100 protein-coding genes, 1 tRNA gene and 1 pseudogene (1 of these 102 running past the window's edge) are annotated in these 112,789 nt (G+C 71.1%); 53 read left to right on the forward strand and 49 right to left on the reverse strand.

Translation table 11 applies throughout. The annotated features are described in order from the left end of the window. On the forward strand, positions 1 to 1,061 hold the 3' portion of the coding sequence (locus BFN33_RS18535; protein WP_069761198.1) for an acyl-CoA dehydrogenase family protein. Its footprint begins 112 nt before the window's first position; only the last 1,061 of its 1,173 coding nucleotides appear in the window; its start codon lies beyond the left edge, outside the window; it ends in the stop codon at positions 1,059 to 1,061. A gap of 36 nt (positions 1,062 to 1,097) precedes the next feature. Here the strand turns inward: BFN33_RS18535 and BFN33_RS18540 are convergent, their stop codons facing one another. Then, positions 1,098 to 1,538, reverse strand: a complete 441-nt coding sequence (locus BFN33_RS18540; protein ID WP_057614474.1) for a cell division protein SepF — start codon at positions 1,536 to 1,538, stop codon at positions 1,098 to 1,100. Between the two features lie 278 nt (positions 1,539 to 1,816). Further along, positions 1,817 to 2,743 carry an ABC transporter substrate-binding protein gene (locus BFN33_RS18545; RefSeq protein WP_069761199.1) on the reverse strand — a complete coding sequence of 309 codons (927 nt, stop codon included), beginning with the start codon at positions 2,741 to 2,743 and terminating at the stop codon, positions 1,817 to 1,819. Between the two features lie 397 nt (positions 2,744 to 3,140). On the opposite strand from BFN33_RS18545, the gene BFN33_RS18550 reads away from it, so the two are divergent. From BFN33_RS18550 to BFN33_RS18580, 7 genes are all read left to right on the forward strand, one after another. Then, the gene (locus tag BFN33_RS18550; RefSeq protein ID WP_069761200.1) at positions 3,141 to 3,998 is read left to right on the forward strand and encodes an amino acid ABC transporter permease; all 858 of its coding nucleotides are present in this window, start codon (positions 3,141 to 3,143) and stop codon (positions 3,996 to 3,998) included. After that, positions 3,995 to 5,749 (forward strand): FAD/NAD(P)-binding domain-containing protein, encoded by a 1,755-nt coding sequence (locus BFN33_RS18555; protein WP_069761201.1) that lies wholly within the window; start codon positions 3,995 to 3,997, stop codon positions 5,747 to 5,749. The genes BFN33_RS18550 and BFN33_RS18555 overlap by 4 nt, the downstream gene beginning before the upstream one ends. 28 nt (positions 5,750 to 5,777) lie before the next feature. Then, a complete protein-coding gene (locus BFN33_RS18560) occupies positions 5,778 to 6,539 on the forward strand; it encodes an amino acid ABC transporter ATP-binding protein (protein ID WP_069761202.1) in 762 nt (253 codons plus the stop codon). Beyond that, positions 6,539 to 7,594: an LLM class flavin-dependent oxidoreductase gene (locus BFN33_RS18565; protein ID WP_069761203.1), complete on the forward strand. Its 1,056-nt coding sequence runs from the start codon at positions 6,539 to 6,541 to the stop codon at positions 7,592 to 7,594. Before BFN33_RS18560 ends, BFN33_RS18565 begins: the two co-directional genes overlap by 1 nt. Beyond that, positions 7,591 to 8,886 carry an NtaA/DmoA family FMN-dependent monooxygenase gene (locus tag BFN33_RS18570; protein WP_069761204.1) on the forward strand — a complete coding sequence of 432 codons (1,296 nt, stop codon included), beginning with the start codon at positions 7,591 to 7,593 and terminating at the stop codon, positions 8,884 to 8,886. The genes BFN33_RS18565 and BFN33_RS18570 overlap by 4 nt, the downstream gene beginning before the upstream one ends. A 4-nt stretch (positions 8,887 to 8,890) precedes the next feature. Continuing rightward, positions 8,891 to 9,676 carry a DUF1684 domain-containing protein gene (locus BFN33_RS18575; protein WP_069761205.1) on the forward strand — a complete coding sequence of 262 codons (786 nt, stop codon included), beginning with the start codon at positions 8,891 to 8,893 and terminating at the stop codon, positions 9,674 to 9,676. A 207-nt stretch (positions 9,677 to 9,883) separates the two neighbouring features. Next, positions 9,884 to 10,792: a S1 family peptidase gene (locus BFN33_RS18580; RefSeq protein WP_069761206.1), complete on the forward strand. Its 909-nt coding sequence runs from the start codon at positions 9,884 to 9,886 to the stop codon at positions 10,790 to 10,792. Between the two features lie 200 nt (positions 10,793 to 10,992). On the opposite strand, the gene BFN33_RS53180 is transcribed toward BFN33_RS18580, so the two are convergent. Continuing rightward, on the reverse strand, positions 10,993 to 11,538 hold the full coding sequence (locus BFN33_RS53180) for a hypothetical protein (protein ID WP_176742414.1): 546 nt from the start codon (positions 11,536 to 11,538) through the stop codon (positions 10,993 to 10,995). An 89-nt stretch (positions 11,539 to 11,627) separates the two neighbouring features. Here BFN33_RS53180 and BFN33_RS18590 point away from each other — a divergent pair, with 89 nt between their 5' ends. The 4 genes from BFN33_RS18590 (at position 11,628) to BFN33_RS18605 (ending at position 18,411) form a co-directional block, all read left to right on the forward strand. Further along, entirely contained in the window at positions 11,628 to 12,476 is an 849-nt protein-coding gene (locus BFN33_RS18590; protein ID WP_069761207.1) for a slipin family protein, read from the forward strand. A gap of 233 nt (positions 12,477 to 12,709) precedes the next feature. Continuing rightward, positions 12,710 to 13,792: a S1 family peptidase gene (locus BFN33_RS18595; RefSeq protein ID WP_069761208.1), complete on the forward strand. Its 1,083-nt coding sequence runs from the start codon at positions 12,710 to 12,712 to the stop codon at positions 13,790 to 13,792. Positions 13,793 to 14,011: 219 nt separating this feature from the next. Beyond that, positions 14,012 to 17,446 carry a DNA polymerase III subunit alpha gene (locus BFN33_RS18600; RefSeq protein WP_069761209.1) on the forward strand — a complete coding sequence of 1,145 codons (3,435 nt, stop codon included), beginning with the start codon at positions 14,012 to 14,014 and terminating at the stop codon, positions 17,444 to 17,446. Further along, a complete protein-coding gene (locus BFN33_RS18605; protein ID WP_069761210.1) occupies positions 17,443 to 18,411 on the forward strand; it encodes a hypothetical protein in 969 nt (322 codons plus the stop codon). The genes BFN33_RS18600 and BFN33_RS18605 overlap by 4 nt, the downstream gene beginning before the upstream one ends. Positions 18,412 to 18,414: 3 nt before the next feature. Here BFN33_RS18605 and BFN33_RS18610 read toward each other — a convergent pair whose 3' ends face one another. Next, the gene (locus BFN33_RS18610; RefSeq protein WP_069761211.1) at positions 18,415 to 18,789 is read right to left on the reverse strand and encodes a cupin domain-containing protein; all 375 of its coding nucleotides are present in this window, start codon (positions 18,787 to 18,789) and stop codon (positions 18,415 to 18,417) included. A 239-nt stretch (positions 18,790 to 19,028) separates the two neighbouring features. Between BFN33_RS18610 and BFN33_RS18615 the strand changes: the two are divergent. The 3 genes and pseudogenes from BFN33_RS18615 (at position 19,029) to BFN33_RS18625 (ending at position 22,160) form a co-directional block, all read left to right on the forward strand. Further along, positions 19,029 to 20,660 (forward strand): annotated as a pseudogene (locus tag BFN33_RS18615) (IS200/IS605 family accessory protein TnpB-related protein). Positions 20,661 to 20,681: 21 nt separating this feature from the next. Continuing rightward, the gene (locus BFN33_RS18620) at positions 20,682 to 21,125 is read left to right on the forward strand and encodes a MarR family winged helix-turn-helix transcriptional regulator (RefSeq protein WP_069761213.1); all 444 of its coding nucleotides are present in this window, start codon (positions 20,682 to 20,684) and stop codon (positions 21,123 to 21,125) included. Between the two features lie 171 nt (positions 21,126 to 21,296). Beyond that, the gene (locus tag BFN33_RS18625; RefSeq protein ID WP_069761214.1) at positions 21,297 to 22,160 is read left to right on the forward strand and encodes a triacylglycerol lipase; all 864 of its coding nucleotides are present in this window, start codon (positions 21,297 to 21,299) and stop codon (positions 22,158 to 22,160) included. A 56-nt stretch (positions 22,161 to 22,216) separates the two neighbouring features. Here BFN33_RS18625 and BFN33_RS18630 read toward each other — a convergent pair whose 3' ends face one another. Further along, positions 22,217 to 23,194, reverse strand: coding sequence for a lytic polysaccharide monooxygenase (locus tag BFN33_RS18630; protein WP_069761215.1), 978 nt, complete (start codon positions 23,192 to 23,194; stop codon positions 22,217 to 22,219). A 140-nt stretch (positions 23,195 to 23,334) separates the two neighbouring features. Between BFN33_RS18630 and BFN33_RS18635 the strand changes: the two genes are divergently transcribed. Further along, on the forward strand, positions 23,335 to 23,784 hold the full coding sequence (locus tag BFN33_RS18635) for a GNAT family N-acetyltransferase (protein ID WP_069761216.1): 450 nt from the start codon (positions 23,335 to 23,337) through the stop codon (positions 23,782 to 23,784). 21 nt (positions 23,785 to 23,805) lie between these two features. Here the strand turns inward: BFN33_RS18635 and BFN33_RS54355 are convergent, their stop codons facing one another. Beyond that, positions 23,806 to 23,940 (reverse strand): hypothetical protein, encoded by a 135-nt coding sequence (locus BFN33_RS54355; protein ID WP_020117828.1) that lies wholly within the window; start codon positions 23,938 to 23,940, stop codon positions 23,806 to 23,808. Positions 23,941 to 24,080: 140 nt separating this feature from the next. Between BFN33_RS54355 and BFN33_RS18640 the strand changes: the two genes are divergently transcribed. Beyond that, on the forward strand, positions 24,081 to 24,692 hold the full coding sequence (locus BFN33_RS18640; protein WP_069761217.1) for a bifunctional 2-polyprenyl-6-hydroxyphenol methylase/3-demethylubiquinol 3-O-methyltransferase UbiG: 612 nt from the start codon (positions 24,081 to 24,083) through the stop codon (positions 24,690 to 24,692). Here BFN33_RS18640 and BFN33_RS18645 read toward each other — a convergent pair. Both BFN33_RS18645 and BFN33_RS18650 read right to left on the reverse strand, forming a co-directional pair. Continuing rightward, on the reverse strand, positions 24,689 to 25,204 hold the full coding sequence (locus BFN33_RS18645) for a DUF402 domain-containing protein (protein WP_069761218.1): 516 nt from the start codon (positions 25,202 to 25,204) through the stop codon (positions 24,689 to 24,691). The two genes, BFN33_RS18640 and BFN33_RS18645, sit on opposite strands and share 4 nt — an antisense overlap. Then, the gene (locus BFN33_RS18650) at positions 25,185 to 26,114 is read right to left on the reverse strand and encodes a GNAT family N-acetyltransferase (protein ID WP_069761219.1); all 930 of its coding nucleotides are present in this window, start codon (positions 26,112 to 26,114) and stop codon (positions 25,185 to 25,187) included. The genes BFN33_RS18645 and BFN33_RS18650 overlap by 20 nt, the downstream gene beginning before the upstream one ends. Before the next feature lie 71 nt (positions 26,115 to 26,185). Here BFN33_RS18650 and BFN33_RS18655 point away from each other — a divergent pair, with 71 nt between their 5' ends. Further along, positions 26,186 to 26,557 carry a GntR family transcriptional regulator gene (locus tag BFN33_RS18655; RefSeq protein WP_069761220.1) on the forward strand — a complete coding sequence of 124 codons (372 nt, stop codon included), beginning with the start codon at positions 26,186 to 26,188 and terminating at the stop codon, positions 26,555 to 26,557. On the opposite strand, the gene BFN33_RS18660 is transcribed toward BFN33_RS18655, so the two are convergent. Next, positions 26,542 to 27,303 carry a DUF72 domain-containing protein gene (locus tag BFN33_RS18660; RefSeq protein WP_069761221.1) on the reverse strand — a complete coding sequence of 254 codons (762 nt, stop codon included), beginning with the start codon at positions 27,301 to 27,303 and terminating at the stop codon, positions 26,542 to 26,544. The genes BFN33_RS18655 and BFN33_RS18660 overlap by 16 nt on opposite strands. A 15-nt stretch (positions 27,304 to 27,318) precedes the next feature. Then, positions 27,319 to 28,413 carry a DUF5925 domain-containing protein gene (locus tag BFN33_RS18665; RefSeq protein WP_069761860.1) on the reverse strand — a complete coding sequence of 365 codons (1,095 nt, stop codon included), beginning with the start codon at positions 28,411 to 28,413 and terminating at the stop codon, positions 27,319 to 27,321. 167 nt (positions 28,414 to 28,580) lie between these two features. Between BFN33_RS18665 and BFN33_RS18670 the strand changes: the two genes are divergently transcribed. After that, positions 28,581 to 30,002, forward strand: a complete 1,422-nt coding sequence (locus BFN33_RS18670; protein WP_069761222.1) for a xylan 1,4-beta-xylosidase — start codon at positions 28,581 to 28,583, stop codon at positions 30,000 to 30,002. A gap of 33 nt (positions 30,003 to 30,035) precedes the next feature. Here the strand turns inward: BFN33_RS18670 and BFN33_RS18675 are convergent, their stop codons facing one another. The 6 genes from BFN33_RS18675 to BFN33_RS18700 form a co-directional block, all read right to left on the reverse strand. Next, positions 30,036 to 33,851 carry a lipopolysaccharide biosynthesis protein gene (locus BFN33_RS18675; protein ID WP_069761223.1) on the reverse strand — a complete coding sequence of 1,272 codons (3,816 nt, stop codon included), beginning with the start codon at positions 33,849 to 33,851 and terminating at the stop codon, positions 30,036 to 30,038. Then, positions 33,844 to 34,644 (reverse strand): polysaccharide deacetylase family protein, encoded by an 801-nt coding sequence (locus BFN33_RS18680; protein WP_069761224.1) that lies wholly within the window; start codon positions 34,642 to 34,644, stop codon positions 33,844 to 33,846. Before BFN33_RS18680 ends, BFN33_RS18675 begins: the two co-directional genes overlap by 8 nt. Further along, the gene (locus tag BFN33_RS18685) at positions 34,637 to 35,638 is read right to left on the reverse strand and encodes a glycosyltransferase family 2 protein (protein WP_069761225.1); all 1,002 of its coding nucleotides are present in this window, start codon (positions 35,636 to 35,638) and stop codon (positions 34,637 to 34,639) included. The genes BFN33_RS18680 and BFN33_RS18685 overlap by 8 nt, the downstream gene beginning before the upstream one ends. Further along, a complete protein-coding gene (locus BFN33_RS18690; protein ID WP_069761226.1) occupies positions 35,635 to 36,456 on the reverse strand; it encodes a glycosyltransferase family 2 protein in 822 nt (273 codons plus the stop codon). The genes BFN33_RS18685 and BFN33_RS18690 overlap by 4 nt, the downstream gene beginning before the upstream one ends. Positions 36,457 to 36,817: 361 nt before the next feature. Beyond that, entirely contained in the window at positions 36,818 to 37,939 is a 1,122-nt protein-coding gene (locus BFN33_RS18695) for a GNAT family N-acetyltransferase (protein ID WP_069761227.1), read from the reverse strand. Position 37,940: 1 nt separating this feature from the next. Then, positions 37,941 to 38,336: a DUF1616 domain-containing protein gene (locus BFN33_RS18700; protein WP_256122793.1), complete on the reverse strand. Its 396-nt coding sequence runs from the start codon at positions 38,334 to 38,336 to the stop codon at positions 37,941 to 37,943. A 186-nt stretch (positions 38,337 to 38,522) separates the two neighbouring features. Between BFN33_RS18700 and BFN33_RS18705 the strand changes: the two genes are divergently transcribed. Further along, complete coding sequence (locus tag BFN33_RS18705; RefSeq protein WP_069761229.1) at positions 38,523 to 39,317, forward strand: SGNH/GDSL hydrolase family protein; 795 nt, start codon at positions 38,523 to 38,525, stop codon at positions 39,315 to 39,317. 7 nt (positions 39,318 to 39,324) lie between these two features. Here the strand turns inward: BFN33_RS18705 and BFN33_RS18710 are convergent, their stop codons facing one another. From BFN33_RS18710 to BFN33_RS18725, 4 genes are all read right to left on the reverse strand, one after another. Then, the gene (locus tag BFN33_RS18710) at positions 39,325 to 40,914 is read right to left on the reverse strand and encodes a serine/threonine-protein kinase (RefSeq protein ID WP_256122794.1); all 1,590 of its coding nucleotides are present in this window, start codon (positions 40,912 to 40,914) and stop codon (positions 39,325 to 39,327) included. 69 nt (positions 40,915 to 40,983) lie between these two features. Next, a complete protein-coding gene (locus BFN33_RS18715; RefSeq protein WP_069761230.1) occupies positions 40,984 to 42,780 on the reverse strand; it encodes a sulfite exporter TauE/SafE family protein in 1,797 nt (598 codons plus the stop codon). Continuing rightward, the gene (locus BFN33_RS18720; protein ID WP_069761231.1) at positions 42,777 to 44,231 is read right to left on the reverse strand and encodes a lipopolysaccharide assembly protein LapB; all 1,455 of its coding nucleotides are present in this window, start codon (positions 44,229 to 44,231) and stop codon (positions 42,777 to 42,779) included. Before BFN33_RS18720 ends, BFN33_RS18715 begins: the two co-directional genes overlap by 4 nt. Positions 44,232 to 44,329: 98 nt before the next feature. Then, entirely contained in the window at positions 44,330 to 45,865 is a 1,536-nt protein-coding gene (locus BFN33_RS18725; RefSeq protein ID WP_176742415.1) for a DUF4331 domain-containing protein, read from the reverse strand. A gap of 206 nt (positions 45,866 to 46,071) precedes the next feature. On the opposite strand from BFN33_RS18725, the gene BFN33_RS18730 reads away from it, so the two are divergent. The 3 genes from BFN33_RS18730 (at position 46,072) to BFN33_RS49865 (ending at position 47,831) form a co-directional block, all read left to right on the forward strand. Next, positions 46,072 to 46,614 (forward strand): sigma-70 family RNA polymerase sigma factor, encoded by a 543-nt coding sequence (locus BFN33_RS18730; protein WP_069761233.1) that lies wholly within the window; start codon positions 46,072 to 46,074, stop codon positions 46,612 to 46,614. Further along, positions 46,611 to 47,435: an anti-sigma factor domain-containing protein gene (locus tag BFN33_RS18735; RefSeq protein ID WP_069761234.1), complete on the forward strand. Its 825-nt coding sequence runs from the start codon at positions 46,611 to 46,613 to the stop codon at positions 47,433 to 47,435. The genes BFN33_RS18730 and BFN33_RS18735 overlap by 4 nt, the downstream gene beginning before the upstream one ends. A 126-nt stretch (positions 47,436 to 47,561) precedes the next feature. After that, complete coding sequence (locus BFN33_RS49865; protein WP_079140885.1) at positions 47,562 to 47,831, forward strand: hypothetical protein; 270 nt, start codon at positions 47,562 to 47,564, stop codon at positions 47,829 to 47,831. A gap of 193 nt (positions 47,832 to 48,024) precedes the next feature. Here the strand turns inward: BFN33_RS49865 and BFN33_RS18740 are convergent, their stop codons facing one another. Both BFN33_RS18740 and BFN33_RS18745 read right to left on the reverse strand, forming a co-directional pair. Continuing rightward, positions 48,025 to 48,807, reverse strand: coding sequence for an ABC transporter permease (locus BFN33_RS18740; RefSeq protein WP_069761235.1), 783 nt, complete (start codon positions 48,805 to 48,807; stop codon positions 48,025 to 48,027). Beyond that, positions 48,804 to 49,742, reverse strand: a complete 939-nt coding sequence (locus tag BFN33_RS18745; protein WP_069761236.1) for an ATP-binding cassette domain-containing protein — start codon at positions 49,740 to 49,742, stop codon at positions 48,804 to 48,806. The genes BFN33_RS18740 and BFN33_RS18745 overlap by 4 nt, the downstream gene beginning before the upstream one ends. Positions 49,743 to 49,805: 63 nt before the next feature. Between BFN33_RS18745 and BFN33_RS18750 the strand changes: the two genes are divergently transcribed. Further along, on the forward strand, positions 49,806 to 50,519 hold the full coding sequence (locus BFN33_RS18750; RefSeq protein WP_069761237.1) for a TetR/AcrR family transcriptional regulator: 714 nt from the start codon (positions 49,806 to 49,808) through the stop codon (positions 50,517 to 50,519). Here BFN33_RS18750 and BFN33_RS18755 read toward each other — a convergent pair. Genes BFN33_RS18755 through hmgA form a run of 3 tightly spaced genes read right to left on the reverse strand, consistent with a single transcriptional unit; the run spans position 50,516 to position 53,820 of the window. Continuing rightward, positions 50,516 to 51,670 (reverse strand): type ISP restriction/modification enzyme, encoded by a 1,155-nt coding sequence (locus tag BFN33_RS18755; protein WP_069761238.1) that lies wholly within the window; start codon positions 51,668 to 51,670, stop codon positions 50,516 to 50,518. The genes BFN33_RS18750 and BFN33_RS18755 overlap by 4 nt on opposite strands. A gap of 26 nt (positions 51,671 to 51,696) precedes the next feature. Further along, positions 51,697 to 52,446 (reverse strand): GntR family transcriptional regulator, encoded by a 750-nt coding sequence (locus tag BFN33_RS18760; RefSeq protein ID WP_069761239.1) that lies wholly within the window; start codon positions 52,444 to 52,446, stop codon positions 51,697 to 51,699. Positions 52,447 to 52,473: 27 nt separating this feature from the next. Next, on the reverse strand, positions 52,474 to 53,820 hold the full coding sequence (gene hmgA, locus BFN33_RS18765) for a homogentisate 1,2-dioxygenase (RefSeq protein WP_069761240.1): 1,347 nt from the start codon (positions 53,818 to 53,820) through the stop codon (positions 52,474 to 52,476). A 173-nt stretch (positions 53,821 to 53,993) separates the two neighbouring features. Between hmgA and BFN33_RS55510 the strand changes: the two genes are divergently transcribed. The 11 genes from BFN33_RS55510 (at position 53,994) to BFN33_RS18820 (ending at position 68,588) form a co-directional block, all read left to right on the forward strand. Then, the gene (locus BFN33_RS55510) at positions 53,994 to 55,088 is read left to right on the forward strand and encodes a hypothetical protein (protein ID WP_370743299.1); all 1,095 of its coding nucleotides are present in this window, start codon (positions 53,994 to 53,996) and stop codon (positions 55,086 to 55,088) included. A gap of 64 nt (positions 55,089 to 55,152) precedes the next feature. Next, complete coding sequence (locus tag BFN33_RS18775) at positions 55,153 to 55,773, forward strand: TetR/AcrR family transcriptional regulator (RefSeq protein WP_069761241.1); 621 nt, start codon at positions 55,153 to 55,155, stop codon at positions 55,771 to 55,773. 77 nt (positions 55,774 to 55,850) lie between these two features. After that, entirely contained in the window at positions 55,851 to 58,088 is a 2,238-nt protein-coding gene (locus BFN33_RS18780) for a molybdopterin oxidoreductase family protein (RefSeq protein ID WP_069761242.1), read from the forward strand. Positions 58,089 to 58,226: 138 nt separating this feature from the next. Beyond that, positions 58,227 to 59,663 (forward strand): CitMHS family transporter, encoded by a 1,437-nt coding sequence (locus BFN33_RS18785; protein WP_069761243.1) that lies wholly within the window; start codon positions 58,227 to 58,229, stop codon positions 59,661 to 59,663. A gap of 25 nt (positions 59,664 to 59,688) precedes the next feature. Then, a complete protein-coding gene (locus tag BFN33_RS18790) occupies positions 59,689 to 60,927 on the forward strand; it encodes an MFS transporter (protein ID WP_069761244.1) in 1,239 nt (412 codons plus the stop codon). A gap of 101 nt (positions 60,928 to 61,028) precedes the next feature. Continuing rightward, positions 61,029 to 61,700, forward strand: a complete 672-nt coding sequence (locus BFN33_RS18795; RefSeq protein ID WP_069761245.1) for a hypothetical protein — start codon at positions 61,029 to 61,031, stop codon at positions 61,698 to 61,700. Positions 61,701 to 62,053: 353 nt separating this feature from the next. Further along, positions 62,054 to 62,608 (forward strand): class F sortase, encoded by a 555-nt coding sequence (locus BFN33_RS18800; protein WP_370743302.1) that lies wholly within the window; start codon positions 62,054 to 62,056, stop codon positions 62,606 to 62,608. A gap of 172 nt (positions 62,609 to 62,780) precedes the next feature. Further along, complete coding sequence (locus BFN33_RS18805; RefSeq protein ID WP_069761247.1) at positions 62,781 to 64,118, forward strand: ABC transporter ATP-binding protein; 1,338 nt, start codon at positions 62,781 to 62,783, stop codon at positions 64,116 to 64,118. Between the two features lie 533 nt (positions 64,119 to 64,651). Further along, positions 64,652 to 66,040, forward strand: coding sequence for an aldehyde dehydrogenase family protein (locus BFN33_RS18810; protein ID WP_069761248.1), 1,389 nt, complete (start codon positions 64,652 to 64,654; stop codon positions 66,038 to 66,040). Between the two features lie 12 nt (positions 66,041 to 66,052). Next, positions 66,053 to 67,132, forward strand: a complete 1,080-nt coding sequence (locus BFN33_RS18815; protein ID WP_069761249.1) for a Zn-dependent alcohol dehydrogenase — start codon at positions 66,053 to 66,055, stop codon at positions 67,130 to 67,132. A 127-nt stretch (positions 67,133 to 67,259) separates the two neighbouring features. After that, positions 67,260 to 68,588 carry an MFS transporter gene (locus tag BFN33_RS18820; protein ID WP_069761250.1) on the forward strand — a complete coding sequence of 443 codons (1,329 nt, stop codon included), beginning with the start codon at positions 67,260 to 67,262 and terminating at the stop codon, positions 68,586 to 68,588. Here the strand turns inward: BFN33_RS18820 and BFN33_RS18825 are convergent. From BFN33_RS18825 to BFN33_RS18835, 3 genes are all read right to left on the reverse strand, one after another. Then, a complete protein-coding gene (locus tag BFN33_RS18825) occupies positions 68,574 to 69,512 on the reverse strand; it encodes a DMT family transporter (RefSeq protein WP_069761251.1) in 939 nt (312 codons plus the stop codon). The genes BFN33_RS18820 and BFN33_RS18825 overlap by 15 nt on opposite strands. A gap of 70 nt (positions 69,513 to 69,582) precedes the next feature. Further along, entirely contained in the window at positions 69,583 to 70,302 is a 720-nt protein-coding gene (locus BFN33_RS18830; protein ID WP_069761252.1) for a helix-turn-helix transcriptional regulator, read from the reverse strand. Positions 70,303 to 70,337: 35 nt separating this feature from the next. Continuing rightward, complete coding sequence (locus BFN33_RS18835; RefSeq protein ID WP_069761862.1) at positions 70,338 to 70,979, reverse strand: TetR/AcrR family transcriptional regulator; 642 nt, start codon at positions 70,977 to 70,979, stop codon at positions 70,338 to 70,340. 76 nt (positions 70,980 to 71,055) lie between these two features. Here BFN33_RS18835 and BFN33_RS18840 point away from each other — a divergent pair, with 76 nt between their 5' ends. From BFN33_RS18840 to BFN33_RS18850, 3 genes are all read left to right on the forward strand, one after another. Beyond that, positions 71,056 to 72,210, forward strand: a complete 1,155-nt coding sequence (locus BFN33_RS18840) for an acyl-CoA dehydrogenase family protein (RefSeq protein ID WP_069761253.1) — start codon at positions 71,056 to 71,058, stop codon at positions 72,208 to 72,210. Between the two features lie 59 nt (positions 72,211 to 72,269). Continuing rightward, the gene (locus tag BFN33_RS18845) at positions 72,270 to 72,557 is read left to right on the forward strand and encodes a YiaA/YiaB family inner membrane protein (RefSeq protein ID WP_020117785.1); all 288 of its coding nucleotides are present in this window, start codon (positions 72,270 to 72,272) and stop codon (positions 72,555 to 72,557) included. A gap of 491 nt (positions 72,558 to 73,048) precedes the next feature. Further along, positions 73,049 to 73,675, forward strand: coding sequence for a TetR/AcrR family transcriptional regulator (locus tag BFN33_RS18850; protein WP_069761254.1), 627 nt, complete (start codon positions 73,049 to 73,051; stop codon positions 73,673 to 73,675). 18 nt (positions 73,676 to 73,693) lie between these two features. On the opposite strand, the gene BFN33_RS18855 is transcribed toward BFN33_RS18850, so the two are convergent. Beyond that, entirely contained in the window at positions 73,694 to 74,155 is a 462-nt protein-coding gene (locus BFN33_RS18855; protein WP_057614411.1) for a MaoC family dehydratase, read from the reverse strand. 107 nt (positions 74,156 to 74,262) lie between these two features. On the opposite strand from BFN33_RS18855, the gene soxR reads away from it, so the two are divergent. Continuing rightward, on the forward strand, positions 74,263 to 74,784 hold the full coding sequence (soxR, locus tag BFN33_RS18860) for a redox-sensitive transcriptional activator SoxR (protein WP_069761255.1): 522 nt from the start codon (positions 74,263 to 74,265) through the stop codon (positions 74,782 to 74,784). A gap of 34 nt (positions 74,785 to 74,818) precedes the next feature. On the opposite strand, the gene BFN33_RS18865 is transcribed toward soxR, so the two are convergent. After that, complete coding sequence (locus tag BFN33_RS18865) at positions 74,819 to 75,541, reverse strand: 3-keto-5-aminohexanoate cleavage protein (protein WP_069761256.1); 723 nt, start codon at positions 75,539 to 75,541, stop codon at positions 74,819 to 74,821. Between the two features lie 91 nt (positions 75,542 to 75,632). Beyond that, positions 75,633 to 76,235, reverse strand: a complete 603-nt coding sequence (locus BFN33_RS18870; protein ID WP_057614408.1) for a hypothetical protein — start codon at positions 76,233 to 76,235, stop codon at positions 75,633 to 75,635. A gap of 236 nt (positions 76,236 to 76,471) precedes the next feature. Between BFN33_RS18870 and BFN33_RS18875 the strand changes: the two genes are divergently transcribed. Further along, positions 76,472 to 79,258, forward strand: a complete 2,787-nt coding sequence (locus BFN33_RS18875) for a penicillin acylase family protein (RefSeq protein WP_069761257.1) — start codon at positions 76,472 to 76,474, stop codon at positions 79,256 to 79,258. 19 nt (positions 79,259 to 79,277) lie between these two features. Here BFN33_RS18875 and BFN33_RS18880 read toward each other — a convergent pair whose 3' ends face one another. Further along, positions 79,278 to 80,591 carry a serine-threonine protein kinase gene (locus BFN33_RS18880; protein WP_069761258.1) on the reverse strand — a complete coding sequence of 438 codons (1,314 nt, stop codon included), beginning with the start codon at positions 80,589 to 80,591 and terminating at the stop codon, positions 79,278 to 79,280. A gap of 71 nt (positions 80,592 to 80,662) precedes the next feature. Further along, positions 80,663 to 81,895, reverse strand: a complete 1,233-nt coding sequence (locus BFN33_RS18885) for an exo-beta-N-acetylmuramidase NamZ domain-containing protein (RefSeq protein ID WP_069761863.1) — start codon at positions 81,893 to 81,895, stop codon at positions 80,663 to 80,665. A gap of 113 nt (positions 81,896 to 82,008) precedes the next feature. On the opposite strand from BFN33_RS18885, the gene BFN33_RS18890 reads away from it, so the two are divergent. Genes BFN33_RS18890 through BFN33_RS18900 form a run of 3 tightly spaced genes read left to right on the forward strand, consistent with a single transcriptional unit; the run spans position 82,009 to position 85,066 of the window. Next, positions 82,009 to 82,782, forward strand: a complete 774-nt coding sequence (locus BFN33_RS18890; RefSeq protein WP_069761259.1) for an SDR family oxidoreductase — start codon at positions 82,009 to 82,011, stop codon at positions 82,780 to 82,782. Then, complete coding sequence (locus BFN33_RS18895; protein WP_069761260.1) at positions 82,779 to 84,446, forward strand: class I adenylate-forming enzyme family protein; 1,668 nt, start codon at positions 82,779 to 82,781, stop codon at positions 84,444 to 84,446. The genes BFN33_RS18890 and BFN33_RS18895 overlap by 4 nt, the downstream gene beginning before the upstream one ends. Positions 84,447 to 84,472: 26 nt before the next feature. Further along, a complete protein-coding gene (locus tag BFN33_RS18900; RefSeq protein ID WP_069761261.1) occupies positions 84,473 to 85,066 on the forward strand; it encodes a TetR/AcrR family transcriptional regulator in 594 nt (197 codons plus the stop codon). Positions 85,067 to 85,074: 8 nt separating this feature from the next. On the opposite strand, the gene BFN33_RS18905 is transcribed toward BFN33_RS18900, so the two are convergent. From BFN33_RS18905 to BFN33_RS18935, 7 genes are all read right to left on the reverse strand, one after another. Next, complete coding sequence (locus BFN33_RS18905) at positions 85,075 to 86,325, reverse strand: acyl-CoA dehydrogenase family protein (RefSeq protein ID WP_069761262.1); 1,251 nt, start codon at positions 86,323 to 86,325, stop codon at positions 85,075 to 85,077. A 5-nt stretch (positions 86,326 to 86,330) separates the two neighbouring features. Beyond that, the gene (locus BFN33_RS18910; RefSeq protein ID WP_069761263.1) at positions 86,331 to 87,365 is read right to left on the reverse strand and encodes a phosphotransferase family protein; all 1,035 of its coding nucleotides are present in this window, start codon (positions 87,363 to 87,365) and stop codon (positions 86,331 to 86,333) included. Positions 87,366 to 87,520: 155 nt separating this feature from the next. Beyond that, the gene (locus BFN33_RS18915) at positions 87,521 to 87,817 is read right to left on the reverse strand and encodes a hypothetical protein (RefSeq protein ID WP_069761264.1); all 297 of its coding nucleotides are present in this window, start codon (positions 87,815 to 87,817) and stop codon (positions 87,521 to 87,523) included. 139 nt (positions 87,818 to 87,956) lie between these two features. Next, complete coding sequence (locus tag BFN33_RS18920) at positions 87,957 to 88,292, reverse strand: DUF202 domain-containing protein (protein ID WP_069761265.1); 336 nt, start codon at positions 88,290 to 88,292, stop codon at positions 87,957 to 87,959. Beyond that, positions 88,289 to 88,681 carry a YidH family protein gene (locus tag BFN33_RS18925; protein WP_069761864.1) on the reverse strand — a complete coding sequence of 131 codons (393 nt, stop codon included), beginning with the start codon at positions 88,679 to 88,681 and terminating at the stop codon, positions 88,289 to 88,291. Before BFN33_RS18925 ends, BFN33_RS18920 begins: the two co-directional genes overlap by 4 nt. A 50-nt stretch (positions 88,682 to 88,731) precedes the next feature. After that, complete coding sequence (locus BFN33_RS18930) at positions 88,732 to 89,247, reverse strand: NUDIX hydrolase (protein ID WP_069761266.1); 516 nt, start codon at positions 89,245 to 89,247, stop codon at positions 88,732 to 88,734. A 50-nt stretch (positions 89,248 to 89,297) separates the two neighbouring features. After that, entirely contained in the window at positions 89,298 to 90,191 is an 894-nt protein-coding gene (locus BFN33_RS18935) for a DMT family transporter (protein ID WP_069761267.1), read from the reverse strand. Positions 90,192 to 90,661: 470 nt separating this feature from the next. Here BFN33_RS18935 and BFN33_RS18940 point away from each other — a divergent pair, with 470 nt between their 5' ends. From BFN33_RS18940 to BFN33_RS18955, 4 genes are all read left to right on the forward strand, one after another. Next, entirely contained in the window at positions 90,662 to 91,612 is a 951-nt protein-coding gene (locus BFN33_RS18940; RefSeq protein ID WP_069761268.1) for a hypothetical protein, read from the forward strand. A gap of 29 nt (positions 91,613 to 91,641) precedes the next feature. Then, positions 91,642 to 93,174: an APC family permease gene (locus tag BFN33_RS18945; protein WP_069761269.1), complete on the forward strand. Its 1,533-nt coding sequence runs from the start codon at positions 91,642 to 91,644 to the stop codon at positions 93,172 to 93,174. 123 nt (positions 93,175 to 93,297) lie between these two features. Continuing rightward, a complete protein-coding gene (locus tag BFN33_RS18950) occupies positions 93,298 to 94,026 on the forward strand; it encodes a molybdopterin-dependent oxidoreductase (RefSeq protein ID WP_069761270.1) in 729 nt (242 codons plus the stop codon). After that, complete coding sequence (locus BFN33_RS18955; RefSeq protein WP_079140888.1) at positions 94,010 to 94,630, forward strand: cytochrome b/b6 domain-containing protein; 621 nt, start codon at positions 94,010 to 94,012, stop codon at positions 94,628 to 94,630. Before BFN33_RS18950 ends, BFN33_RS18955 begins: the two co-directional genes overlap by 17 nt. 336 nt (positions 94,631 to 94,966) lie before the next feature. Here BFN33_RS18955 and BFN33_RS18960 read toward each other — a convergent pair whose 3' ends face one another. Continuing rightward, a complete protein-coding gene (locus BFN33_RS18960; RefSeq protein WP_069761272.1) occupies positions 94,967 to 96,364 on the reverse strand; it encodes a GntP family permease in 1,398 nt (465 codons plus the stop codon). A 55-nt stretch (positions 96,365 to 96,419) separates the two neighbouring features. Beyond that, complete coding sequence (locus BFN33_RS18965; protein WP_069761273.1) at positions 96,420 to 96,926, reverse strand: gluconokinase; 507 nt, start codon at positions 96,924 to 96,926, stop codon at positions 96,420 to 96,422. Positions 96,927 to 97,075: 149 nt separating this feature from the next. Here BFN33_RS18965 and BFN33_RS18970 point away from each other — a divergent pair, with 149 nt between their 5' ends. Then, positions 97,076 to 97,777 carry a FadR/GntR family transcriptional regulator gene (locus BFN33_RS18970; RefSeq protein ID WP_069761274.1) on the forward strand — a complete coding sequence of 234 codons (702 nt, stop codon included), beginning with the start codon at positions 97,076 to 97,078 and terminating at the stop codon, positions 97,775 to 97,777. 1 nt (position 97,778) lies between these two features. Here the strand turns inward: BFN33_RS18970 and BFN33_RS18975 are convergent, their stop codons facing one another. The 4 genes from BFN33_RS18975 to BFN33_RS18990 form a co-directional block, all read right to left on the reverse strand. Next, a complete protein-coding gene (locus tag BFN33_RS18975) occupies positions 97,779 to 98,171 on the reverse strand; it encodes a YchJ family protein (protein ID WP_069761275.1) in 393 nt (130 codons plus the stop codon). Beyond that, complete coding sequence (locus tag BFN33_RS18980; RefSeq protein WP_069761276.1) at positions 98,168 to 99,544, reverse strand: M1 family metallopeptidase; 1,377 nt, start codon at positions 99,542 to 99,544, stop codon at positions 98,168 to 98,170. Before BFN33_RS18980 ends, BFN33_RS18975 begins: the two co-directional genes overlap by 4 nt. A gap of 77 nt (positions 99,545 to 99,621) precedes the next feature. Next, positions 99,622 to 103,485, reverse strand: a complete 3,864-nt coding sequence (locus BFN33_RS18985) for a Pls/PosA family non-ribosomal peptide synthetase (protein WP_069761277.1) — start codon at positions 103,483 to 103,485, stop codon at positions 99,622 to 99,624. A gap of 280 nt (positions 103,486 to 103,765) precedes the next feature. Further along, positions 103,766 to 103,853, reverse strand: a tRNA-Leu gene (locus BFN33_RS18990). Between the two features lie 198 nt (positions 103,854 to 104,051). On the opposite strand from BFN33_RS18990, the gene BFN33_RS18995 reads away from it, so the two are divergent. The 3 genes from BFN33_RS18995 (at position 104,052) to BFN33_RS19005 (ending at position 106,736) form a co-directional block, all read left to right on the forward strand. Then, positions 104,052 to 105,377, forward strand: a complete 1,326-nt coding sequence (locus BFN33_RS18995; RefSeq protein ID WP_069761278.1) for a M20/M25/M40 family metallo-hydrolase — start codon at positions 104,052 to 104,054, stop codon at positions 105,375 to 105,377. A 136-nt stretch (positions 105,378 to 105,513) separates the two neighbouring features. Further along, on the forward strand, positions 105,514 to 105,747 hold the full coding sequence (gene chpH, locus BFN33_RS19000) for a chaplin ChpH (protein WP_007380902.1): 234 nt from the start codon (positions 105,514 to 105,516) through the stop codon (positions 105,745 to 105,747). 149 nt (positions 105,748 to 105,896) lie between these two features. Then, positions 105,897 to 106,736, forward strand: a complete 840-nt coding sequence (locus tag BFN33_RS19005) for a chaplin (RefSeq protein ID WP_069761279.1) — start codon at positions 105,897 to 105,899, stop codon at positions 106,734 to 106,736. Positions 106,737 to 106,797: 61 nt separating this feature from the next. On the opposite strand, the gene BFN33_RS49880 is transcribed toward BFN33_RS19005, so the two are convergent. Then, positions 106,798 to 106,986: a DUF5703 family protein gene (locus BFN33_RS49880; RefSeq protein ID WP_007380901.1), complete on the reverse strand. Its 189-nt coding sequence runs from the start codon at positions 106,984 to 106,986 to the stop codon at positions 106,798 to 106,800. 47 nt (positions 106,987 to 107,033) lie between these two features. Between BFN33_RS49880 and BFN33_RS19010 the strand changes: the two genes are divergently transcribed. Further along, a complete protein-coding gene (locus tag BFN33_RS19010; RefSeq protein ID WP_069761280.1) occupies positions 107,034 to 107,726 on the forward strand; it encodes a hypothetical protein in 693 nt (230 codons plus the stop codon). 70 nt (positions 107,727 to 107,796) lie between these two features. On the opposite strand, the gene BFN33_RS19015 is transcribed toward BFN33_RS19010, so the two are convergent. Continuing rightward, entirely contained in the window at positions 107,797 to 110,415 is a 2,619-nt protein-coding gene (locus BFN33_RS19015; RefSeq protein ID WP_079140889.1) for a helix-hairpin-helix domain-containing protein, read from the reverse strand. Continuing rightward, on the reverse strand, positions 110,412 to 111,395 hold the full coding sequence (locus BFN33_RS19020) for an aldo/keto reductase (protein WP_069761281.1): 984 nt from the start codon (positions 111,393 to 111,395) through the stop codon (positions 110,412 to 110,414). The genes BFN33_RS19015 and BFN33_RS19020 overlap by 4 nt, the downstream gene beginning before the upstream one ends. 176 nt (positions 111,396 to 111,571) lie before the next feature. On the opposite strand from BFN33_RS19020, the gene BFN33_RS19025 reads away from it, so the two are divergent. Next, entirely contained in the window at positions 111,572 to 112,627 is a 1,056-nt protein-coding gene (locus tag BFN33_RS19025) for an LLM class F420-dependent oxidoreductase (protein ID WP_069761282.1), read from the forward strand. The last annotated feature ends 162 nt before the right edge of the window (positions 112,628 to 112,789 follow it).

Consider the following 112,789-nt stretch of genomic DNA (forward strand, 5'->3'; position numbering starts at 1 on the left):
ATGTCGCGGACTGGTACGAGCGGGGCGAGTTGCCGGAGATCAGGGACCTCGCCCGTGAGCTCGGGGAGATCGGCGCCCTCGGCATGTCGCTGAGCGGCTACGGGTGCGCGGGCGCCTCCGCCGTGCAGTACGGGCTCGCCTGTCTGGAGCTGGAGGCCGCCGACTCCGGGATCCGGTCCCTCGTCTCGGTGCAGGGCTCCCTCGCCATGTACGCCATCCACCGGTTCGGCAGCGAGGAGCAGAAGCAGACCTGGCTGCCGCGCATGGCCGCCGGTGAGGTGATCGGCTGCTTCGGGCTCACCGAACCCGATCACGGGTCCGACCCCGCCGCCATGCGGACGTCCGCCAAGCGCGACGGCACGGACTGGGTGCTCAGCGGGCGGAAGATGTGGATCACCAACGGGTCCGTCGCCGGGGTCGCCGTGGTGTGGGCGCAGACCGAGGAGGGGATCCGCGGGTTCGTGGTGCCCACCGACAGCGCCGGATTCTCCGCGCCCGAGATCAAGCACAAGTGGTCACTGCGGGCGAGCGTGACGAGCGAGCTCGTGCTCGACGACGTGCGGCTGCCCGGCGATGCCGTCCTGCCGGAGGTCGTGGGGCTCAAGGGGCCGCTCAGCTGTCTGTCGCACGCCCGGTACGGGATCGTATGGGGGGCCATGGGGGCGGCGCGGTCGTGTTTCGAGACCGCCGTCGACTACGCGAAGACGCGGGAGCAGTTCGGACGGCCGATCGGGGGCTTCCAGCTCACGCAGGCCAAACTCGCCGACATGGCGGTCGAACTGCACAAGGGGATTCTGCTCGCCCACCATCTGGGGCGGCGCATGGACGCCGGCCGCCTGCGTCCCGAGCAGGTCAGCTTCGGCAAACTCAACAACGTCCGCGAGGCCATCGAGATCTGCCGTACGGCGCGGACGATCCTCGGGGCCAACGGGATCTCCCTCGAATACCCCGTCATGCGGCACGCGACGAACCTCGAGTCGGTGCTGACGTACGAGGGCACCGTGGAGATGCACCAACTGGTGCTGGGCAAGGCGCTCACCGGACTGGACGCCTTCCGGTAGACCCTGCGCGGGGCAGGGCCGGCGAGCGGCCCTGCCTCAGCTCTGGTTGAAGAAGCCGTCCGTGCGGTGCGCGGCCGGGTCGCCGTTCACGATCTCCGTGTTGGCGGGGGACAGCAGGAACACCCGGGTGGACACGCGCTCGATGGAGCCGCGCAGTCCGAAGATCAGCCCGGCCGCGAAGTCGACGACGCGCTTGGCGTCGGAGGCCTCCATCGCGGTGAGGTTCATGATGACGGGCACGCCTTCGCGGAACAGTTCGCCGATGGCGCGGGCGTCCCGGAAGCTGTCCGGGGTCACCGTGCCGATCCGGCGGCCCTTCTCCTCGGCGACGTCCGAAGCCACCTTGACCCGCGGGTCGGTGACCCAGGCATCCCCGGGCTCGGTCCCTTCGGAGTATCCGTCGTCGTCGTAGTAACGCTCGTCATCGTTGTCGTCAACGAGGCCCAGCCAGGCACTCGCTTTGCGCACCGATCCCATGGACGCCTCCTCTCACAGCGGTCTCTCTTGCTTCTGTATCCCTATGGTCATCCATGATGCGGATCGCGCGCCAAGTGGATAGCCGCCGCGCGGGGGGTTTGTGACGGTACTGGTGCACAGCGAATACGTCGAGAGGCCAGGTACCCCAAGGGTCGTATCCCATACGGCTGCTGACTGTGAGTGAAATATGATTCTTCACGGCGTATGGGTGAGGGGTGGGGCGTACGGGTGAACGGGTCCGACAACGCGTAGCTCTGACGAAACCTCAGGTCAGGGCGTTACTTCAGTTCGGGTGGGGAGATGCGGGAGGTGGTCGTCGCCGAGCCCGTGGTGCCCCATTTCTCGAGGATCCTGGCGTAGGTGCCGTTTTTGATGAGGTCATTCACCGCCGCCTGGAACGCCTTGGCCAGCGGCGTGCCCTTCTTGAAGGCGAAACCCACGTCCAGGCGGTGGTACTCGTTGAGGAACTTGACGCCCTGCTGGTGGGCCACCGCGTAACGCAGGCCGTTGATCGTGGACATCACGACGTCGCTGCGGCCCTGCTGGAGTGAGGACCAGATCGCGCCCTGCTCGTTGTAGGTCTGTACCTTGTACGGCTTTTTGCAGAGGTGCTTGTTGTCCTCCAGCGTGGCTTCGAACGTCGTGCCCGCGCCGGTCGCCACATTCAGACCGCACAGCTGGGTCAGGTCGGTGACCTTGGTGAGCTTGCTGTCGCTGCGGGTGGCGAAGCCCTGGCCGTCGTTGATGTAGGTGACGAAGTCGATCGTCCTGCGGCGCTCGTCGGTCACGCCGAAGTTACCGACGCCGAGGTCGTACTTGCCGCTGTCGAGAGCCGGCAGGATCGCCTCGAAGCTCGCCTGCTCCGTCTTCAGCCTGATGCCGAGGACCTTGGCGACCGCGTTGGCGAAGTCGACGTCCTGGCCTGCCAGGGTCTTGCCGTCGTCCAGGATCGAGGTGCCCGGCGGCTGGCCGGAGACACTGACGGCGAGGGTCAGGCTCGTGGTGCCGGACGGCAGCAGCCTGGCCGCCGCGTCATCCTTCTTGATCGCGGAGACGACGTCGGTGGTGGGGATCGCGTCGGCGCGGGCCGAGGCCGTGGCGGTGTCGTCCGCGCCCGAGCCGCACGCGGTAAGCAGCAGGGTGCCCGTGGTGATGAGGGCGAAGGGGATGAGAAGTCTGTTTCGGGCATGCGTGAATGAGCGCACAGTGGGGCGGTCTCCTGGAAGCGAGGAACGCTGAGTGAGGGGAGGGCGCGTGTGAAGGCGGGGAGGATGCGCGAAGGCGAGGAAGGAGAACGCGAAAGGCGCCCTGAGGAATCAGGGCGCGCAGTGGGTCAGCTCAACAGGAAGAGGACCACACGCGACCGAAGTCGATGTGGGAGCGCTTGACCAGCCACTGCTGTGGATGCATGGGGCAAGTGGAACAGGCATCCGGTTTGCCGTCAACTGACATGAGACGTACGGCTCACAGTGTGGACAGCCTTGACAACGAGGGGAAACGCACCCGTAGTCTCGAAGGGCGGCCCTGCTGAGGGGCTCGGCCGCACCCGTGTGAAGGCACCCGTCCGAGTTCTACCGAAACTCGATGCCACGGAGCCCTCGCATGTCCTCCGACACCCTCGCCAAAACCTCCTCCGCACCCGGCATACCGGAGTACGCGGATTCCCTGCGGATCGTCCCGCGCCGCCGTCTCGGTCAATGGACGGCCGCCGTCGCCGTTCTCGTACTGCTCGGGCTCGCCGTCAACTCCGTGCTGCGCAACGACGCCTTCCAGTGGGACGTCGTCGCCAACTACTTCACCACCGACGCGGTGCTGCGCGGGCTGTGGCTCACGCTCTGGCTGACCGCGGTCGTGATGACGCTCGGCTTCGTCCTGGGCGCGCTGCTCGCGGCGGCCCGGCTGTCCGCCAACCCGGTGCTCAGAAGCGTGAGTTGGGGATACGTCTGGCTGTTCCGGTCGATCCCGATCCTGGTGCAGCTGCTGCTCTGGTTCAACATCGGGGCGCTGTACCCGCACATCCTCGGGGTGCGGACGGTCGACCTGCTCGGCCCGGTCACCGTCGCGGTCATCGGCCTGACCCTGCACGAGGCCGCCTACGCCGCCGAGGTCGTGCGCGGCGGGATCCTCTCCGTCGACCGCGGGCAGATCGAGGCCGCGCAGGCGCTCGGGCTCAGCCGATGGCGGCGCTGGTGGCGGATCGTGCTGCCGCAGGCGATGCGCTCCATCGTGCCCCCGGCCGGGAACATGCTGATCGGCACCCTCAAGGGCACCTCCATCGTCAGCGTGATCGCCGTGCAGGACCTGCTCTACTCCGTGCAGCTCGTCTACCACCGCACCTACCAGGTCATCCCCCTGCTGATGGTCGCGACCGTCTGGTACACCGTCGTCACCTCGGTGCTCGGCGTCGGCCAGCACTACCTGGAGAAGCGCTACGCCCGAGGCTCGGAGCGCACCCGATGAGGCGCTCGCTGGTGATCGTCGGTGCCGGGCCGCGGGGGACCGGTCTGATCGAGCGGATCGCCGCCAACGCCCCCGAGTTGTACGACGGTCAGGGCCTCGACCTGCACCTGGTGGACCCGCACCCGCCCGGCGCCGGACGCATCTGGCGCGCAGCGCAGTCGCCGCTGCTGTGGATGAACTCGCACGCCGAGGACGTCACCATGTTCACCGACGAGACCGTGGACATGGCCGGACCCGTGCGCCCCGGCCCCACGCTGCACGAATGGGCCGGCATCGACGGCCGCACCTTCGCGGACCGGCAACTCCAGGGCGCATATCTGCGCTGGGTGCATGAGCAGGCGGTGGCCGCGCTGCCGGAGGGGGTCGTCGTCCACCACCACCCGAGGCGTGCCGTACGGGTCAGCGGTCCGCGCGAGGGCCGGCAGCAGGTCTGGCTGGAGGGCCGGACGCGTCCGCTCCTCGCCGACCTCGTCGTCCTGGCCCTCGGTCATCTGGACGCCGAACTGGACGACGAGCAGAGCGCGTTGGCCGCGTACGCCGAGGAGCACGGCCTCGTCCACCTCCCGCCCGACTTCACCGCCGACAGCGACCTGTCCGCCCTCGCGCCCGGCGAACCGGTCCTGGTCCGCGGATTCGGGCTCGCCTTCGTCGACCTGATGGCGCTGCTGACCGAGGGCCGGGGCGGGCGGTACGACGGAGACACCTACGTCCCGTCCGGGCGCGAGCCGGTCCTCTACGTCGGATCGCGGCGCGGAGTGCCGTACCACTCGAAGATCGGCTACGACTGGTCAGGTGAGCGGCCGCCCTTGCCCCGCTTCCTGGGGCCGGCCGAGATCGACGGGCTGCTCGCCCGGCCGGAGGGCTTCGACTTCAGGCGGGACGTGTGGCCGCTGGTGGTGAAGGAGCTCGGATTCGCGCACTACCACCGGCTGTTCACCGTGCATCCGGAGCGGACCGCGATGTCCTGGACCGACTTCGAGGAGAAGTACGCGGCCGGCAGCGAGACGGACATCCTGGCTCTCGCAGCCTCCGCCGTGCCCGACCCCCGTGACCGGCTCGACCTCGCCGCGCTCGACCGGCCGCTGCAGGGGGTGCGGTACGCGACGCACGAGGAGTTCCAGGACGGGCTGCGGGAGTATGTGGAGGCCGACCTCAACCGCCGTCATGACCCCGCACAGAGCCCGGACCTGGCCGTGTTCCTCGGGCTGCTCTCCGTCTACGGGCAGCTGGTCCGGCTCGGGGACATCGGCGGATGGTGGCACGGGTTCTTCAGCTATCTGGCCTCCGGACCGCCCGGACCCCGGCTGCGGCAGCTGCTCGCGCTGTCCCGCGCCGGAGTGCTCAGGTTCGTCGGGGCGGACATGGAAGTACGCGCCGAGGACGGGGTGTTCCGGGCGTCGAGCCCCACCGTGCCGGACTTCTCGGTCGTGGCGCGGGCGCTGGTCGAGGCGCGGCTGCCCGAGCCGACGGTCCGGCGGGCCCTCGATCCGCTGCTGCGCGAGCTGCACGCCGAAGGGGTCGCCGAGACCCCGGACGGACTGTTGCGCGTGGACCGTGCCGACGGACGGGTCCTGGACCGGTCCGGACGGCCCCACCCACGGCTCTTCGCGCTCGGCCCGCACACCGACGGCCGTACCCCTGGCGCCTTCACCCGGCCGCGCACCGGCGGGCCCGCGTTCCGGCAGAACGACGCGACCGCGCGGGCCGCGCTGCTGCTCCTCGGTGAGCTCGCCGGTCGTGCGGCCGCCTAAGTCACTTGGAAGACAGGGAAGTCCAGCGATGAGTGTCATGGTCGACATCAGGTCCGTCCACAAGAGCTTCGGGTCACTGGAGGTGCTCAAGGGCATCGACCTCGCCGTGCACACCGGCGAGGTCACCGTGATCCTCGGTCCGTCCGGCTCCGGCAAGTCGACGCTGCTGCGCACGGTCAACCACCTGGAGAAGGTGGACCGGGGCGCGATCAGCGTGGACGGGGAGCTGATCGGGTACCGGCGCTCCGGCGACAAGCTGTACGAGCTGCCCGAGCGCGAGGTGCTCAGACAGCGCACGCGGATCGGCTTCGTCTTCCAGAACTTCAACCTGTTCCCGCATCTGACCGTGCTGGACAACGTCGTCGAGGCCCCGGTCTCCGCGCTGAAGCGGCCGCGCAAGGAGGCCGTCGAGGCGGCACGGCGGCTGCTCGACCGGGTGGGGCTCGCCGACAAGGCCGACGCCCATCCCCGGCAGCTCTCCGGCGGGCAGCAGCAACGGGTCGCGATCGCGAGGGCGTTGGCGCTGGAACCCCGGCTGCTGCTGTTCGACGAACCGACCTCCGCGCTCGACCCCGAACTGGTCGGCGAAGTCCTCGACGTCATCAAGGACCTGGCCCGCCAGGGCACCACGATGATCGTCGTCACCCACGAGGTCGGCTTCGCCCGCGAGGTCGCCGACACCGTCGTGTTCATGGACGACGGACGCATCGTCGAACAGGGCCCGCCGGCCGACGTGCTGGACGCCCCGCGGCACGACCGCACGCGGTCCTTTCTCTCGAAGGTGCTGTGATGCTGCATCTGTCCGCCGCTGTCGACCAGCCGTCCGCCTTCGACGCCGCCTCCTACCTCACCCTCGCCCGGCTCGCCGAGCGCGGCGGGCTCGACTTCGTGACGCTCGGGGACAGCTTCGCCCGGCCCGGTCCCGACGCGCTCGCCGTACTGGCCCGCCTCGCGCCCGCCACCAGCCGGATCGGGCTTGTGCCCACCGTCACGACCACGCACACCGAGCCCTTCCACGTCCAGGCCGCCGTCGCCACCCTCGACTGGGTCAGTCGGGGCCGGGCCGGCTGGTGGATCGACGTGTCGGCCACCGAGGGCGAGGCCCGCCTCTTCGGCCGCCGACCGGCGGCTCCGGCCGACGCGTTGTGGCAGGAGGCGGGTGAAGTCGCCGACGTGGCCGCGAAGTTGTGGGACAGCTGGGAGGACGATGCCGAGATCCGGGATGTGCCGACCGGCCGCTTCATCGACCGGGACAAGCTGCACCACGTCGACTTCCGCGGCACGTCCTTCTCCGTCAAGGGCCCCTCGATCGTGCCTCGGCCCCCACAGGGCCACCCGGTCCGCGTGGTCGACGCCACCGACGCTCCCGCCCGCAGGACCGCCGCCCGGTACGCCGACGTGGCCCTTGTCCGCGCAGCGAGTGCCCAACAGGCCGCCGCCATACGGCAACAACTTCGGTCCCTGGCAGCGGATTCCGGGCGCCACCCCGACCAGCTGCGGGTCCTCGCCGGCCTCCTCGTCGACCTCGGTGACGGCGAGCACGCGGCCGAGCCGGGGCACGGCGGGGGCGGCCCCCGGCAGACCCCGCAGGGCCCGCTCTACCGTGGCGGCCCGGTGGACCTCGCGGAACTGATCGCCACCTGGCACGGCGAGGGCGTCGTCGACGGCTTCCACCTCACGCCCGTCGAACCACTGCGCGACCTGGAACGGCTCGTCAACGGCACGGTGGCACTGCTCCAGCACCGCGGACTGTTCCGGACCTTCTACCCGGGCAGTTCGCTCAGGGAGCACCTGGGCCTCGCCAGACCCGCCAACCAGTACGCCACCAACGGGAGCGCGTCATGAGCCGTAGGCGGATGCATCTGGCCGCGCACTTCCCGGGCGTCAACAACACCACCGTCTGGGCCGATCCGGAGTCGAGGTCCCAGATCGAGTTCTCCTCCTTCGAGCACCTGGCCCGCACCGCCGAACGCGGACAGTTCGACTTCCTCTTCCTCGCAGAGGGGCTGCGGCTGCGCGAACACAAGGGTTTTATCCATGACCTGGACGTCGTCGGGCGTCCCGAGTCGATCACCGTGCTCAGTGCGCTGGCCGGTGTCACCGACCACCTGGGGCTCGCCGCCACGGTCAACGCGACCTTCAACGAGCCGTTCGAACTCGCCCGCAGGTTCGCGACCCTGGACCACCTGAGCGGAGGCCGGGCCGCCTGGAACGTGGTGACCTCCTCCGACGCCTTCACCGGGGAGAACTTCCGGCGCGGCGGCTTCCTCGACCGGGCCGACCGCTATCGGCGCGCCGCCGAATTCCTCGAGACGGCAAGGGAGTTGTGGGACTCCTGGACACTGGAGGGGTCCCCGCGACCGTTCGCGCACCGCGGGCGGCACTTCGACATCGCGGGCGAGTTCACCGTGCCGCGCCCGCCGCAGGGAAGCCCGGTCGTCATCCAGGCCGGGGACTCCGACGAGGGACGCGAGTTCGCCGCCTCCGCCGCCGACGTGGTCTTCGCACGGCACAGTTCGCTGGAGGAGGGCCGGATCTTCTACGCCGACGTGAAGCGCCGGCTCGCCAAGTACGGCCGTACGCCTGACGACCTGAAGATCATGCCCGGGATCGGCGTCGTGCTCGGCGACACCGCCGCCGAGGCCCAGGAGAAGGCCGCCGAGATCCGACGGCAGCAGACCTCCCCGCAGACCGCGCTCCTCACCCTGGAGCAGATCTGGGGCGTCGACCTGTCCTCCTACGACCCGGACGGCCCGCTGCCCGACATCGATCCGGTGGCCGATCCGGCCCTCACCCAGGGGCGGACCCGGCGCGGCGACACGGTCGCGATCGCCGAGAAGTGGGCGGCCCTGTCCCGCGAGAAGGGCCTGTCGATCCGGCAGACCGTGATCGAGGCGGGCGGCCGGCAGCTCCTCATCGGCACCCCCGACGCGGTGGCCACCGAGCTCGACGAGTTCGTGCAGCGCGAGGCCGCCGACGGCTTCGTCCTCGTACCCCATCTCACCCCGGGCGGCCTCGACGACTTCGTCGACGACGTGGTCCCGCTGCTCCAGGAGCGCGGCGCGTTCCGCACCGCGTACCGGGGGACCACCCTGCGCTCCCACCTCGGGCTCCCCGACCCCGTACGGAAAGGCTGATCACATGACCACCGACGCCTCCGACGCCTGGAAGCTGTGGCACGAGCACCGCGTCGAAGCGGTGTCCGAGCCCTACGGGCCGCTCGCCCTCGTCGGCACCCACTGGCTGGACGACCATCCGGACGGCCGGCTCCCGGGCCTCCCCGGCACCTGGGCTCTCGCGGACGACGGCGTGGCGCTGACCGCGACCGGGGAGGACGGCCTGAGCGTCGACGGGCGGCCCTTCGAGGGCGAGGTACGGCTGAGCGCCGACCTCGGTCCGACCGAGACCGCCCGGGTGTCGTACGGCGAACGCAGGCTGGTCGTGCTGGTGCGCGAAGGCGTGTGGGGCGTACGGGACTTCGACCCCGCCACCCCGGCCCGGCGGGCGTTTCGCGGCATCGAGGCCACACCGTACGATCCGCGCTGGTCGGTGCCGGGGCGCTTCACGCCGTATGACGCCCGGCGGACCGTTCAGGTGCCGAACGCGGACGGGGTCGAGCGCGGGCTCGGGCTCGGCGGCGAAGTGACGTTCGTGCTCGACGGACAGGAACTGACGCTGAAGGCCGCGGTCCGGGACGACGGCTCGCTGTGGGCGGTTTTCGGCGATACGACGAGCGGGGACGGCAGTTACCGGTTCCGGTTCCTGTATCCCTCCGCACCGGACGCCGAAGGCCGTACGACGGTCGACTTCAACCGGGCGCTGCTGCCGCCCTGCGCCTTCGCCGACCACTTCATCTGCCCGTTCCCGCCGCCCGGGAACACCCTGGGTGTCGCCGTCGCCGCGGGGGAGCGCAACACGGTCCGGTGAACGGCCGGTTCGGCCGGATGGCAAAGGTGTTTCAAAGATTGACGGCCGAAAGGCGCCCTTGCGCCTACCGGCCGTTCGGCCGAATACTCCCCCTCAGCGCTTGTCAGGGGCACGGCGTGTTCGAAATCCGGACGCCGGACCGCTGACTGCGCCTCACGGGCCCCGACCCCACGCGGGCCCCCGACTTCCCCTGGGAGGGAACGAAACGTGAGGATCAAGCGCACCACCCCCCGCAGTGGCATTGCGAGACGGACCCGGCTGATCGCCGGTACCACCGGCCTCGTGGCCGCGGCCGCGATCGCGGTCCCCAGCGCGAACGCCACCGCTGCGACCCCGTTCAGCACCGCCGAACTCAAGAGCGCCAGCAGCTCGGTGCTCAAGGCCGACATCCCGGGCACCGCCTGGGCCGTCGACAGCAAGACCAACCGTGTGGTCGTCACCGCCGACAGCACGGTCTCGCAGGCCGAGATCGCCAAGATCAAGGAGCAGGCGGGCAGCAACGCCGACGCGCTCACGATCAAGCGGACCCCCGGCAAGTTCAACAAGCTGATCTCCGGTGGCGACGCCATCTATGCGAGTAGCTGGCGCTGCTCCCTCGGCTTCAACGTCCGCAGCGGCAGCACCTACTACTTCCTGACCGCCGGTCACTGCACCGACGGCGCGGGCACCTGGTGGTCGAACTCCGGGCACACGACCACGCTCGGTTCGACGGCCGGGTCCAGCTTCCCGACCAACGACTACGGCCTCGTCAAGTACTCGTCCAGCTACCCGACCTCGTCGATCTCCGGCACCGTCGGCAGCGTCGACATCACCAGCGCCGCCACCCCGAGCGTGGGCACCACGGTCAACCGCCGCGGCTCCACCACCGGCATCCACAGCGGGCGGGTCACCGCGCTCAACGCGACCGTCAACTACGGCGGCGGTGACGTCGTCTACGGCATGATCCAGACCACGGTCTGCGCCGAGCCCGGCGACTCCGGCGGCCCGCTGTACGGCAGCAACGGCGTCGCCTACGGTCTGACCTCCGGCGGCAGTGGCAACTGCTCCTCCGGCGGCACGACCTTCTTCCAGCCGGTCACCGAGGCCCTGAGCGCCTACGGCGTCAGCGTCTTCTAGTCCCGCACCGGCCCGCATCGCAGCCGGCACCCGGTGGACCCCCGTACGCATCTGCCGTACGGGGGTCCGCTGTGATCATGACGCGATCCGTTTCGGTGGTGCGCAGAGCCGGTCCGGTACGGCCGACAGGGCCTCCGGCGCTCCGAGACGGCCGGTGTCCTGCCGCAGGACCGGGCGGACGCGGGGGATGCGTCCGCCGGCTACGTGAAGTGGCCGACCGGCGAGAACCTGTCCCGGGCGCCGCGCCGCAGCAGTAGGGGCCGGACGAGGGTCGCCGGGTCGAAGCCGGGCTGTGCCGCAGCAGTAGGGGCTGGACGAGGGTCGCCGGGTCGAAGCCGGGCTGTGCCGCAGCAGTAGGGGCTGGACGAGGGTTGCCGGGTCGAAGCCGGGCTGTGCCGCAGCAGTACGGGCCGGACGGCGGCCGCCGTGGCGAAGCCCCAGTCGCTGAGCAGGGCGAGGTCGTCGTCGAGCCGGCTGTACGACGCACCGCGCAGCGCCTCCCGGTAGGTGCGCGGCGGCATCTGGCCGGCCGCCGGGTCGGAGACGGTCCGCCGGTCGGAGTCCGTGAACCCGTCGCGCGGGGAGACGAGCAGCTGCGCGGGGTCGCGGCGGATGTCGGCGGCGAGGCGGCCGGCGAAGGCGAGCGGGTCGGTGAGTGCCCGGGGGAACTCCTCGCCGTGGGACTCGGCCATGCAGTCGACCCAGCGCAGGTCCCGGGCGTACCGAGTCCTGATGACGTGGACCACCTGTGTCCTCTGTCTCCCCTTCGTGTACACCGCGGAGTTACCGTCGAAGTACTCACCTTGAGCGCCTGGTTCGGACCCTGGGGGTCGCGATGGTCGAGGAGCTGGTGGCGGCGGGCGTGACGCTCGTGTCCGCCGGAGCGGTGTACGTGATGGCGGCCGCGCGCGTCGTCAAGCAGTACGAACGGGGCGTGGTCTTCCGCCTCGGAAAGCTCCGGCCGGAAGTGCGCGAGCCGGGGTTCACGATGATCGTTCCGGGTGTGGACAAGCTCCGGAAGGTCAACATGCAGATCGTGACCATGCCGGTGCCCGGGCAGGAGGGCATCACCCGGGACAACGTCACGGTGCGGGTGGACGCCGTCGTCTACTTCAAGGTGACCTCGCCGGCCGAGGCGGTCGTCCGGGTCGAGGACTACCGGTTCGCGGTCGCGCAGATGGCGCAGACCTCGCTGCGGTCGATCATCGGCAAGAGCGAGCTGGACGATCTGCTGTCCAATCGCGAAAAGCTCAACCAGGGGCTGGAGTTGATGATCGACAGCCCGGCGGTGGAGTGGGGGGTCACGATCGACCGGGTCGAGATCAAGGACGTCTCGCTGCCCGAGACCATGAAGCGGTCCATGGCCCGGCAGGCCGAGGCGGACCGGGAGCGGCGGGCACGGGTCATCAACGCGGACGCGGAGCTCCAGGCGTCGAAGAAGCTGGCCGAGGCGGCCAAGGAGATGTCCGAGCAGCCCGCCGCGCTGCAACTGCGGTTGCTGCAGACGGTGGTGGCGGTGGCGGCGGAGAAGAACTCGACGCTGGTGCTGCCGTTCCCCGTCGAGCTGCTGCGGTTCCTGGAGCGGGCGGCGCCGACGCCGCAGCAACCGGTGCAGGAGCAACGTCCGTCCCTGCAGCCCCGGCTGGATCCGGATCCTGAAGGGTCGAATTCAGGACAGGACTAGACCTCACGGGCCGATGGAGTGTTACTCGCTCGTAGTGTTTGCAGCGTGAATGGCCTGGGGTGACCGTGGACTGTCAAAAATGGCAGGGGCGTGCAACCGCGTTCTACGCGCGTCCGGAAGTCACCCTTGTGCGCTCCGTGCGCGGTTCGGAAGAGTAAGGGCTCGTCAACCAGCCTTCCGGCCCGTGAGGTCCCCACAACCTCCCGGGCCGACCCCCCACAGGAGGACGCGAGTTGAAGCATCGACGCATACCCGGACGCCGGGTCGTCGTGGCAGGTGCGGGCATCACCGCACTGGTCGCCGCGGGAGTCACCTTGCAGACTGCGAACGCCAGCGAGACGCCGGCCTCGCCCGAAGTCAAGACCCTCTCGGCCGTCGCGGCCGGAAAGCTCGCCTCGACGCTCGGGGCGGATCTCGGCGCGGACGCGGCGGGGACGTTCTACGACGCGAAGACCAAGGCTCTCGTGGTGAACGTGCTCGACGAGGACGCGGCACGAACCGTGTCGGCGGCCGGAGCCTCGGCGAGAATCGTCTCGAACTCTCTGGCCGAGCTGAAGAGCGCGCGTACGACGCTGTCGAGCGACGCGACCATCCCCGGGACGTCCTGGGTGACCGACCCCACCACCAACAAGGTCGTCGTCACCGCCGACCGCACGGTCTCCACCGCCGAGTGGACCAAGCTCACGAAGGTGGTCGACGGGCTGGGCTCGGTGGCCGAACTCCAGCGCTCGAAGGGGGAGTTCAAGCCCTTCATCGCGGGTGGTGACGCGATCAGCGGTTCCGGCGGGCGGTGCTCGCTCGGATTCAACGTGGTCAAGGGCGGAGAGCCGTACTTCCTCACCGCAGGGCACTGCACCGAGGCGATCTCGACGTGGTCGGACTCGAGCGGCAAGCAGATCGGCACCAACTCGCTGTCCAGCTTCCCGGACAACGACTACGGGCTGGTGAAGTACACGGCGGAGGTCGATCACCCCAGTGAGGTGGACCTCTACAACGGGTCCGCGCAGGCGATCACCGGGGCGGCGGCCGCGACCGTCGGTCAGTCGGTGACGCGCAGCGGCTCCACGACTCAGGTGCACTCCGGCAAGGTCACCGGGCTGGACGCGACGGTGAACTACGGCAACGGCGACATCGTGAACGGGCTGATCCAGACCGATGTGTGCGCGGAGCCGGGGGACAGCGGAGGCTCGCTGTTCTCGGGGAGCAGCGCGATCGGCCTGACGTCCGGCGGCAGCGGTGACTGCACCTCCGGCGGGGAGACGTTCTTCCAGCCGGTGACGGAGGCGCTGTCGGCGACCGGGGCGTCGATCGGCTGACGGTCGGTTCGGTGGTGCGCGGAGTCCCGTCCCCTGTGTGTGTGGGGGCGGGGCTTTTGCGTGTCGCGCCGGCCGCGACAACAAACGCCGCAATCCGGGTCCGAACAGTCGTTTCCGCAGGTGGGAGCCGATCCGATCGGCATCGTACACACGTTCGACTTTTGGTCTATGGTGGAGGTGAGGCGATAGGGAACTGATGTTCGACAGCGGGAGGTGCGGATGCCTGGCTTCACCCATCTGCACACCGTTTCCGGGTTCTCCCTGCGCTACGGCGCCTCGCACCCGGAGCGCCTCGCCGAGCGCGCCTCCGAGCGGGGGATGGACGCCCTCGCCCTCACCGACCGCGACACCCTCGCGGGCACGGTCCGGTTCGCCAAGGCTTGTGCGAAGGCGGGGGTGCGGCCGTTGTTCGGCGTGGGGCTGGCCGTGGAGGAGGCCGAGCCCGTACGGCAGGACCGGCGCCGTGCTCCCGTGCGCGGAGGTGCCTTCGTCGACGAGTCGGCTCCCCGGGTCACCTTTCTCGCCCGGGACGGTGCCCGCGGCTGGGCCGACCTGTGCCGGCTCGTCACCGCGGCGCACTCGGACAAGGGCGAGCGGGGCACGCCGCTGCTGCCCCGGGCCGAGAACCGGGGGGACGGGCTGACCGTGCTGCTCGGGCCCGACTCCGATGTCGGCCGGGCCCTCGCCGCCGGCCGTCCGGACCGGGCCGCCCGGCTGCTCGTTCCCTGGCGCGAGACCTACGGCGACGCCCTGCGGCTCGAAGCCGTCTGGCACGGGCGTAAGGGCACCGGGCCGGGCTCCCTGCGGCTGGCCGCCCGTACGGTCGGCTTCGCCGCCGAGCAGCGGGTCCGCCCCGTGCTCAGCAATGCCGTACGGTACGCCGACGCAGGCCTGGGCCCGGTCGCCGACGTGCTGGATTCCGCCCGCCGCCTCGTCCCCGTCGGCGCCGTCAAGGAACTGGACTCCGGTGAGGCCTGGCTCAAGGACGCGGGGGCCATGCTGGCGGCCGCCGAGAGGATCGTCGAGGCCGCGGGCTTCCGGCGCGACACCGCGCACCGGCTGCTGGAGCAGACACAGGCGACGGCCGCCGAGTGTCTGGTCGACCCCGAGGACGACCTCGGGATCGGCACCGTCCACTTCCCCGAGCCGCACCTCGTCGGCGCGGGCCGCCGCACCGCCCAGCGGACACTGGCCTCGCGGGCGGCGGCCGGGATGGTGCGGAAGGGGTACGCGGGCAGGCCCGCCTACTGGGAGCGGATGCACGAGGAACTGGACATCATCGCTCACCACGGCTTCGCCTCCTACTTCCTGACGGTCGCTCAAGTCGTCGACGACGTACGGGACATGGGCATCCGGGTCGCCGCACGTGGCTCCGGCGCCGGGTCCCTGGTCAACCACCTTCTCGGGATCGCCCACGCCGATCCCGTCGAGCACGGGCTGCTGATGGAGCGGTTCCTGTCCACGCGGCGGCTCGTGCTGCCCGACATCGACATCGACGTGGAGTCCGCGCGCCGCCTCGAGGTCTACCGGGCGATCATCGGGCGGTTCGGGACCGAGCGGGTCGCCACCGTCGCGATGCCGGAGACGTACCGGGTGCGGCACGCGATCCGGGACGTGGGGGCGGCCCTGTCCATGGACCCCGCCGACATCGACCGCATCGCCAAGTCCTTCCCGCACATCCGGGCGCGTGACGCCCGCGCGGCCCTGGAGGAACTGCCCGAACTCAAGGCGCTGGCAGAAGAGAAGCAGCGTCACGGCAGGCTGTGGGAGCTGGTCGAGGCCCTCGACGCGCTTCCCCGGGGGATCGCCATGCATCCGTGCGGGGTGCTGCTCTCCGACGCGACCCTGCTCCGCCGTACGCCGGTCATGCCGACCAGCGGCGAGGGGTTTCCCATGTCGCAGTTCGACAAGGAGGACGTCGAGGATCTCGGGCTGCTCAAGCTCGATGTGCTGGGCGTGCGGATGCAGTCGGCGATGGCGCACGCGGTCGCGGAGGTGGAGCGGGCGACGGGGGAGCGGGTCGACCTGGACGCCGTACCGCCGGGTGACCCGGCGACGTATCGACTCATCCGGTCCACCGAGACGTTGGGGTGCTTCCAGATCGAGTCGCCGGGGCAGCGGGACCTGGTCGGGCGGTTGCAGCCGGCCACGTTCGACGATCTCGTCGTCGACATCTCGCTCTTCCGGCCCGGTCCGGTCGCCGCCGACATGGTGCGGCCGTTCATCGAGGCACGGCACGGGCGGGCGCCCGTCCGGTATCCGCACCGTGATCTGGAGCGGCCGCTGAAGGAGACGTACGGGGTCGTCGTCTTCCACGAGCAGATCATCGACATCGTCGACATCATGACCGGGTGCGGACGCGGCGAGGCGGACCGGGTGCGGCGTGGGCTGTCCGACCCGGAGTCGCAGGGGCGGATCCGGTTCTGGTTCGCGCAGCACGCGGCGGCGAACGGATACAGCGCGGAAACGATTCAGCGGACCTGGGAGATCATCGAGGCCTTCGGGTCGTACGGCTTCTGCAAGGCGCACGCGGTCGCCTTCGCCGTACCGACGTACCAGTCGGCGTGGCTGAAGGCGCACCACCCGGCGGCCTTCTACGCCGGGCTGCTCACGCACGACCCCGGGATGTATCCGAAGCGGCTGCTGCTGGCGGACGCGCGGCGGCGCGGGGTGCCGATCCTGCCGTTGGACGTGAACGTGTCGGGGGTCGCACATCGTATCGAACTGGTGTCTGAATCCTCTGCCGTGTGGGGACTTCGGCTGGCCCTCTCCGACGTGCACGGCATCAGCGAGGCCGAGGCGGCACGGATCGCCGAGGGACAGCCGTACGCCTCACTGCTGGACTTCTGGGAGCGGGCCCGTCCGAGCCGACCGGTGGCTCAACGGCTTGCGCAAGTAGGGGCGTTGGACGACTTCGGCGCCAACCGGCGTGATCTGCAACTGCATCTGACCGAGCTGCACCGGGGCGCACGCGGGGGCCGTGGGGCCCAACTCCCCTTGTCCGGCGGGCGGAAGACGGCCTCGGTCGGGCTGCCGGATCTCTCCTCCGTGGAGAAACTCAGCGCCGAGCTGGGAGTGCTGTCGATGGACGTCTCGCGCAATCTGATGGACGACCACCAGGAGTTCCTGACGGAGTTGGGCGTGGTCAGCGCACGACGGCTGCGGGAGGCGCGGCACGGCGAGGCCGTGCTGGTCGCGGGGGCCAAGGCGGCCACCCAGACACCGCCGATCCGGTCCGGCAAGCGGGTCATCTTCACCACCCTGGACGACGGCACCGGCCTGGTCGACCTCGCCTTCTTCGACGACTCCCACGACGCCTGCGCGCACACCGTCTTCCACTCCTGGCTGCTGCTGGTGCGCGGGGTGGTGCAGCGGCGCGGCCCGCGCAGCCTCAGCGTGGTGGGCGCGGCCGCCTGGAACCTCGCCGAACTGGTCGAACTGCGGGCCGGGGAAGGCCTCGACGCGGTGGCGGCACGGCTGGCCGAACCGGTGCCGGAGCGGGCCGGTGACGCGGCCGGGGATCCGACCGGCGGCAGGCGAATCCAAATGCCGACGGGATACGAACTGCATCCATGGGCCGATCTGCGACCGGCGGGTCAAGAGCCTTCACAGATACGGAAGTTGTGGCACCAGAGCCCGGGGAGTGCGGGATGACCATCCTCTGCGTACGTTTCCAGCTGCCGCCGACGCGGGAGGCGGCCCTGCCCGAACTGCTCGGCCTCCTCGAGGAGTTCACGCCGGTCGTCGAAGCACTGCCGCCGGACCGGGCACTGGCCGATCTGCGGGGCGCCGAACGGTACTTCAAGCGGGACGCCGTCGAACTGGCCTCGGTGATCCGGGTCCGCGCCCTCGCCCTGCACGGCGTCGACTGCGCGATCGGCGCCGGACCCGGCCCGATGCTGGCCCGCATGGCACTGAAGGACGCCCGACCCGGGGTGACCTGTGCGGTCCCGAAGGGCGCGGTGGCGGACTTCCTCGCCGGCCGGCCCGTCGCCGCGCTCCCCGGCGTCGGCGGCGCGACCGCCCGCGTCCTGTGCGAGTACGGCCTCGACACCCTGGGCCGGGTCGCCGCCGCACCCCTGTCCACGCTCCAGCGCCTGGTCGGCGCCAAGGTCGGCCGCGAACTGCACGAGAGGGCGAACGGCGTGGACCGCGGCCGGGTGGTCCCGAACGGCGTCTCGCGCTCCCTCGCCACCGAACGCCCCTTCACCCGCGACGAGCTGGACCCCGACCGGCACCGCCGCGCGCTGCTCTCCGCCGCCGAGGAACTGGGCTCCCGGCTGCGCGCCCTCGACAAGGTCTGCCGCACCCTGACCCTCACCGTGCGCTACGCCGACCGCAGCGCGACCACCCGCAGCCGCACCCTCGGTGAACCCACCGCCCACTCGGTGGCCCTGACCAGGGCGGCGTACGACATGTACGAGGCCCTAGGTCTCCAGCGTGCCCGAGTCCGCTCCCTCTCCCTGCGCGCGGAGGGCCTCGACCCCGCCGAACAGGCCTCCCACCAGCTCACCTTCGATCCCACCGACGACAAGCTCCGCCGTATCGAGGAGGCCGCGGACCGCGCCCGGGCCCGGTTCGGACCGCTCGCGGTGCTGCCGGGTGCGCTGGCGGCGTAGGGGTCAGTTGGCCCACGGCGGAGTGATGCGGGTGCCGTCGGCCAGTTCCGCCTCCAGGCCGATGGAGGTGGTGACCCAGGTGAGGGCGGTGTGATCGGTGGGGTTCTCGACGGCGAAGGTCGCGCCGGGGTTGACGATCACCGTGTCGCCCGCGGTGATCCGGTGGGTGGTGTCGTCGAGAGTGATCAGGAGTTCGCCGATGAGCAGGTGGAAGATCTCCTCGCGGCTGACGGTGTGAGACGGCGCCTTCGTCCCCGCGGGGATCTCGCCGCGCCAGGCGCAGAGCTCCTTGGCGCCGCTGAGAGGAGTGGCGTACGAGACGAACCGGGCGCCGTGGATCTCGTGGGTGACGGCATCGGACGAGCGGACTACGGGCATGCGGGACCTCCGGATCGGTAGATGGTCAAGCAGGTTGACTATGTATGTCTATGGTCAAGCTGCTTGACCAATTCGTCAAGGGTTTGGAGCTGCTGCCGCTGGGGTGCGTTCGTGCCTCGGTGATGGTGTCGGTTTCAGCGAGGAACTGGCGTTCCCTCATCGAATGCGTGACCTTCACGGGTGGTGCTCGTTTCCCATGGCGACGGGATCGTCGGGTGGGGCCGGGCGGGGGTGACAGGGTGGGTGAACTGAGGAGTCTCGCCGCGCCGTTCGTCGCGTCCGGTCCCGGTGGTGTGGCCGTCCGGACCCGCCTCAAGCAGCTGACGCCCGGCGATGAGGAGGTGTTGCGCCAGGTCGGCGGACATCTGGGGTCGTTGGCCTCGAAGGATCTCAAGGCGCGCTGCCGGGACGGCCTGGAGCATTCCGGTCAGGCGTGGGCGGTGCGCAAGCGGGAGTTGACGCCGCTCGCTTCGTCGCGGTGGGCGGGCAGTATCACCAAGGCCTCGCACGACCAGTGGGCGCTGGCCCGGCGTGGGCAGTCGGCGCACATCCAGAACCTGGAAGCGGGCATTCGCACGATCGAGGACCGGCTGTCCCAGCCGATCGGCCACAAGGGGCCCAATGGGGCGCCGGGGGGTTACCGGTCGCGGCGGGAGTGGCATGCGAAGTCCCGGCGGCTGCGGGTGCTTCAGGACCGGCTGGCTGCCGCGCGGGCCGACCGCGAGGCCGGCATCGTGCACGTCGTGCGGGGTGGCAAGCGTCTGGCCCGCACCCGGCACCACCTGGAGGCGGCCGGGCTGACCGAGGGCGCATGGCGCGAGCGTTGGGAGGCGGAGCGCTGGTTCTGCCAGGCGGACGGGGAGTCCGGCAAGCGGTATGGCAACGAGACGATCCGGGTCAGCCCCGACGGTGAGGTGAGTATCAAGCTGCCCGCGCCGCTCACATATCTGGCGAACGCCCCGCACGGACGCTACGTCCTTGCCTGCCGGGTCGCGTTCGCGCACCGGGGAAGCGAGTGGGCCGACCGCGTCGCGACCGACCGGGCCATCGCCTACCGCGTTCACTACGACGTCGGCCGGGACCGCTGGTACCTGACTGCCTCCTGGCAGATCCCGCTCACCCCCGCTCTCCCGATTGAGGCCGCGCTTGCGCACGGTGTGATCGGTGTCGACATGAACGCCGATCATCTGGCCGCCTGGCGCCTCGATGTCCACGGCAACCCGACCGGTGCCCCGCGCCGCTTCTTCTACGATCTGACCGGCACCGCGTCACATCGTGACGCCCAGGTCCGCCACGCCCTGACCGGCTTGCTTTACTGGGCCCGCGCTTGCGGTCTGAAGGCGATCGCGGTGGAGGACCTGGACTTCGCCGCCGAGAAGACCCGGGAGAAGCACGGCCGCAAGAGGCGGTTCCGTCAGCTGATCTCCGGCATGCCCACCGGCAAGCTCCGCGCCCGGCTGGCGTCGATGGCCGACCAGACGGGCATCGTGGTCATCGCCGTCGACCCGGCCTACACCAGCCGTTGGGGTGCCCAGTACTGGCAGAAGCCTCTCACCACGAAGAACCGCAAGACCACTCGCCATGATGCTGCTGCCGTGGCGATCGGAAGGCGCGCCCAGGGGCACCCGGTCCGGCGACGGACGGCACCGCCCCCTGCTCACCGGAGTGATGAGCAGGGGCATCGGACCGTCCAGGCCGGACCGGGCGTCCCCGGGCGTGAGGGAACCCGCCCCCGCATCCCCGGACCACGGACACGATCCGCCGGCGCCGGACGCGGAGCGAACGCGGGCAACCAGAACGCCCAACACCGTCCGGGGCGTTCGGCTGAGCACGAGACCTGGCAACAGGACTCACTCCCGCTCAGCCCCTAGGAGCGGTGTTTCAATGCCTGAGTGCAGAACTCCGAAGCCCTCGCCCTGGCCGCCAACCTGCTCGCCGCCGCCGGCGACCTGACCCAGCGCATCAACGACGGGGTCGTGGCCCGGGGGTTCGAGGCGCGCCCCGCCTGGGGCTTCGCCTTCACGCGGCTCGCGCCGGACGGGGCCACGGTCACCGAGTTGGCCGGTCATCTCGGCGTGACCAAGCAGGCCGCGAGTCAGTTGGTCGACGAGATCGTGCGCAAGGGGTACGCCGAGCGGCGGCCGCATCCCGTGGACGCGCGGGCCCGGCTGGTCGTGCTGACGGAGCGGGGATGGTCCTGCACGCGCGCGGCGGAGGAGGCCGCGGCGGAGGCCGTGCGGTCGTGGATCGATGTACTCGGCGAGGGTGATGTGCGCGCGTTGTGCGACCGATTGGGGCGCATTGCTCCCAAGGGTCCTATCAGGCCCACCTGGTGACGGTTCATCAGTGGATGCATCCGGCGCGGTTAACACTGCAAGTTTTTACTGACGCGTAACTTCACAAGCGCACTACTCGTCCGTAACTTTCGAATTGAACAGCATCCTCGTGATCCGGGTCACAGGGCGTACAGCCATCGCAACTCCCTTGAGCCGCAAGGAGATCACTCGATGCTGCCCTGGAAACGACTGCTCAGACCCCTCGCCGCCCTGCTCCTGACCGCCGCGGTCGCCGTCGTCCCCGCTGCCGGAGCCGCCCAGGCGGCGACCGCCCCGACCAGCGGTTGGAACGACTACACCTGCAAGCCCTCCGCCGCGCACCCCCGCCCCGTCGTCCTCGTCCACGGCACCTTCGCCAACTCCGTGGACAACTGGCTGGCCCTCGCCCCTTACCTGGAGAACCGCGACTACTGCGTCTTCTCCTTCGACTACGGCCAACTCTCCGGAGTACCCCTCTTCTACGGCCTCGGCCCCATCGACAGGTCGGCGGAGCAGCTGAAGACCTTCGTCGACAAGGTGCTCGACGCCACCGGAGCCCCCGAGACCGACCTCGTCGGTCACTCGCAGGGCGGCCTGATGCCTCGCTACTACCTCAAGTTCCTCGGCGGAGCCGCCAAGGTGAACGCCCTCGTCGGCATCGCTCCCGACAACCACGGAACCACTCTGTCCGGCATCACCAACCTGCTGCCGTACTTCCCGGGCATCCAGGACCTGCTCACCACCAACACCCCGGCCCTCGCCGACCAGGTCGTCGGCTCGCCCTTCCTCGCCAGACTCAACGAAGGGGGCGACACCGTCCCCGGCGTCAAGTACACCGTCCTCGCCACCAAGTACGACGAGGTCGTCACCCCGTACCGGAGCCAGTTCCTCAGCGGATCCGGCGTCCACAACGTCCTGCTGCAGGACCTGTGCGCGCTCGATCTCTCCGAGCACGTGGCCATCGGGCTGTTCGACCGGATCGCCTTCCACGAGGTGGCCAACGCCCTCGACCCCACCCACGCCACCCCCACCACCTGCGCGTCGGCGTTCAGTTGACCGACGCCGGGGCCTGTCCGGCCTGAGCCGCCGGTCAGGCCCCGGAGATCGTTCGGTCAACGGCCCTGCCGTCCACCGCCGTTCACCGCGCGCCGCCGCACCGAACCGAACAGGATCGCCGCGCCGGCCGCGAGCGTGGCAGCACCGCCCATCGCGAGATACGACGTGCTGCCGTCCCCGCCCGTCTCGGCGAGGTTCTGTGAAGTGCCCGCCGCCTTCACGTCGTTGGCCGGAGCGCTCGGCGTCCCGGCCACCGGCTCCGCCGACGTACTGGCGTCGTTGTCACCGTGCCCTTCGTGCTCCACCGTCGACTTGTCGCTGCCGTCCTCGATCTGCTCCTCGGAGGGAGCGGAGGCGCTCGGGACCGGGCTCGGACTGCTCGCCGTACCACCCGGGTCGCCGCCGAACGTCACGTCCGAGCAGGAGTAGAACGCCTCCGGGCTGTCCGAGCGCTGCCAGATCGCATAGAGAAGCTGTCTCCCGGAGCGCTCCGGGAGCGTGCCGGAGAACGTGTAGAAGCCGCCCGAGGCGACCGGGTCGGTGGCCGTCGCGACCGGGTCCGACAGGTCCAGATCGTCCCAGCCCAGCGGCTGCGCCGGGTCGTAGACTGGCTTGGTGAGGTACACCTTGAAGGTGCCCTTGTGCGGAGCGGTCACGCGGTACTTGAAGGTGTACGACCCGCTGCTCACGTTCGTCGCCGGCCAGTCCGCGCGGGCCAGGTCGAGCCCCTTGAACTCGTCGTTGTTCGCGCTGCACAGCCTGCCGTCCGGGATCAGTTCCTGGTGCCGTCCGTTCGCGTCGCCGATGCGGACGCCGTTCCAGTCGTAGAGCGCCTGCGTGCCGCCCGCCGCGACCGCCGCCCTGCACGCGTCGGACTTCGGGCTCTCGGGGCCCTCCGCGTAGCACTGCGAGATCCGGCTGACCGGGTCGCCCATCGAGCCGTGCGCGGACGCGGGCCCGGTGGCCAGCGTGGTCAGGGCGAGCGGGGCCAGGCCGACGGCGACGACGGCTGCGGCCTTGCGGCGTGCGGGCATGGGGGATCTCCTCGGAACCGGTACTGATGGGTGCCGGATCAAAGAAACCGTGAAATCCCCAGCTTGTGACGGTCGGTGGCGATCTTTATGGCCCTCTTAAGGGAGTGCTGAGGCGCAGATCAGGTGGATAGCGTGCGCGCATGACGAACGAGGAGATCCGACCCGCCGTCGCGGCCGACGTACCGACCGTGAAAGCCCTGACCGACGCCGCGTACGAGCACTACATCGAGCGCATCGGACGCGTACCGCAGCCCATGGAGCGGGACCACGCGGCGAACGTGGCCGCGGGGCAGGTGTTCGTCACCGGTGACCCGGTGGTCGGGCTCGTGGTGGTCGAGGAGCACCCCGACCACCTCTACCTCGACAACATCGCCGTCCGCCCCGACGCCCAGGGGCAGGGCGTGGGAGGGCGGCTGCTGCGGTTCGTCGAGGCACACGCGCGTGCGCTGGGCCTGCCAGAGGTCAGACTCTGCACGAACGCGATGATGTGGGAGAACCAGGAGATCTATCCGAAGTTCGGTTATGAGGTCGTGGAACGGCGAGTGGACGGGCCCTACGACCGCGTCCACTACCGAAAGCGACTGGTCTGATACGGGGCACGCCTGCCGCCGTCAGCCGTCGGGCCACCAGGTCCGCGCGATGTCCTTGCGGACCTCGGGTCGTCCCGCGGGGCGCTCGTCGGCCTCCTCGGGGAGTCGCCGGGCGTCCGTCCTCTTCAGGGGCTTCTGCACGGTGGTACGGCGCATGGCTGCCTCCTTCAGTGCCTACCGAGTTCCGCGTTCTCACGGAGGTAGACCCTTTTGGGGAGAGTTCCTCATCGGTTGCCGGTCTGTCAGTGGCGGCTGTCACGATTCGAGTGTCAGTGGCGGGTGTCACTCTTGGGCGCATGACGGAGAACAGTGACGGCAGGGGTGGCGCGGCGGACGTGGACTGGGACGCCGAAGCGGGTTCCTTCGACGAGGAGCCGGATCACGGGTTGCGGGACCCCGGGGTAAGGGGCGCTTGGGCCGAGCGGCTGCGGGGGTGGCTGCCGGGAGGGGCGTCCGACGTCCTCGATCTCGGGTGCGGGACCGGCAGCCTGTCACTCCTCGCGGCCGAGCAGGGGCACCGGGTGACCGGGGTGGATCTTTCGCCGGCCATGGTGGAGCTGGCGCGCGCCAAGCTCGCCGGGCGTGACGCGGTGTTCTTTGTCGGTGACGCCGCGCATCCTCCGGTGGGGGAGCAGCGGTTCGATGTGGTCCTCGGCCGGCATGTGCTGTGGGCGTTGCCGGATCCGGGACGGGTGCTGCGGCACTGGTGGGGGTTGTTGCGGCCGGGTGGGCGGCTGGTGCTGGTGGAGGGAGTGTGGGGGAAGGTCGGGATTCCGGCCGAGGTGGTGAGCGGGTTGGCGGAGCCGCTCGCTGGGCGGGTGCTCGTGGAGCGGTTGTCGGGGGACTCCCTGCTGTGGGGGAAGGACGTGGACGACGAGCGGTACGCGGTGGTGGTGAGGGGCGACTAAAGGGGTGGGAAGGGGGTTGGAGTGTCGGCTGCGGCGTGGGGGTGGGCCATGGCCTCCAAGTCGTCCAGGGCTGCCAGTGCCGCCGACGCCGCCTCCGGGTCCCTCTCCCTCAGACCGCTCTCCTCGAACTCGTCCTCGTCCAGGCGCAGTACGTCCGTGCCGTCGGCCGAGACCCACAGGTCAAGGTCCAGGTCCTCCACGACCAACTCGGCGCCGTTCAGTGCCGCCGGGCGGGTGATGTCGCAGTACCAGCCCTTCAGGGTGCCGTCCGAGGAGCTGACCTCCTTGACGGCGTACCAGCGGTCCCGCCAGTAGTGCTCGGTGAAGACGTCGCCCCGCTCGAAGCGGACGAAGCCGAAGTCGCGGACGCCCTCGCCCGCCCAGGGGGCCCGGACGGTGATGCGGGTGCCGTCGTCGGCGAGGAGCTCCGCCTCGTAACGGATCTTCGTGCGGCCCGCCTTGAGCAGGACGACGTCCACACGCTGAACGGACTCAGGTGAGTTCGCGGACATGACGTACCTCCGTGGCGCAGATCTCGTATCCGAACCACTTGTTGATCGCGAGCATGGGTTCGTTGCCGGCGTCGTTGCCGGTGAGGGCCTCCGTGCAGCCGGCGGCGCGGGCGCGGTGCAGGGAGGTGTTCTTGGCGAGCTTGGCGAGGCCCCGGCCGCGGAAGGCGCGGGCGGTTCCCGTCATGGCGGTGGCATAACGGCCGGCGCCGTCGGTGTGGGCGACGCTGAAGGCGGCGGGGCGGCCGTCGACCAGGGCGATCGTGGTCAGGGCATGGTCGAGGAGCGGGTGTTTCCAGTTCTCCTCGAGCCACACGTCGTAGTCCGTGAACTCGGTGTCCACATCGCTCGGTTCGTCCCCCACCGTCTCAGCGTCCAGCTCGAAGACGGGGCGCGGGTCGTCGGCGAAGTCGGCGGCGGTGCGCAGTTCGACGCCCGGGGGAGGAGGCTGCAGCGGGGGCAGTGTGCCGTTCGTCAGGTCCAGGCGCAGGAAGTGCGCCGGGCGGCTGGCCTGGTAGCCGTGCCGCTCGGCGAACATGCGGTTCTGCGGCTCGTCCAGCACCCAGGCATACAGCCTGGTCGCGCCGTGTGCCGCCAGATGCTCCTCGGCGACGCGGACGAGGAGGGCGCCGGCGCCGCGCCGGGTGCGGTCCGGGCGCACGTTGATGTTGAGGTAGCCGTGGCCGGGCTCCGGGCTGTCGTGGGCGAGGCCGAGCTGGGCGGTGCCGATCACCTCGCCGTCCTCCTCCGCGACGAGGGAGCGGTAGTGGGCGTCCGGGTGGGTGTGGGTCGTACGGTGAATGACGCCGGCCGGGGTCCACAGCACGTGGGGAAGGGCCAGATGGCGGGCGTGCGTGAAGTTCTCGACGTCGGCCGGGTCCTGGAGGCGCAGATCGCGCACGATCACGGTCATGGAGGCGCACGTTACGTGGGGGCGTCGCACGAGTGCCTCTCATTTTCCGGCGGGTACGGGACAATCGGCTCGTGACCTTGAAGATCCACATCGACGACAGTGCGCCGCCGTACGAGCAGGTGCGGGTGCAGATCTCCGAGCAGGCGCGGGCGGGGGTGCTGCCGGTGGGGTACCGGCTGCCGACCGTGCGCGGGCTCGCCCAGTCGCTCGGGCTCGCCGCGAACACCGTCGCCAAGGCGTATCGGGCGCTGGAGAGCGACGGGGTGATCGAGACACGGGGGCGCAACGGCACCTTCGTGGCCGCCGCCGGCTCGGCAGCCGAACGGGAACTGGCGTCGGCCGCCCAGGCGTACGTCGAGCGGGCCCGGCGACTGGGGCTGACGGAGAGCGACGCGTTGGCGGCCGTACGGGACGCGCTGCGGGCGGCCTACGGGGAGGCCTGAGAGGGGGAGGACTGAGACGGGGAGGCCTGCGACAGAGAGGCGAACAGCTGCGCGTTGCGGACGGCGGCCCCGTTCGGGTCGTTGTTGAAGTACGCGTACACGTCCTCGTTCCCGGCCCAGGTCCTCTCGATCCGCTCGGCCCAGGTCTCCAACGACCGTCTGCCGTAGTGCGGCCACGCCCGCGCCCGGCCCTCGTGGAAGCGGACGTATCCCCAGTCGGCCGTGCGCCAGAGCGGGGTCACCGGGCGGGCCCGGACGTCGGCCCAGCACAGGGCCGCGCCGCGGGACTCCAGGACCTTTCGGGTCTCCGGTGTCCACCAGGATTCGTGGCGGGGTTCCACCGCGACCCGGGTCGACGACGGGAAACAGGCCAGGCAGGCGTCCAGCAGCCGCGGGTCGGTCCGCAGGGTCGGGGGGAGCTGGAGAAGCACCGGGCCCAGCCGCGGGCCCAGCCCCTCCGCATGGCTCATCAGGCGGTGCACCGGCTCGTCGGGGTCCTTCAGCCGCTTGATGTGGGTCAGGTACCGGCTCGCCTTCACCGCCACCACGAAGTCCCCGGGCACCCGCTCCCGCCACGCCTCGAAGGTCTCCCGGGTCGGCAGCCGGTAGAACGCGTTGTTGATCTCGACCGTCGGGAAGTGCTCCGTGTACCGCTCCAGCCAGAGCCGCACGGGGACGCCTTCGGGGTAGAGGACGCCCCGCCAGTCCTTGTACTGCCACCCCGACGTGCCGACGAACAGGGTCATGCATCCATCAAAGCACTACAGGTACAGCCCCGCGTCCGCCCCCGGCCGCGGCTCCGGCACCGCCGTCGGTGACGTCCCCCGGCGCAGCGCGTACAGCTCCGCCAGGGTCGCTCCCTCACGGCCCACGCCCTCCTCGGTGCCGAGCCAGCCCACCGCCTCCCGGCGGGTCAGCGGCCCCACCTCGATCCGGGCAAGACAGCGGCCGGGCCGGACCACGGCGGGGTGCAGGCGCTCCAGGTCCTCGTTGGTCGTCACGCCCACCAGGACATTGCGGCCCTGGCCCAGCAGGCCGTCGGTGAGATTCAGCAGACGGGACAGGGCCTGGCCCGCCGTGTGCTTCGCCTCGCCGCGGATCAGCTCGTCGCAGTCCTCCAGGAGCAGGAGCCGCCAGCGGCCCTTGCCCGTCGAGTCCTCCTCGCCGATCGCGATGTCCATCAGGTAGCCGACGTCGCTGAACAGCCGCTCCGGGTCCAGGACGCAGTCCACCTGGCACCAGTCCCGCCAGGAGCGGGCCAGCGTGCGCAGGGCGGAGGTCTTGCCGGTGCCGGGCGGGCCGTGGAGCAGGAGCAGACGGCCCGCGATGTCCTCCGGGGTCGTCTTCATCAGGGTGTCCATCGCGTCCGCGACCGGTGCCGTGTAGTTGTCCCGGACCTCGTCCCAGGTGCCCGCGGAGATCTGCCGGGTCGTGCGATGCGGGCCGCGCCTGGGGGAGACGTACCAGAAGCCCATCGTCACGTTCTCCGGCTGGGGCTGGGGCTCGTCCGCCGCGCCGTCGGTGGCCTGGTCGAGGATCCTCTTTGCCAGCTCGGCGTCGGTGGCGGTGACGGTGACGTCTGCGCCGCGGTTCCAGCGGGAGACCAGCAGGGTCCAGCCGTCCCCCTCGGCGAGCGTCGCGCTGCGGTCGTCGTCGCGGGCGACGCGCAGCACCCGGGCACCCGCCGGCAGGAGCGTGGCCCCGGTGCGGACCCGGTCGATGTTGGCCGCGTGGGAGTACGGCTGCTCGCCCGTCGCGAAGCGGCCGAGGAACAGCGCGTCGACGACGTCGGACGGTGAGTCGCTGTCGTCGACGTTGAGCCGGATCGGCAGAGCGTCGTGTGGGTTCGCAGACATGCCGCCCATGATCCGGCACCGGACCCCCACCCGCACCCGGTTTCCGTGCCGCGCCGGTTGTGTCGCGGCCGTCCCGCGTTTCCGCTCCGTCCTCCACCCCCTGTTACGTAGCTGTGCATCTCCGACATCTGCCCGCACCGGCGTGTTCGCGGATACCGTTGCCCTCAATGGGACGTCATGGGTGGAATTCGGGGGCACTGCGGTGGCGGCTCACCGCTCTGCTCGGTGTGGGCGCGGTGGCTCTGGCGCTGGTGGTGACACTCCTCAACACGCTTCCGGGCAGCGGCGCGGGCACCGACGGCACCTCGCGCAACGGCGACAAGGTGCACGGCACTCCGACGACCACGCCGGACGCGGAGACCCCGGAGGTGGGCTGGGGGTTCACCCACGCCCAGTTCAGCGCCGACGAGGGCAGCTCCGCCGCCACCGAGCGCGTCGAGGGACTGCTGGCCGACGCCGGCGGAGTCCCGCAGAACCAGCACATCATGGGCTGGGGCGCCGACAACCCCGAGCCGGTCAAGGGGCGTTACGACTTCGAGGACCTGGACCGGCGCATCGACTTCATCCGCGCCTCCGGCTCCACACCGATCGTGACCCTGTGCTGCGCTCCGGACTGGATGAAGGGCGGCGAGGCGGGCGTCGGCAACACCGACTGGAGCAAGGCGGCACTGGAGACCGCGCCGGATCCCGCGCACTTCAAGGACTACGCCGCGCTCGCCGCGACCGTCGCCAAGCGCTACCCGGACGTACGTCACTTCATCGTCTGGAACGAGTTCAAGGGCTTCTGGAACGACACGAAGGCCCGCTGGGACTACGAGGGGTACACCCGGCTCTACAACCTGGTCTACAAGGCGCTGAAGAAGGTCGACCCCAAGATCATGGTGGGCGGACCGTATCTGGTCATGGACAGCGTCGACCCGCGCTCCGAGGACGCCTCCGCCACCCTCAAGGGCGCCTGGGGAGCGATGGACCAGCGGATCCTCGACGCCTTCGACTACTGGAACAGGAACAAGGCCGGCGCCGACTTCGTGGTCGTGGACGGCTCCAGCTACACCAACGACGACGAGCTGCTGCCGAACGAGTTCGCGGCCACCGACAAGTTCACCGCGGTGAGCCGGTGGGTGCGGCAGCAGACCGGGAACCTGCCGCTGTGGTGGGCCGAGTACTACGTCGAGCCCGCCGACAGCCGGGACGAGCGCGAGGGCTGGTCCGAGAACCGCCGGGCCGCGGTGCAGGCCGCCGGAATGATCGCGCTGGCCAAGGGCGGCACCACGTCCGCCCTCTACTGGAACCCGGAGAACGAGAAGGGCACGGACTGCGCGGGCTGTCTCTGGACACCGACCAGCGGCAGCGGCGGCGGTCGAAAGCTGCCGATGTTCGACCTCGTCGACCGGTTCGGCAAGGCCTTCCCGCCGGGGAGCGCCTACGAGAACGTCTCCGTCGCCGCCGACGACGTGCCCAACGTCCGGGTCCTGGCCACCGACAGGACGGTGCTGGTGGTCAACACCCTGAACCGGAAGATCAGCGCACAGATCGACGGGAAGCGGTTCGACATGCAGGCCTACGAGGTCAAGTGGCTCACCCGCTGAGCCACTTGACCTCCGAAGGACCTCCGAAGGGCGTCACTTCATCGTCAGGAACCGCTGCACCAGCGCCGCCAGGAACACCGCGAGCAGCGGCAGCGAGAACCAGAAGCTGCTCTGCAGCCACCGCAGCTGCCGCACCCCCGGCCGCACCGCGACCCGCACCACCTCACGCGCCGAGAGCAGCAGGATCAGCGCCAGCGCCGCCAGCGCCCCCACCACCGACCAGGGCGTCCACGTCACCTGCGGCCCGATCGGCCCGGGATCGGCCTTCGCGACCTTCCCCGCGGGCTGGTCCCGCAGGGCGTACATGGTCACGTCGTCGTTGGTGAGGACCCGCCTGAGCTCCTTGCGGCTGTCGAGGTTGTCGAGCAGCCTCGGCTCCCACGTCCTCGAATAGCCCACGTCCAGACGCAGATACGTGACCTGGCTGACGTTGACCATCAGATACGAGTTCGGGCCCGCGTCCTTCAGCGACTTCACCAGCCCGGACACCAGCACCGGGTCGGTCGGCGCCGGCGTCGGCACGTAGGACACCTTCTCCATGTCCTTCGTGCCCCACGGCATCGCCGGCGTCACGTTGTTCAGCGTGTCGTTGGACAGCCACAGCACCCGGACCGTCGGATCGTCGTGCGCGTAGACGTAGTCCATGGCGGCGACCTCGCCGGGCTGGATCCGCTCGAACGGCTCGTTGCCCCAACGGGCGACCAGGAAGCCGCCGACGAGCAGCAGACCCGCCATCAGCGCGGCCACCGGGGCGAGGCTGACCCGGTCCCTCTCGCGTTCCTTCGCGGTGACGCCGGTGCGCGGGAAGAGCGCCAGCGCGGCGAGCAGTCCGGCACCCGGCAGGGCGAACATGAACACCCGCAGGGCCATCTCGCCGCCGTACGACTGCATGCCGAAGCCGAGGAACGGCACGAAGGTGAGGACGAGCAGCACGGCTTCCCGGTACTTGTGGTCGCGCCGCCGCCACCAGCCATAACAGGCCAGGGCCATGACCCCGCCCGCCAGCAGCACGCGGACGTACAGGACCAGCTTGTGGGTCGAACTGCCGCCCTCGATACGGCCGGAGACCGACGAGGATACGTTGCCGCCGACGCCGCCGACCCCGCCGAACAGGTCGTCGAAGTGACCCGACCAGTACGGCTCGGCCATCCAGCCGATCCAGGCGGCCACCATGACGGCGAACAGGACGGGCAGACCGCGCAGTTCGCTGCGGCCGCACAGGACGAGCGCTGCCAGCACGCCGAGCATCACGAACGGGGTGAGCTGGTGGGCGGGCACGCTCGCCGCGAACAGACCGATCAACACCGCGAGCAGGACGGCCCGTTGGCGGCGGTTCGTGGGTTCGACCTCGGCCTCGCCGGGCCGCCGCTTCGTCCAGATCACGCGCGGGGCGCGGAACCAGACGAGCAGGACCGCCACGAACACCAGATACAGCAGATAGGTGAAGCCCTGCGGGGAGAAGTAGTCCTGGCCGACCCAGCCGCTGAGCACGAAGATCCAGATGCCGGTCCACTTGGCCCGCCAGCTCGCCCGCATGTGCCGTACGAGCAGGAACATCGGTACCAGGTAGAGCAGTTGGATCGCCGTCGGCCACCAGCGGATGACCTCGGTGAAGTCCGTGACCCCGCAGGCCCGCGCGACGAACGCGGCCGCCGCGAAGAAGCCCGGCCAGCTCCAGCGGGCGTCCAGGTCGGGCACCGCGGAGCCGGTCCGGTCGATGTAGTCGATGAACCCGAGGTGCTGCCAGGCCGTCGCGAACCGCGGCTCGGCCTCGATCACCGCCGGCAGCGCGTGCAGCGAGAACACGGTCGCCACCAGCGTGACCAGCAGCAGCGCCTTGTGTTCACGGCCCAGCCAGAGCAGCGAGGCGAAGACCACGACCAGAAGCGCCGCGCCGACCAGCGTGGGCATCGGCAGGATCGAGATCAGCCCGAGGCCGCCCATGCGGTCCAGGTCGGCCTCGCCCAGGCCGAGGGCCGGCACCCAGTACAGGAGCAGCGCGACGGCCAGCAGACAGCCGAGGAACACACCGAGCCAGGTGGGCTGCAGCCGCTCCCGCCAGGACAGGGGCCCCGGCGGCTCCGCGGGCTGTGTCGCCTCCTCCGGTACGGCGGACTCTTCCGGTACGTCGACCTCCTTGCCCGCGTCGAACGCCACCTCGAACGGCGCGTCCACCTCCGCCGCCTCGGACGGGCCGAGGGAGGAGTCGGAGCCCGGCTCACGCTCCTGGACCGGCAGCCCCAGATCGGACGGCTTCTGCAGTGCCCACGTCGGCCGGTCGCGCGTCACACCCGGCACGGGCGTGCCCGTGGGCGGGGTGCCGGGACCCGGGCGTACGTCGGGACGGCGTTCCTGGTGGTCGAAGTCGACGTGGATGCCCAGCGCGAGGGTGTCCTGGTCCAGCGCCCAGCCGGGGCGGCGGATGCGGCCGGCGGCCGGTACCTCACGCGCCCCCAGGTCGGCGAGGTCGCCGTCGGGAGCCGCGCTCGCGGGGACCTCGGCGGCCGGTGCGTGGCGGATCGTCCGGTACAGCTTGGGCGCGGCGAGCGCGACGATCACCGCGAGCGAGGAGATCTCGGCGACGCCCGCTCCGGTCAGCCCCATGCGGGGCAGGAGCAGCAGGGTGAGGCCGAGCACCATGGCACACAACAGGCCCTGCAGCCAGGCGAGTCCGGAGGTGCGGCTCTGCGCCCGCAGCACCGCGAAGTACGTCTCCATGACGACCCGGAGCACCGCGCCGACGGCGAACCAGCGCAGCAGCGGGGTGGCCGCGTCCGCGTAGCCCGCTCCGAACACACCGAGGATCCAGGGCGCCCCGAAGAACAGGATGCCGGCCACCGGCAGCATGATCCGTGCCATCCGCTTCAGCGCGGCACGGGTGTTGGCGGCCAGCCGTGACGGGTCGTGCGAGCCCTCGACGGTCAGCGAGGCGCCCATGTTGATGGCGAGCAGGTTGCAGGTGCCGCCGATCGTCGTGGTGATGTAGAAGTACGCGTTGTCCTGGGAGCTGACCTGCGAGGCCACGATCACCGGGACCAGATACACCACGGCGAGCGAGAACAGCGAGCCGGTGTAGTCGCCCGCGAGGAAACGCCCGATCTCCCTGAGGGAGGGCGGCTTCGCGTGGTCCTCGGTGGCCTTCACATGGCGCGGCGCCAGACGCCGGAACACCATCCAGCCCAGCGGCAGCACCGAGACGGCGATCGCCGCGACCCACGACACGAAGACACCGGCCGTCGGGATCGCCACCGCGAACGCGACCAGGAGTCCCAGCTTCACCGCGGAGAACACGGTGTTGCCGACCGGCACCCACAGCGCGCTGCGCAGCCCGGTCAGCACGCCGTCCTGGAGGGTGAGCACGTTCCAGGCGATGACGGCGGCGATGAAGCCGAGGCCGTTCGCCGTGCCGTGCAGGAAGCGGTACGACGGCCCCCACATGTCCAGGGTGAGCAGGAAGACGGCCGCGGCGACCGCCACGATCACCGAACTGCCCGCGTAGGTACGGGCGATGAGGCGCCCGGTGGCCCGGCCCGCGACCGGTATGAAGCGGGCCAGCGCCCCGGTCAGGGTCACCGCGGTCAGTCCCGCGAGGAGTTTCATCGCGGCGATCGCGGCGGAGCCCTGGCCGACCGCCGACTCGGAGTAGTAGCGGGCGGCCGCCAGCCAGAAGCCGAGGCCCAGCACGGCGGAGATGCCGGTGTTGAGCATCAGGGCGTAGGCGTTGCGGAACAGCTGGTTGCCGCCCGCGGCGCCGCTGCCGAGGCCGGGCAGCCGAAGACGGCGCCCCGACTGCTCGGGCGCCTTCGCCGCGGTCGACTCGGGCTCGGTCGTGGTCGTCGTGTCAGACACGGGAACGGGAGACCTTCCGGCGGACCTGTCGTGCTCTTCGGACCAACGCGTACCCCTTGGTGAGGGCACGGTCCCTGGCGAAGTCCCGGGCGATCGCACGGCCCTGGACGAGCCGCTCGAACTCCTCGGCCGTGGTGCCGCGGCGCACGGTGAGACGGGTGAGCGCATAAGGCCCCTGGCTCCGGCGCGCCAGGCCGTTGTTCACGGCGAGCGCCTGGCCGTACCCCGTCTCGCGTACCGCCTCGCGCACCCGGCGGCTGGAGTAGCCGTACGGGTAGGCGAGCGAGGCGGGCGCGGTGCCGAGTTCGTCGGTGACGATCTCCCTGGAGTGGATCAGCTCGTGGCGCAGCGCGCTGTCGTCGAGCTGGTCGAGCTGCGGGTGCGTGTGGGTGTGGCCGCCGATCTCGACGCCCGCCGCGGCGAGTTCGCGGACCTGGTCCCAGTCCAGCATGGTGTCCAGGCCGCCGCCGGTGTCGTACGCACCCCGGATCCAGCCGGTGGAGACGAACACCGTGGCCGTGAAGCCGTGCTTGGCGAGCACGGGCAGGGCGTGGCGGTGGACGCCTTCGTAGCCGTCGTCGAAGGTGATCAGGACGGGCCGCTCGGGCAGTGGCCGGCCGTCGCGCCAACGGGCCGCGAGATCCGCCGTCCCGACCGGGGTGAGGCTCAACTCGCCGATGATCTCCATCTGTCGGGCGAAGCCCTCCGGGGAGACCGACAGCACGCGGGTGGCGTCGTTCGGGTCGGTGGCGACCGCGTGGTACATGAGGATCGGTACGGGCGGCTCAGCCATCTCTCTCCCCCTGAAGCTCCTCCTGTATCTCCGCGACCGTGAACGTGGCACCGCCCCGCCGCGCCCGGACGGTGCCGACCACGTACCCGCCGGCCGCCGTGAGCACCCCGGCGACGATCGCGCCCGCCCGCCCCGCGCCACCCGGCCGGGACAGCGCTGCGTCCCGCAGCCCGCGCACCACCCCGGCCGGCAGCACCCGGGTGGCGTACCGGCGCTCGGACTCAAGTCCCTTGTCAGCGCCGACACTTCGGGCCACGAGCGCCTTCGACAGACCCTCCGCGTACGCGCGCGTGCGGAAGTACCCGAAGTGCTCGCGCGCCTCGGGCACCCGGTGGTGAATCACCGCCCGGTCGTCGATCAGCAGGACCGCGTCCGGTCTGGCCCGGCTCAGCCGGATGCACAGCTCCGTCTCCTCGCAGCCCAGCGGGCGTTTGTCGCCGTCCCGTCCGATGCCGGTGGCGAAGCCGCCCGCGGCGTCGAAGGCGCTGCGGCGGAAGGAGGCGTTGCCGCCCAGGACGTTGCGCACCCGGACCAGGCCGGACGGGATGCCCTTGTAGGTGCAGCCGACGACCCAGTCGAACTCCTCGGGGAACCAGGCGGGCCGGCGCCCCGACGCCCAGATCGGCATCGTACGGCCGCCGACGGCCATGACCCGCGGGTCCGCGTACCCGGAGGCGAAGTGGCGCAGCCAGTCCCGCTCGGCGACGGCGTCGTCGTCCAGGAAGGCGATCACCTCGCCGCGCGCTGCGGCGATTCCCGTGTTGCGGCCCGCGGACAGGCCGCGGGGGCCCGCGTTGGCGAACACGCGGACCTCCTCAACTTCCTTGTATTCCTTGGTCAGTCGGTCCAGAAGGACCGGATTGTGGTCGACGACCAGCAGTGTCTCCAGGGCCGGGTACGACTGCGTACGCACCGAGGCGACCGCCGCGAGGATGTCCTCCCAGCGGTCCTCGGTGTACACGCAGATCACGACGGAGATGTCGGGATCGCTCAAGACACCTCTCCCCGGCGCGAGTCGAGCATCGGCGAGTGATGGGCGCGGCGGCGCAGCGCACGCCGGTTCGACCGCTCCCCGAGGATCACCTTGAGCACCCGGAACCCGTCCCGGACGGCCCGCAGATTGCTCGCGCCGTGGATGCGGAGGTACTCGTAGCTCGGGATCTCCTGCACCTTGAGCCCCGCCTTGACCACCCGGATGTTCATCAGGGTCTCCACCTCGAAGCCCGTGCAGTCGAGGTCGATCTTGTCGAGGCAGTGCCGCCAGAAGGCGTTGTACCCGTAGCAGAGATCCGTGTAGCGGGCGCCGAACTTGCGGTTGACGATGGTGCACAGCGCCCAGTTGCCGAGTTTGCGGATGAAGGTCATGTCGTCGGTGCCGCCGCCGTTGGCGAAGCGGGACCCCTTGGCGAAGTCCGCGCCCGAGACCAGGGCGGACACATAGGAGACGATCTCGTTGCCGTCGGCCGAGCCGTCCGCGTCGATCATGACGACGATGTCACCGGTGCAGGCGTCGAACCCGGTGATCAGGGCGTCCCCCTTGCCCTTGCCGTGCTGCTTCACGACCTTCACCTCGGGCCACAGTCCGCGGGCCACCTCGACGGTGTCGTCCGTGGAGTTGCCGTCCACCAGAACCACTTCGTGGATCCAGTCGGGCAGGGTCTTGAAGACGTACGGAAGGTTCTCCGCCTCGTTCATGGCGGGTATGACGACACTCACCGGTGGCGTGATGGCCAGGTGAGTGGAGATGGGCCGGTACTGGCTGGCTGTCGGCACATCCTGGCCCGCAGTCGCCGGGCGCAGAACTGAACTCATGAGTCTGGTTCCCTCTCGTCCGGTGGACCGCCCGCCCCTGGGCGGTCCGGCTTGTTGCTCCGGTTCGAAAGGGGGGTTCTCACTCACGGCATGCCGGAAGGAATCTCCGTACCTGCCGGGTGAGCTGGCAAAGCTGGCCGACCGCCGTCGTGCTGTGCTTGTTCAGAGAAACGACAGCCGGTCGCGCGGCACGACTCGGTCACCGGTGCGGTCACCGAGCACGGCACCCCCCTACCGCGCCCCGCGCCCCCGTCGCGGTCCTTGAGCCCTCCCCTAGAGCCGCTCGATGACGGGACGGTGCGGGTGTGATGTATGACGGTATTGACGATTGAGCCCGTATGGCAAGACCTGGGAAGAGGCCTCACGTTTTTGTTGGTTTGACCGTTACAGACGTACCGGAGCGGATCTTTCCCATTTTCTTCAGTAGCCTGTCGGCGGGTTCGAACAGCTCCGGCCGTGCCACCACGGCGTTGCGCAGTGCCCGCGCCGGAGCCCGGCGGACGCGGTGTCCGACCGCGACCGGGTGCCGACGGGTCACCCACCCCTCCGACACGGTCAGTTCCCGTGTCTTCAGGGAGTCCTTGTACTCCTTCTGACCCCGGCCCAGATCGAGGTACGCGATGCCGTCGGCGGCGGCCGCCTCGGCCATGCGCAGATGCAGGATCAGGCCCGGGGAGTACTTCGCGTACTGCGGGTCGTACGCCGGGAACCAGCACGCGAGGACGCGCTCGGTACGCAGCCCGAAGTGGGCGGCCACCGGCTTCCCGTCGGCGTACAGCACCGACAGGATCCCCGCGAACGGCTCGGACCGGGTGTGGAACAACTGCTCCACCAGCCGGGCGATCCACTCGTGCGCGAAGCGGTCGCTGCGGCCGGTCCTGCGGTACTGGGCGGACTTCCAGCCCATCAGGACGCGCAGGGCGGCCGGGTCGCGTTCGTCGTGGACGTAGCGCAGCTCGCTCGCCGTGCGGGCCAGCCGGCGTTCCTTGGCGAGTGTGGTGCGGGTGAACTTCGGTGCGCGTTCCCGCAGTCCGGCCAGATACGTCTCGTAGCCCTGGTCGACGTCCATGACCGGAGAGGGGAACCTGCCGGAGGCCTCCGTCTCGAACGGCCCCTGACCCTCCACCAGATGGTCGAACTCCCAGACGGCGAGCCCGCAGGCGTACAGCAACTCCCGGGCGTCCCAGGTGAATCCGGGCCGGTGCACCAGTCCCTGGGCGTCCGAGATGCCGAGGCCCACGGCCCGGCCGACACCGGCGGCGGTTCTCTGGAACGGCAAGAACGCGGCGGGCTCGCCCCGCTCCCGTAAGACGGCGATCCGCACACCCCGCCTGCACCGGCCCACCGCGAGCGCGAACTCGGGGGACAGGAACGGATTCGCGAGCCCTGGCGAGCCCTGCAGATGGGCCTTGGACTGCATGGCGCTCCACGCCGCCCGGTCGGCGGCGCTCAGCTCACCGGGGCGGTACACGCTGATGTCCACGTCAGCCGTCCTGATCCTTCGCCGTACGGCGCCGCAGCATCAGCACCAGCAGCAGGATGAGGGCACTGATCACGGCCATCGCCAGGACGCCGCCGCGCGTCGACCAGCGGTGCGTGGCCAGCATGCCCTGCGCCACCAGCATGTTGAGGACGACCGAGCCGGCCAGCGAAGCGAGCAACCGGGCGAACGGATCGAAGCCGCGCAGTGCGGCGGCGATGCCGAAGGCCGGTGCCACGAGCAGGAAGAAGAGCGTCAGCGGGGCGCGCAGCGGTGAGTCGGACCCGGTGAGCGCGAGCAGCGCCCCGAATCCCCCCAAGGCGGTCGCGGCGCCCGCGAGCAATGGCGTCAGGTCTCTGCCCGACGCCTTCGAGGACGTTCCGATACGTGTCGTCTGCATGGGCGACGTTTCCCCCCAGAAAGCGCCGGATGCCGGGCTTAAATGTCGCGCAGTGCCGAGGGAGCCGTCAAGGGCGCGCCGCGCCAAGGTCCATGGCGACGGCACCGATTTTGGCATGGACACTTCCCGTCGGTGCGTGTCGTTGCTACGACGGATACGGCAGAGATCCTGCTAAAGGGAGGTTCCATGAGACGTTCCCGATTTGCCGCGTACGTCGGCTCGCTCCTCCTCGCCCTCGCCGCAGTCCTCACCGGGACAGGCACCGCCCACGCCGCCGAAGGCCCCTATGTGGCCCTGGGCGACTCCTATTCCTCGGGTGTCGGCGCGGGCAGCTACATCAGTTCAAGCGGCGACTGCAAGCGCAGCACGAAGGCCTACCCCTACCTCTGGGCGGCCGCCAACTCACCCTCGTCCTTCACTTTCACGGCTTGCTCGGGCGCCCGAACGGGTGATGTTCTGGCGAGTCAGCTGACCCCGCTCACCTCCGCCACCGCCCTGGTCTCGATCACCATCGGCGGTAACGACGCCGGCTTCGCCGACGTCATGACGACCTGTGTGCTCCAGTCCGACAGCTCCTGCCTCTCCCGGATCAGCACGGCGAAGGCGTACGTCGACTCGACGCTCCCGGGCCAACTGGACAACGTCTACTCGGCGATCAGCAGCAGGGCCCCGAACGCCCATGTGGTCGTCCTCGGCTACCCCCGCTTCTACCAGCTCGGCGCCACCTGCCTCGGCCTCTCCGACACCAAGCGGAAGGCGATCAACGACGCCGCCGACTACCTCGACACCGCGATCGCCAAGCGGGCCGCGAACCACGGCTTCGCCTGGGGAGACGTCCGCCCCACCTTCACCGGCCACGAACTCTGCTCCGGCAGCGCCTGGCTGCACAGCCTCAACCTGCTCAACATCGGCGAGTCCTACCACCCGACGGCGGCCGGCCAGTCCGGCGGCTACCTCCCCGTCCTGAACAGCGCGGCCTGATCACCCCTCACGGGGACTCGGTGGGGGAGGCCTCGTCCGTGCCGGACGGGGTCTCCGTCACGCAGGTCAGGGTGAACGGGACCGAGTTGGACGTCTTCTCGACGGGGTCGCGGACCTCCACGCTGATGGTGTCCTCGAAGGTCCCGCTGTCGTCCTCGGTGGTGACGAACCGCCTGTCCTCCTGCGTCCTGCCGCCACCGGCCGGGAACGTGAGCGTCTTCCAACTGCCGTTCACCGAGCCGTTCTTCGACACCCAGCGGTAGGTCACCGTCGCCGGGAGCCGGCCGACCGTCAAGGTGGCCGTGAAGCTGGGCGCCGCCGACTTGTCCGGCGGACAGCTGCCCGTGTAGTCGGTGTTCGAACCGGACAGCGAGACGTTCACCGACTGCGGCGGGGGCGCGCTCGTGGTGCTCTCGCTCCGGCTCGGGGACGCGGACGGGGAGTCGCTGGGCTCGTCCGTCTTGGTCTGCGCGGGTGAACTCACCGCCGGATCGGTGTCCTTGGCGGTCTGCCCGTCCTCGTCGCCGTTGTCCCGGTTCAGCAGCCCGTACGTCAGCCCCGCGATCGCCAGGGCGAGGACCAACAACCCCGCGACCAGGACGCCGGCAGCGCGGCGATTGCGCTCCGGGGGCCCGGAGGGTGCGACGGGGGTGGAGGCCGGCGTGGGCGCGGAACGGTACGGGGCCGTCGGCGGCTCCTGCGGGAAGGGCGCCGCCATGGTCGGTGCGTACGGCGACCCCTGCACGGCGTCCGCGCGGGGCGTACCGCCCGCCCCGATGATCCGCAGCTCCTGCTCGGCCCGGTCGGCCGGCAGACGCTGTGCCGGATCCTTGCGCAGCAGCCCCTCGATCACCGGGGTGAGCGGGCCGGCCCGGTAGGGCGGCGGCAGCTCCTCGTCCACGATCGCCCGCAGGGTGCTGAGGGGGGTGTTCTGCCGGAAGGGGGAGTTGCCCTCGACGGCGGCGTACAGCAGCACGCCCAGCGACCACAGGTCGGACTCCGGACCCGGGGTGCGGCCCAGCGCCCGCTCCGGGGCGAGGAACTCGGGCGAGCCGATGACCTCGCCGGTCATCGTCAGCGCCGAACTGCCCTCGACCTGGGCGATGCCGAAGTCGGTGAGCACCGCGCGGCCGTCGTTCGACAGCAGCACGTTGGCGGGCTTCACATCGCGGTGCAGCACCCCGGCCTCGTGCGCGGCCCGCAGCGCGGAGAGCACCTCGGCGCCGATGTGCGCCGTCCGCTGCGGGCTGAGGGGGCCCTCCGCGTCCAGGAGCTCGGCGAGCGAGATGCCGCGCACCAGCTCCATGACGATCCACGGGCGGCCGTCCTGGGTGGCCACGTCGTACACCGTCACCACGTTGCGGTTGGCGACCCGCGCCGCCGCCCACGCCTCGCGCTCGAGGCGGGCGTACAGCCGCTCGACCTCGGACGTCGCCAGTCCGTGCGGCGCGCGCACCTCCTTGACGGCGACCTCGCGGTGCAGCACCTCGTCACGGGCCCGCCACACGGTTCCCATGCCGCCCTCGCCGAGCGGGGACAGCAGTCGGTAGCGGCCCGCGATCAGCCGTTCACTGCCCGGTTCTTCGGACACGGGCATCCCCCATTCGCATCCGGGCGAAATCTCCACTCCGCGTGATGTTGCACGTGAATTCTGTACAAAAGTAGCTCAGCCGAGTGCGGATGCCGCCCCCTTGAGCACCAATCCTGCCCCGAGAGCCACCACGACGAACGCCGACATCAGGGGCGCGGTCCTGCGCACCAGGGCGGTCATCGGGCTGGCGGCCAGGCGGGGGCGCCTGTCCAGCAGCCGTGTGACTCCACTGCCCAGCCTGACGACGGCGAATCCGGCCGCGGTCAGGGTCAGGGCCAGTCCGACGCCGTACGCCACGACCAGCAGCAGACCGAACCAGGCCTGCCCGAGCGCGGCGGCACCGACGAGCACGACGACGGCGGAGGGGCTGGGCACGAGACCACCGGCGAAGCCGAGAAGGATCGTGCCGCGGAGAGTGGGGGCGACGGCGTGGGTGTGGGTGAAGCCGCCGTGCGAGTGTTCGACGGTGTGGGGATGCGGGTGCGGGTGGTCGTGAGTGTGCCCGTGCCCGTGCGGGTGGTCGTGGGTGTTAGCGGGTGCGTGTGCGTGCGTCCCGGGCTGGGCCCCTGTCGTGGCCGGGAGCGTCTCCGTGTGGGCGGCGACCAGGACCAGGGAGCGCTCTTCGGGCTCCCCGGCGTCGGGCGAGTGGTCGTGACCGTGCCCGTGCCCGTTCGGGTGGTCCTGGGTGTGGCCGGGTGCGTGCGCGTGTGTCCGGGGCTTGGCCTCTGCCGTCGCCGGGACGGTCTCCGCGTGGGCGGCGACCAGGACCAGTGAGCGCTCCTCGGGCTCCCCGGCGTCGTGCGTGTGGGGGTGGTCGTGAGTGTGCCCGTGCTGGTGAGCGCGGGTGCGCAGGGCCCGGCGCAGGAGGGTGACGCCCGCCGTGGTCACCAGCACTCCGCTCGCGATGCCCAGCCACGCGATCACCGAGGGGGCCGCCGCCGAGCCGGCCGTGACGAGGAGGCCCAGCGCGACCACGCCCAGGGTGTGGGTGACGGTCACGGAGGCGGCCAGCGGCAGGACGTCCTTCATCCGGGCCTTGCCACCGCGAGCTGCCGCCACCGCGGCCATCAGGGTCTTGCCGTGCCCCGGGGCCAGCGCGTGCATCGCCCCGAGGACGACCGCGATGAGCAGGGCGAGCGCCGCGAAGCCGAGGGTGAGGTCGTGCCGGGCGACCAGGGAGTCCAGGGCGCGGGTCCAGCGGTCGGCGCCGCGGGGCAGCACGGAGGCGGCGGGGGCGTTCGACCGCTCTTCGGTGAGGGCGGGGCCGCCGGGCCGCACGCGCAGCGAGGCGGTCACGGTGTCGGCGGGGGAGGAGAGCAACTGCTGCGGGTACGTGGTCAGTTCGTCCGAGACCGACTTCGTGGGCACGTCCGACCGGGTGAGCGTCGTCCGGTCGCCGCGCGCGGTGATCTCCCGCCAGCCGGGACCGGAGTCGGTGCCCGCGCTGTGGAAGCCGAGGGCGACGGTGGCGTCCTCGGGCAGCGGGGCGGTCAGCCGGCACTCCACGCGGAGGGTGTCGAGCCCGGCCTGACCGGGACGCACGCGCGCGTGGCTGGTCTTCACGGTCAGGGCGACCGTACGGCCGTCGACGGTGACCTTGGCGCCCTCCGCCGCCTTCTGGCAGCGCTGGGCGGCCCACTCGGTCATGCCGAGCTTCTCGATGTCCGGCTTGGCCTGGGTGGCCGGGATCTCGGCGAGATCCTCGACGTGGTCGACGCGGAGTACGCCGGGGCCGGCGACGAGACCGTCGTACCGATTGACGGTGAAGTTGCCGAGGGGGTGGGCGCTCGCGCTGCTGGAAGGGAGCAGCGCGAGCGCACAAGCCGCCGTCAGGACGGCCGTGAGGGACGCGAACAGACGGCGGGGCTTCACTTGGACGCCTCCTTGAGAGCCTTGCGGGCCTCGCGGGCGCCGAGGGGGGAGAAACCGGGGTTGAGCTTCAGGGCGGAGCCGAGATGGCTCCTGCCTTCCTTCCGGTCGCCCGCGGCGAGTTCGACGATGCCGCGGTGGTAGAGGAAGGAGGCGTTGCGGTAGCCGGTGGCGGTGGCCTGCCGGGCGTACGGCAGGGCCTCCTTGTCGCGCCCGTTCACGTGCAGGGCCCAGGCGAGGGCGTCGGCGGTGTGCACGGTGTGCCGGCGCGCCCACTCGGCGCGGGCGGCGCGCAGGGCGGAGGCCTTGTCGCCGTGGTCGGCGGCGGCGAGCGCGGTGTCGAGGTCGGCGTTGACGCCGTTGGCCCGGGCGAGGGCCGTCCAGGCGTCCACGAGCGCGTACTGGTCCTTGGCCTTCGCCGTGTCGCCGTCGGCGCCCCTGTCCTCGTACAACTCGCCGAGTTCGACGAGCGGCTGGGGCAGCGGATACCGGGCTACGAGGGCCTCCATGCCCTTGATCGCCGCCGCGCGGTCCCCGCTCGCCGCCTGGGCACGGGCCCGGCCCTCCAGAGCGGGAAGGTAGGCGTCGTCGGCGGCGAGGGCGCGCGCGTAGTCGGTCAGGGCCGTGTCGTAGTCGCCCTGGTTCCAGGCGAGCTGGCCCAGCGCGCTGGCCACGTAGGCGATGTCGCCCGGAGTGGTCGCGGTGGACAGGGCCTGCGCCAGGACCGTGCGGGCGGTACGGACGTCACCGCGGAGCTCGTGGACGTAGGCGTAGCGGGTGAACACCGGGATGCCCGGCCGTCGTTCGTCCGCGAGGTCGGCGGCCTTCGACGCCTCGTCGTAGCGGCCGAGTTCGACCAGGGCGTCGATCCGGGAGGACAGGGCGCGGTCGTTGTAGGGGTTCTGCTTCAGCGTCTTGTCCGCGTAGGTGAGGGCGTTCTTGAAGTCGTGCCGGGCGGCGGCGAGTGCGGCGAGACCGGTGAGCCCCTGCTCGTTGTCGGCCTTCAACTGCAGTGACTTCTCCAGCGCTTTCTCGGCCTGCGGATACCTTGAGGGGTCACCCTTGGTCCGCGCCTGCTCGACATAGGCGAGACCGAGGGTGGCCCAGCTGCCGAAGTCCTTGGGCTGGCCGCGGAGATGGGCCTGGATCGCCCTGATGCCCGCGTCGAGGTCCCCGCTGGCCATCAGGCCGGGAGAGACGGCCGACGACGAACTGGCGACGGTGGTGGTGCCGCCGTCCCGCAGCGCCCCGAAGGCGATCGACCCACCGGTCAGCGCGACGGCCAACAGAGCCGCGCACCCGGCGAGTTGAGCGGCCCGCCAGCGCCGTCCGGCTTCCGAGACCCGCCGCACGGCGGCGACCTTCTCCTCGGCTGCCTGAGCAGAGGGCTCCACGGTCTCCGACGATCCGTCGTGCTCGTCCTCGGGTGCGCTGTCGGTCGTAGACCCGGACATTGCCCTCTCCTAGTCAGATCGTGATCGTGTGTGCGGCGCGGCCCGCACCGTGGGGGATGAGTACGTGCGGGCCGCGCCAGTAATAGGGGCAGTGGGGCCTAGTAGGCCCGGCGCCGCATCCGGCGCCACCACATCAGCGCGGCCCCGATGAGCGCGATCCCGGCCGCACCCGCGCCCGCGGACCCGGCGATCAGGGACATGTTGTCGCCGGAACCGGAGGCACCTGCCGGGGACAGCGCGTCCCCGAGCTGGTTGCGGACGTCGTTGCCCGAGCTCGTCCCCTTGGCCAGCGGTCCCCGGGAGCCCTCGGTCGGCAGCGCCACGTACGGGAACGACTTCTCGAAGTCCTTGTCGTTCTTGTCGACCGCGTCACCGAGGTCGTTCTTGGACCCGACCAGCTCACCCTCGACCACCTGGAGCGACGCGTCGATCACGTCGTCCGTCAGCCGTCGGCCGTTCGGGAACCCGGCGTTGTCGCCATCAAGCACACCGAGCCGCTTCGGAGAATCGGTGGGCTTGATGGACGTGTTGAGGCGCAGCTCCTCCGCGGGGCGCACGTAGGGCGGCTGGTTCAACCCCTTCACACCCTTGAGGAACACGTCCACGAGGTCGTTGCGGGGCTCCTTCGGGGCGGGGATCTTGTAGATCGCCTCGATGAGCTTCGGCAGTTCGGGGTTGGTCACGTTCTTGAGGAACTGGCCGTCGTCCCACGGCGAGGACGCGTTGAACTTGTCCTTGTCCTTCAGCGGGTTGACGACTTCGTTGACGAGCGGGTTGCCCAGACGAGAGACCTGGGAGTAGTACCCCTGCGCGTTCTTGCGCTGGGTCGTCGACCAGATGCCCACGATCGGCTGGTGCGAGGACTCCGCGATCATGTCCGTCGGGACCTGCAGGGCGATCGAGTTGACGTTGTAGCCCTTGAGCGTGTCGTTGCCGACCTCGGTGAGGTTCCCGCCGTACAGCAGGTCGAAGACGCGCAGGTCGGCGAAGAACGGGTCGTCGGCCTGGCCGGCGAACGACGTCGAGTCGTTGGGAAGCTTGTAGACCGCCTGGTCGCGCAGCTTCTCGTAGTTCGGCATGGAGGCCTTGCCGACGTTCGACGGTGCCACCGGGATGTCGTCGGCGAGCTTCGTCTTGTACTTGACCTTCTGGTTCTTCAGCTGGAACAGCTCGATGTCGTACGTCTGCGTGACGTTCAGGTCGGGGTCGTCGAGGCTCTCGACCGCGCCCGTGTTGTACAGGAACGATTTCTTGTTCTTGATGTGCGTCTTGAAGGTGAAGCGGTACAGCAGATCGCCCTGACCGTCACCGTTGTTGTCGATGTGGAGGTCGTACTGCGCGTCCTCGGCGAACTGGTAGAAGTTCGGGCCGCCGCCGGGCTCCTCGAAGGGGATCCAGTTGGCGACGATCGTCGTCGAGTCGGGCTTGTCGGGGCTGACGAACGCGTAGACGTCCGTGTTGTCGTACTGGGGGTCGCCCGAGATCAGCGGGGCCTCCCGGTGACTGGAGGCGGAGGCCGCCCCCGGTTCCAGCGTGGCCACACCGGCGGCTGCGAGCCCTCCGGCGGCCAGCGCAGCACATACGAGGGTCGCGAGACTCCTGCGTCCCGAGCCACTCCTGGAGATAGGTGTCATGCCGTCCGTCCTCAGTCCAACTTGCCTGACGCCGGTGATTCGGAGTGGTGGGCGGGCCGGATTGGTCGAATCTCAAAACTTCTTTTCTGCTGCTCGACCCGCGTTTTCGGCCTTCTGATCCGTAACCCCCTCCGGAGGTGTGTGCGTTGCGAGTACCTCGTGGGACGGGACGGCCCAAGTGCGGCTTTGCGGGAGGGGGCGGCGAGTTGGAAGCGGACGAGCTTCTGATGCTCGTGGCGGGTGGGGACCAGAGGGCATTCGAGGAGCTCTACGGGCTCGTGGCCGGGCCGGTGTTCGGGCTCGTACGGCGTGTGGTGCGTGATCCGGCGCAGTCGGAGGAGGTGTCGCAGGAAGTGCTGCTCGAATGCTGGCGGTCCGCCGCGCGCTTCGACCCGCGCCGGGGCAGCGCGCTGTCCTGGGTCCTCACCCTCGCGCACCGCCGTGCCGTCGACCGGGTGCGCAGTGCCCGCGCGGCCGGTGAACGCGATCAGCGCGAGGCGCGCCGGTCCCATCACCCCGCCTTCGACCAGGTGACCGAGGAGGTCGAGGCGGGCCTCGAACGCGAGTGGGTGCGCCGGTGCCTGGAGCGTCTGACCGAACTCCAGCGCCAGTCCGTCACCCTCGCCTACTACGACGGCTACACGTACCGTGAAGTGGCCGAGCGGCTCTCTCTGCCGCTGGGAACGGTGAAGACGCGGATGCGTGACGGACTGACCCGCTTGCGGGAGTGCCTGGGAGGTGTGGCGTGAGCCTCTTCCGCCGGGAAGATCTCCATTCCCTCGCGGCCCCGTACGCCCTCGACGCGCTGGAGCCCGCCGAGCGGGCCCGCTTCGAGAGGCACCTCAAGGACTGCGACAGCTGTGCGGCGGAAGTGCGTGCCCTGTCCGAGGACGCGGTACGGCTCGCGTGGTCGGCCGCTGCTCCACCGCCGTTCGCGATGCGCGACCGGGTGCTGGCCGCCGTACGCACCATCCCGCAGGAGCCCGTCGCACGGCCGGAGCCGGCCCGAGCGCGACCGGAGCCGGTGCGGGCGCGCAAGTCGCAGCTGCCACCCCATGTCTGGGGGGCCCAGCCGCCGCCCAGGCAGCGTCGGAGGCGTCCCCTGTTCGTACCGTTCGCGACGGCCACCGCGGCCGCGGCTCTCGTCGTCGCCTCGCTGTTCGCCGTCCAGGCCAACCGGACACAGGACGAACTGGACGCGCAGAAGGCCCAGGCCAGTGAGATCGCCCACGTTCTCCAGGCAGCGGACGCAGCGGCGACCCGGGGGCAGGACGCACAGGGCCGAACGATCGGAGTGATCGCTTCCGCATCGGAGGGGCGCGCGGTCGTCACCCTGAGCGGGTACAGCGCGCCCCCGAGCGGCCGCGTGCGTCAGCTGTGGCTCATGCGCCCCAACGAGCAACCGCGCTCCCTCGGGCTGTTCGCCGCCGACACGCCCTTGGTGGCGACCGGGCTCGACAAGTCCGCGACATCACTCGCTGTGACCGTGGAGCCCGACGGAGGCTCCCCGCAGCCCACTACCCAGCCGGTTGTCCAACTCGCCCTGAAATCGGTCGGATTCGGAGAGTAATCATGGAGGGGTCGTCAACACCCTTACGGGGAAGGTGAATCCTGTGACGCCGATACACGTGTGCCCCGACGGGGCGATAGGGTTACCCTGCCCGGGCCGGGTGGACTCGTACGGGTGGGGAGTGACATGGAACAGATAACAGTGCGCAGGGCGAGGGTCCCTGCGATCACCTGCGGGAGCAGCGCGACCAGTTCGCGCCTCGACCGCCATCTCTCGGTGCTGTCGGGACCAGCCGTCCCGCAGCGAGAGGCGGCCGAGGCGACGTCACTGATGCGTGAGCTGACCGCGCGTGACACCACCAAGCAGGAGCGCAGTGACAGGGGCGCTCGTGTGCGCCGCGTCTCACTGTTCGCGCCCTTGCGCCGACTGCGCCGTACGCTGTTCGGCGGACGCTGAGCCCTTGCCGCCCGGTATCGTGCTGCGATCCTGTCCGTCATCCCCACGGTATGCAGCACGATCCAGGTGAGCCGGCCGAGCGTGGGGTACGCCCCCGGCTCGGTCCCCGTACGCGCAACACCTTTGGCATGCACGCCTCCGAGGTCGGCCCGGGCCCCGGCAGGGCTCGAACTCCCCTCCCGGCAAGAGACGTTCAGGCCTCGCCGTGTGCGTACCGCCGTACGGCAAGCGGCGCGAAGACCGCGAGCAGCACCGCGCACCACAGCAGTGACCCGGCGATCGGATGGGCCACCGGCCAGGCGGCCCCCTCCGGCACCGGGGCGTTCCCGAACAGGTCCCGCAGGGCCGTGGTCACCGCGCTGATCGGGTTCCACTCGGCGAGGGTGCGCAGCAGGCCGGGCAGTCCCTCGGTCGGGATGTAGGCGTTGGACAGCAGCGGCAGGATGAACGTCGCGCCGCCCAGTTGACCGGCGGCCTCCTCGCTGCGGGTGAGCAGGCCGAGGAAGATGCCGATCCAGGTGGTCGCGAACCGGAACAGCAGCAACAGTCCGATGGCGCCCACCGCTTGCAGCGCGGACTTCTCGACGCGCCAGCCCACCGCGAGTCCCACCAGCAGGAACGGCACCATTCCGGCGGCGGTGACCATCACGTCCGCGACCGACTGCCCCAGCGGCACGGCCGCCCGGCTGATCGGCAGGGTGCGCAGCCGGTCCGTCACGCCCCGGTGGACGTCCTGGGCCGCCTGGAACATCCCGGTCATGATTCCGTTCGCCGCCGTCGCCACCAGCAGGCCCGGCACCAGGAAGGACCGGTACTCCTCACCCGGCATCGCCAGCGCGCTGCCGAAGACGTAGCCGAAGAACAGCAGCATGGTGATCGGCATGGTCTGGGTCAGGATCAGCAGGCCCGGACTGTTCCGGATCCGCTGCAGCTGACGGCCCAGCATCGCGGTGCCGTCGTGGGCCAACATGCTCATGCCGCAACCTCCTCGGTGAGTCGCAGGAAGACGTCGTCGAGGGTCGGCGGCCGGATGCTCGCGTCGAGCAACGGCACGCCTGCCGCGTCCAGTTCACGCACCAGCCGGGGCAGCGTGAGCGTGGTGTCCCGGGTGACCGCGCCGACCGAGTTGCGTTCGTGGTCGAACGACGGCTCCCCGCCGGTGAGTTGGTCGAGCACCCCGGCCGCCTTCACCAGGACGTCCGCGTCCGCGACGACGATCTCGACGTGCGCCCCGATCAACGCCTTGAGCTGGGACGGCGAACCCGTGTGCGCGACCCGCCCCTTGTCCACCAGGACGATGTCGTGGGCGAGTTGGTCGGCCTCCTCCAGGTACTGCGTGGTCAGCAGCACCGTCGTGCCGTCCGCCGTGAGCTCGCGCACGGCGTCCCGGATGAAGTTGCGGCCGGCCGGATCGAGGCCGGTCGTCGGCTCGTCGAGGAACAGGATCTCCGGGCGGCGGATCAGGCTCGCCGCCAGATCCAGACGGCGGCGCATGCCCCCCGAGTAGGTGGACGCGGCCCGGTCGGCGGACTCGGTCAGCCCGAAGCGGTCGAGCAGCTCGGCGGCCCGCTCGGCCGGCCCCCGCACCCGGTGCAGCCGGGCGAACAGCCGGAGGTTCTGCCGCCCGGTGAGGTCCCCGTCGACCGAGGCGTACTGCCCGGTGACGGCGATGGCGCGCCGCACCGCCTCCGGTTCCCGGACCAGGTCGTGTCCGGCGACCCGCGCGGAGCCGGCGTCCGGCCGCAGCAGCGTGGCCAGCAGCCGTACGGCCGTGGTCTTGCCCGCGCCGTTGCTGCCGAGGATGCCGCAGACCGTGCCCGGGGCGACCGCGAGATCGAGACCGCGCAGGGCGTGGACCTCCTCGAACCGCTTCTCCAGACCTTCACTAAGTACAGCGTACGTAGAAGTCATGGCGCGACCATAGCGCACTACGTACGGTGTACGTAACTAGGATGGTGGCCGAGGTGATGATCGATGGCGGGCCGAGCGGCCGTACCCGAAGTGATCTGGGCGCGTCCTGAGCGGACGGGGCGTGGGCCGAAACCCGCGTTCACCAGGGCGGACATCGCCGCGGCGGCGGTGCGGCTCGCGGATGCCGGGGGTCTGGACGCGGTGTCCATGCGGCATGTCGCGGCCGAACTGGGCTGCGGGACGATGTCCCTGTACAACTACGTCCCCCGCAAGGAGGACCTGTACGAGCTGATGGTGGACGCGGTCAGCGGGGAGCACGAGCTGTTCGAGCCGACCGGTGACTGGCGGGCCGACATGCTCCGCAACGCGCGCCAGACCAAGGCGCTCATGCACCGGCACGCCTGGATGGTGCGGCTGATGTCAGGGGTGTACGGCTTCAGCCCCAATGCCCTGCGCTACCTGGAGCACTGCCTCGCCTGCCTCGACCCGCTGGACGCTCCCAGCGGCACGAAGATCGAGCTGGTCGCGATGCTCAACGGGTGTGTGACGACGTACGTCTCGAACGAGCTGTCCACGGCCGAGCGGGTGCGGTCGCTGCCGTGGTCGCAGGAGCAGGAGAACGCGGTGCGGATCGCGTATCTCGGCAGTCAGGTGGCGTCGGGGGCGTATCCGCGGCTGGCGGCCTCGTTCATGGAGGACGCGGGGCCGATCGATCTGGACGCGGTGTTCGAGCGGATGCTGGGGCGGGTCCTGGACGGTTTCGAGCCCAGAACCTAGAGGAGCGCGAGCTGGCCCTCCGGCCCCTCCTCGTGCCCGTCCAGGACCGACGCCGGCCTTCGGGCCGAGTCCGGGACCGGCAGTACCCCCGCCTCGCGCAGGTCGCTCGCCGTGATCCGGGACGTCAGCTCGTCCTGGAGGGGCTGGAGATCGGCCAGCAGGGCCAGCACGGTGATCAGTTCGAGGAGCTCCGACGTCCACGGCTGCGGCCATGTCGCCGGACGGATCGCGGAGAGTGTGCCCGGCTCCGGTTCCGTGACGCGGGCCGTGAACCACTGCTCCAGGACCCGCACCCCGCCGGCCTCGAAGTCCCAGGCCTTCGGCGGTACGGGGGAGATACGGCCCTCGTCCAGCAGCAGCGCCTCCTCGTCGCGGTCGTAGTCCAGGGTCAGCGGGCGGGACGGCAGGGGGGCGCGGACGTAGGGGCGGCGGCCTCCGGGCAGCTTCGGGCGGTCGCCGTCGCGGCGCATCAGCCACAGGACGCGGTGGCCCGACTCGGTGCCGCGGGACCACACTTCGGGGTCGTCGGTGAGCGGAACGGTGAGATCGGGGCGGACCGCCGCCAGGATCCAGGCGAGGGCGTCCAGGGGTTCCACCGTGATCCCGAGGCGCGTCCGCAGGTGCTTCAGGAGGCCCGGGGCCAGGTTCGGCTCCGTGCCGCCCGGGCGGCGGTACAGGGGGCGGACCCGGCCGGGGCGGAGCAGGGGGAGGAGGGAGGTGGCCAGGAGCTGGGGGCCGGGACCGTCCGTGGGTGTCTCCACCACGAACACCTGGTCGTCGTCCGCCACCCGCCAGAGCTCGGGTCGGGCCGCGTCGATCAACCGGTGGTCCGGGATCAGCCACTGCTCGTCGAAGGGGGCGCGCAGGACCCGTACCGGCTCGGAGCAGGGGCCGGTGGCGCGTGCGAGCTTCTCCGTGCCGCCCGTCCGCCCCGGCAGCTGCCCGACCGCCGAGCGCAGGGTGCGGGAGCGGGTGGGCTCGAACAGGGCTTCCCGGTCGGGTCCCTCGGCCTTCAGGAGGGCGTCCCAGCGGGCTTTCAGGGATGCCGCGTCGGGGCCCGTCGGCCACCCCCGGCCGAGCCGCGGCGGTGCGACGGACCACGGCATGAGGTCCGCCAGCGGCGGAGCGTCGTCGTGCGTCACGCTGGGCATCGTACGACCTGTGACAGACAGTGCGGTCACGTGGCGTCCAGGGTGACGGTGAACGAGAACCGGTCGCCCCGGTAGTGGATCACCGCCACGTCGAGCACCCGGCCGTCCGTGTCGTAGGTGACCCCCGTGTAGTGCAGGATCGGGCTGAGCAGCGGGACTTGGAGCAGCCGGGCGGTCTCCGGGTCCGCGAGACGCGCCTCCACGGTGTCCGTGATGCGGCTGATGTCCGCCCCGACGACGTCCCGCAGCACCTTGGTCATCGGCCATCGCGCCAGATCCGACGGGTCGATGCGCGCGGCCAGTTCGGGGCGGACGTAGTTGCGGGCGTGGTTGGTCGGCTCGCCCGTGTGCTCGTCGCTGCGCAGTCGGTGGTACGCCGCCACCTCGTCCAATTCTGGGAAGTACTCGGCGAGTTCGGACGGCACAAGCGACTTGCCGTGCTCCAGCAGCTCGGTCGTCATGCCGGACTGCTGGGCCACGATGGCGTCCACCGACCCGAGCAGCCGGACGGGGGTGCCCCGGCGGGCGTCCGGCTCGATGAAGGTGCCCCGGCGGCGGTGACGGCTGATCAGCCCCTCGTCCTCCAGCTCCTTCAGCGCCTGCCGCATGGTCAGCACGCTCACGCCGTAGTGGCCGGCCAGTTGTTCCTCGGTGGGCAGGCGGAGGGGGTCCTGGGGTGAGCGGCCGAGTATCGAGGCGCGCAGGGACTGCGACACCTGGTACCAGAGCGGCAGCTTGCGGTTCAGGACGATCGAGTCCGGGGCGAAGGAGGTCACGGGCTATCCGTACCTTCCGCGGATCGGTCAGTGCAACGGGCGGAAGTGACGTTCGAGGCCGCGCCACACGTCGTCGTAGTGCGGCTGGAGGTGGTCCGCCCGGGCCGCGTGCGCGGTGAGCGTCACCGGCCAGCGGGTCTCGAACATGAACGCGAGCCCGTCGTCGACCTTCTGCGGCTTCAGCTCGGCCGCGCTCGCCCGGTCGAACGTCTCCCGGTCCGGCCCGTGCGCCGACATCATGTTGTGCAGCGAGCCGCCGCCCGGCACGAAGCCCCCTTCTCCGGATGCCTTCGCGTCGTAGGCGCCCTCGATCAGTCCCATGTACTCGCTCATCACGTTCCGGTGGAAGTACGGCGGCCGGAAGGTGTCCTCGCCGACCAGCCAGCGCGGTGCGAACACGACGAAGTCGACGCCGGCCAGCCCGGGGGTGTCCGACGGGGACGTCAGCACGGTGAAGATCGACGGGTCGGGGTGGTCGTAGGAGATGCTGCCGATGACATTGAAGCGGCGCAGGTCGTAGACGTACGGCACATGGTTGCCGTGCCAGGCGACCACGTCGAGCGGGGAGTGGTCGTAGGTCGCGGTCCAGAGGTTGCCGCAGAACTTGTTGACCACCTCCACCGGCCCCTCGACGTCCTCGTAGGCGGCGACGGGAGCCCGGAAGTCGCGGGGGTTGGCGAGGCCGTTGGCGCCGATCGGGCCGAGGTCGGGGAGCTGGAAGGGGGCACCGTAGTTCTCGCACACATAACCCCGGGCCGACTCGTCCAGCAGCTCCACACGGAAGCGCACCCCACGAGGGATCAGCGCCACCTGGCCCGGCTCCACATGGAGCAGTCCGAACTCCGTGCGCAGCAACAGCCCGCCGCGCTCCGGGACGATCAGCAGCTCGCCGTCGGCGTCGCTGAAGACGCGGTCCATGGAATCGGTGGCGTGGTAGAGGTGCACGGCCATACCGGTGCGCTGGGTGACGTCGCCGTTGCCGCCGAGGGTCCACAGACCGGCGAGGAAGTCGGTGCCCTCGGCCGGCTCCGGCAGGGGGTTCCAGCGCAGCCGGTTCGGGTCCGGGACCGACTCGGTGAAGGGGGCCGTACGGATCCGGCCGTTGTGGGTGTGGGTGAACGCCGGGTGCGCGGCGGAGGGGCGGATCCGGTACAGCCAGGAGCGGCGGTTGTGGGCGCGGGGCTCGGTGAACGCCGTACCGCTGAGCTGCTCCGCGTACAGGCCGAGGGGGGCGCGTTGCGGGGCGTTGCGGCCCTCGGGCAGGGCGCCCGGGACGGCCTCCGAGGCGTGCTCGTTGCCGAACCCGGAGAGGTGGGCCAGGCCCTCGGCGGCCTTGCGTGCGTCGCCGCGCGTGCTCGCGGTGTCCCCGCTCATGATCGCTCCCTTGCGGTCTGATTCCTATGGAACACCGTAGGATTGCGGTTTCGCCGACGCAAGAGGTCGTTCCGTGGAACCGATCTCCCCGCCGTGACCTCCTCAGGGAGGAGAGCGAGAACCAGACCCCAGGGGGATTCGCGGTGTCGGACCTGTGTTCTACGCTCGCCGGCATGTCGTGGATGCGGGGACTCATCGCCCTGTTCGCGGTCTGTGTCGTGCTGGTGACCGGATCCGTGAGCTGTGGCGCCAGTGGGGCGCGGGAGCACAAGGACGGACAGTCGGTCTCACCGGTGGGCAAGGTCCTCGACGACACCGATGAGGAGGGGCGGCACTACCGCGAGGTGGACAAGGACAACGCCCCCGACGTCGGCATAGAGGTTCAGCCGAACAGCGACGACAGCTGGTCGGTGCGGCTGACCGTCCAGAACTTCACCTTCTCGCCCGCCGGGACGAAGACGAAGGCGGTCTCCGGCCGCGGCGTCGCCGTCGTCTTCGTGGACGACCGTCCCGTCACCACCCTCCGCGCCCCGTCCTGCCGCCTCGCGGCCGCGTACGTCCCCCAGGGCACCCACAAGGTCACCGCCCGGCTGTACGCCGACGACGGCACCGTGTGGGCCGTGGACGGCGACCCGGTGGAGAGCACGGCGGATGTCACGGCCTCGAAACCCCAACCGACGGGGAGCGGCGCCTCGGACCCGCAGGCCGGGGGGAGTGCGGGCGGCCCGGCGGGCCACGTGAGCGCTGTGGGCGCGGGTTCGGGTTTGCGGCTCGCCATGGGCGCGAGTGGCGGTGCCGGGGAAGTGCGGGTCATGGCGTTGGCGGGCGGCGGTGCCCTGGTTCCGCTGGGCGGCGTGAGCGCCGGTGGCGCGGGTTCGGGTTCGTGGCTTGCCACGAGCGCGAGTGGCCGTGCCTCGGAGGCGCAGGCCAAGGCGTTGGCAGGCGGCGTCGTCCTGGTCCCGCTGGGTGGCGCGAGTGCCGGTGGCGCGGCTTCGGGTTTGCGGCTCGCCATGGGCGCGAGTGGCGGTGCCGGGGAAGTGCGGGTCATGGCGTTGGCGGGCGGTAGTGCCCTGGTTCCGCTGAGTGGCGCGAGTGCTGGTGGCGCGGGTTCGGGTTCGTGGCTTGCCACGAGCGCGAGTGGCCGTGCCTCGGACGCGCAGGTCGTGGTGAGGGTGGGCGGCGGTGTCCCATACCCCGAGGACGGCGGGAGCGCTGATGGCGCAGTCGCCGACGTGCGGCTCGCGACGAGCGTCGGCGGTGGCCGATGAGTGCCGCGGGCCCCCGGCGCCGTACCAGGTGGCAGGGTTTTCCGGACGACGGCGGAAAGGCATCATGAAGCCCGTGCCCCACGCGACCTCGCTTCGCCGCGCCCCCGTGCAGCGGCGCAGCGCCGAACGGCTGACCAGAATCCTCGACGCCTGCGCCGACCTGCTCGACGAGGTCGGTTACGACGCCCTGAGCACGCGTGCCGTCGCCCTGCGCGCCGGCGTGCCCATCGGCTCCGTATACCGCTTCTTCGGCAACAAGCGGCAGATGGTCGACGCGCTGGCCCAGCGCAACCTGGAGCGTTTCACGGTCGGCGTCACCGACCGCCTCAAGGAGTCCGGTGAGGAAGGAGGCTGGCGTACCGCGATGGACGTCGTCCTCGACGAGTACCTCGCCATGAAACGCACCGCCCCCGGCTTCTCCCTCGTCGACTTCGGCAACCAGATCCCCGTCGGTGCCCGCCACGCGGAACCCAACCACCGGGTCGCCGACCGCCTCACCGACCTCCTCTCCGGCTACCTCTCCCGGGAACCGGACGACGACCTGCGCCGCACCTTCCTCATCGCCGTGGAGACCGCCGACACCCTGGTCCACCTGGCCTTCCGGATGGCCCCCGAGGGGGACGAGCGGATCATCCAGGAGACCCGGGAGCTGCTGCGCGCCTATCTGGCGAGGGTTCTGGACTGACCCTCCACAACCCCTCCCCTCCATCCCTACCGGTCGGTATGCTCGCCTGGACAGGCACCGCTGCCCCGGGAGGACCCGTGTCCCGCACCGCTCTGCGTATCTGCCCCCTGTGCGAGGCCACGTGCGGTCTCACGCTCACCATCGAGGGGACCCGGGTCACCGGCGCCCGCGGCGACCGTGACGACGTGTTCAGCAAGGGGTTCATCTGCCCGAAGGGAGCCTCCTTCGGGGCCGTCGACGGGGACCCCGACCGGCTGCGCACGCCCCTCGTGCGACGGGACGGGGAACTGCGCGAGGCCACCTGGGAGGAGGCCTTCGACGCGGTCGCCGCCGGGATCCGGGGCGTCGTCGACGGGTACGGGGCGAACTCCGTCGGAGTCGTCCTCGGCAACCCCAACGTCCACACCATGGCCGGTGCCCTCTACCCGCCGGTGCTCCTCGCCGGGCTCGGCACCCGGAGCGTCTTCACCGCCTCAACGGTCGACCAGATGCCCAAGCACGTCTCCAGCGGGCTGCTGTACGGCGACGCCAACGCGATCCCCGTGCCGGACCTCGACCACACCGACCATCTGCTGCTGATCGGCGCCAACCCCCTGGAGTCCAACGGGAGTCTGTGCACCGCCCCCGACTTCCCCGGCAAGCTCAAGGCGCTCAAGGCCCGCGGCGGCACCCTCACCGTCATCGACCCCCGCCGCACCCGCACCGCAAAGCTCGCCGACCGGCACATCGCCATCCGCCCCGGTGCGGACGCGTTGCTTCTGGCCGCCATGGCGCACGTGCTCTTCGAGGAAGACCTCGTGGACACCGGGGAGTTGACCTCACATCTCCAGGGGCTCGACGAACTCAGGGAAGCCCTACAGGACTTCACTCCCGAAGCCGTCGCCGACGCCTGTGACGTGGACCCCGATGTGACGCGTGCCCTCGCCCGTGAACTGGCCGCAGCGCCAACGGCCGCCGTATACGGCCGCATCGGCAGCTGCACCGTCCCGCACGGCACCCTGGCCAGCTGGCTCGTCGACGTGCTCAACATCCTCACCGGCAACCTCGACCGGCCCGGCGGCGCGCTCTTCCCGCAGGCGGCCACCGACCGCACGCCCCGGCCCGCGGGACCCAGCCACGGATTCGCGCTCGGGCGCTGGCATTCCCGGGTGAGCCGACACCCGGAGGCCAAGGGGGAGTTGCCGCTCTCCGCGCTCGCCGAGGAGATCGACACCGCGACCGCGGAGGGCGAGCCGATCCGCGCGCTGATCGCCGTCGCCACCAACCCCGTGCTGTCCGCCCCCGACGGCGACCGGCTCGACAAGGCCCTCGGCTCGCTCGACTTCATGGTCAGCGTGGACCCGTACCTGAACGAGACCTCCCGCCACGCGCACGTCGTGCTGCCGCCGCCCCCGCCCTCCCAGAGCCCGCACCACGACTTCGCCTTCAACACCCTCGCCGTGCGCAACCAGGTCCGCTACACCCGCCCCGCCGTCCCCCTGGAGGCCGGCCGGATGGCGGAGACGGAGATACTCGCCCGGCTGATCCTCGCCGCGACCGGCATGCACGGCGCCGACCCGTCCGCCGTGGACGACCTGGTCATCGCCCAGACCCTCGGCAAGGCCGTCAAGGACGCCCACTCGCCCGTACACGGCCGCGAGCCGGGCGAACTCACCGCCGAACTCGCCGGCGACACCGGCCCCGAGCGGCGGCTCGACATGATGCTGCGCCTCGGCCCCTACGGCGACGGTTTCGGCGTACGACCGGACGGGCTGAGCCTGACCAAGCTGCTCGCGCATCCCCACGGCATCGACCTCGGACCCCTGGCCTCCCGGCTGCCGCAGCCGCTGAAGACCAGGAGCGGCAAGGTCGAACTGCTGCCGCAGCCCCTCGCGGACGACCTGCCCCGGCTGCGCGAGGCCCTGCGGCACCAGGCCGACGGGCTCGTCCTCATCGGCCGCCGGCACCTGCGCTCCAACAACAGCTGGATGCACAACGTCCCGGCCCTCACCGGCGGCACCAACCGCTGCACCCTGCACATCCACCCCGAGGACGCCGAGCGGCTCGGGCTGAAGGACGGTGCCGCGGTGCGGGTCAAGGGCGCCGGGGGAGAGGTGGTCACCGAGGCCGAGGTCACCGACGGCGTGCGCCCCGGCGTGGTCAGCCTGCCGCACGGCTGGGGCCACAACCGGCCCGGCACCCGGCTCAGCCACGCCGTCAAGGACCCCGGCGTCAACGTCAACCAGCTCCTCGACGGCAGCCTGCTCGACCCGCTCTCGGGCAACGCGGTCCTCAACGGCATACCGATAAAACTGGCCGCCGTAGCGGCCCTGTGAGCAGCGCAAAGCTGTGACCAGCAGTTTTGCGCTTATTGCTCGCATGTCAACGTCTTGTTAACGCCGCTTGACGGGACCTAACGTCATCGCACTGCCGACTCCGGTGGGAGTTCAAGGGCGAACGTTAGGTATCCACTCATGCTGACCATCCTCGGCTTCGCCATGATCGCGACCTTCCTGGTCCTGATCATGATGAAGAAGATGTCGCCGATCGCGGCGCTCGTACTGATCCCGGCACTGTTCTGTGTCTTCGTCGGGAAGGGCGCCAAGCTCGGTGACTACGTCATCGACGGCGTCACCAGCCTCGCCCCCACCGCGGCGATGCTCATGTTCGCGATCGTCTACTTCGGCGTGATGATCGACGTCGGCCTCTTCGACCCGGTCGTTCGCGGCATTCTGAAGTTCGCGAAGGCCGACCCGATGCGGATCGTCGTCGGCACGGCGATCCTCGCCGCGATCGTCTCCCTCGACGGCGACGGCTCGACCACCTTCATGATCACCGTCTCGGCGATGTACCCGCTGTACAAGCGCCTGAAGATGAGCCTGGTCGTGATGACGGGCGTCGCCGCCATGGCCAACGGCGTGATGAACACCCTGCCCTGGGGCGGCCCGACGGCCCGCGCCGCCACCGCGCTGAAGCTCGACGCCAGCGACATCTTCGTCCCGATGATCCCGGCCCTGGCCGTCGGCCTGCTGGGCGTCTTCGTCCTCTCGTACGTGCTCGGCAAGCGCGAGCGCAAGCGGCTGGGCGTGCTCACCCTGAACGAGATCCTGGTCGAAGAGAAGGCCGAGGAGAAGGTCGAGCAGACCGAGACGGTCCTGGTCGGCGCCGGCTCCGGTGCCTCTGGTTCCGGTGCGTCCGGTACGGACAAGGCCACCGGCGGTTCCGGCTCCGGCACCGACGCCGACGCTGAAGACGGCGACGCTGAGCGCTTCCAGGTCCTCGACCCGAACCGGGCCACCCTGCGTCCCAAGCTCTACTGGTTCAACGCGCTGCTCACGCTCACGCTGCTCACCGCCATGATCATGGAGTGGCTGCCGATCCCGGTGCTGTTCCTGATCGGCGCCGCGCTCGCGCTCACCGTGAACTTCCCGCACATCCCGGACCAGAAGGCCCGCCTGGCCGCCCACGCCGACAACGTCCTCAACGTCTCCGGCATGGTCTTCGCCGCCGCCGTCTTCACCGGCGTCCTCCAGGGCACCGGCATGGTCGACCACATGGCCCGCTGGATGGTGGACGTCATCCCCGACGGCATGGGCCCGCACATGGCCCTCGTCACCGGCGTCCTGAGCCTCCCGCTCACCTACTTCATGTCGAACGACGGTTTCTACTTCGGCGTCCTGCCGGTTCTCGCCGAGGCCGGTGCGGCGCACGGTGTCACCCCGCTGGAGATGGCCCGCGCCTCCCTCGTCGGACAGCCGCTGCACATGTCGAGCCCGCTCGTCCCGGCCGTGTACGTCCTGGTCGGCATGGCCAAGGTGGAGTTCGGCGACCACACCAGGTTCGTGGTCAAGTGGGCGGCGCTCACCTGTCTGATCATCCTCGGGGCGGGCATCCTCTTCGGGATCATCTGACCTGCTTGCACGGAGGACTTGAACCATGGCGCCCGGTGGGAACCGCGGCTGGCTGCTCCGCCTCGTCATCGCCTTCAGCTTCGCGCAGGGGGCGGTGTCGATGGCCCGGCCCGCGGTCTCCTACCGGGCTCTCGCGCTGGGCGCGGACGAACGGGCGATCGGTGTCATCGCCGGTGTGTACGCGCTGCTCCCGCTGTTCGCGGCGGTCCCGCTGGGCCGCCGTACGGATCACGGGCGTTGTGCGCCGCTGCTGCCCGTCGGTGTGGTCCTGATCTCCGGCGGCTGCGCGCTCAGCGGCCTCGCCGACTCGCTCTGGACGATGGCGGTCTGGAGCGGGGTGATGGGCCTCGGCCACCTCAGCTTCGTCATCGGCGCGCAGTCGCTCGTCGCCCGCCAGTCCGCCCCGCACGAACAGGACCGCAACTTCGGCCACTTCACCATCGGCGCCTCCCTCGGCCAGCTCGTCGGCCCGATCGCGGCGGGCGCGCTGATCGGCGGCTCCGACATGGCGGGCACGAGTGCGCTCGCGCTGCTCGTCGCGGGCGCCGGGGCGGCGGTCGCGTGCACGTCCTTGTGGCGCATCGAGCGCCGTGACACCGCGGCCAAGTCCCGTACCGGACAAGGCGAGCGGGTTCCCGTCGGACGCATCCTGCGGTCCCGGGGCGTGCCCGGGGGCATCTTCGTGAGCCTGTCCGTGCTGTCCGCCACGGACATCCTCACCGCGTACCTTCCGGTGGTCGGCGAGCACCGGGGCATCGCCCCCTCGGTGGTCGGCCTGCTGCTCAGCCTGCGCGCGGCCGCCACCATCGCCTGCCGTCTGGTGCTGACTCCGCTGCTACGGCTGCTGGGGCGCGCGTTGCTCCTCACCGTGACGTGTCTGCTGGCGGCCCTGCTGTGTGCGGGCATCGCGCTGCCGGTCCCGGTGTGGGCGCTGGCCGTCCTGCTGACCGTGCTCGGCTTCTGCCTCGGCGTCGGACAGCCGCTGTCCATGACGACGGTCGTCCAGGCCGCCCCCGACGGCGCCCGCTCCACCGCGCTCGCCCTGCGGCTGACGGGCAACCGCCTCGGCCAGGTCGCCGCACCGGCCACCGCGGGCCTGGTCGCGGGTGTGGCGGGTGTGGCGGCGCCGTTCGTGATGCTCGGGACGTTGCTGCTGCTCTCGGCGGGGGTGGCGCTGCGGTCGCCGGGGCGGCCCGAGAAGACCGGACCGGACGCGGGAAAGCGGCCGAAACGCCCGGGATTGCGCCGCACGAGCGATATCTGACGGCGCGCCGGGCGTCTATGCGCCAGACCGTCGCGCGCATAAAGGAGAGTGCTGCCGAAAGAGCGATTTGTATGGAAATCGTCTGAATCGGAGGAGCGCCCATGGCCACCCTGACACTCCCACGTACCTTCCGCGTTCGCGCGGGCGCAACTGTCGTCCTCACCGCCCTCGCCGCGGCCGGCGCGTCCTGGGTGGCGGCGCCGACCGCGTCGGCCGCGGGCGAGAACGGTGACATCCGGATCCACCATGTGGGCGTGCCTTTCGGCATCTCGAAGGACGATCCCAAGGTCTGCAAGTTCTACCTGGATGCCGTCAACTTCGACGTCCTCGGCAGCATCGGGTACACCATCACGCCACAGCCTCCGCTGCCCAGCGCCGCCACCGTCACCGGCGCCATCCAGCTCGCGGGGGGTGCCGGTCACACCGACCCGCTGGGAATGGCGGACGGGCAGTACCGGATCACCTGGGTCGTGGCGGGCGTCACCAAGGAGAAGGTCTTCCGCGTCAACTGCCACGACGGCCAGCGCGGCGCGGAGCGCGGCGGGGAGCGCCGGCCGGGCGACCAGATCGAGGACCGGCAGAGCGACGGCGGAGGCTGGAGCAAGAACGACTCCGGCGGCCCGAAGGGCGGAGTGCACGCGGGCGGCGGCGGTCTCGTCGACACCGCGGCCGCTTTCGCGCCGGTGACCGCCGCGGGAGCCGTCGGCCTGGTGGCGGTCGGCGGTGTCGCGTACTTCCGGATGAACCGCCGTCGGCCCAATGGCGCCGCGTAGGCGCAGACGCAGGCCCTGGTACCGGACCCGCGCCTACCGCCTCACCAGGACGGCCCTGCTCACGGTCGTCCTGGTGACGGTGGGGGTCCGGTGTACGGGCGAGGACAGGTCGACCGCGCCGTACGGCCCCGACGGCCCGTACAGCGTGGCGGCCGCCGGCCCGGATGCCGAGGGGGCAGCCGGTGCGGACGCCGACGTGGCCGATGAGACGGGCGCCGAGGGGAGCCGTGGGCCGGACGCCGACGTGGCCGGTGGGCCGGRCGCCGACGTGGCCGGTGGGCCGGGCGCCGAGAGGGGCCGTGNAGGGGACCCGTGGGCCGGGCGCCGACGCGGCCGGTGGGCCGGACGCCGAGGTGCCCCGTGGGCCGGCCCCCTCCGCCCGCCCCACGCCCACCCGCACGTCCCCGCCCCGCCCGCTGCCCCGGTCCCGGCCGACGTCCTTCCGCATCCCGTCCCTGGGCATCGACGCCCCCGTCACAGGCCTCGGGCTCATCAAGGGACGGGAGCTCGCGACACCGCCGGTGGACAAACCGAAACTCGTGGGCTGGTACCAGGGAGGCCCCACCCCCGGCGAGCCCGGCACGGCGATCGCCGTAGGCCACCGCGACACCCGGAGCGGCCCCGCCGTCTTCGCCGCGCTCGCCCAGGTGAAGCCGGGCAAAGTGATCGAGGCGGGGCGCGCGGACGGCCGTATCGCCGTCTACACCGTGGACCGGGTGAAGGTCTTCGACAAGGAGGGCTTCCCCGACAAGGAGGTCTACGGACCTGCCCGGCGCCCGGAGCTCCGAGTGATCACCTGCGGTGGACTCTTCAAGTGGCATACCGGCTACACCAGCAACGTCGTCGTGTTCGCCCACCTCACCCGGACCCGCGAGCCGCGGCCGGCGAAGAGTGCGACGGCTCGCTGAATCCGGCCGTCCGTTTTCTCACTGGCTGGACTGGAGCGTCTGATACCGCCCAATCTCTTCCCCCGACCGGGCGCATTCCGTTAACTTCCGTGACTCACAGCCCCGTACGACCCGCCCGGGGCCTCTCGACCGCGGAGCACCAGCGCCTGATTCAGCCCCCGGGGGCACCGTCATGACACGCGCCATCTCCCTGCACGACGTGAGCAAGACCTACACGCGAGGAATCCGGGTGGTGGACCGGCTCTCGCTGGACATCGCGCCCGGCGAGTTCCTCGTCCTGCTCGGCCCCTCCGGCTGCGGCAAATCCACCGTGCTCAGGATGATCGCCGGTCTGGAGGAGATCACCGAGGGCGAGCTCAGACTCGACGGCGAGTACGCCAACGACCTGCTGCCCGCCGAGCGGCGCATGGCGATGGTGTTCCAGAACTTCGCCCTCTACCCCAACATGACCAGCCGGGGGAACATCGGCTTCCCGCTGCGCATCGAGGCCCCCAACGAGGATCCACGCGCACGCGTGGACGCCACCGCCCGCATGCTGGGCATCGAGGACCTCCTCGACCGCTACCCGGGCCAGCTCTCCGGTGGCGAACGCCAGCGGGTGGCGATGGGCCGGGCCATCTCCCGCCACCCCTCCGCCTTCCTGATGGACGAGCCGCTGTCCAACCTGGACGCCAAGCTCCGCAATCACCTGCGCGCCGAAATAGCCGGTCTCACCCGGGAGTTGGGCGTCACCACGGTCTACGTCACGCACGACCAGGCCGAGGCCATGTCGCTCGGCGACCGGGTCGCCGTGCTGCGCGGCGGAGTTCTCCAGCAGGTCGGCACCCCGCGTTCGGTGTACGCGCTGCCCCGCAACGTCTTCGCCGCCGCCTTCATCGGCACCCCGCGCATCAACCTGCTGCGCGGCCTGGTCCGGGCCCCGCTGGACGGCGCGATGACCATCAGCCTGGGCAAGCAGTTCCTGCGGCTGCCCGAACCCCTCTCCCTGGACCACCAGTTGCTCCGCGTCCAGCAGGGCCGCGAGGTGATCGTAGGCCTGCGCTCGGAGGCGATCCGCATCGCCAAACGGACCTCCGCGCGTCCGGGCGAGATGCCGATCACCGGTCTGGTGGAGCACGTGGAGTTCCAGGGCCACGAGGTCCTCGTCCACTTCAACACCGGCTCCCGCCCCGCCCTCGTCCCCGAGCTGGAGGCCCCGCGGCCCGCTCCACGGGCGGCCAGGCGCCGCCGCCGGGACGGCACGGTCCTGGAGCGTCTGCGGGATCGCGCGGGCTCCCTGCGGGCGGGCCCGGTGGTGGTCCTGGAGGACCCGCCGGACTCCGGCCCCGAGCCCACCCCGTCCGACCCCCGCCTCCCCGGCGACCTCGTCGTCCGCACCACCCCGGACCTCGACCTCCGCCGCGGCATGCAGGTCCCCCTCCTCGTCGACATCTCCCACCTCTTCGTCTTCGACCAGCACGGAGAACGCATCTGCCCGTCCCCTGACCACCTGCCGGACCTGGACGAGTGAGGGGCCGAGTGGGGGAGGCCGCGTCGGCGTGAGGCCGCGCCTCGGCGCCGGGTCCGCCGTCGCTCCGCCGCACTGCCTCCGCTCGCTTCGGCACTGGTCGCGGTCGGTCCACCGCGGCGCCTGCGACCGTACGAGTGCGGGTCCCGGGGGAGAGTGCGGCTCGGCGTTGGGCTCGCCGTCGCTCTGCCGCTGGGCCACCGCCCCGGCGCCGGCCGCCGCCACTCCGTCGCGCTGCCTCCGTCCGCCCCGGGTCCTGTCCGGGGTCGGTCTGCCGCACTGCCTTCGTCCCCGGGCTCTGTCCGCCGTCGATCCGCCGCACCACCTCCGCCCCCCGGGCCCTGGTCAGCGCCCATTCGCCGCACCGTACGAGAAGACGTTCGGGCAGGAGTCCGTGGGGCGGGTGGACGACCGGGCCCGTGCCGACTTCTGATGTCCTTGGACGGTCCGGACCCGCTCTGGCGCGAAAAAACTATCGCCGCTAGTTTATGAGGCCGGACGACAACACGTCACTGCGCAGCCCAGGAGGACGCACCATGAAGGCGCACGACGGCATGTACATCGACGGCGAGTGGCGCCCGGCCACAGGCCCGGACCTGATCGAGGTCGTGAACCCCGCCGACGAACAGGTCCTCGGCCGGGTCCCGGCCGGCACCGCCGAGGACATCGACCTCGCCGTACGGGCCGCCCGCGCCGCCCTCCCGGCCTGGGCCGCGACCGCACCCGCCGAGCGGGCCGCCCGGCTGGCCGCCCTCCGGGACGTCCTGGCCGCCCGCAAGGACGAGATCGCCGAGACCGTCACCGCCGAGCTCGGCTCGCCGCTGAAGTTCTCGCAGAACGTCCACGCCGCCGTCCCCGTCGCGGTCGCCGCCTCCTACGCGGAGCTCGCGGCCGCGCACCCCTTCGAGGAGAAGGTCGGCAACTCCACCGTCCACCAGGAGCCGATCGGCGTGGTCGGCGCGATCACGCCCTGGAACTACCCGCTCCACCAGATCGTCGCCAAGGTCGCCCCGGCCCTCGCCGCGGGCTGCACGGTCGTGCTCAAGCCCGCCGAGGACACCCCGCTGGTCGCCCAGCTCTTCGCCGAGGCGGTCCACGAGGCCGGCGTCCCGGCCGGCGTCTTCAACCTCGTCACCGGCCTCGGCCCGGTCGCGGGGCAGGCGCTCGCCGAGCACCCGGACGTGGACCTGGTCTCCTTCACCGGCTCCACCGCGGTCGGACGGCGGATCGGCGCGACGGCCGGCGCCGCCCTGAAGAAGGTCGCCCTGGAACTCGGCGGCAAGTCCGCCAACGTCATCCTGCCGAGCGCCGACCTCGCCAAGGCGGTCAACGTCGGCGTCGCCAACGTAATGTCCAACTCCGGCCAGACCTGCAGTGCCTGGACCCGGATGCTGGTGCACACCGAGCAGTACGACGAGGCCGTCGAGCTCGCCGCCGCGGCCGCCGCGAAGTACGGCGAGCGCATCGGTCCCGTCGTCAGCGCCAAGCAGCAGGCACGGGTGCGCGGTTACATCGAGAAGGGCGTGGCCGAGGGCGCCCGACTGGTCGCCGGCGGCCCCGAATCCCCGCGCGAACAGGGCTGGTTCGTCAGCCCGACCGTCTTCGCCGACGTCACCCCCGACATGACGATCGCGCAGGAGGAGATCTTCGGCCCGGTCCTGTCCGTCCTGCGCTACGAGGACGAGGAGGACGCCCTGCGCATCGCCAACGGCACGGTCTACGGCCTCGCGGGCGCCGTCTGGGCCGGCGACGAGTCGGAGGCGGTCGCCTTCGCCCGGCGGATGGACACCGGCCAGGTCGACATCAACGGCGGCCGCTTCAACCCCCTTGCCCCCTTCGGCGGTTACAAGCAGTCCGGGGTGGGCCGCGAACTCGGCTCGCACGGTCTCGCCGAGTACCTCCAGACCAAGTCCCTCCAGTTCTGAAGGAGCCTTCCCGTGGTTCGTGCCGCCGTTCTTCCCGCCGTGGGTGCTCCCCTGGAGGTCACCGACATCGACCTGCCGGACCCCGGCCCCGGCCAGGTCCGGGTCCGGCTCGCCGCCGCCGGGGTCTGCCACTCCGACCTGTCCCTGTCCAACGGCACCATGCGCGTCCCCGTCCCGGCCGTTCTCGGCCACGAGGGCGCGGGCACGGTCGTCGCCGTGGGGGAGGGGGTCACCGGGGTGGCGCCCGGCGCCGGGGTCGTCCTCAACTGGGCCCCTTCCTGCGGCAGTTGTCATGCCTGCTCGCTCGGCGAGGTCTGGCTGTGCGCCAACGCGCTGAACGGCGCGGCCGATGTCTACGCCCGCACCGCGGACGGCACCGAGCTCCACCCCGGCCTGAACGTCGCCGCGTTCGCCGAGGAGACGGTCGTCCCCGAGTCCTGCCTCCTGCCCCTCCCCGAGGGCATCCCGCTCACCGACGCGGCCCTGCTGGGCTGCGCGGTCCTCACCGGCTACGGGGCCGTCCACCACGCGGCCCGGGTCAGGGAGGGCGAGACGGTCGCGGTGTACGGCGTCGGAGGAGTGGGCCTGGCCGCGCTCCAGGCGGCCCGGATCGCGGGCGCCTCGCGGATCCTCGCGGTCGATGTCTCCCCGGAGAAGGAGGAGTTGGCGCGCGCGGCCGGAGCCACCGACTACGTGATCGCCTCCGACAACACCGCCCGCGAGATCAGGGGCCTCACCGGCAAGCAGGGCGTCGACGTCGCCGTGGAGTGCGTGGGCCGCGCGACGACCATCCGCACGGCCTGGGACTCCACCCGCCGCGGCGGCCGCACGACGGTCGTCGGCATCGGAGGCAAGGACCAGCAGGTCACCTTCAACGCCCTGGAGATCTTCCACTGGGGCCGCACCCTCGCGGGCTGCGTCTACGGCAACTCGAACCCGGCCGAGGACCTCCCCGTACTCGCCGAGCACGTCCGGGCGGGCCGCCTGGACCTCGGCGCCCTGGTGACGGAACGGATCGCGCTGGACGGGATTCCGGCGGCGTTCGACAACATGCTGGCGGGCAAGGGCGGCAGGGCCCTGGTGGTGTTCTGACCGACGGTTGCCCGGACCCCGCATCGGGTGCTCCGGGCAACCTTCCCGCACAACCGTTGACCCCATACCGTCCGGTCAGTATGTTCAGCCGCCAACGTCCCCACGCACCCACCGGAGTGTGCACCGCATGGACACGGCCCCTTCCGCTCACCCCACTTCCGTCACAGCGCCGGCGACTCCCCACCGCCGTCGCGTCGCGACCGCGGCCGCCCTGGCCTCCGCCGTCGAGTGGTACGACTACTTCGTCTTCGGCATAGCCGCCGCCCTCGTTCTCGGCGATCTCTACTTCCCGTCGGGCAGTTCCACCGTCGGCGTACTCGCCGCGTTCGCCACCTTCGCCGTCGGCTTCCTGGCCCGCCCGATCGGCGGCATCGTCGCCGGCCACCTCGGCGACAAGCGCGGCCGCAAGCCGATGCTGGTCCTCGCGCTCACGCTCATGGGCGTCGCCACCACCGGCATCGGCCTGCTGCCGACGTACGACACGATCGGCGTCGCCGCGCCGATCCTGCTGGTCCTCCTCCGCGTCGTACAGGGCGTCGCGGTCGGCGCGCAGTGGGGCGGCGCGATGCTGCTGGCCACCGAGTACGCCCCCGAGGGCAAGCGCGGACTCTACGGCAGCGTCGTCCAACTCGGTGTCCCCATCGGCGTGGTGACGGCCAACACGGTCTTCCTGCTGGCCGGGGCCTTCACCACGGACACCGGGTTCGCGGCCTGGGGCTGGCGCGTCCCGTTCCTCATCGGCCTGTTCGTCCTCGCGCTCGCCTGGTACATCCACGCCAAGGTCGACGAGACCCCCGAATTCCGGCAGGCAGAACGGGAGTTGGCCGCGAAGGAGGAGAGCGCGCAGAACTCCCCGCTGCGTACGATCCTGCGCCACCACCTCGGCACGGTGCTGCTCGCGGGCGGCTCCTTCGCCGTGAACACCGCCACCTTCTACATCATGATCACGGGGGTCCTCGACTACACCACCCGCGAACTCGGCATGAAACGCAGCGCCGTTCTCACCGTCTCGCTCTGCATCAGCCTCACCCAACTAGTGCTGATCCCGGCCGCCGCCGCGCTCTCGGACCGCCTCGGCCGGATCCGGATCTACGCCCTCGGCGCGGTCGGCATCGCCCTGTGGGCGGTACCGATGTTCCTGCTCATCGACACCGGGTCGCTGCTGTGGCTGGCGGTCTCCACATTCGTCGCCGGTTGCTTCCTCAGCATCATGTACGGCCCTCAGGCCGCCCTGTTCGCCGAGCTGTTCACGCCGGAGATGCGGTACACCGGCGCCTCCCTCGGCTACCAGATCGCCGCCGTGTTCGGCGGTGGGCTCGCGCCCTTCCTGATGGTGCTGCTGCTGGAGACCACGGGCACGTCGATGGCGGTGTCCGGATACATCGTCGGGCTCTCGGTGATCGCGCTGCTCTGCATCAAGGTGCTTGCGGGCAGGGCGCGTTCACGCGGGGTCTGAGGCGCTCTCGGGCTGCGGCTCCGGCTCCGTCACCGGGGCCGGGGCCGTCCGCGGCGCCCGGGAGCGGGACACCGCCACGCCTGCCAGGCACAGCGCCCCGCCCGCGAGCGTGAACAGGCCCGGGACCTCGCCGAGGGCCAGCCACGACATCAGGACGACCAGGGCGGGAACCGCGTAGGTGGTCGCGCCCATGCGGCTGGCGGTCGTACGGGCGAGCGCGTAGGCCCAGGTGGTGAACGCCAGGGCGGTCGGGAAGACGCCCAGGTAGACCATGTTGAGGGTCGCCGAGGCCGGGGCGTCGGCCGCCTCCGACACCAGCTGGCCGGCGAACGGGAGGCAGACTACGGCGCCGGTGAAGCAGCCGAACGTCGTCACCTGCAGCGGGGTCGCGGAGCCCAGTGCCGGCTTCTGCGCGACGACTCCGCCGGCGTAGGCGATCGCCGCGAGCAGGCACAGGATCACGCCGAGCACCGAGGAGCCGCCGTCGTCCGACATCGACAGCCCCACGGTGACCGCCCCGGCGAAGGAGACCGCCATTCCGGCCAGCAGGCGGGGCGGCATCGCGTCTCCGAGCAGCCGGGCGCCGAGCAGGGCGATCAGGAGGGGGCCGATGTTCACGACCAGGGCCGCGGTGCCCGCGTCCACCTGCTGTTCGCCCCAGTTCAGGACGACCATGTAGAAGCCGAACCACAGGACTCCGGAGACGGCGATGCCGCGCCAGGCGGAGCGTGGGGGGAGTCCCTCCCGGCGTATCAGGCAGATCACGCCCAGGGCGAGCGCGCCGGACAGGAGCCGGCCGAGGGCCAGGGCGCCGGGGGAGTAGGCGGCGCCCGCGCTGCGAATGGAGACGAAGGCGGAGGCCCACAGGATGACGGTGACGGTGGCTGCGCCGGCTGCGAGGAGTTCGGTGCGGCGGTGGTTCATCATGCTCCTGAGATTAGGTAGGGGAGGGTGCGAAAGCTCGCGGATTTCGGACGGGGTGTGCCCTGAAGCCTCAGCGCAGCGTCGCCGCGTCGATTCCCAGGAGTTCGGTCAACGCCCGCTCTCCGGTCGCTGTCACCTTCACGGCGCGCTCCGAGCCGATGCGTACGCACCAGCCTTCGGCCAGGGCGTGCCGGCACAGGGCCGCGCCCGCGACCCCCGCCAGGTGCGGGCGTCGTTCGGTCCAGTCCAGACAGGCTCGGGCCAGGGGGCGCCGGCCCTTGCGGTCGAGTGAGATGCCCGTGGCCCCGAACCACGCCAGACCCGCGTCCGTGAGGGCGAAACCCGTGTCCTGGCGCAGGAGTTGCCGTGTCGTCAGCGCGTCCGTCAACGCGATGCCCAGTCGCCCCGCCAAGTGGTCGTAGCACGTACGCCCGCGGGCCATCGCCGAGCCCGCGCTCGACTCCCGCAGGTTCCGCGGGCGGGGTGCCGCGTCCGGGGAGACCTGTGCCGCCAGGTCCTCCACCAGGTGCGCCACCCTCGCGTCGGCCAGCCGCACGTACCGGTGGCGCCCCTGCCGCTCCTCCGTCAGCAGCCCGCCCGCGACCAGCTTGCCCAGGTGCTCACTCAGGGTGGACGCGGCCACACCCGCGTGCCGGGCCAGCTCGCCCGCGGTCCAGGCCCGGCCGTCGAGCAGGGCCAGGAGACAGGCCGCCCGGGTCTCGTCGGCCATCAGGGCGGCGAGCCTCGCCAACTGAGGTGCCTGCGGGTCCTTCGTCATGTGGTCCAGCATCGCGGAGAGATACTTCGGCGCCCACCGAAATGTGCCTAGGCGGCGGGTCCGACCTGCTCGTACTGCTGGGCGAGACCGTCCAGCAGAGCCCTGAGCCCCGTCTCGAAGGCCCGCTCGTCGATCTTCTCCTGCTGCTCGGCGAGAAGGTGCGCCTGGCCGAGATGGGGATAGTCCGCGGGGTCGTAGGCGCTCTCGTCGTCGACGAATCCGCCCGCGAAGGAGCCCAGCGCCGAGCCCATGATGAAGTACCGCATCAGCGCGCCGATGGACGTGGCCTGCGCCGGTGGCCAGCCCGCGTCGACCATCGCGCCGTAGACCGCGTCGGCGAGCCGGAGGCCCGCGGGGCGGCGCCCGGGGCCCCGGGCCAGGACCGGGACGATGTTGGGGTGGTCGCGCAGGGCGGTGCGGTAGGAGACGGCCCAGTCGTGCAGCGCGGTCCGCCACGCGCGGCCGTCCTCGAACATCGACAGGTCGACCTGGGCGCTCACCGAGTCGGCGACCGCCTCCAGGATCTCGTCCTTGGTGCGGAAGTGGTTGTAGAGCGACGGGCCGCTGACGCCGAGTTCCGCCGCCAGCCGGCGCGTGGACAGTGCCGCGAGGCCTTCCGCGTCCACGAGCGCGCGGGCCGTCTCGACGATCCGGTCGGTGCTGAGGAGGGGCTTGCGCGGTCGGGCCATGGCGCACATAGTAGGGCTGCGGTCCAGAAACTAGCAGTGCTAATTTAATGGCACGGTTCTCAAGTGAGGTGATCTCGTGGTCGACCTGGGGTTGAGTGAGGAGCAGGCCGCCGTCCGGCGGCTGGCGCGGGAGTTCGTGGACCGTGAGATCACCCCCCATGTCATCGCCTGGGATCGCGCCGAGGAGGTCGACCGGGCCATCGTCAAGAAGCTCGGCGAGGTCGGGTTCCTGGGGCTGACGATCGATGAGGAGTACGGCGGCTCGGGCGGCGACCATCTCGCGTACTGCCTGGTCACCGAGGAGCTCGGGCGCGGTGACTCGTCGGTGCGTGGCATCGTCTCCGTCTCGCTGGGGCTGGTGGCCAAGACGCTCGCCGCCTGGGGGAGCGAGGAGCAGAAGCGGCGGTGGCTGCCGGGGCTCACCTCCGGCGAGTACCTCGGTTGCTTCGGCCTCACCGAGCCCGGTACCGGGTCCGACGCGGGAAACCTCACCACGCGCGCGGTGCGGGACGGCGACGACTACGTCATCGACGGCACCAAGATGTTCATCACGAACGGCACGTGGGCCGACGTGGTGCTGCTGTTCGCCCGGTCGACCGACGCGCCGGGCCACAAGGGCGTCTCCGCCTTCCTCGTGCCCACGGACACGCCCGGTCTGACCCGCCGCACCCTCCACGGCAAGCTCGGTCTGCGTGGACAGGCCACCGCCGAACTCGTGCTCGAGGGTGTGCGCGTGCCCGCCGCCGCGATGGTCGGTGAGGAGGGCAAGGGTTTCTCCGTCGCCATGTCCGCGCTGGCCAAGGGGCGGATGTCGGTGGCGGCGGGCTGTGTGGGGATCGCCCAGGCCGCGCTGGACGCGGCCGTCCGGTACGCCGGCGAACGCGAGCAGTTCGGCAAGCCGATCGCCGGGCACCAGCTCGTCCAGGAGCTGATCAGTGACATCGCCGTCGACGTGGACGCGGCCCGGCTGCTGACCTGGCGGGTGGCCGACCTGATCGACCGCGGGCTGCCCTTCGCCGTCGAGTCCTCCAAGGCCAAGCTGTTCGCCTCGGAAGCCGCGGTGCGCGCCGCGAACAACGCGTTGCAGGTGTTCGGCGGTTACGGCTACATCGACGAGTACCCGGCGGGCAAGCTGCTGCGCGACGCCCGCGTGATGACTCTCTACGAGGGCACCAGCCAGATCCAGAAGCTGGTCATCGGCCGGGCGCTGACGGGCGTCTCGGCGTTCTGAGTACCGTCTGAGTATCCGAGCGGATGTGGCGGGGGTCGTGGACGGCCGAGACTCTGGCCATGAGTGACACACCGGTCAAGCAGCAGAACACGGCCGCCTTCTACGGCCAGGCCGTCGCCTCCTTCGCCGTGGCCATGGCCGCCACGGCCGTCGGGATCTTCCGTCTGAACGCCGACGCCTGGGTGCGCGGCTTCCTCGCGATCGCCGTCCTGTACCTCGTCACCTCGGCCTTCACCCTGGCCAAGGTGATCCGCGACCGCCAGGAGGCCGGCCAGATCGTCAGCCGCGTCGACCAGGCCCGCCTGGAAAAACTGCTCGCCGAACACGACCCGTTCGAGAAGCTGTGACGGGGGCGGGCGGGGAAGGGGCTTGACCTGGGGGGTTGGCTTCGAGTGGCCCGGGGGTTGGGGCTGGTCCGGGGCCCACGCTTCGCTGCTCCGGCTTGCGGCTAGCGGCTTGCACCGCGCGGTCCGGCTCGCGCCCTGCGTCCGCAGTTCCGGCCCCCGGCTTGTGCCCCGCTGTTCGGCCCGCCCAGCACCCCCTGTTCCGGCCCCACGCACCAACCCGTGCTGCTCCAGCTCGCGGCCCGTGCCCCGCTGTGCCCGCCTGCCCCGGGCCCCCTGTCCCGGCTTTCGCGCGCCAACCCCTGCTGCTCCGGCTCATGTCCTGCGCCCCCGCTCGCGCCCGCCCCGCACGCCCATTGCTCCGCCTACGTCCCTCGCCCCCTGCTCAAGCACCCCGCGCCCCCTCCGCTCCAGCCCGCGCAGCGCAGGGTGGCTAAGCGCTCGCTCAGGTTCGGCGGTATGGTGGGGGTTCTGACAGTGGAGAGGGGCGTGTGATGAGTACGGCGGAGGAGACGGCCGACGGAGAGACGTCGGCGTGGGGCGAGGTCACGCCCGACGCGGCGCGGCGGTTGCTCATTGCCGCGGTGGAGGCGTTCGCCGAGCGCGGCTACCACGCCACCACGACCCGGGACATCGCGGGCCGGGCCGGCATGAGCCCCGCCGCGCTCTACATCCACTACAAGACCAAGGAAGAGCTGCTCCACCGCATCAGCAGGATCGGCCACGCCAAGGCACTGGAGATCCTCCAGGTCGCGGCCCGCCGCGAAGGCACCGCCACCGAGCGGCTCACGGACGCCGTGAGCTCCTTCGTCCGCTGGCATGCCGGCGGCCGCACCACCGCCCGCGTCGTCCAGTACGAACTGGACTCGCTCGGCCCCGACGCCCGCGCGGAGATCCTCGCGCTGCGCCGGCAGTGCGACGCCGAGGTCCGCGGGATCATCGAGGACGGCATGGCCTCCGGCGAGTTCGACGTGCTCGATGTGAAGGGCACCACCCTCGCCGTCATGTCGCTCTGCATCGACGTGGCCCGCTGGTTCAACGTCGACGGCCCCTGGACCCCCGACGAGGTCGGCGCGCTCGACGCCGACCTCGTACTGCGGATGGTGCGCGCGACCAAGTAGCCGCCTGCAAGTACCCGCCTACAGGTAGTACCGCGACACCGACTCCGCCACGCACACCGGCTTGTCGCCGCCCTCGCGCTCCACGCTGAAGGCGACGGTGACCTGGACACCGCCCGCCACGTCGTCGACGCCGGTGATCTGCGCGGTGGCGCGCAGCCGGGAGCCCACGGGTACCGGGGCGGGGAAACGCACCTTGTTCGTCCCGTAGTTGACGCCCATCTTCACGCCCTCGACCTTGATCAGCTGCGGCCCGAACAGCGGCAGCAGGGAGAGGGTGAGATAGCCGTGCGCGATCGTGGTGCCGAAGGGGCCCGCGGCGGCCTTCTCCGGGTCGACATGGATCCACTGGTGGTCGCCGGTGGCCTCCGCGAACAGATCGATGCGCTTCTGGTCGACCTCCAGCCAGTCGGTGTAACCCAACTGCTCGCCCACCGCCCCCTTCAGGTCGTCCGCGCCCGTGAAGATCCTCGGCTCTGCCATGTCCCGGCCTCCTCGCCACAAAGTGTCTAAGCGACTGCTTAGCATGGTCGGCCGAGGAGCCCATGTCAACGGACCGCGAGGGTGACGGCATGGGTAGGGTTCGAGGGGTGCCTCAGATTCCCGAGAAGATCCATGAGCTCACGGTCGGCCAGCTCGCCGCCCGCAGCGGTGCCGCCGTCTCCGCCCTGCACTTCTACGAGTCCAAGGGCCTGATCCGCAGCCGCCGCACCACGGGCAACCAGCGCCGCTACTCCCGTGACGCGCTGCGCCGGGTCGCGTTCGTCCGGGCCGCCCAACGGGTCGGCATCCCGCTGGCCACGATCCGCGACGCCCTCTCCGAGCTGCCCGAGGAACGCACCCCCACCCGCGAGGACTGGGCCCGCCTCTCCGAGGCCTGGCGCTCCGAACTCGACGAACGCATCAAGCAGTTGAACCGTCTGCGGGACCACCTCACCGACTGCATCGGCTGCGGCTGTCTATCCCTCGACACATGTGTGCTCTCCAACCCGGACGACGTGTTCGGCGACCGCCTGACGGGGTCACGGCTGTTGGTGGAGCAGAGTGGGGGCGGGCGCAAGAACGGGCGCCGGGAGCCGGAACGGCAGAAGCCGACGGACAAGCGGTGCTGAGTCGTCGTACGACCACTTCGGCGAGAGCCCTGCCCTACGACGAGCGCCGGGCCCGCCCGTACTGGACCAGTCCCTCCGTCACCAACTGGGCGTTGGAGGCAGCTCGTTGACCGTCCGGCAAGACCAGCGTGTCCTCCAGGCCGACCCTCGTCGCGAGGCCCAGGCGGCCCGCCAGCCGCAGCACCGGCCAGGCGCCGGCGTCCTCGCCGTGCAGCAGCACGGGGCGGCCGTGGGCCGGACCGAGTTCGGCGAGGAGCGTGCGCGCGGAGGTCTCCGCCGCCTGTGTGTCCGTCACCTCGGCGAGGACCCGCAGCACCTTCGGTCCGAGCGGCGACACCGCGAACCTCGCCGCCGCGTCCGTCCCGGACCAGATCCCGGCCTCCACGCCGACCCCCAGGTCGATCAGCGCGGCGGCGATCTCCTCGGCTCCCGGCTCGTGCCAGTTCACCGAGGCGTGGTCGGGCAGCGTGGTCCAGCCCCGGACACGGGCGAGCCGGACCGCGGGGTCTGCTTCCGCCCAGGCGCCGGTGGTCACTCCGACCGGGACCGGCACCCGCGCACGGATCGCCTCAAGTGTCGCCGCGACCACCCGCGGCGACAGACTGTCCCGCCCGCAAGGTGTCTTGGGGTGGACATGGATGTCCGTGGCGCCCGCCGCGACGGCCTCCGCCGCCGCCCGCGCCATGGACTCGGGAGTGAGCGGCACCGCCGTTCCGTCGGCGGCCCCGCGCGGGCCGTTGAGACACACCTGCACCATTCCTCGATGGTGCCAGGCGGCACCGACGGTTCAACCCCGTCAAAGCAGGGGGTGCGGCATCCCCGGCGCACCCCCGGTGCGCCCACACGCTCTAGGCCGACATCAACAACCGTCCGCGCCTGGCGTCCGCCAGGGCATCGGGTGTGAGCACGGGCCGCGGTACCAGAATCCCGCAGTCCGTGCAGACCGGTCCGGTCGAGGGTTCGTGGTCCAGTTCGTACTTCCAGACGAGCCGCTCTCCGTCGCACACCGGGCACACCGCGCCCGGTTCGCGCTCCAGCGCGGAGATCAGCCTGCGCAGCACCTCGGCCAGCGAGTCATCGGGGTGTACCCGGGGATCGTCGCACCATGCGACTCCGAAACCGCCCCAGGTCAGCCGGTGCCAGTCGTCCACACTGCCCGGCCTGCGCAACCCGTCGTGCTTCTCCTTCTTGCGCCGCTCGGCGAACTCGACCTCGTAGGCCAGCCAGACCGAACGCGCCTCCTCCAACTCCTCCAGTGCGGCCACGAGCCGCGCTGGGTCGGGGGAGCGGTCCTCGGGACCGAATCCCGCCCGGGAGCACAAGTGGTCCCAGGTCGCCCTGTGCCCGTAAGGAGCGAACCGCTCAAGGCACTTGCGCAGCGAGTAGCGCCGAAGCGCCAGATCGCACCGCGGATCCCTCACCTGTCTCGCCAGACTCCGGAAACCGGCCATCGCCCTGCACCTCCGTCACACCTGCACCTGTACTTCGGTCACTTCGGCGTTGTCGCCGTGCCGACTTCGCACGACGTTGCCGAATAGACGTATCGACAAGCGATTTGGCTCCATCCGATTTCCGATGCCCCCCATAAGCTCGAGAACCCCTGCCAAAACTTGACGCATGTTCATCTTCAATCTCGGGGATACCGGCGGTAACGTCCGGCCACACCCCCCCGTCGGTTGGAGCTGCCATGCCACGGCGCACCTCACGCACCGCACTCGACAGACTGAGAACTCCCGGCAGACTCACCGGGTTCCTGAAGACCGCATCCATATGCGTCCTGATTGCCGGTCTTTTGTCCCCGCTTGCGCAGACGGCGTCGGCCGCCGAGGCCACGGCGGCGAACGACTACTGCGGCGGCCAGTGTTCCGACATCCTGCCGCCCGGCGAGAACGGCAACGCGACCCTCGCACAGGTCCTCCTCAACCAGGCTTTCGGCACCCAGCCCGACCACGCCGAGGACCAGCTCGGCCCTTACGCCAACCTGGCCAAGGGCTACTCGGGCCTCACCAACTCCACGATCAACACGTTCTTCAACGACGCGTCGTTCGGGGTCCCGTCCGACCAAGTCGCCTCCACCCTGAGTCCCGCGGGCCGTACCGACGTGACGATCGTCCGTGACAAGAAGACGGGCGTACCGCACATCACCGGTACCACCAGATACGGCACCGAGTTCGGCGCCGGCTATGCGGCGGCCCAGGACCGGCTGTGGCTCATGGACGTCTTCCGGCACGTCGGTCGCGGCCAGCTCACCGCCTTCGCCGGCGGTGCCGCCTCCAACCAGGGCCTGGAACAGCAGTTCTGGCGCAACGCCCCCTACAGCGAGGCCGACCTCCAGGCCCAGATCGACAACGCCGTCGCGACCAACGGAGCCCGCGGCCAGCAGGCCCTCGCCGACGCCAACGCCTACCTCGCCGGCATCAACTCCTACATCGACGCCTCCGACAGCGGCCGCTACTTCCCCGGCGAGTACGTCCTGACCGGCCACAAGGACTCGATCACCAACGCCGGCACGATCGACCACTTCAAGATCACCGACCTGGTCGCGCTGGCCTCCGTCATCGGCGCCCTCTTCGGCTCCGGGGGCGGCGGCGAGGTCAACAACGCGATCTCCCTGATGGCCGCTCAGGAACAGTACGGCGTGACGAAGGGCACCGAGGTCTGGGAGTCCTTCCGCGAGCGCAACGACCCCGAGGCCGTCCTCACCGTCCACAACGGCGAGAGCTTCCCGTACGCCACCAAGCCCACGAACGCGCAGGGCGAGGCGCTGCCCGACGCCGGTTCGGTGACCACCGAGCCCCTGGTCCACGACGCCACCGGCACCGGCGCCGACCAGAGCGCGAACGCGGCCTCCACCACGGCGACCGCGAACGCCCTGACCTCGGCCAAGCGCGGCATGTCCAACGCCCTTGTCGTCAGCGGCAAATACACGGCCAGCGGCCACCCGGTCGCCGTCTTCGGACCGCAGACCGGCTACTTCGCCCCCCAGCTCCTCATGCTCCAGGAGATCCAGGGCCCCGGCATCAGCGCCCGCGGCGCCTCCTTCGCGGGCCTGAGCATGTACGTGGAGCTCGGCCGCGGCCAGGACTACTCGTGGTCCGCCACGACCTCCGGCCAGGACATCATCGACACCTACGCCGTCGAGCTGTGCCAGGACGACTACCACTACCTCTACCACGGCACCTGCACGGCCATGGAGAAGATCGAGCAGAAGAACTCCTGGGCCCCGACCACGGCCGACGGCACCGCCGCGGGGTCGTACACCATGAGGGTCTGGCGCACGAAGTACGGTCCTGTCGAGTACCGGGCGACCGTCGGCGGCAAGAAGGTCGCCTACACCACCCTGCGTTCCTCCTATCTGCACGAGGCCGACTCGATCATCGGCTTCCAGATGCTGAACGATCCGGACTACGTCAAGAGCCCGGGGACCTTCCAGAGCGCGGTGCAGCACATCAACTACACCTTCAACTGGTTCTACGCCGACTCCACGCACACCGCGTACTACAACAGCGGGAACAACCCGGTGCGCCCGTCCGGCGTCGACGCCGAGTTCCCGGTGTGGGCGCAGGCGGCGTACGAGTGGAAGAACTGGAACCCGACCACGAACACCGCCGACTACACACCGGCCTCCGCCCACCCCAACTCCATCGACCAGGACTACTACGTCTCCTGGAACAACAAGCAGGCGCTCGACTACGCGACGGCCTCCTGGGGCGACGGGTCCGTGCATCGCGGCAATCTGCTGGAGGACCGCGTGAAGAAGCTGGTCGCCGCGGGCGGGGTCACCCGGGCCTCGCTGGTGAAGGCCATGGCGGACGCGTCCACCGCCGACCTGCGGGCGGAGGACGTCCTCCCGGACCTGCTCAAGGTGATCAACAGCTCGACGGTCACCGACTCCACGGCCGCGGCCGCGGTGAGCAAGCTCCAGGCGTGGCTGACGGCCGGCGGCAAGCGCACCGAGACGTCGGCGGGTTCGAAGAAGTACGCCGACGCCGACGCGGTCCGCATCCTGGACGCGTGGTGGCCGCTGCTGGCACAGGGCATCTTCCAACCCGGCCTCGGCACCGACCTGTACACCGCCTTCCAGGCCAACCTGCCCGTGGACGAGTCCCCTTCGGCCGCGCACGGACCCACCGGCGCGCACGCGGGCAGCTCCTTCCAGTACGGCTGGTGGAGTTACGTCGACAAGGACGTCCGCGCGGTGCTCGGTGAGAGCGTGCGGGGTCCGCTGGCGGACAAGTACTGCGGCGGCGGCAGCATCGGCGCCTGCCGGGACATCCTGATCAGCACCCTGAAGACCGCGGCCGGCAAGACCGCGGCACAGGTCTACCCGGGCGACGACCTCTGCTCGGCGGGCGACCAGTGGTGCGCCGACTCGATCGTGCAGCGCACTCTGGGAGGCATCAAGCACTACAACATCAGCTGGCAGAACCGTCCGACCTTCCAGCAGGTGGTGGAGTTCACTTCGCACCGTTAGGCCGACTGGTGGCGGCGGGTCAGTGGATACGGCCCGCCGCCAGCACCAGTTGGGCCAGTTCGCGGTGGCAGATGTCGCTGTGCGCGCCCGCGGGCGGTCCGCCGCGTCTGACGACGGCCGCCGCGTCGATGTTCACGCAGCCCTTCGCGGGCAGCTTCCCGAGGGCGTCGGCCAGCTTGACGGACGGCGTGTCCGGCACCGCCTGCACGCCGTCGTGGCCCATCGCCCCCCACTTGGCACCCAGGGTCCGGCCGAGGTCGAAGGCCGCCACGCCCCGGGCGTCACCCGCCATGCGCGAGGCCAGCGGATACAGGGTGCCGAGCGCCGAGTCATGGCTGGAGAAACAGCACACGAGCGGCCCGTCGACGCGGTTCTGCTGTCCCTGGAGCACACCTCCCGCGCGCGTGTCGTGCGGCAGCCGGGTCGCGAACGCGTAGTGCGAGAAGGCCCCTTGGAGCAGTGTCACGGACTTGACGGTCCGCACCCCCTCCGGCAGCCCGCGCAGTGCGAACGACACCAGCCGGCCCCCGAAGCTGTGCCCCACGAGGTGCACCCGCACCCCGGGCGCCGCCTTCGCGAGCTGCCCGATCACCCGGCCGAGCCCGCGCTCGCCCACCGTGCCCGCGCGCCGTTTCATCGCGTAGTACGTCCCCTGCCGCAGCAGTTCGTGCGCCCCGTCCCACGGGTTGGGAATCGTGAACTCCTCTACCGCGTCCGGGGATTCGAGACGGGCGAGGGCCCGCGCGAACTCCTCGCACACCGTCGCCGCGGACCCGGCGAACATCTCCGGACCGTCCTGCGGCACCCCCTCCGCCAGCGTGTCCGCGGCGAACAGCGCCTGCGGCCCGGGCGGCACGACGTCCACCAGCATCCGCACCAGCCGCCCGAACTCCTCCAGCTCGGCCTCTTCGGGCGGTTGCTGATCGAGCAGCCGGGACAGCTGGTCGATCACGGTGGCCCGGCCCGGGAAGGTCTCGAGCAGTGCGTGCCGGGTGTCCTTGTCGAGCACCGGACGCGGGGGCATCTCGGCGGCCACGGACCGCGGGAAGTCCGGGATCGGCTCGTCGGAGAACCGCATCGACGGCCATACGACCCCCACGTACCCGAGTCTCGCCGCCGGCGCGAGCTGCGGGAACGGGGCGAAGAAGCTGCTGTAGAGCCGGGTCGCCCCCGAGCGGTCACTGTTCCAGCCGTGCGCGAAGACCACCAGGTCCTTGACGCCCCGGTCCACCACCTCCGCGAGCAGCCGGTCCCGCCGGCCGGTGTCCGGGTCGCCGTCCGCGTCGAACGTCAGCTCCCAGTACGGCGTCACACTCATCGCCGGATCCGCCATCACCGACCACCTCGTCCCCGTAGTGGTGCGCATCGTCCTGCTACCGGGCGAAGTTGGCCATACTCCACGGCTCATCCGTAGAGGAGGTAATCCTTTCGAATCCGCCGGAAAGCCGTCAGCTCCTCCCGCCAGCCCGCCACGACCTCGTCGGCACCGGCGCCGGCGTCGATCATCGTGCGGACCCGGGTGGAACCGGTGAGCTTGTCGATCCAGTTGTCCGCCCGCCAACCGAAGTCGGACCAGGCCTTCTTGGCGGTCACGAGCAGGGCGATGCCGGTGCGGACGGGATCGTAGGCGGACCGGTCGTGGACGTGGATCTGGACACCGCCGACCGTCTTGCCCTGGAACTTGGAGAAGGTGGGGGCGAAGTAGGCCTCCCTGAAGTGCACACCGGGGAGGCCGAGTTCGTTCACTGCGGCGGCCCAGCGGCCGTCCAGGCCCTCCGCGCCCAGCAGTTCGAAGGGGCGGGTTGTGCCGCGGCCCTCCGAGAGGTTCGTGCCCTCGAAGAGACAGGTGCCGGAGTACACCAGGGCAGTGTCCGGGGTCGGCATGTTCGGGCTCGGGGGGACCCAGGGGAGGTTCCAGGCGTCGTAGAATTCCGAGCGCCTCCAGCCCGTCATCAGGACCGTGTCCAGGGGGACGGGCGAGGTGAGGAACTCTCCGTTGCAGAGACGGGCCAGCTCCGCGACGGTCATTCCGTGTGCCTGGGAGATGGGCTGTCTGCCCACGAAGGTCGCGAACTCCCTGTGCAGGACCGGGCCCTGGGCCGCACGGCCGGTGACCGGGTTCGGGCGGTCCAGGACGACGAAGCGCTTCCCCGCGAGCTGGGCCGCCTCCATGCAGTCGTACAGCGTCCAGATGTACGTGTAGAAGCGTGCGCCCACGTCCTGGATGTCGAAGACGATCGTGTCCACGCTTGAGGCGGTGAAGATGTCGGCGAGCGGCCGGCCGCTCTTGAGATACGTGTCGTAGACGGGGAGGCCGGTCGCGGGGTCGTCGTAGCGGCCCTCGGAGCCGCCTGCCTGCGCGGTGCCCCGGAAGCCGTGTTCGGGGCCGAAGACGGCGGTCAGGTCGACGCGGGGGTCGGTGTGCATCACGTCGACGATGTGCTGGACGTCTCGGGTGACACCGGTGGGGTTGGTGACGACGCCGATACGCTCGCCGTCGAGCTGGGCGTATCCGGAGGCGGCCAGGTTCTCGAAACCTGTTCGTCTGTGGGGATGGGCCGCTTGGGCGGGGGGTGCGGAGGTCAGTGACGCCGTTGCCGTTGCTGCTGCCAGCAGGGTTCGTCTGGATAGGCGCATGAGGTGCACGGTAGGCGCCGACGCGGGTTGTGGGGAGGGTTCGCTCACCCTTTCCTTCAACATACCGACCGGTTAGTCTGGGCCTGCAGTCGAGCCGGAGTCGAAGGAGACCGATGGTGGAAGCCCTGCAGGGTGCCGGAGTGGTTGTGACCGGAGCGGGAGGTGGCATCGGGGCTGCGCTGGCCCGGCGGTTCGCCGCGGAAGGGGCCCGGGTCGTCGTCAACGACCTCGACGCCGGCCGCGCGAAGGCCGTGGCCGAGGAGATCGGCGGCATCGCCGTCGCCGGGGACGCCTCCGCCGTCGTCTCCGACGCCCGCGACGCGCTCGGCGGCGACGTCGACGTCTACTGCGCCAACGCCGGTGTCGCCTTCGGCGGAGGGAACGCCGACGAGCCGCTCGACGAGACCGGCTGGGCCACCTCCTGGGACGTGAACGTCATGGCGCATGTGCGGGCCGCCCACGCGCTGCTTCCTGGGTGGCTGGAGCGGGGGAGCGGACGGTTCGTGTCGACCGTCTCCGCCGCCGGGCTGCTGACCATGATCGGGGCCGCTCCCTACGCCGTCACCAAGCACGGGGCGTACGCCTTCGCCGAGTATCTGTCGCTGACGTACCGGCACCGGGGGATCAAGGTGCACGCGATCTGTCCGCAGGGCGTGCGGACCGACATGCTCGCGGCCACCGGGACCGCGGGGGACCTGGTGCTCCAGCCCACCGCCGTCGAACCGGAGGACGTGGCCGAGGCGCTGTTCCGGGGGATCGAGGAGGACCGGTTCCTGATCCTGCCGCACCCGGAGGTCGCCGAGTACTACCAGGCGCGGGCCGCCGAGCCCGATCGCTGGCTGGCCGGCATGAACCACCTCCAGCGCAAGTGGGAGGAGGTCCGATGAGCGAGTCCCGTTATGCCGCCAAGCCCTGGCTGGGACTGCTCAGTGAGGCCCAGCGCGGGCCCATCGAGCCCGCCGACTCGCTCGTGCACGCCCTGCGGCGGGCCGTCGCCGAGGCACCGGAGCGGCCGTTCCTCGCCTACTTCGACGGGCGGCTCAGCTATCGCGAGGTCGACGAGCTGAGCGACTCCGTCGCCGGGCACCTCGCCGCTCGCGGCCTGGAGCGCGGGGACCGGGTGGCGGTCCTGCTCCAGAACTCCCCGCTCTTCGTGCTCGCGCTGCTCGGTGCCTGGAAGGCGGGCGCGGTCGTCGTGCCCGTCAACCCCATGTACAAGTCGGGGGAGGTCGGCCATGTCCTGCGGGACGGTGAGGTGGCCGCGCTGATCTGCTCCGACCGGGCCTGGGAGTCGTATCTGCGCGAGACGGCGGCCGGCTCGCCGGTGCGGATCGTGCTGACCGGCTGCGAGCTGGACTTCCAGACCCGCGGGGACGCGCGCGTGCTCACCTTCGAGCGGCTGCCGCAGGCCGAGGACGCCGACGACCTGGTCGCCGTCGCCGGGGCCGGCCACAAGGCGCCCGACGGACGGGACGCCACGCCCTCCGACGTCGCGCTGATCAGCTACACCTCGGGGACGAGCGGCACGCCCAAGGGCGCCACCAACACCCACGGCAACATCATGTACAACGCCGAGCGGCAGCGGACCGGGCTCGGGCTGCCCGAGGCGCCCGTGTACTTCGCGCTGGCGCCCCTGTTCCACATCACCGGGATGGTCTGCCAGCTCGGGGCGTGTCTGAACAGCGTGGGCACGCTCGTGCTGGCGTACCGCTTCGAGGCGGGTGTCGTCCTGGATGCCTTCGCCGAGCACCGGCCGCACTACACGGTCGGACCGTCGACCGCCTTCATGGCCCTGGCCGCCCACCCCGACGTCACCCCCGAGCACTTCTCGTCCTTCGTCAACATCTCCTCGGGCGGGGCTCCGCTGCCGCCCGCCCTGGTGGAGAAGTTCCGGGCCGGCTTCGGACCGTACATCCGCAACGGCTACGGGTTGACCGAGTGCTCCGCGCCCTGCGCCTCCGTGCCGCCGGAGCGGGAGGCGCCCGTCGACCCGGTGTCCGGGACGCTCGCCGTGGGCGTGCCGGGGCCCGAGACGGTCGTACGGATCGTCGACGACAGCGGTGCCGAGGTGCCCTTCGGCGAGCAGGGCGAGATCGTCGTGCGCGGACCGCAGGTGGTGCCCGGCTACTGGCGGCGGCCGGAGGCGACCGCCGAGACCTTCCCGGACGGCGAGCTGCGCACGGGTGACATCGGGTTCATGGACCCCGAGGGCTGGCTGTACGTCGTGGACCGCAAGAAGGACATGATCAACGCGTCCGGCTTCAAGGTGTGGCCGCGCGAGGTCGAGGACGTGCTGTACACGCACCCGGCGGTGCGCGAGGCGGCCGTCGTCGGTGTGCCCGACGGTTACCGCGGGGAGACCGTCAAGGCGTACATCAGCCTCCGTCCGGGTGCGGAAACCGACCCCGATGCGCTCGCCGCGTACTGCAAGGAGAGACTGGCGGCCTACAAATACCCGCGGCAGGTGGAGATCCTGCCCGACTTGCCGAAGACGGCCAGTGGGAAGATCCTCCGGCGGGAACTCCGTTCCCCACCGCACAACAGCGAATGACCTCTCGGAAGGCAGGTGGCGGCACAGTGCCCAGGACGACGGACGGAGACGGTACGCCCGTCCCGCAGCGGCTGCTGGCCGCCGCCACCCGGCTCTTCGCCGAGCAGGGCTACGACCGCACCTCCGTGCAGGAGATCGTCGAGGCGGCCGGCGTCACCAAGGGGGCGCTGTACCACTACTTCGGCTCCAAGGACGACCTCCTGCACGAGGTGTACGCGCGCGTGCTGCGCGTTCAGCAGGAGCGCCTGGACGTGCTCGCGAACGCCGACGAGCCGATCGAGAAGCGGCTGCGGGCAGCGGCCGCCGACGTCGTCGTCACGACGATCGAGAACCTCGACGACGCGATGATCTTCTTCCGCTCGATGCACCACCTGAGCCCCGAGAAGAACAAGCAGGTGCGCGCCGAGCGGCGGAAGTACCACGAGCGCTTCCGCGCGCTCGTCGAGGAGGGCCAGGAAGCGGGTGTCTTCTCGAAGGCGACCCCGGCCGATCTCGTCGTGGACTACCACTTCGGGTCCGTCCACCACCTGTCGACCTGGTACCGCCCGGACGGCCCGATGGGCCCGCAGGAGGTCGCCGACCACCTGGCCGACCTCCTCCTGCGGGCCCTGCGGCCGTAGAGCGCCTCCTAGAGGTACTTCTTCAGCTCCCGTCGCGCCAGCGAGCGCTGGTGGACCTCGTCCGGGCCGTCCGCGATCATCAGGGTGCGGGCGCCGGCGTACAGCTCGGCCAGCGGGAAGTCCTGGCTGACTCCGCCCGCGCCGTGCAGCTGGATCGCCCGGTCGATGATGTCGACGACCGCGCGGGGCGTGGCGATCTTGATGGACTGGATCTCGGTGTGGGCGCCCCTGTTGCCGACCGTGTCCATCAGCCAGGCCGTCTTCAGTACCAGCAGGCGGAGCTGCTCGACGGTCACGCGCGCGTCGGCGATCCAGTTGTGGACCACGCCCTGCTGGGCCAGCGCCTTGCCGAAGGCGTCACGGGAGACCGCGCGGCGGCACATCAGCTCGATCGCCCGCTCGGCCATGCCGATCAGCCGCATGCAGTGGTGGATCCGGCCGGGGCCGAGGCGGGCCTGCGCGATGGCGAAGCCGCCGCCCTCCTCACCGATGAGGTTCGAGACCGGTACGCGCGCGTGGTCGAAGATCACCTCGGCGTGGCCGCCGTGGTAGTGGTCCTCGTAGCCGAAGACCCGCATCGCACGCCTGACCGTGACGCCGGGGGTGTCCCGGGGGACCAGGACCATCGACTGCTGGCGGCGGATGTCCTCGCCGTCCGGGTCGGTCTTGCCCATCACGATGAAGATCCTGCAGTCCGGGTTCATCGCCCCGGAGATGTACCACTTGCGGCCCGTGACGACGTACTCTCCCCCACTCTCGGCTCCGCTCGAGCGGGAGGTGCCCCCACCGTCCCGTTCGATGCGCGTGGTGATGTTCGTGGCATCGGAGGACGCGACCTCCGGCTCGGTCATCGCGAACGCCGAGCGGATCTCACCGGCCAGCAGCGGCTCCAGCCACTGCTTCTTCTGCTGCTCGTCGCCGAACTGCGAGAGCACCTCCATGTTGCCGGTGTCGGGCGCCGCGCAGTTCAGCGCGGTGGGCGCGAGCTGCGGGGAACGGCCGGTGATCTCGGCGAGCGGGGCGTACTGGAGGTTGGTGAGGCCGGCGCCGTACTCGGCGTCGGGCAGGAAGAGGTTCCACAGGCCCTGCCTGCGCGCCTCGGCCTTGAGCTCCTCGACCACGGCCGGTGTGTCCCACGGCGAGGCCAGCAGGGCGCGCTGCTCCTCCGCGACGGCCTCGGCGGGGTAGACGTACTCGTCCATGAAGGCGAGCAGCTTGGCGCGCAGCTCCTCGGTGCGCGCGTCGAACGCGAAGTCCATGCGGATCAGCCTTCCTGGATGCCGTCTTGAAGAGTGGTCAGACCGTGCTGGATGAAGACCGGGACGAGCTCGCCGATGCGGTCGAAACCGCGGCCGACCGTCTGGCCCAGGGTGTAGCGGTAGTGGATACCCTCCAGGATCACGGCGAGCTTGAACCAGGCGAACGCCGTGTACCAGGACACCGCGGAGACGTCCCGCCCGGAGCGCTCGGCGTACCGCGCGACTAGTTCGGCCGGATCCGGATGGCCAGGGGCCTCGGCGGTCGTGGCGACGGGGGAGTCGGGCGTGCCCAGCGGCATGCTGTACATGACCAGCAGGCCGAGGTCGGTGAGCGGGTCGCCGAGGGTCGACATCTCCCAGTCGAGGATCGCCTTGATCTCGCCGTCGTCGCCCATCAGGACGTTGTCGAGGCGGTAGTCGCCGTGGACGACCGTGGCCGCGGGGGACTGCGGGAGACGGCGGCCGAGGGTCGCGTGCAGCTCGTCGATGCCGGCGAGGTCGCGGTTGCGGGACGCGTCCAGCTGCTTGCCCCAGCGGCGCAGCTGGCGGTCCAGGAAGCCCTCCGGGCGGCCGAAGTCCGCGAGGCCGACCTCCGCCGGATCCACCGCGTGCAACTCGACCAGGGTGTCGACGAGGGACAGCACGGCGGCGCGGGTGCGCTCGGGCCCGAGGGGGGCGAGCTGGTCGGCGGTGCGGTACGGGGTGCCCTCGACGAACTCCATGACGTAGAAGGGCGAGCCGAGCACCTCCTCGTCCTCGCACAGGAGGACCGGATTCGGCACCGGCACGTCCGTGGGGTGCAGGGCGCTGATGACCCGGTGTTCGCGCTTCATGTCGTGCGCGGTGGCCAGGACATGGCCCAGCGGGGGCCGTCGTACGACCCACTTCGACGTGCCGTCCGACACCGCGTAGGTGAGATTCGACCGTCCGCCCTCGATCAGCCGGCCGGTCAGGGGGCCGTGCACCAGGCCGGGCCGCTCGCGGTCGAGCAGGCCGCGCAGCCGGTCGAGATCGAGTCCTGGTGGATGGTCGGGGCTCATCTGTGCTCCTTACGCGCGCGTGAACGGTCCCGACCATCATGCCGACTGGTCGGTATGTCGTCCAGAGGGGGAGGGGAACGTGATCCGGACCACGATAGGCCGACAGCTCCCCGCGCGGTGCGTCGGGGAGCTGTCGGCGGTGCTCGTCGGCCGGGTCAGTGGTCGTCCCAGTGGCCATCGTGGGCGGCGTGCCGGTGGCCGTCGTGGACGTAGTCGACGTGGTCGCCGTGCAGGACGCTCTCGTGTCCGCAGTCCTGGCCGTGCCGGTGCTCGTGACCGTCGTGCGAGACATGTCCGCCGGGTTCGCACTCGTCCCAGTGGCCCTCGTGCTCGCGGTGCAGATGCCCGTCGTGCGCGTAGTCGACGTGGTCCTCGTGCGGCACCTCGGTGTGTCCGCAGTCCGGGCCGTGGGTGTGCGCGTGCGAGGCGTGTTCGTGGTGGAGGGTGGTCATGGTGCTCACCTTCGAAGCGACGGGCGATGACGTCGGACAGGCTGCCACGCGAAAGGCGCTTATGCGGACATTCGGTCCTGCGTGGCGTACGCGTACCCCGCAGGGCGAGGCCGGGGCTCGGGTGGGGGCGCCGAGCCGCTCAGAACACCAGCGCCGCCCCGCACACCGCCAGCGCCACCGTGCACAGGACCGCCGTCGTGGCGTGTCCCTGGGTGAGGGCCCTCGGTGTGTCCGACGAGGTCAGGGTGCGAATGCGGTGATGGGCGAGGGAGAGGAAACCCAGCCACAGGGCGCAGCACAGGGCGCAGGCGACGAGTGTGAGGGGGGTCGGACCGCCGTGCAGGGCCGTCTTCACGGCGAGTACCGCGGAGACGGTGCCCGAGAGGGTCGTACGGCGCCAGGCGAGCCGGGTGCGTTCGGGCTGGAGCCCCGGGTCCCGCTCCGCGGCGGCGCCCCCGGCGGCGGCCTCGCTCATCCCTCCCACCCGGCGAGCACCACGACGACCATGGCCACGGCCACCACCGCGACCACCAGGCTCAGCAGCGCCGGGAACCGGGACACCGGCAGATCCTCGCCCCGCCGCATCGCCCGCTCGCACCGCACCCAGTGGTTGACCGCCCGCAACGAGCACAGCACGCCCGCCGCGAGCAGTGCGAGTGCCAGGCCCACCCGCCAGCCCCAGCGCAGATCCGGCAGGAACTGGTCCACGGCGAAGCCGCCGCCGATCAGTGCGAGCGCGGTGCGCAGCCAGGCCAGGAAGGTGCGTTCATTGGCCAGCGAGAACCGGTAGTCGGGGGTGCTGCCCTCGTGCCGGACCTCCTCGGGGGCGAACCAGACGCGGACGTTCCGTGCGAAATCGATCACGCGCACGAGCCTATCGGCCGGGTTCCCTAACGCCGTGGTCCGGGCCCCGCTCAGCCCATCGACCGGTACGCCTTGAGCCGCTCGTAGGCGGCCAGCCCGTCCGGCACCCACTCCCAGTCCCGCAGGCGCAGCTCCACCTCGTCCTCCGGCAGGAAGTCGTGCCAGGCGACTTCCTCGACCTGGGGGCTGACCGGGAGCTCGCAGCGGACCTCGTAGACCGCGGACCACCAGGTCCGGCCGGCCCCGTCGTCGTACAGGAACTTGAAGAGGAACTCCGGGCGGGGCAGCCCGCTCACGCCGAGTTCCTCCTCGGCCTCGCGCAGGGCCGCGTCGTCGTAGGACTCGCCCGCGCCGACCACTCCGCCGACGAACATGTCGTGGAGCGACGGGAAGACCAGCTTGGTCGGGGTGCGGCGGTGGACGAAGAGGCGGCCCTCGGCGTCCGTGGCCCGGACGAAGACGCAGCGGTGGCGCAGCCCCTCGGCGTAGGCCTCGCCGCGGGGGGACTGGGTGATGACGTTGTCGTTCTCGTCGACGATGTCGAGGATTTCGTCAGCAGCGCTCATGTCCCCATCCAAGCAGCAGCGCTCGTGCCGTCCGTCCGGGCGGGCGCGCGTCAGCTCGGCTGGAGGTCGCGCGCAGGTTCCGACCTGTCGGCCCCGCTCGGCATCGCGGGGTGCATCCCCAGCAGCACGATGCCCGCGACGACGGCCGCGAGCCCCAGCGCCTCCCAGGTCAGCGCGGCCGTGTCGGTGCGCAGCCGGTCGCCCAGGAAGCCCACGCCGCACACGATCCCCGCGAGCGGCTGGGCCGCGGTCAGCGCGGGCAGGGACATCCGCAGGGGCGCGGTCTCGAACGCGCTCTGCACCAGGACCAGCCCGGTGATCCCGAGGGCCAGCACGGCGTACGGCTGCCAGCCGGTCAGCAGGTCGGCGAGGCCGCCCTCGGAGAAGTGCTGGCCGCTGACCCGGGTGAGGGCGTCCTGGACGCCGTACAGCAGACCGGCGGCCAGGGCCAGCAGGACCGGGCCCGAGCTGAGGCGGGAGCGTTTGGCGTAGGTCGTGAGCAGTAGGGCGAGGCCGACCATGACGCCGATGATCAGCCAGTGCCGGAAGGGGTCGGTGACCGCCGTGCCGCCGCGTGGCTCACCCGCCACGATGAACGCGGTCACCCCGCCCGCGAGCAGCGCGAGCCCCGCCCAGCCCTGGCGGCCCAGCGGCTGCTTGGTCTGCTTGCGGGAGAGGGCCAGGGCGAAGAGGAGGTTCGTGGCGAGCAGGGGTTCGACCAGGGAGACCTCGCCCTGGCCCAGTGCGATCGCGCCGAGGACCATGCCGGCCACCATCAGGCCGATGCCGCCGAGCCAGCGCGGCACCTTCACCAGGTCGAGGAGCAGCCGGGGCGAGAGGAAGTCGCTCAGTGGGGCCTGACGGGCCGCGTTCTGCTGGAGCACGAAGCCGAAGCCCAGGCAACAGGCAGCACTCACGGCGAGAATCAGGACCAGAACCGACACGCTTCGTACCTCGATCGTCCGGCCGGGCGGCGGGGTGGTTGTCGCCGACTGTAGCGTCCCAGCGTCCGGCTTGCCCCTGGGAGTACCCGTATTCGGGTTGTCGACTCGACCGCCGCGCCGTTCTCGGCTGCGGGGGTTCCCGTCATGGTGCGGTGCGATGAGGCGCGGCGCCATGGCGTACGCCACAGAGGCGGGCCCTTGACCCGGTCCCACCAGCACCGCCTCGCCACAACTTCCTCTCAGGTATGGAGAGTTGACGCGTGTAACGCGCTTTCGGCTCTTGACGCAAACCATTGGCGGGCGGTTGGCTGTCCGTGATCAGTCGATGGCGGTGCGAATCGGCCCGCCGACCTGCCCACATCGACGGTCGGCCTGCCCGCGTCCGCCCAGGCACCCCTTCCGCCCCACCTCTCCCGCCCCGCCCCTCCGCCCCACCCGTCACGCGCCATGTTCCGTGAGGAAAGCCCACGGTGTCCCCGCCCCCGCCGCCCTTCGGTCGCAGTCGAAAACGCGCCGCCCAGGCCTTCGACGCGGCCCTCGACGACGCCGAACTCGTCGACGTGCGTGCCGCGTTGGCACAGGGCAGATGGCAGGCGGCCCGCGCGCTGCTCGCCCGGACGGGTGACGAGTGGGACCGGCGGGGCCACCGGATCACGGTGCTCGCGGCCGAGCCGTACAGCGACGCCTGGGCCAGGGACTGGCTGGTGGCCGAGCCGGACTCCGGCGACGCCGCCGTACTGCTCGCCCTCTCCCTGGTCCAGCGGGTACTGCGGGGCAAGGGAAAGCCCGCCGCCGCCCGCGAGGCCTGCCGGACCGCGGCCCGCCGCCTGCCCGCCGATCCCACGCCGTGGCTCGGCCTGCTCCTGCTGGAGCGCGACCTCGGGGCGGCGGACGAGGTGGCCGACGTCTTCGGCGAGATCCGGCAGCGGCACGCCGACCACCACCACGCCCACCATCTGATGGTCGCCCGGCTCGCCGAGCGCCGGGCCGAGACGGGCCCCGACCCGTTGCACGAGGTCTACGACTTCGCGAACTGGGCCGCCGAGCAGGCTCCCGCCGACTCACCGCTCGCGATCCTGCCGGTCATCGCGCACGCCGAGCGCTACCGGGCCCTGGCCGCCGCCGGGCACGAGCCGCGCGACCCGGCCGCCTCGGGTCACTGGACCGGACGCCGGGCCCGGCAGGTGATGAAGTCGGCCTTCGACTGGTGGCTGGAATGGGAGCACGAGGGCCACCCCCGGCGCCTGGTCGACCTCAATTTCCTCGCCCACGCGAAGGTCTGCGAGGGACGCGGCGCCGAGGCCGCCGCCCTCTTCCACCGCATCGGCGAACGCCCCACCCCGGCCCCCTGGTCCTATCCGGACCACGAGCCGTACTCCGCCTTCCTTGCCGCCCGCGACAGCGCGCTCGGCACGGTGTAGCACCCCCGAACCCCAGAAGGACGGTCCCCATGGCCACCGAGAGTTCCAGCAAGAGCAGACCGGACATCAGTACGTTCAAGGGGCAGGACCGCGCGCTGCGCGCCGGCCGCCTCGGCACCGGAGGCCTGCTGCTCTCCGTTCTCGCCGCGACCGCGCCCCTCATGGTGGTAGCGGGTGTCATGCCCACTACATTCGCGGTGATGGGGATCGTCGGCCAGCCCCTCCTCTTCGTCCTCCTCGGCGTGGTCCTCGTCCTGTTCAGCGTCGGCTACGCCGAGATGAGCCGGCACGTCCACAACGCGGGCGCCTTCTACGCCTACATTTCCCGCGGCCTCGGCGGCACCGCCGGGGCGAGCGCGGCCCTCGTCGCCCTGGTCGCCTACAACGCCCTCCAGGTCGGCATCTACGGCATCTTCGGCTTCGAGGTCTCCGGGCTGTTCGCCACCTACGCCGACCTGTCGGTGGCCTGGTGGATACCGGCGCTGGTGGCCGCCCTGGTCGTCGGCGCACTGGGCTGGCTGAAGATCGACGTCAACGCGCGCGTGCTCGGCGTCCTGCTGATCGTCGAGGTCGCCCTGGTCGTCATCTTCGACATCGCCGCCGTCGCCGACCCCGCGGCCCAGGGCCTGTCCCTGCACGCCTTCAACCCGGACACCCTCAGCGGCGCCGGCGTCGGCACCGCCCTGTGCTTCTGCATCGCCGCCTTCCTCGGCTTCGAGCAGGCGCCCGTGTACGCCGAGGAGACCAGCCGCCCGCACATCCTGGTGCCGCGCGTGATGTTCCTGGCCGTCGGCGGCGTCGCCGTCTTCTTCGCGCTCAGCAGCTGGGCGCTCACCGTCGCCACCGGGCCCTCCGCGGTCGTCGCCGAGTCGCAGAAGCAGAGCGCCGGACTGCTCTTCGGGCTCACCGAGTCCCGCCTCGGCGGCACGTTCACCGACGTCCTGCACGTGCTGTTCGTGACCGGCATGTTCGCGGCCATGCTCAGCTTCCACAACGTGGTCGCCCGCTATGCCTTCGCGATGGGCCGCGAGGGCCTGCTGCCCGCCGCCTTCGGCCGCACGAACAGCGCGAGCGGCGCGCCCGGCACCGGCTCGCTGCTGCAGACCGCCGTGTCCGTGGTGGTCGTGGTCGTCTTCGCGGTCGCCGACGACAAGCCCACCGGCGACCCGACCGTGCCGGTTCTGCACCTGTTCACCTGGTTCGGCAACATCGGCTCCCTCGGCGTGATCCTGCTGATGGCGGCCGCTTCCGCCTCTGTGATCGCCTTCTTCGTGCGGCGCGGCGCGGCGGGCGCCCAGGCCTGGCGGCTGGTCACCTCGGCTCTCGCGGGGATCGCCCTGCTGGTGATCGCCGTCTACACGGTGAAGGACTTCGACGTCCTGGTCGGCGCGGGCCCGGGTTCCTCGCTGAGCTGGGTGCTGCCCGGCATCATCGGGCTCGCGGTGGTGGTGGGCCTGGGACAGGGACTGCTCATGAAGGCCCGCAGGCCCGAGGCGCACGCGCGGATCGGGCTCGGAAACGAGGCGTTCCAGCTGGAGAAGGCCGCGGAGGAGGCGTCGTAACCCTCCGCACCACCCTCCGTGAACCCGGTGCTCGCTGAGATCCGGGTGAGAAGTGGTTACGGAAGTCTGACGAGCACCCGCGATTCCTGGTCCCGCAGGCCTCGCGGGTGTTCGAATGAGTACGTGAACTCCGAACAGCCCGAGGAGCAGCGCGGCAAGCCGATCGGCCGCCGTGTCCTCCTCGGCACCCTCGGCCTGGGCGCGCTCGGCGTGTTCGCCGCGCCCACCCTGCAACGCGGCCTGGAGGCCTTCCTCGGCAGCGCCGCCGACAAGGACCCCACCGGGCTGACCGGTCTGCTCCCCAACGGCGGCGGCTTCCGCTACTACTCGGTGACCTCGTCCGTGCCGCACAAGAACGCCGAGAACTACCAGCTCAAGATCGACGGACTGGTCTCGCGGCCGCGGACGTACACCCTGGCCGACCTGCGGGCGATGCCCCAGACCCGGATGGTCAAGGACGTGCAGTGCGTGACGGGCTGGCGGGTCCCGGACACGCCGTTCGAAGGCGTACGGCTGTCCGCGCTGCTGGACGCCGCCGGAGTGACGGCCAAGGCGGGCGCCGTCCGCTTCAGCTGCTTCGACGGGGCGTACACCGAGAGCCTCACCCTCGACCAGGCCCGCCGCTCGGACGTCCTGGTGGCCCTGCGCATGCAGGACAAGGACATCGGCCACTCCCACGGCGGTCCGGTCCGCCTCTACGTGGCCCCGATGTACTTCTACAAGTCGGCCAAGTGGCTGTCCGGCATCACCGTCACCGAGGACGTGGAGCCGGGTTACTGGGAGGACCGGGGCTACGACGTGGACGCCTGGGTGGGCCGATCGAACGGGCGGGACGATGATCCTACGAGTTGACGCCCGACCGCAGGCACGTGTCCGGCGTTTCGGCCGCAGCCAGAAGTGGGTCCACCGCGTGACCGCAGCCCTGATGTGCGTCTGCGTGGTCACGGCGGCCTGTCTCTACCTCCCCCAGCTCGCCGAACTCGTCGGCCGGCGTGAACTGGTGGTCCGCGTCCACGAGTGGGCCGGCCTGGCCCTGCCGGTACCGGCCCTGGTGGGCCTGGTCTCCCGCGCCTTCCGCGCCGACCTGGGCTTCCTGAACCGCTTCGGCCCGCACGACCGGGTCTGGCTGCGTGCCGCGATGCACCGCGACAAGCGCCGGGCGTCCCGTCCCGCGGGCAAGTTCAACGCGGGGCAGAAGGTCTACGCCGCCTGGATCGCGGGCGCGAGCCTGGTCATGCTCGGCACGGGACTGCTGATGTGGTTCACCCACCTCACCCCGATCCAGTGGCGCACCAGCGCGACCTTCGTCCACGACTGGCTGGCCCTGTCGATCGGCATCGTCCTCGCGGGCCACATCGGCATGGCACTGGGCGATCCGGAGGCGAGGAGGGGACTCAGGACCGGGGACGTGAGCCGCGAGTGGGCGGAACGCGAACACCCCCTGTGGCGGCCTTAGGGCCTGTCCGGCGGACGGATCATGCCGACGTCGCGGGGGTCTGGCACGCGCTCCCCCAGAGGGGGGACCCCCAGCGGCGTTGTCGTCACCCGCCCCCCACTCTCGACTTCGCTCGAGCGGGAGGGGCCCCCATCGCTCCGCGTCGCCCGCCGCGGAGCGGCTGATGTCACAGCCTCCTCCGCCTTGCAGTTGCACGCTCCCCCCGCTCGGCTTCGCTCGAGCGGGGGAGCGTGCATGACCCCGCCCACCTGCACTGATCAGGCACCCTTGCTTGAAGTCGGCCTGATCCGCCGGACAGGCCCTGGGCCGGCAGGGGGCGCCGCGGCCGCCGTACGCCTAGATGACCAGCGAGAGCAGCAGGACCAGACCGCCCGCGAACACCGAGATGATCGTCTCCATGATCGACCAGGTCTTGACGGTCTGGCCGACGGTCAGGCCGAAGTACTCCTTGACCAGCCAGAACCCGGCGTCGTTGACATGGCTGAAGAAGAGGGAGCCGGCGCCGATGGCGAGGACCAGCAGGGCCGTGTGGGTCGTCGACATGTTCTCGGCCAGCGGGGCGACCAGGCCGGCCGCGGAGACCGTGGCCACCGTCGCGGACCCGGTCGCGAGGCGGATCGCGACCGCGATCAGCCAGGCGAGGAGCAGGGCCGGGATGGACCAGTCCTCGGATATCTCCAGGATCATCCGACCCACACCGGAGTCGATCAGGGTCTGCTTGAAGCCGCCGCCGGCGCCGACGATCAGCAGGATGCCGGCGATGGGCGCGAGGCCCTTCTCGACGAGCGGGGTGAGGCGCTCCTTGCCGAAGCCGGCGGGGCGAAGCAGCGTGAAGATGCCCACGAGCACCGAGGCCAGCAGGGCGATCAGCGGGGAGCCGACGACGTCGAAGACGCGCTGCCCGGCGTTGTCGGGGTCGTCGATCACGATGTCGACCAGCGCCTTGGAGAGCATCAGGACGACCGGGAGAAGGATCGTGGCGAGGGTGGCACCGAAGCCCGGGCGCGTCTCCAACTCCTCCGATGCGCGCGGCGGGACCATCCGGTCGGGCGCGGGGACGTCCACCCAGCGGGCCGCGACCTTCGAGAACAGCGGTCCTGCGACGATCACCGTCGGTATGGCCACCAGCACGCCGAGCGCGAGCGTCACACCGAGGTTGGCATGCACCGCGTCGATCGCGACCAGGGGGCCGGGGTGCGGCGGGACCAGACCGTGCATCACGGACAGCCCCGCGAGGGCCGGGATGCCGATCCGCATCAGCGAGTAGTTGCCGCGCTTGGCGACCATCAGCACGACCGGGATCAGCAGCACGACGCCGACCTCGAAGAACAGCGGCAGACCGATGACGGAGGCGATCAGAACCATCGCCCACGGCATCGAACGGCCGCCCGCCTTCGCGAGGATCGTGTCGACGATCTGGTCGGCCCCGCCCGAGTCGGCGAGCATCTTGCCGAGGATCGCCCCGAGGGCGATCAGTACGCCGACGCCGGCGACCGTGGTGCCGAGGCCGGTGGTGAAGCTGGTGATGGCCTTGTCGAGCGGCGCTCCGGCGACCGCGCCGAGTACGAGCGTGCCCAGGGTCAGCGCCAGGAAGGCGTGGAGCCTGAACTTGGTGATGAGCAGAACGATGACGGCGATGCCTGCCAGTACGGCGATGCCCAGCTGAGCGTGACCGGCCGAGGTGATCGGCTCCGGTGCGTCCGCTGCCAGCATCTCGACGCTGAGTCTGGTCACGGGGGTTCCTTGCGAGTACGGGGATGTTCTTCGGAAAGGGGTGTTGAAAGGGGTGTTACGGGAGTTCGGCGAGCGCCTTCGCGGCCCGCCCGGTGATCTCCTCCGGGCTGCCGGACACGTCCACCACGACCCCGGCCTCGTCCTCCTGGAGGGGCTGGAGCGTGGCGAACTGCGAGTCCAGCAGCGCGGTGGGCATGAAGTGGCCCTGCCGGTGCGACATCCGGTCCTCGATGAGGGAGCGGTCGCCCGCCAGGTGCACGAAGACGACCCCGGGCGCCTCGGCCCGCAGCCGGTCACGGTACGACCGCTTCAGCGCCGAGCAGCTGACCACCCCGCCGAGCGCCGCCCGGCCGTGCGCCCAGGAGCCGATGGCGTCCAGCCACGGCCACCGGTCCTCGTCGGTGAGCGGGGTGCCGGCCGACATCTTGGCGATGTTGGCCGGCGGGTGGAAGTCGTCACCCTCGGCGTACGGAACGCCGAGCCTGGCTGCGAGCAGGGGACCGACGGTGGTCTTCCCGGTGCCCGCGACGCCCATGACCACGACGACCTTCGGGGTACTCATCGCTGCCTCACTGTCTACGTGTCGTCTTTCGACATCCGCTGCCGACTTGATGCCGACGCAACTGAAACCGATTAGGTACGACGAATCAAGAGTCTGTGATGAATAAGTCTGACTTTTTCTGGGTGTGACATGCCCCGTACTCTGAGTGCATGAGCACATCGGGCCGGGGGCTGCACGGTCGCGTACTGGAATCCCTCGGCCCCGCCATCACCGCGGGTGAGTACCCGCCGGGCAGCGTTCTGCGCACGGACGAACTGGCTCAGCGTTTCGACGTCTCACGCTCGGTGATGCGCGAGGCGGTCCGCGTCCTGGAGTCGATGCACCTGGTCGAGTCCCGCCGTCGCGTGGGCGTGACGGTCCTGCCCAAGGCCGAGTGGAACGTCTACGACCCGCAGGTCATCCGCTGGCGGCTGGCCGGCGCCGACCGGCCGCACCAGCTGCGCTCACTGACCGTGCTGCGCTCGGCGATCGAGCCGGTGGCGGCGGGCCTGGCCGCGAAGCACGCGACCGCCGAGCAGTGCGCCGAACTCACCGAGTGCGCCCTCGGCATGGTCGCCAACTCCAAGGGCCACCGCCTCGAGGGCTACCTCTTCCACGACATCGCTTTCCACCGCGTGATCCTCAACGCCTCCGGCAACGAGATGTTCGCCCGCCTCGGGGACGTGGTCGCCGGGGTCCTCACCGGCCGCACCCGCCATGAGGTCATGTTCGAGGATCCCGCCCCGGCCGCCGTCACCCTCCATGTCCGGCTCGCCGAGGCGATCCGCGAGGGCGACGCGGGGCACGCGGAGGAACTGACCCGCGAGATCGCCGAGGGCGCCCTCCAGGAGCTGGACATACTCGCGCCGTAGGTCAGTCGAAGAACTCCCCGTCGACGTACGCCCAGGCCCCGTCGACGCGCTCGAAACGGCTCCGCTCGTGCAGGGAGCCGCCCTTGAACGAGGCGCGGAACGTCACCGTGCCCGTGCCGTGGAACGCCGAGCCGTCGCTCGTGCCGAGGATCTCCAGACCGGTCCAGCGCATGCCGGGGTCGAGATCGACGCCCGGCGGCCGGGTCCGCGGGTGCCAGGTGCGCAGCAGATACGCCTCATTGAGCTTCACGAAGGCGCTGTAACGCGAACGCATCAGCGCTTCGGCGGTCGGCGCCGCCGACTCACCCCGGTGGAAGCGGCCGCAGCAGTTCTCGTACGTCTCCTCCAGGCCGCAAGGACAGTGAGGCCGTTGCCGGGACACCCGCCGGGTCACGGCTGCACCGTGCCGGTGTTGGTCGGCGGATGCGCCGGGCGCGCCGGAATCACCGTGGGCAACGACGGCAGCTCCGCTCCGTACACCCACGCGTCGAACAGCCCGTTCAGCGGCTCGTCCGCGAACCGGTTGACGTGGGCCGTGAACGTCGTCGTGGTCACGGCCCCGCCCCGGTGCAGCCCGGCCCAGCCGCGCAGCATCCGGAAGAACGCCTCGTCACCCATCGCGCAGCGCACCGCGTGCACGGTGAGCCCGCCGCGTTCGTAGAGCCGGTCGTCGAACATCGACTTGCGGCCCGGGTCGGCCAGCCGCAGGTCCTGGGGGAGCGAGGTCAGCAACCGGTGTGCCGCGGTGGCCAGTTGCTGGGCCGTGCGGCCCCCCGAGCGCTCCGACCACAGCCACTCGGCGTACTTGGCGAACCCCTCGTTCAGCCAGATGTGCCGCCAGTCCGCGATGGACACGCTGTTGCCGAACCACTGGTGCGCCAGCTCGTGCGCGACCAGCCGCTCCCAACCCCGGGCGCCGTCCACGTGGTTGGCGCCGAACAGCGACAACCCCTGGGCCTCCACGGGCACATCGAGCTCCTCCTCCGTGACGACGACCGCGTACTCGTCGAACGGATACGGCCCGAACAGCTCCTGGAACAGCTCCATCATCTGCGGCTGCCGCGCGAAGTCCCGGGAGAACTCCGGCAGCAGATGCGCCGGGATGTGCCCGTGCTGCGGCACCCCGCCAGGACCCGGGTCACCGAGCAGCACCGTCTGGTACTTGCCGATCGACAGCCCGACGAGATAGCTGGACGTGGGCGCCGCCTGCTCGTACACCCAGGTCGTCGTGGACGCCTTGGTCGTACGGGTCAGCAGCCGACCGCCCGCCACCACCGCGTACGCGGACGGCGTGGTGATCGAGATCTGGTACGACGCCTTGTCCGCGGGCCGGTCGTTGCACGGGTACCAAGACGGCGCCCCGATCGGCTGGCTCGCCACCAGCGCCCCGTCCTCCAGCTCCTCCCAGCCGAGCCCGCCCCAGGGGCTGCTCACCGGCTTGGGATTGCCCGACCAGTGCACCTCCACCGTGAACGCGGCCCCGGGCCGCACCGGCTTGGCCGGCCGGACCCGCAGCTTCCCGCCCCGGTGCGTGTAGTGCGCCTGCCGGCCGTCCACCCGCACCCGGCCGATCTTGAAGTCGGACAGGTTGAGCATGAACTCGGCGAGCGGCGAGCGCCCCGCTATGGCGTTGATCCGGGCGCTCCCGGCCAGGCGGTTGGGGCCCGGGCGGTAGTCCAGCGCGAGCTCGTAGCGGTGCACCCGGTACCGGGAGTCACCGTGGTCCGGGAAGTACGGGTCCGAACCCGCAGCCTGCTGAACTGCCACTGCCGCTTCTGCTCCCTGCGCTGCGTTGCCACTCGGATCCACCGGTACACCGCCCACCGACTCCGAGTGGCCCGCTTTCAGGGCCGCCATGCCTCGATCGGGTTGCCGAGCCAGCGGGTGTCGTCCGGGACGGACTCCGCTGCCATGACGAGCGACGCGGGGCCCAGCGTGGTGCGGGCCCCGATCGTGCTGCCGGGCAGCACGATCCCGCCAGGGCCCAGCGTGGCACCCTCACGGAGCACCACAGTATCCGTCCGCAAGATCCGGTCGTGGAAGAGGTGGGTCTGCAGGACACAGCCGCGGTTCACGGTCGCCGCGTCCCCCAGGGTCACCAGATCGGTCTCCGGCAGCCAGTAGCTCTCCACCCACACGCCCTTGCCGATCCGCGCGCCGAGCCCCCTGAGCCACGCCGTCAGCACCGGCGTACCGGGCACGGAACCCGCAAGCCACGGCACCGCGAGCACCTCGACGAAGGTGTCCGCGAGCTCGTTGCGCCACACGAAGCCGCTCCACAGCGGGTGCTCCCCACTGCGGTGCCGCCCCACGAGCAGCCACTTCGCCACGATCGACACCAGCCCCGCCGCCGCACCGGCCACGAGCAGCACCACTCCGGCCAGCAGCCAGGCCCACGGTCCCAGCACACACAGCGCAGCCACCGTCAGCACGGCCAGCCAGGCCGAGCAGAACACGGGCACGATCCGGCACAGCTCCACCAGGCCACGCGCCCACAGCAGCCCCGCCGAGGGCTCGTACGTCCGGCTCTGGTCGCTGTCGGCCGCGCTGCGCGGCAGCTTCACCGGCGGCAGGCCCAGATACGACGTGTCCTTCTTCGCCTTCTTCGGCGTGGCCGACAGCACGCCCACCAGCCCGCCGTCCGGCACGCTCCGCCCCGGCGCCGTCATCCCGGAGTTCCCGAGGAACGCCCGCCGGCCGATCTCCGCGCGTCCGACCCTGACCCAGCCGCCACCCAGCTCGTACGGCGCGGTCAGTGTGTCGTCGGCCAGGAACGCGCCCTCGCCGACCGTCGTCAGGCTCGGCAGCGCGAGCACCGTCGACACCTCCGCACCGCGCCCGATCCGCATCCCGAGCAGTCGCAGCCACACCGGCGTGATCAGCCCGGCGTACAGCGGGAACAGCGTCTCGCGCGAGCGGTCCATCAGCTGCGTGACCGTCCACGCCTGCCACCCGACCCGGCTGTGCGTCGGATACGTCCCCTCGCGCAGCCCCAGGCTCAGCAGCCGTACGGCGACGAGAATCAGCAGCGCGTACGCCAGCCCGAAGGCGAGCGTGGCCGGCACGAGCGCCAGGGCGGCGCCCTTCAGCGGCGCGTAGGCGGCGAGGAACGGACGGGCGACCAGGAAGGCCGCGCCACCCGCCAGTACCGGGAGAAGGCTCATGGAGAAGCCGGCCAGGCCGTACATCACCCGCCAGTACGTCCCCCGCGCCGGCCGCTCCTTCGGCCAGTTGCGCTTGGCCTTGCCCAGCTTGACCGCGGGCGCGCCCGCCCAGCGCTGACCGGTCGGGATCTGCCCGGTGACCGCCGAACCCGGCGCCACCTCGGCCCGCTTGCCGACCCGGGCGCCGGGGAAGAGGATGCTGCGCGTGCCGACGACGGCGTGCGCACCCACCTTGACCTGGCCGATCTCCAGCCGGTCGCCGTCCAGCCACCAGCCGGACAGGTCCACCTCGGACTCGACGGCGGCGCCCCGGCCCAGCTTGAGCATGCCGGTGACCGGCGGCAGCGAGTGCAGATCCACGTCCGGGCCGACCCTGGCGCCCAGCGCCCGCGCGTACCGCTCCAGCCAGGAGCCGGTCAGCGAGGTCGCCCCGGTGAACTCGGCGAGTCGCTCGGCCGTCCACAGCCGCAGGTGGACGCCGCCACCGCGCGGGTAGCGGCCGGGCTGCACCTTGCGCAGCAGCACGCGCGCCCCGCCCGCCGCGATCGCCAGCCGTCCGGGCGGGCTGAACAGCAGCAGGGCACCGGCGCCGACCAGCCACCACGAGGTGCTCGGCAGCCAGGAGTACGGCAGCACGTTCCCGAGCGCGGCCAGCGGCACCAGCCAGCGCAGCCCGAGCAGCGTGAACAGGGGGAGCAGCACGAGGAGCTGGATCACCTGGGCCTTGAACGGCACCGGCGCGATCACCCGCGCCGCCCCGTCGTCCTGCGCGGACTTCTCGAGGTGGCGGGCCAGCTTCCGCAGCGTGGGCTGCTGGTAGATGTCGAGGACGGCCGCACTCGGGTAGCGGGTGCGCAGCCGGGTGGTCAACTGGGCGGCGGCCAGGCTGCTGCCACCGATCGCGAAGAAGTCGTCGCGGGCACTGGAGACCGGGATGCCGAGGACTTCCGCCCACTGCTCGGCGAGCCACGCCTCGGTGCCGTACAACTCCTCCGCGGGACCGCCGGTTTCGAGCCCCTCGAGCGGCCAGGGCAGCGCGTTGCGGTCCACCTTGCCGGAGGTCCGCGTCGGCAGGTCGTCGACGGGAGCGATCAACGGCACGAGCGCGGCGGGCAGTTCGGCCCGCAGCTTCGCCACGGCCGCGGCGTGGTCCCAGCCGTCCTGCGTGACGACGTACCCGACGAGAAGCTGGTTGCCGCTGCGGGCGGTACGGACCGCGGCGGCCGCCCCCGCGACCCCCGGCAGCGCCTGCAGAGCCGCGTCGACCTCACCCAGCTCGATCCGGCGGCCCCCGAGCTTGATCTGCTCGTCGGCCCGGCCGAGGAAGACGAGCCCCTCGGGCTCCGCCTTCACGAGGTCACCGCTGCGGTACGCCCGTTCCCAGCCCAGTGACTTCAGCGGCGCGTACTTCTCCGCGTCCTTGTCGGCGTCCAGGTACCGGGCCAGCCCGACCCCGCCGATCACCAGCTGCCCGCTCGCGCCCATCGGCACGGGTTCCCCGGCCTCGTCGACGACGGCCAGCTCCCAGCCGTCCAGCGGCAGCCCGATCCGGATCGGCTCCTCGCCGCTCATCAGCGAGGCACAGGCCACCACGGTCGCCTCGGTGGGCCCGTAGGTGTTCCACACCTCGCGCCCCTCCGTCACCAGCCGCTGCGCCAGCTCGGGCGGGCAGGCCTCACCGCCGAAGATCAGCAGCCGTACGTCGCCCAGGGCCTCGAGCTCCCACAGCGCGGCGAGCGTCGGCACCGTGGAGACGACGGTGATCTCCTGCTCGACCAGCCAGGGCCCGAGATCGGCCCCGCTCCTGACCTGTGAACGCGGCACCGGCACCAGACAGGCTCCGTACCGCCAGGCCAGCCACATCTCCTCGCAGGACGCGTCGAAGGCGACCGACAGCCCCGCCATGACCCTGTCACCGGGACCGATGGGGTCGTCGGTGAGGAACAAGCCGGCCTCGGCGTCGACGAAGGCGGCCGCGCTGCGGTGCGAGACGGCGACACCCTTGGGCTTGCCGGTGGAGCCGGAGGTGAAGATGATCCACGCGTCGTGCTCGATGCCGGGCCGGGCGGCGGGGGAGTCGCAGCGCCCGTTGACGGTCAGCTCGTGCCCGGCGCCGACCACGGCCCGGACCTCCGCCTCCCCGAACACCAGCTCGGCCCGCTCGTCGGGGTCCTCGGCGTCGACGGGGACGTACGCGGCGCCCGCCGCCAGCACGGCGAGGATCGCGACGTACAGGTCATTGGTGCCCGACGGGACCCGGATGCCGACCCGGTCGCCGAGCCCGACCCCGGCCTCGGCGAGCCGCAGCCGCAGCCGCTCCACCTCGACGGCCAGCGCACGGTAGGTGAGCCGGGTGGTCCCGTCGTCCAGGGCGAGCTCGTCGGGGCAGGACCGTACGGACGCGTCGAAGACGTCGACGAGCGTGCGCGGGGAGGCGGCCGGCCCCCCGGAAAAACGGGCGGTGTCGCCGAACTGTTCGCGGATCTCTGCGCTGAGCTCTTCGTTGAGCAGGCCGAGAGCGCTGCTCTCGTGTATCGCTGCCATCGGTCCTCGCGTCTCGATCCCGGAGCCCTCCGGGGCGCTGGCGGGCCGCAGGTCTGCCTGGGGTTGTCCGGCACCAGCTCGTAACAAGCCGGAAATTTTAGTACGACGCTAGGTTCGAACCCCCGAAACGGCCACTGGGGAAGTCTGTTCGGGGGTTGCGGCAGCTCTGCCGCGCGCCTGTGACCTGGTGATCTTCACGCCGAGCGAGAGATGCCCCACATACAGCGAACAGGCCGTATACGACGAATCCCCCGACCGCTGAGCGGCCGGAGGATTCGGCTGGTGTCCGAGGGGGGACTTGAACCCCCACGCCCGATAAAGGGCACTAGCACCTCAAGCTAGCGCGTCTGCCATTCCGCCACCCGGACAAGGTGTCTGTCGCGCGGGGTTCCCCTCGCGGCGACGAAGGAAACATTACCAGGCTTTCGAGAGCCCCCGATCACCCCCTGTCCCCGTCCCGGGCCGCGCGTGAACGGCGTGTGACGGGCCGGGCCCGGTCTTGGGGAGGACCGGGCCGTGGGGGGAGGATGAGGGGAACCACCAGCAGTGACAGCGGGAGGAACAGCGTGAGCGACACGGACACGGCCAGGGGCGTCACCGGCGAGGACGAGGTCGTGGACCTCTGCCGCGAGCTGATCCGGATCGACACCAGCAACTACGGCGACCACTCGGGCCCGGGTGAGCGCAAGGCGGCCGAGTACGTCGCGGAGAAGCTCGCCGAGGTGGGCCTCGAACCGCAGATCTTCGAGTCGCACCCCGGCCGCGCCTCCACGGTCGCCAGGATCGCCGGCGAGGACCCGTCCAGGCCCGCGCTGCTGATCCACGGACACACCGACGTGGTACCGGCCAACGCGCAGGACTGGACCCACCACCCCTTCTCCGGCGAGGTCGCCGACGGGTGCGTGTGGGGGCGGGGCGCCGTCGACATGAAGGACATGGACGCGATGACCCTGGCGGTCGTCCGTGACCGGCTGCGCAGCGGGCGCAGGCCGCCCCGGGACATCGTCCTCGCGTTCCTCGCCGACGAGGAGGCGGGCGGCAAGTTCGGCGCCCGGTACCTCGTCGACCACCACCCGGAGCTCTTCGAGGGCGTGACCGAGGCGATCAGTGAGGTCGGCGGCTTCTCCTTCACGGTGAGCGAGCAGCGGCGGCTCTACCTGATCCAGACAGCCGAGAAGGGCATGCACTGGATGAAGCTGACGGTGGCCGGCACCGCCGGGCACGGCTCGATGATCCACCGGGACAACGCCATCACCGAACTGTCGGAGGCGGTCGCGCGCCTCGGACGGCACCAGTTCCCGGTCCGGGTGACCAAGACCACCCGCGCCTTCCTCGACGAGCTCGGCGACGCGCTCGGCACCGAGCTGGACCCCGAGGACATGGAGGGCACGCTCGCCAGGCTCGGGGGCATCGCCAAGCTCATCGGCGCGACCCTCAGCAACACCGCCAATCCCACCCAGCTCGGCGCCGGCTACAAGGTCAACGTCATCCCGGGCGAGGCGACCGCACACGTCGACGGGCGCTTCCTGCCCGGTTTCGAGGAGGAGTTCCTCACCGACCTCGACAAGATCCTCGGACCCAAGGTCAAGCGGGAGGACGTGCACTCCGACAAGGCCGTCGAGACCACCTTCGACGGCGCGCTGGTGGACGCCATGCAGTCCGCGCTGGTCGCCGAGGACCCGGCCGCCAAGGCGATCCCCTACATGCTCTCCGGCGGCACCGACGCCAAGTCCTTCGACGAGCTCGGCATCCGAGGCTTCGGCTTCGCGCCGCTGAAGCTGCCCCCGGAGCTGGACTTCGCCGGGATGTTCCACGGTGTCGACGAGCGGGTGCCCGTGGACGGGCTGAAGTTCGGTGTGCGGGTGCTCGACCGTTTCATCGACGCGAGTTGACGCGGCAATTCGGCCGCTCGTGCGACATCGGTCGGGAAGAGTGAATGTGCTCATAAGCTCGTATCCCCATTACTCCCTCCTCGTTACAGGTGATGCGATCCGCTGCTTGGGGTCGCTTTGCCAACAAGGAGGAATAATGATCAAGAAGGTCGTCGCCGCTGCGGCTGCCACTGGTGGCCTGGTTCTCGCGGGCGCGGGCCTTGCCGTCGCCGATGCGGGTGCTCAGGGTGCCGCTGTGGGCTCCCCGGGTGTTCTGTCCGGCAACGTCGTCCAGGTTCCCGTGCACGTCCCGGTGAACGTCTGCGGCAACACGGTCTCCGTGATCGGCCTGCTGAACCCCGCCTTCGGCAACACGTGCATCAACAAGTGACGTTGTGCCTCGCCCTCAATAAAGAGGGATGAGCCCGTCGGCCCCGGAGCGCACGCCATGCGTTCCGGGGCCGACCGGTCTATTCGAAAAGAAACAGAACCGCGATGCGGCGGTATTTCGAGGCAAGGTCGAAAGCAGGGATTCAGTAAATGCGACAAGTCACCCGCAAGGGCCTGATGACGGTGGCGGCCGCGACCGGCGTGATCGCCGCGGCAGGAGGCGCCGCCCACGCCGACTCGGGCGCGAGCGGATCAAGCGCGAACTCTCCCGGCGTACTGTCGGGCAACACGGTGTCGGTGCCGGTGCACGTGCCGGTGAACGCGTGCGGCAACACCGTGGACGTCGTCGGGGTCCTGAACCCCGCGATGGGCAACAGCTGCGGCAACAAGGGCGGCGGCTCCGGAGCACACGGCGGCGGTCACCGGGGTCACGGACACGGCGGTTACGGCGGCTCAGGCTCCGGCTCCGGCGGCTCCGGGGGTTCGCACGCCGGCGGACACACCGGTGGCTCACCCGGAGTGGGCTCGGGCAACCACGTGCAGGCGCCGATCGACCTTCCGGTGAACGTCTGCGGAAACAGCGTCGACCTCATCGGCATCGGCAACCCCGCCATGGACAACGACTGCGCGAACGGTTCCGGATACGGTTCCGGACACGGCTCCGGCGGCGGGCGCCACACCCCGCCCGGCGGCGGCCACCACACGCCGCCCGGATCGCCGGAACAGCCCGGCAGCCCGGGCAACCCCGGCCACCCCGGCAACCCGGTGGAGCCCGGCCACCCCGGTTCCCCCGTCACCCCGCCCGGCGCGGGCCACCAGACGCCGGCCGGCGACAACCACCCCGGTACCCAGACGGTCACCCAGCCCCTGGGCAGCGCGCAGCTCGCCCAGACCGGCAGCGACCTGCCGATCGGCCTGGTCCTCCCGGTGGGCGCCGGGGCTCTCCTGGCGGGCACTGTGCTCTACCGCAGGGCGCGGGCCTCGGCCTAGGGCGCACCGCGTGAAACGGAGCGGGCCCCGCCGCGGCGGGGCCCGCTCCGTTCGGCCTGTCTCACCACGTGGCACGTACCTGGCGGATGATCCGCCGGCGCAACCGCACCCTGCGGCTGCCATCGCGCATCAGGCTCAGTCGGTCCAACTCCCAGTGTCCGTACTCTGCATGGTCCGTCAGTAGACGTGTGGCGTCCTTGCGGGAGACCCCCCGCGGTACGTACACGTCGACAAATTCGTATTCCGGCATCGCATCTATTGTGCGGGCCGGGGCCCGGTACGGATAGCGTCTGCACTATGTCTGATGCTGTGCAGCCCACCGCTGCCGAGGTACGTGCCGCCGCCGAGGCGGTCAAGACCGCGCTCGACCGCCACCTGGCCGCGGTCGAACGGAGGTCGGGGGAGGACGACCCCGGCGTCTACGAGGCCTTCAACGAACTGGCCGCGGCCGCCGAGGTGTACGACGAGCTGCTCTACGACCGTTACGACGAGGTCACCCCCTTCGAGATCCCCGGCGCGGAGGACACCGCGCCCTACACGGGCCCGGAGGAGCCGAACGCGCTGAGCGTGCTGATCCGCCGTGACTACGCCGTCGCGGAGCCGCAGCGGCTGCTGGCGCAGGCCCAGCGGGTCGAGGCGGCCGACGACGCCGTGGCCACGGAGTCCTCCGGCACGGTGCACGGCGCGCTGGGGGTGCTGTTCGGCGAGTTCGAGCCCGACGAGATCGCCTCCCGGCACAAGGAGTTCGGTCTCGAGGAGGGCGACTCAACGCTGTGGGTCACCGCGGCGGACGAACCGGCCGAGCCGGGGGAGTGGCTGGAGGCGCCGTTCGAGCAGGTCGACGTGGAGCGGGTGGTGTGCCGGTTCGATGTCAGCGCGGTCTTCGACGACGACCTCGACGACGACCTTGACGACGACGTCGACGAGGAGGCCGACGGGGCTGACCTCGAGGACGAGGACCTGGAACCGCTGGACGCGGATCGTCGCTGAGGCGAATGAGACGAATGGGGCGCGGCCCCGGAGGATTCATCTCCGGGGCCGCGCCCCTTTTGCGGGCGGGTCAGCCGGCCGTCGGTGACTGTGTGCCGAGGAGCACGGGGAGGCGGGTCGTGCGCGGCTTGGCCGGGATCTCGGCCACCGCCCTCGGAAGGGCCTGTTCCGCGCCCTGGACCACGGACAGGTGACGGTCCGCCCTGCCGAACGCCGTGTAGACCCAGGGGCGGGACAGGGCCTGCGTGGCGTCACCCGGCAGTACCGCGACCACCGCGGGCCAGCGGCACCCCACCGCCTGGTGCGCGGTCAGGGCCCAGCCGTGGCGTACGGACTGCTCCACGCGCTCCTTCGGTACGACGACGGGCTCGTCGGCGCAGGTCAGGTGCAGGCCGTCCGCGTCGGCCCCGACCACGCGGCCCGGGAGCGTACGGCCCGGTGCGGGGGAGTAGGCGATACGGTCACCGGGGTCGAATCCGCCGAAGCGGCCGGGGCCGGGGTTGAGGCGCTCCTTCAGGGCCGCGTTGAGGGCGCGGGTGCCGGCGGCGCCGCCGTGGCCCGGTGTGATCACCTGGGTCTCCTCGGGGGGCACCCCGAGCGCCCGCGGCACCGAGTCCGCGACCAGCTGCACGGTCCGGTGCACGGCCTCGCCCGCGTCCCGCACCGGCACGATCACGACCTCCTTGCCCGGTGCCTCGACCTGGTTCAGCTCACCGATGCCGATACCGGAGACCAGCTCGCCCAGGGGGCCGGGGTCCGGCCTTCGCGAGGCGACCTGCGGACAGATCCGCGCGGCGAGCAGATCCGCGAACACCCGTCCGGGCCCCGCCGACCACAGCACCGCCGGATCTCCGCCCAGCACCAGCCGCGCCCCGTCCGGCAGCGACTCCACGAGCAGCGCGGCCGTCTCGACGTCCAGCTGAGGCGCGTCGAGCACCACGAGCAGGTCGAGATCGAACGCCCCGTCTCCGTCCCGACCGGGTCCTTCGGCACCGGAGAGGAGCCCGGCGACGGTCGCGACGGGCCGGGTGGGGGTCGTGGAGCCGGTGCGGGGTTGTTCGTGCGCGGCGCCGGCCGCGGGCGCGGAGCCGGCCGGGATGCCGGGTGCTGGGCCGGTCACCGGGGCGAAGTCGTCCTGGGGGACGGAGGCCTCTCGTGTGGGGTCGCTCTGTCGGTCGGCACCGCCGTCCGCGGGTTCGTCCTGCCCCTCAGCCCCGCCCGCGCCGGTGGCGCTCGGCCGATCGGCTCCGAGCAGGGCGCTGAAGCGGTCGCGGCCCAGTGGGCTGTGCGTGACCGCCCATGCCCGCAGCCCCAGCCCCCGCGCCGCTGTCAGCAGCGCCGCGGGTTCCGTCAGGGACGCCTGGCCGCCGGTGTGCAGGACCAGGCCGCCCGCCGCGACCGCGCGGATCAGCTCGGCGGCCGAACCCTTGGCCGACGCGGCGGCACGCTCCCAGTTTTCGGCCGAACCGTCCTCCTTGGGCACGGAGTTGATCAGCCGGGCCAGACCGTCGGCGAGGCTCTCCTCCGCGAGGGCGTAGCGCTCGAGCCCGACCAGGATCCGGACCGGCCGCTCCGCGCCCTCCTCGTCGTCCTCCGCGGGTTCCGGGGCCGCCGGGTCGAGGGCGTCCTGGAAGACCAGTGCCTCGGCCTCGGCGATCGTGCTCTGTACGGCCGCGTCGGCGTCCGGAACGCCCCGCTGGGACAGCGCGGCGGTGAGCACCGGCATCTCCAGCGCGGTGTGTCCGGCGAGCGCCGCCTGCTCCAGGAGCCAGACGGTGACCGCCCGCCCCCGCCGCTCGTCGTCCGGCGCGCACTCCGCGCCGAGCAGCTCCCGCGCGAACCCGTCGGCCTGCTCGGGCCGTACGCCCGTGACCCGCAGCAACTGCCAGGGATCCGCCCGCAGCTCCTCGTCGGCCCCTTCCCCGAGGACCGCGGCGACCTGCGACGCGAGGGTCTGGGGCGCCCCGCCCTCGGCCAGCACCCGCTGTACGGCCTCCACGGTCTCCGGCGCGGGCCCGCCGACGGAACCGGCGACACCGATCGCGCCCCCGGCACCGGTCGCCTGCGCCGACACCGGCCGGGGCCGCACCGGCTCCTGGGCGGACCGGCGCGGCGGCTCGGGCTCGCTGAAGACGGCGGCCACGGGCTTCGCCCCGCTCTCCACCGCCCGTACGGCCGCGAGGAGATCGGCCGCCGTCCCGCTGAGTTTGGCTCCGCTCTCGACGGGCTGCTGCTTCTCGGCCTTCCGCCGAGCGATCCGCTCCCGCTCGAGCCGCTGGGCCGCCAACTCGGCCTCGGCCTCGGACAACTGCGCCTTGCCCGCACCGTCCGCGTCCACGCCGGCGGAGTCACCGCCCTCGGCCGCGTCGGTCTCCGGTTCCCCGCCGCCGACAGGCGTGTCACTCACGTCTTCACCGGCCGCCCCCGACTCACCGCCGCCCGCAGCAGCCTGGTCGGTGCTCTCATCGGCCCCGGCGCTCCCGCCCGCCCGCGCGTCACCGCTCTCCGCCACGGAGTCTCGCGCCGAGGCGTCGGCATCGTCGCCCGACCCCCGGGCCACCCCCGCTTCGCCGCCCCCGGCGCCCGCCGCGACACCGTCCGTCGCCCGGCCCGGCGCTCCCTCCGGCTCCGGCGCGACGCTCCGCGTCCCCGGCTCGGTCTTCCCCGTGGGCTCCGGCTCCGTGCTCACAGCGTGCTCCAGTCGTGATCGGGATAGCGGTGCACGGGCACCGACACATCGTCGAGCGCCCGGCAGATCTCGTCAGGAAGACTAAGGGCCTCCACTGACAATGCCGCCGTGAGCTGCTGCGAGTTGCGCGCGCCGACGATCGGCGCGGCCACTCCCGGCCGGTCCCGGACCCACGCGAGGGCCACTTGGAGGGGTGTCACCGCGAGCCCGTCGGCCGCCGTGGTCACCGCGTCCACGATGCGGCTCGCGGTGTCGTCGAGGTAGGGCGCGACGAACGGCGCGAGATGCTCCGAGGCACCCCGCGAGTCGGCCGGAGTGGAGTTGCGGTACTTGCCCGTCAGGACACCTCGGCCCAGCGGCGAGGAGGGCAGCAGCCCGATGCCCAGGTCGAGCGCGGCCGGCAGTACCTCCCGCTCGATCCCGCGCTGCAGCAGTGAGTACTCCAGCTGCGTGGCGGCCAGCCGGGTGCGCGTCCCGGGCGCCGCCAGCTGCCAGGTGCCCGCCTTGGCGAGCTGCCAGCCGCAGAAGTTGGAGACCCCGGCATAGCGGACGCGGCCGCTGCTGACGGCCACGTCGAGGGCCTGGAGCGTCTCCTCGAGAGGGGTGCAGGGGTCGTAGGAATGGATCTGCCAGATGTCGACGTAGTCCGTGCCGAGCCGGGCCAGCGAGTCGTCCAGTGCGGAGAGCAGGTGCCCGCGGGAGCCGTCGACGCGGATGTCCGGGTCGGGCACGCTGCCCGCCTTCGTGGAGATGACCAGGTCCCGGCGCGGGACCAGGCCTTCTATGAGCCGCCCGAGCAGGTACTCGGCCTCCCCGTCGCCGTACACGTCCGCCGTGTCGACCAGCGTCCCGCCCGCCTCCCAGAAGGTTTTCAGGAGGTCCGCTGCGTCGTGTTCGTCGGTGTCCCTGCCCCAGGTGAGGGTGCCGAGTCCGATGCGGGACACGCGCAGGCCGGTACGGCCGAGATGCCTCTGCTCCATGAACGCCGAGATTACTGGCCAGAACCTATCGCGTGGGGGCCTGTGGACAACGGATTCCGACAGGTGCGCGGGGATCGGCGTCCGCTCATCGGCAGGGGCCGCGACCTGCCCCGGCACGCTCTGCCGCGCTAAGGTCTGCCGACAAGGACGTTACTGATCGGTAAGGGGAATCGGCCATGCAGCTCGGGATCAACCTCGGCTACTGGGGCGCCGGAATGGACGCGGACAATCTCGCCGTCGCCCAGGAGGCCGACCGGCTCGGATACGCCGTCTGCTGGGCCGCCGAGGCCTACGGCTCGGACGCGGCCACCGTGCTCACCTGGGTCGCCGCCCAGACCGAGCGCATCGATGTCGGCTCGGCCATCTTCCAGATCCCGGCCCGCCAGCCGGCGATGACCGCGATGACCGCCGCCACCCTCGACTCCCTCTCCGGCGGCCGCTTCCGGCTCGGCCTCGGCGTCTCGGGACCGCAGGTCTCCGAGGGCTGGTACGGCGTCAAGTTCGACAAGCCGCTGGCACGCACGCGTGAGTACGTCGAGATCGTGCGCAAGGCCATGAGCCGCGAACGCCTCACTCACGACGGCGAGCACTGGACGCTCCCGCTGCCCGGAGGCCCCGGCAAGCCGCTCAAGCTGACCGTGCACCCCGAGCGCGAGCACATCCCGCTGTACATCGCCGCGATCGGCCCGAAGAACCTGGAGCAGACCGGGGAGATCGCCGACGGGGCGCTGCTGATCTTCCCCTCCGCCGAGCACCTGGAGGACACCGCGATCCGGCATCTGCGCGCCGGGCGTGAGAAGGCGGGCAAGACCCTCGACGGGTTCGACATCGCCCCGACCCTCCCGCTCGCCCTCGGCGAGGACAAGGACGTGACCACGCTCGCCGACACCTTCCGCCCCTACACCGCGCTGTACGTGGGCGGTATGGGCAGCCGCAAGCAGAACTTCTACAACCAGCTCGCCCAGCGCATGGGCTTCGAGGCGGCGGCCGCCGAGATCCAGGACAAGTACCTGGGCGGCGACAAGGACGGCGCCGCGGCCGCCATCCCGCACGACCTGATCGACAAGACGACGCTGCTCGGCTCCGTGGACCGCATCGCGGACCGGATGAAGGAGTACGCGGCGGCCGGCGTCACCACCCTCACCCTGGCCCCCGCCGGCTTCACCCTCGACGAGCGGCTCGCCTCGCTCAGGGCCGGCACCGAGGCCCTGGAGCGGGCCGGGCTCGCGTAACGGCGCCTGAACACGGACACGGTTCGACCGCCGGAGGTTTCCGCGGCCGTGGTGGGGGCTCGGGGGTCTACCCCGCCACGGCCGTCATGTGCTTCAACGCGCGCGTGCCCCTTGCGGTTACGCCCCTCTCGTGACCCCGGAGGTCATCCTTTCGGCGGAGTT

The organism is Streptomyces sp. LUP47B (assembly GCF_001746295.1).
Lineage (GTDB): Bacteria > Actinomycetota > Actinomycetes > Streptomycetales > Streptomycetaceae > Streptomyces.

What these genes read in the sequence shown, in the direction of transcription:
- BFN33_RS18540 (WP_057614474.1), bottom strand. Translation starts at nt 1,538, where the DNA reads ATGGGATCGGTGCGCAAAGCGAGTGCCTGGCTGGGCCTCGTTGACGAC.
- BFN33_RS18550 (WP_069761200.1), top strand. Translation starts at nt 3,141, where the DNA reads ATGTCCTCCGACACCCTCGCCAAAACCTCCTCCGCACCCGGCATACCG.
- BFN33_RS18555 (WP_069761201.1), top strand. Translation starts at nt 3,995, where the DNA reads ATGAGGCGCTCGCTGGTGATCGTCGGTGCCGGGCCGCGGGGGACCGGT.
- BFN33_RS18560 (WP_069761202.1), top strand. Translation starts at nt 5,778, where the DNA reads ATGAGTGTCATGGTCGACATCAGGTCCGTCCACAAGAGCTTCGGGTCA.
- BFN33_RS18565 (WP_069761203.1), top strand. Translation starts at nt 6,539, where the DNA reads ATGCTGCATCTGTCCGCCGCTGTCGACCAGCCGTCCGCCTTCGACGCC.
- BFN33_RS18570 (WP_069761204.1), top strand. Translation starts at nt 7,591, where the DNA reads ATGAGCCGTAGGCGGATGCATCTGGCCGCGCACTTCCCGGGCGTCAAC.
- BFN33_RS18575 (WP_069761205.1), top strand. Translation starts at nt 8,891, where the DNA reads ATGACCACCGACGCCTCCGACGCCTGGAAGCTGTGGCACGAGCACCGC.
- BFN33_RS18590 (WP_069761207.1), top strand. Translation starts at nt 11,628, where the DNA reads ATGGTCGAGGAGCTGGTGGCGGCGGGCGTGACGCTCGTGTCCGCCGGA.
- BFN33_RS18600 (WP_069761209.1), top strand. Translation starts at nt 14,012, where the DNA reads ATGCCTGGCTTCACCCATCTGCACACCGTTTCCGGGTTCTCCCTGCGC.
- BFN33_RS18605 (WP_069761210.1), top strand. Translation starts at nt 17,443, where the DNA reads ATGACCATCCTCTGCGTACGTTTCCAGCTGCCGCCGACGCGGGAGGCG.
- BFN33_RS18610 (WP_069761211.1), bottom strand. Translation starts at nt 18,789, where the DNA reads ATGCCCGTAGTCCGCTCGTCCGATGCCGTCACCCACGAGATCCACGGC.
- BFN33_RS18625 (WP_069761214.1), top strand. Translation starts at nt 21,297, where the DNA reads ATGCTGCCCTGGAAACGACTGCTCAGACCCCTCGCCGCCCTGCTCCTG.
- BFN33_RS18630 (WP_069761215.1), bottom strand. Translation starts at nt 23,194, where the DNA reads ATGCCCGCACGCCGCAAGGCCGCAGCCGTCGTCGCCGTCGGCCTGGCC.
- BFN33_RS18635 (WP_069761216.1), top strand. Translation starts at nt 23,335, where the DNA reads ATGACGAACGAGGAGATCCGACCCGCCGTCGCGGCCGACGTACCGACC.
- BFN33_RS54355 (WP_020117828.1), bottom strand. Translation starts at nt 23,940, where the DNA reads ATGCGCCGTACCACCGTGCAGAAGCCCCTGAAGAGGACGGACGCCCGG.
- BFN33_RS18640 (WP_069761217.1), top strand. Translation starts at nt 24,081, where the DNA reads ATGACGGAGAACAGTGACGGCAGGGGTGGCGCGGCGGACGTGGACTGG.
- BFN33_RS18645 (WP_069761218.1), bottom strand. Translation starts at nt 25,204, where the DNA reads ATGTCCGCGAACTCACCTGAGTCCGTTCAGCGTGTGGACGTCGTCCTG.
- BFN33_RS18650 (WP_069761219.1), bottom strand. Translation starts at nt 26,114, where the DNA reads ATGACCGTGATCGTGCGCGATCTGCGCCTCCAGGACCCGGCCGACGTC.
- BFN33_RS18660 (WP_069761221.1), bottom strand. Translation starts at nt 27,303, where the DNA reads ATGACCCTGTTCGTCGGCACGTCGGGGTGGCAGTACAAGGACTGGCGG.
- BFN33_RS18665 (WP_069761860.1), bottom strand. Translation starts at nt 28,413, where the DNA reads ATGTCTGCGAACCCACACGACGCTCTGCCGATCCGGCTCAACGTCGAC.
- BFN33_RS18670 (WP_069761222.1), top strand. Translation starts at nt 28,581, where the DNA reads ATGGGACGTCATGGGTGGAATTCGGGGGCACTGCGGTGGCGGCTCACC.
- BFN33_RS18680 (WP_069761224.1), bottom strand. Translation starts at nt 34,644, where the DNA reads ATGGCTGAGCCGCCCGTACCGATCCTCATGTACCACGCGGTCGCCACC.
- BFN33_RS18690 (WP_069761226.1), bottom strand. Translation starts at nt 36,456, where the DNA reads ATGAGTTCAGTTCTGCGCCCGGCGACTGCGGGCCAGGATGTGCCGACA.
- BFN33_RS18700 (WP_256122793.1), bottom strand. Translation starts at nt 38,336, where the DNA reads ATGCAGACGACACGTATCGGAACGTCCTCGAAGGCGTCGGGCAGAGAC.
- BFN33_RS18705 (WP_069761229.1), top strand. Translation starts at nt 38,523, where the DNA reads ATGAGACGTTCCCGATTTGCCGCGTACGTCGGCTCGCTCCTCCTCGCC.
- BFN33_RS18710 (WP_256122794.1), bottom strand. Translation starts at nt 40,914, where the DNA reads ATGCCCGTGTCCGAAGAACCGGGCAGTGAACGGCTGATCGCGGGCCGC.
- BFN33_RS18720 (WP_069761231.1), bottom strand. Translation starts at nt 44,231, where the DNA reads ATGTCCGGGTCTACGACCGACAGCGCACCCGAGGACGAGCACGACGGA.
- BFN33_RS18725 (WP_176742415.1), bottom strand. Translation starts at nt 45,865, where the DNA reads ATGACACCTATCTCCAGGAGTGGCTCGGGACGCAGGAGTCTCGCGACC.
- BFN33_RS49865 (WP_079140885.1), top strand. Translation starts at nt 47,562, where the DNA reads ATGGAACAGATAACAGTGCGCAGGGCGAGGGTCCCTGCGATCACCTGC.
- BFN33_RS18740 (WP_069761235.1), bottom strand. Translation starts at nt 48,807, where the DNA reads ATGAGCATGTTGGCCCACGACGGCACCGCGATGCTGGGCCGTCAGCTG.
- BFN33_RS18745 (WP_069761236.1), bottom strand. Translation starts at nt 49,742, where the DNA reads ATGACTTCTACGTACGCTGTACTTAGTGAAGGTCTGGAGAAGCGGTTC.
- BFN33_RS18750 (WP_069761237.1), top strand. Translation starts at nt 49,806, where the DNA reads ATGGCGGGCCGAGCGGCCGTACCCGAAGTGATCTGGGCGCGTCCTGAG.
- BFN33_RS18755 (WP_069761238.1), bottom strand. Translation starts at nt 51,670, where the DNA reads ATGCCCAGCGTGACGCACGACGACGCTCCGCCGCTGGCGGACCTCATG.
- hmgA (WP_069761240.1), bottom strand. Translation starts at nt 53,820, where the DNA reads ATGAGCGGGGACACCGCGAGCACGCGCGGCGACGCACGCAAGGCCGCC.
- BFN33_RS55510 (WP_370743299.1), top strand. Translation starts at nt 53,994, where the DNA reads ATGTCGTGGATGCGGGGACTCATCGCCCTGTTCGCGGTCTGTGTCGTG.
- BFN33_RS18775 (WP_069761241.1), top strand. Translation starts at nt 55,153, where the DNA reads ATGAAGCCCGTGCCCCACGCGACCTCGCTTCGCCGCGCCCCCGTGCAG.
- BFN33_RS18785 (WP_069761243.1), top strand. Translation starts at nt 58,227, where the DNA reads ATGCTGACCATCCTCGGCTTCGCCATGATCGCGACCTTCCTGGTCCTG.
- BFN33_RS18790 (WP_069761244.1), top strand. Translation starts at nt 59,689, where the DNA reads ATGGCGCCCGGTGGGAACCGCGGCTGGCTGCTCCGCCTCGTCATCGCC.
- BFN33_RS18795 (WP_069761245.1), top strand. Translation starts at nt 61,029, where the DNA reads ATGGCCACCCTGACACTCCCACGTACCTTCCGCGTTCGCGCGGGCGCA.
- BFN33_RS18805 (WP_069761247.1), top strand. Translation starts at nt 62,781, where the DNA reads ATGACACGCGCCATCTCCCTGCACGACGTGAGCAAGACCTACACGCGA.
- BFN33_RS18810 (WP_069761248.1), top strand. Translation starts at nt 64,652, where the DNA reads ATGAAGGCGCACGACGGCATGTACATCGACGGCGAGTGGCGCCCGGCC.
- BFN33_RS18820 (WP_069761250.1), top strand. Translation starts at nt 67,260, where the DNA reads ATGGACACGGCCCCTTCCGCTCACCCCACTTCCGTCACAGCGCCGGCG.
- BFN33_RS18825 (WP_069761251.1), bottom strand. Translation starts at nt 69,512, where the DNA reads ATGAACCACCGCCGCACCGAACTCCTCGCAGCCGGCGCAGCCACCGTC.
- BFN33_RS18830 (WP_069761252.1), bottom strand. Translation starts at nt 70,302, where the DNA reads ATGCTGGACCACATGACGAAGGACCCGCAGGCACCTCAGTTGGCGAGG.
- BFN33_RS18835 (WP_069761862.1), bottom strand. Translation starts at nt 70,979, where the DNA reads ATGGCCCGACCGCGCAAGCCCCTCCTCAGCACCGACCGGATCGTCGAG.
- BFN33_RS18845 (WP_020117785.1), top strand. Translation starts at nt 72,270, where the DNA reads ATGAGTGACACACCGGTCAAGCAGCAGAACACGGCCGCCTTCTACGGC.
- BFN33_RS18850 (WP_069761254.1), top strand. Translation starts at nt 73,049, where the DNA reads ATGAGTACGGCGGAGGAGACGGCCGACGGAGAGACGTCGGCGTGGGGC.
- BFN33_RS18855 (WP_057614411.1), bottom strand. Translation starts at nt 74,155, where the DNA reads ATGGCAGAGCCGAGGATCTTCACGGGCGCGGACGACCTGAAGGGGGCG.
- BFN33_RS18865 (WP_069761256.1), bottom strand. Translation starts at nt 75,541, where the DNA reads ATGGTGCAGGTGTGTCTCAACGGCCCGCGCGGGGCCGCCGACGGAACG.
- BFN33_RS18870 (WP_057614408.1), bottom strand. Translation starts at nt 76,235, where the DNA reads ATGGCCGGTTTCCGGAGTCTGGCGAGACAGGTGAGGGATCCGCGGTGC.
- BFN33_RS18875 (WP_069761257.1), top strand. Translation starts at nt 76,472, where the DNA reads ATGCCACGGCGCACCTCACGCACCGCACTCGACAGACTGAGAACTCCC.
- BFN33_RS18880 (WP_069761258.1), bottom strand. Translation starts at nt 80,591, where the DNA reads ATGGCGGATCCGGCGATGAGTGTGACGCCGTACTGGGAGCTGACGTTC.
- BFN33_RS18885 (WP_069761863.1), bottom strand. Translation starts at nt 81,895, where the DNA reads ATGCGCCTATCCAGACGAACCCTGCTGGCAGCAGCAACGGCAACGGCG.
- BFN33_RS18890 (WP_069761259.1), top strand. Translation starts at nt 82,009, where the DNA reads ATGGTGGAAGCCCTGCAGGGTGCCGGAGTGGTTGTGACCGGAGCGGGA.
- BFN33_RS18895 (WP_069761260.1), top strand. Translation starts at nt 82,779, where the DNA reads ATGAGCGAGTCCCGTTATGCCGCCAAGCCCTGGCTGGGACTGCTCAGT.
- BFN33_RS18905 (WP_069761262.1), bottom strand. Translation starts at nt 86,325, where the DNA reads ATGGACTTCGCGTTCGACGCGCGCACCGAGGAGCTGCGCGCCAAGCTG.
- BFN33_RS18910 (WP_069761263.1), bottom strand. Translation starts at nt 87,365, where the DNA reads ATGAGCCCCGACCATCCACCAGGACTCGATCTCGACCGGCTGCGCGGC.
- BFN33_RS18915 (WP_069761264.1), bottom strand. Translation starts at nt 87,817, where the DNA reads ATGACCACCCTCCACCACGAACACGCCTCGCACGCGCACACCCACGGC.
- BFN33_RS18920 (WP_069761265.1), bottom strand. Translation starts at nt 88,292, where the DNA reads ATGAGCGAGGCCGCCGCCGGGGGCGCCGCCGCGGAGCGGGACCCGGGG.
- BFN33_RS18930 (WP_069761266.1), bottom strand. Translation starts at nt 89,247, where the DNA reads ATGAGCGCTGCTGACGAAATCCTCGACATCGTCGACGAGAACGACAAC.
- BFN33_RS18945 (WP_069761269.1), top strand. Translation starts at nt 91,642, where the DNA reads ATGGCCACCGAGAGTTCCAGCAAGAGCAGACCGGACATCAGTACGTTC.
- BFN33_RS18955 (WP_079140888.1), top strand. Translation starts at nt 94,010, where the DNA reads ATGATCCTACGAGTTGACGCCCGACCGCAGGCACGTGTCCGGCGTTTC.
- BFN33_RS18965 (WP_069761273.1), bottom strand. Translation starts at nt 96,926, where the DNA reads ATGAGTACCCCGAAGGTCGTCGTGGTCATGGGCGTCGCGGGCACCGGG.
- BFN33_RS18970 (WP_069761274.1), top strand. Translation starts at nt 97,076, where the DNA reads ATGAGCACATCGGGCCGGGGGCTGCACGGTCGCGTACTGGAATCCCTC.
- BFN33_RS18985 (WP_069761277.1), bottom strand. Translation starts at nt 103,485, where the DNA reads ATGGCAGCGATACACGAGAGCAGCGCTCTCGGCCTGCTCAACGAAGAG.
- chpH (WP_007380902.1), top strand. Translation starts at nt 105,514, where the DNA reads ATGATCAAGAAGGTCGTCGCCGCTGCGGCTGCCACTGGTGGCCTGGTT.
- BFN33_RS19005 (WP_069761279.1), top strand. Translation starts at nt 105,897, where the DNA reads ATGCGACAAGTCACCCGCAAGGGCCTGATGACGGTGGCGGCCGCGACC.
- BFN33_RS49880 (WP_007380901.1), bottom strand. Translation starts at nt 106,986, where the DNA reads ATGCCGGAATACGAATTTGTCGACGTGTACGTACCGCGGGGGGTCTCC.
- BFN33_RS19010 (WP_069761280.1), top strand. Translation starts at nt 107,034, where the DNA reads ATGTCTGATGCTGTGCAGCCCACCGCTGCCGAGGTACGTGCCGCCGCC.
- BFN33_RS19020 (WP_069761281.1), bottom strand. Translation starts at nt 111,395, where the DNA reads ATGGAGCAGAGGCATCTCGGCCGTACCGGCCTGCGCGTGTCCCGCATC.
- BFN33_RS19025 (WP_069761282.1), top strand. Translation starts at nt 111,572, where the DNA reads ATGCAGCTCGGGATCAACCTCGGCTACTGGGGCGCCGGAATGGACGCG.